Source organism: Methylobacterium nigriterrae, assembly GCF_037106235.1.
Classification (GTDB): domain Bacteria; phylum Pseudomonadota; class Alphaproteobacteria; order Rhizobiales; family Beijerinckiaceae; genus Methylobacterium; species Methylobacterium nigriterrae.
The window spans coordinates 1-88,373 of record NZ_JBAWTG010000020.1; the positions used below are offsets into that span (position 1 = coordinate 1).

Consider the following 88,373-nt stretch of genomic DNA (forward strand, 5'->3'; position numbering starts at 1 on the left):
ATAGGCCGGATGTGCAAGCGCCGCGAGGCGTTGAGCTGACCGGTACTAATCGCTCGATCGAGCTTGATCGCTCTCGTGATCCATGTTCGCTCACACACACAAGAAGACCCGGACCGGCCGCTGCGGCTGCCGGTCACCGGCCGCTGCGGCTGCCGGTCACCGGCGGCTACGGCTGTCGGTCACCGGCGGCTACGGCTGTCGGTCACGCTTGCCGAACCCTGCTGTCCGCCGGACTGGTGGCTCGAGCGGCGCGCCTCAAACCCGATCCCATCTCGAACTCGGCCGTTAAACGCGCCAGCGCCCATGGTACTGTGTCTCAAGACACGGGAGAGTCGGTCGCCGCCAGTCCCGCAAACAGCAGAACCAATCCCTCATCACGATGAACCGCCTCGAAAGGCCGCCCCTCTGAGGGCGGCCTTTCGTCGTTCCGGCGCCTCCCTTACCGAACCGTCATCCGGCCGCGACATCGCCGTAAGGCCGGACCCGCCAAGGTCGTCCCACGGATCGTCCATCGAGGCACCTGCCCCGGGGCGGTCCGCAGGGGACGCCCTCCGCCCGCACTCTCTCTGCCCCCATGAGCGCCGTCGGTCGCGAACCCGCGGCAGGCCGGCCCCGTCGCCAGGGCCGGCCTGCCGTTCACGCGGCGCGCGAAAGGGGAGGGGATGCGCGCCGTGCGACTCCCGCGACATGTTTCCCGCCGCTCTCGCTCGCCGTATTGAGGCAACCATGCGCCTCCTCATCATCGAGGACGACCGCGAGGCGGTCGCCTATCTGGTCAAGGCCTTCCGCGAGGCCGGGCACGTCGCGGACCAGGCCCTGGACGGCCTCGACGGCTACGCGCTCGCCCGCGAGGGCGATTACGACGTGCTGATCGTCGACCGGATGCTGCCGAAGCTCGACGGCCTGTCGCTGATCCGCTCGCTGCGCGAGCAGGAGGTCGCGACCCCCGTGCTGATCCTCTCGGCGCTCGGCCAGGTGGACGACCGGGTCAAGGGCCTGCGCGCGGGCGGCGACGATTACCTGCCGAAGCCCTACGCCTTCTCCGAGCTCCTCGCCCGCGCCGAGGTCCTGGCCCGACGCCGCGCCGCCGCGCCGGGCAGCGCCGAGGCGACCGCGTACCGGGTCGGCGAGCTCGAACTCGACCGCCTCTCCCACCGCGTCGCCCGCGCCGGCCGCGAGATCGTGCTGCAGCCGCGCGAGTTCCGGCTCCTCGAATACCTGATGCGGCATGCCGGCCAGGTCGTGACCCGGACCATGCTGCTCGAGCATGTCTGGGACTACCATTTCGATCCGCAGACCAATGTCATCGACGTTCACGTCTCGCGGCTGCGCGCCAAGATCGACAAGGGCTTCGAGCACCCGATGATCCACACCGTCCGGGGCGCCGGCTACATGGTGCGGGCTGACGAGGTGCGCGCTCCGTGAGGGTCGTCGCGTGAGCGCGGCGGTTCCGGCCGCGGAGGGACGCCTCGCGCGCCTCGGCAAGCTGTTCCGCACCACGGCGTTCAAGCTCTCGCTCGCCTATCTCGTGGTGTTCGCGGCCTTCGCGTTCTTCGCCCTCGGCTACGTGGCCTGGAGCGCGCGGCGCGTCCTCGACGACCAGATCATCTCGACGATCGATGCCGAGATCAACGGCCTGTCCGAGCAGTACAATTCGGGTGGCCTGCGCCGCCTCATCGCGGTGGTGGAGCGGCGCGCGCGCGAGCCCGGCGCCTCGCTCTACCTCGTCACCACGGGCCTCGGCGAGCACGTCGTCGGCAATGTCGGCGAGGTGCCGCCGGGCATCCTCTCGGCGCCCGGCCAGGCCGAGATCGCCTACAGCCGCAGCGGCGACGCGAGCGGCTACGCGCACCGGGCGATCGTGCGCATCTTCACCCTGCCGGGCGGGTTCCGGCTCCTCGTCGGACGCGACGTCGAGGAGCGCGACCGCCTGCGCGCCGTGATCAGCCGGACCTTCGGCTCCTCGCTCGCCCTCGTGGTGATCCTCGGCGTCGGCGGCGGCTGGTTCGTGGCGCGCCGCGTGCTGAAGCGCGTCGACGACATGACTGAGACCACCCGCACCATCATGGCGGGCGACCTCGACGGGCGCCTCGCGGTCGCGGGCAACGGCGACGAGCTCGACCGGCTCGCGCAGAACCTCAACGCGATGCTGGAGCGGATCGGCGAGCTGATGCGCGGCATGCGCGAGGTCTCCGACAACATCGCGCACGACCTGAAGACGCCGCTGACGCGGCTGCGCAACCGCGCCGACGAGGCCCTGCGCCATGCCGACTCGCCGGAGGCGCTGCGCGCGGCCGTGGAATCGGTCATCGAGGAGAGCGACGGGCTGATCCGGGTGTTCAACGCGCTCCTGATGATCGCGCGGCTCGAGGCGGGCAACGCCAGCGAGATCATGGCTCCGTTCGATGCGGGGCTCGCGACCCGGGAGGTCGGCGAGCTCTACGAGGCGCTCGCCGAGGAGAAGGGCCTGCGCCTCGACGTGTCGGCCGAATCCGGCCTGATGCTGCGGGGCAGCCGCGAGCTGGTCGGGCAGGCGCTCGCCAACCTCGTCGACAACGCGATCAAGTATGGCGGCGCGCGCAGGGCGGCGCCCGGGCGGATCGCGCTCTCCGCAGGGCGGGCCGGGACGGGGATCGTGCTCAGCGTCGCCGACCAGGGGCCCGGCATACCGGCGGAGGCGCGGGCGCGGGTGCTCGACCGGTTCGTGCGCCTGGAGGATGCCCGCTCCCGACCCGGATTCGGGCTCGGCCTCAGCCTCGTCAACGCGGTGGTGCGGCTGCACCAGGGCTCGCTCGCGCTCCTCGACGATGCGCCGGGCCTGCGCGTTGTGATAACCCTGCCCGCCCTGGGCGAGGGCGAATGACATGAGCGAGAGCGCTATTCTCCGGGCCCGCCTGACGGCGGCGCCCCCTCTCTTCGATCCGGCGGGGGCCGCGGCGCGGCTGGCGGACATCGAGGCGGCGCTGCCCGCTTCCTGCCGCGAGGGGCCGATGCGCGCGCTCCTTCTCGGGCTCGCCGACCATTCCCCCTTCCTGTGGCAGCTCGCCCTGCGGGATCCCGACCGCCTCGCGCGGCTCGCCGCGACGGCGCCCGAGGATGCGGTCGCGGCACTCATCGCCGACCAGCGCGCGGCCGGGCGCCCGGCTCCCGGCGGGCCGGTCGATCTCGAGGCGGTCGGGCGACGCCTGCGGCGCAACCGGGCGGAGCACGCCCTCCTCGTGGCGCTCGCCGATATCGGCGGGCTCTGGTCCCTCGACACGGTGACGCGGGCATTGTCGGATTTCGCCGACGCTTCCGTCTCGGCGGCTCTCGATGCCTTGCTCCTCCAGGCCACGGAGATCGGGCGGTTCCTGCCGCGTGACCGGGCCGCACCGCAGGAGGCATGCGGCCTCGTCGTGCTCGGCCTCGGCAAGCTCGGCGGGCGCGAGCTGAACTATTCCAGCGACATCGACCTCGTGGTCTTCTTCGATCCCGAGGCCGGATCGCTGAAGGAGGGGCTCGAGCCGACCCCGTTCTTCAGCCGCCTCGCGCAGGGGATGGGCAAGCTCCTGCAGGAGCGCACGGCCGAGGGCTACGTCCACCGGGTCGATTATCGGCTGCGCCCCGACCCGGGCTCGACGCCGACCGCGATGAGCCTCAACTCGGCCTATACGTACTACGAGACGCTCGGCCAGAACTGGGAGCGGGCGGCCTACATCAAGGCGCGCCCCATCGCCGGAGACCTCGCGGCGGGCGAGCGCTTCCTGGCGGACCTGCGGCCCTTCGTCTGGCGCAAGTACTTCGACTTCGCCTCGATCGCCGACGTGCACGCCATGAAGCGGCAGATCCACGCGGTGCGCGGGCACGACACCATCGCGGTGGCGGGCCACGACATCAAGCTCGGGCGCGGCGGTATCCGGGAGATCGAGTTCTTCGTGCAGACGCAGCAGCTCGTCTTCGGCGGGCGGCGCCCGGCATTGCGGGGCCGTCGCACCGTCGAGATGCTCGCAAGCCTCACCGACGAGGGCTGGATCGGAGCCGAGGCCCGCGACGCGCTTCGGGTCGCCTACGTCTTCCTGCGCACCGTCGAGCACCGCCTCCAGATGGTGCGTGACGAGCAGACCCAGCGCCTTCCGGCCGACCCGGCCGAGCTCGCGCGCTTCGCGCACTTCGCGGGCTTTGCCGGCCTACCCGATTTCGAGGCGGCGCTCCTCCACCATGCTCGGGCCGTCCAGGCCCATTACGCGCTCCTGTTCGAAGCCGAGCCCGACCTGTCCTCCGAGGTCGGCGATCTCGTCTTCAGCGGCACGGGCGAGGATCCGGGCACCCTCGATACCCTGCGCCATCTCGGCTTCCGCGAGCCGGCGCGCGCGATCGAGACCGTGCGCGGCTGGCACTTCGGGCGCCGCCCGGCAGTGCGCAGCCCGCGTGCCCGGGAGGTCCTCACCGAGCTCGTGCCGGCCCTGATCCAGGCGCTCGCCGGCACGCCCGATCCGGACGCGGCGCTCGACGCCCTCGACCGCGCCTTCGGCCGCATGCCCGCCGCGGTGGAGCTTCTCACCATCCTGCGCTCGCACGAGCGGCTGCGGCTCCTCTTCGCGGACCTCCTCGGCTCAGCGCCGCGGCTCGCCGACACCGTCGCGTTCAGCCCCCACGTCCTCGATGCGGTGATCGATCCGGCCTTCGTCGACCCGACGACCGACGCCGCCCAACTCGCGGAGCAGTTTCGCGGCCTTGTCGGCTCGCCCGCCGCCTACGAGGACTTCCTCGATCGCAGCCGCGATGCCGCGCGCCAGATGCGCTTCGTCACGGGCGCGCGTCTCCTCTCGGGGATCCTGCCGCCGTCGGGAGCCGGACAAGCCTTCTCGGGCATCGCTGCCGCCGCGGTCGCGACCGCGCTTCGGGCGGTCTCGGCTGCCTTCGCGGCCGATCACGGATCGGTGCCGGGCGGGCGGATGGTCGTCCTCGGACTCGGACGCCTCGGCTCCTGCCAGCTCACGGCCGAGTCGGATCTCGACCTCGTCGTCCTGTACGATTTCGACCCCGAGTGCCGCACCAGCGATGGTCCGCGCCCTCTCGATGCGGCGGTCGCCTACAATCGCCTGACGCAGCGCCTCGTGGCCGCCCTCACCGCTCCGACGCGGCGCGGCGGCCTCTATGAGATCGACCTGCGCCTGCGGCCCGGCGGCGGCCAGGGCATGATCGCCACGCAAGTCCCGAGCTTCCGCAGCTATATGGCCGAGGAGGCCGAGCTGTGGGAGCACATGGCGCTCACCCGGGCCCGCGTCATCGCGGGCGATGCGGCTCTCGCCGCCGAGGTTTCAGAGGCGATCGTGTCCGTGGTCGCGGCGCCGCGCGAGCCTGCCGCCGTCAACCGCGCCGTGCGCGAGATGCGCGAGCTCATCGAGCGCGAGAAGGGCGACCAGGGTCCTCTCGACCTGAAGCTCGCGCCCGGCGGGCTGCTCGATCTCGACTTCCTGGCCCAGGCCACGGTGCTTGGCCACGCCGCGGCGCATCGCGATCTGATCGGCCTCGATGCGCCGACGGTGCTCGAACGTGCCGCCGGCCACGGGCTTCTGGCGCGGGACGCGGCGGACAGGCTCGTCTCCGCGTACCGCCTCTTCGACGACGTGCATCACTGGCAGCGCCTGATGGTCGAGGGCGAGCCGACGGCGGCCTCGGACGTCGCGCTCGCCCGGCTCGCCGCCGCCACGGGCCGGCCGGACGCGCGGGCGCTGACCGCGCAGCTCGAAACCGAGCGGGCGGAGGTGCGGGCGCTGTTCGAGCGGTTGATGACGTAGGACCGGCCACGGCTTGCCGGCCGTCGTGTCGGCCGGGGCCCCTCGGCGTGCCGGGAATACGGGTCTGACTTGCCCGCGGGCGGATCGATCAGACCACTGCGGGCTGGAGCGGGGCCGCGCGCAGACTCGCGCCGGCGGCCTCGCGCAGGGCCGCGACGGTCTGCTGCGAACCCTCCTCCGCGACGATCGCGGCGAGTCGCTCTGGCGTGGGGGTCGGCAGGCGCACCAGCACGATGGTGCCGAGCCCTTCCTCGGATCGGATGCGCAGGGATCCACCGTGCAGCTCCGCCATGGAGCGCGCGATCGCGAGGCCGAGCCCCGAACCCTTGTGGCTGCGGGTCAGGTTGGTCTCGACCTGCGCGAAGGGAGCGCCGAGCTTCGCGAGGGCGGATTTCGGTATTCCGATGCCGCTGTCCTCGATGAAGAGATGGATCTGATCACCGGCCGCGCGCGCCCGGACCATGACCCGCCCATCGGCCTGCGTGAACTTCACGGCGTTCTGCATCAGGTTGACGAGGATCTGGTGAAACGCCCGCTCGTCGGCCAGCACCCGCATATCCGGGCGAAGATCGAGAGTGAGCGTGAGGGACTTCGCCCGCGCGGCTTCGGCGACGAGCTTGAGGGCGTTCCTGACGGCGGCCTCGACCGGAAGCTCGCGGCGCACGAGCCGCACCCGCTGTGCCTCGATGCGGGACATGTTCAGGATGTCGTCGATGACCGACAGGAGGTAATTGCCGCTCGCACGGATGTCGCGGCAATAATCGGCGTAGCGGGGTGAGCCGAGAGCACCGTAGACCTCGCTCTCCATCAGTTCGGCGAAGCCGATGATGGCGTTGAGCGGCGTGCGCAGCTCGTGGCTCATATTGGCCAGGAATTCGGATTTTGCCTGGTTGGCGCCCTCGGCGGCGGCCTTCTGGTCGAGGTAGCGCTCGGCGAGATCCGCGAGCTGCTGGGTCTGGAGTTCGAGGGTCCGGCGGGAGCGCTTCAGGTCCTTGACCGTCTCGATCAGCTCCCGCTCGGAGGCGACGAGCTGCTCCTGGTGCCGTTTCAGGCTGGTGATGTCGGTGCCAACCGAGACGTAGCCACCGTCCTTGGTGCGGCGCTCGCTGATCTGGAGCCAGCGCCCGTCCGTCAACTCGGCCTCGAAGGTCCGGGAGGTGGCGCCGGCCGGCTCCGTGTCCGGCATCTCGCGCCGCACCCGCGGCAGCACGCCCCGGCCCATGATCTCGCCGTAGCGCCGGCCGGGCTGCGCGTCCTCGGGGCTGAGCGCGTGGAGGTGGCGGAACTTCGAATTGCAGAGCACGAGCCTGTTGCTCGTGTCCCAGAGCACGAAGGCCTCGGAGATCGCCTCGACGGCGTCGCGCAGTCGCATGTCGGCCGTGGCGGTGGATTCGACGAGGTTGCGCTGCTCGGTGACGTCGACCGCGATGCCGACGAGGTGGCGCCCGCCGTCGTGCTGGTCCGGCACGATCTCGGCGCGGGTGCGCAGCCAGACGTAGGAGCCGTCGGCTCCGCGCATCCGGAAGGCATGGTCGATCGTGGTCTGGCTCGCCGCGAGACCGCGGGCAAGGCTGTAGAGGTCGCCGTCGTCGGGGTGGACCAGGGCGTTGACGTCGCCGAAGGAGAGGAACTCGCGCTCGCGGTGATAGCCGAGCAGCGCGTACATCGAATCGGACCAGTAGATGCGCCCGCGCGGGATGTCCCAGTCCCACAGGCCGCAGCCGCCCCGGCCGAGAGCGGTGTCGAGGCGCTGCTTGATCTGCTCGCAGAGCCTGTCGACCGCGTGGGCCCGACGCGTCTGCAGCCCGTAGGCGAGCGCGATGCCGACGATCACGATGCCGGCGGCGCCGAGCAGGATCGCCTGGTGCCGCGCCCGGTCGCTCCAGCCCGCCGTGATCGCCTCGACGGGCTGGACCACCGCGAGCCGCGCCTCGCTCCCCGGGACGCGGCGCATGGCGGCGAGTGCCGTCTCGCCGTTGGCCAGCGTCAGGCTCATCACGCCGGCGCGCTCGCCGAGCGTCGAGAGGGCTTGGCTCTCGCCGAGCAGTTGGCTCAGCGTTTCGTAGGCGGCCGAGAGCGGCGGATGGGCCGCGACGATGCGCTCAGCGGGAGAGATCACGAGGAGCTGACGGCCGGATTGCAGCGAGCCTTCGGGCATCAGGGCCCTGAGGCGCGCGTAAGCCGTGTCCGCCGTCAGCGCGGAATCCGGCAACGCCTCTGCGGCGAGATGGGTGAAGACCTCGATATCGGCGATGGCCCGCTGCAGGATGTCGTCCCGCTGGGTCTGAAGGTGAAGGGTGGCGATGCCGCCGAGGCAAGCGAGGAAGGTCGCCAGCAGGGCAGGCACCGCGTAGCGCAGCCACGTCTCGGCCCGGACGAAGCGCGCATGCGTCGCATGCAGGGGCCGGTGAATGCCAAGGATCGTATCCGCGCGCGCGGAGAGGGAAGCGGAATCCGCCTCCGGCATGACCGAACCTCGTCGCTCTGTGTGGGTACTCCGAAGCGGTTAGGAACGCTCGCTTCGAATCATGCATATATGATCATTTTCAGGAGCGACTTGTCCACGGCTTTCTCGCGCTGGTCCTTGACAGTGTCGGCCGGCCCCACCGCCTCGGGGCAGCGTGCCGAGTCGCAAAAAATGCCCTGTTAAGAAAGAGTTAACTAGCCGGCGAAGGTGCGCGCCGCGATATCGGCGACATCCCGCGACAGCCCTGGAATGGCTCGGATCCGCGCGAGAATTTCCCCGGCTTTCGAGGACCTTGCGGGTTCCAACATCCGCCATGATCCAAAAGTGGTCAAAAGCTTGGCGGCGATCTGGGGATTGGACCTGTCGAGCATCTCCACCGTCTCGGCCAGCAGCGCGAAGCCCGCGCCGTCGGTCCGTGCGAATTGGGTCGGGTTGGTGAGCCCGAAGCTGCCGATGAGAGCCCGCACCCGATTCGGGTTCGTCATCGAGAAGGCGGGGTGCTGCCGAAGCCGGGCGATGCGCTCGAGCGTATCCTCCTCGGGGATCGCGGCCTGGATCGCGAACCATTTGTCGAGAACGAGCGGCTCGTCGGCGTAGCGCTCTCCGAACGCCGCGAGTGCGGCCTCGCGGGCCTCGCCCGGGATCAGCGAGAGCACGCCGAGCGCGGCGAGCCTGTCGGTCATGTTGGTGGCGCCGTCGAGTTGCGCGCGGGCCAGATCCGCCCCTACCACCGGGTCTGCCGCCGCGATCAGGTCGAGCGCGGCGTTGCGCAGGGCGCGTCGGCCGGCTGCGGCCGCATCCGGGCTGAAGGGCGCGCCGGGTACGTCGGCCAGATCCCCGCGCAGGCCACTCAGCCGGCTCGCGAGCGCTCTGCCGAGATGGCGGCGCAGGGTCTGCCGTGCCCGATGGATCGCGTCCGGGTCGATCTCGGCACCGATCTCGTTCGCCACGTCTCCCTCTCCGGGCAGTCCGAGCACGAGGGCGGCGAAGGCCGGGTCGGCGAGCGCCTCGGTATCGAGGAATGCGGCGAGCGCCCCCGCGAAGTCCTGCGCGGCCGGACCCGCATCGTCGGACTCGGGAGCCCGTGCACCGGCGCGCTCGACGAGGATCCGCATCCCGATGCTCTGGGCGGATTGCCAACGGTTGAACGGGTCCGCATCGTGGCGCAGGAGCGCCAGGCGCTCGGCATCGCTCAAGGACATCTCGGTCCGCACGGGGGCCGAGAAGCCGCGAAACAGCGAGGGCACCGGCGCCTCGGGCACCTCCGCGAAGGTGATCGCGGCGGACGCCGTCTCCAGCACGAAGACGCCGTCGCGCACCTGCGGGCAGACTGCCCCGGCGAGCGTCCCGGAGGAGCCGACGAGGCCGAGCGCGCAGGGGATCACCAGCGGCGGGCCACCGCCGGGCAGGCTCTGGCGAAAATTCAGCGCGTAGGTCCGCTCCGCCGCGTCGTATCGGCCCTCGACGGCGATGCGGGGCGTGCCCGGCCGCTCGTACCATTGCGCGAAGGCGGTGAGATCCCGGCCGCTCGCCCGCGCGAAGGCGTCGAGGAAATCCTCGACCGTGGCGGCCCGGCCGTCGTTGTCGGCGTAGTAGCGGTCCATCCCGGTCCGGAAGGCCGCCTCGCCCAGGAGGGTGCGCAGCATCCGGACGATCTCGGCGCCCTTCTCGTAGACGGTCGCCGTGTAGAAGTTGTTGATCTCGGCATAGGCCCGGGGCCGCACGGGATGCGCCAGGGGGCCGGCATCCTCGGGAAACTGGCGGGCGCGCAGCGTCCGCACCTCGCCGATCCGGTGCACGGCGCGCGAGCGCATATCGGAGGAGAATTCTTGGTCGCGGAAGACCGTGAGGCCCTCCTTGAGACAGAGCTGGAACCAGTCGCGGCAGGTGACGCGATTGCCTGACCAGTTGTGGAAATACTCGTGCGCGATGATCGTCTCGATATTGGCGTAGTCCTGGTCGGTCGCTGTCTCAGGACTCGCGAGAACATACTTGTCGTTGAAGATGTTGAGGCCCTTGTTCTCCATCGCACCCATGTTGAAGTCGGATACGGCGACGACGTTGAACACGTCGAGATCGTAGGCGCGGCCGAAGACCGCCTCGTCCCATCGCATCGAGCGGATCACCGCGTCGAGGGCGTAACCCGCCCGGGACCCCTTGCCGGGCTCGACAGAGACAGCGACCTCGACGGCGCGGCCCTCCATCGTGGTAAAGCGGGTCGCCACCGTGTCGAGCCGGCCGCCGACGAGGGCGAACAGATAGGCGGGCTTCGGGTGCGGGTCGTGCCAGACCGCGTAGTGGCGCCCGTGCCCGGCCTCGCCCGTCTCGATCGGATTGCCGTTGCCGAGCAGCACCGGCGCCTCGCCGCGATCCGCCTCGATCCGGGTGGTGTAGACCGACATCACGTCCGGCCGGTCGAGGAAGTAGGTGATGCGCCGAAAGCCGTCCGCCTCGCACTGCGTGCAGTAGACGCCGTTCGAGCGGTAGAGGCCCATCAGCTTGGTGTTGGCGGTCGGGTCGACCTGCGTCTCGATGCGCAGCGTGAAGGGGCGCTGCGGCGGCCTGTGGAGGGTCAGACCGAAACTGGACGCCGCGTAGGCATCCGGCGGCAGCGTCTGGCCATCGAGGTCGAGCGCCAGCAGGGTGAGGTCGTCGCCGTCGAGGACGAGGGGGGCGCCCGGCTCGCCGGCCGGGTTCGGTCGCAGGGCGAACACGGCGGTGATGCGGGTCTCGCGCGGCGCGAGGCGCACGTCGAGATCGACGCTGTCGATCAGGTGATCGCTCGGCCGGTACTCCTCCAGGCGGATCGTCGGGGGCGTCTCGGTGCGCATGCAGCCTCTCTGGAGCCTCTCGCCGTGTGGATCGGAGTCCCCCGCTTCTAGCGGCTGCCGGGCCGGGGGCAACGCGCCGCGCAGCCCGCGGCTGCAAGGGCCGCGCCGGAACGGGCGCGCACGGCGTTGACGCCCCCGACGCATGAGCCAGTTAGGGCCGCATCAGCGGAGAAACTGTCCATGAAATTCCTGCACACGATGGTCCGCGTCTCGGACCTCGACCGGGCGCTCGCCTTCTACGTCGACACCTTCGGGTTGAAGGAGATGCGCCGCGTCGAGAACGAGAAGGGCCGCTTCACCCTGGTCTTCCTCGCCGCCCCGGGCGACGCGGAGCGGGCGGAGGAGACGAAGTCGCCCCTCGTCGAGCTCACCTACAACTGGGATCCTGAGGAATATTCGGGCGGCCGAAATTTCGGGCACCTCGCCTATCAGGTCGACGACATCTACGCCTTCTGCCAGCGCCTCAAGGATCGCGGCGTCACCATCAATCGACCGCCGCGCGACGGCCACATGGCCTTCGTGAAGTCGCCGGACGGCATCTCCATCGAGATCCTGCAGGCAGGCGGCGCGAAGCCGCCGCAGGAGCCCTGGGCCTCCATGGAGAACACCGGCACCTGGTGAGGGCCGTGCGGCGCGCGCGCCGCGGACGCCGCCGACCGGTCAGCCGGCGCCGGTGTCGACGGTCGGCGTGATGCCGAGCTCGGCGAGCTTGGCCGAGACGGCCTCGATCGGCCGCTTCAGCTTGAGGCTGATCACGGAGACCGGGACGCGCTCGCGGGCCATCTCGGTCAGGGCCTGGACGGATTCGAGCGTCCAGGTCGTGTCTTGCGTCGCCATGGTCGTCTCCTCGCAGGATGAGGCCGCGGCCGCGAAGGCCGACGCAACCTCCAGCACCGGAGCTAGGGCCCCACCGACAAGCCTGCAACCGGAGGGTGAAAATCCGGGCATGCCTTCCCGGGAGGCACCCGCGCGCCCGAGGACGTCGCCGGCTTGACCCGAACCGTCCTGCGGCGCACATCCCGCACCGGATCAGCCGGCCGGGCGGCCGCTCCGGACCTCGGGTCCGGGGAGGAAAGTCCGGGCTCCATGGAGAGACGGTGCCGGATAACGTCCGGCGGGGGCGACCCCAGGGACAGTGCCACAGAGAGCAGACCGCCCCGCACGGCCGCCGGCCGCCGCGGGGTCAGGGTGAAAGGGTGCGGTAAGAGCGCACCGCGGACGCGGCAACGCGGACGGCACGGCAAACCCCACCGGGAGCAAAACCGAATAGGGGCGACGCGCCCCCCGAGAGGGGTGGCAGGCCCACTCTCCAGGCCGGTCGCCCGGGTTGGTTGCTCGAGGCGGTCGGCAACGACCGTCCCAGAGGAATGGCCGCCACGTCCAGGGATCCTTCGGGAACCCTGGGCCCTACAGAACCCGGCTTACAGGCCGGCTGATCCGCAATCGCGTACGGGCATCGATTAGGCCGCGCGGTCAACGACATGGCAGCCGTTCCACGATCGCGCCGCAGGCGCAAAATCGAGCGAAAGCTTACGCTCGGTTAACCTTGCTGAGGTCTGATCCGATACGTCCGCGACCCTGCCGCGACCCTGCGGCCGTGCGCGTTGACGACCTTCAGAGGCCCATGGTACCCGCCATCATCCCGTCAACGGCGATTTTCGGATCGGCGGACGCTACCCACTACCGTTGGGTGTTCGTTCGTGCGCGAGCCTGTGGTCACCGCGCATCCGGGGCCGCCCCATCGTCCGGGTCCGCGGCGTCGCGGATCTCGGGCATCGCAGGCAAGCATGAGCCGATCCGTTCCGGACGCCGCCGCCAGGATTCCAGCCCGCGCCGCCGCGAGGGTGCGATGAGCCGGGCCGGCAAGGGCCATTCTGCAACTCACGCGGGTGCGCCGCACATCCCCGTCCTGCTCGAGCCCGTGATGGCCGCCCTAGCGATCCGGGGGCCGGGGCTCGTCGTCGACGGCACCTTCGGGGCGGGCGGCTATACCCGCGCCATCCTGGCCGCCGATCCGGACGTCACCGTCGTGGCGGTCGACCGGGACCCCGCCGCCGTCGCGGCCGGGACCGGCCTCGTCGCGGAAGCGGGCGGGCGGCTTCGGCTGGTGGCGGGCCGGTTCGGGGATCTCGATGCCATCGTGGCGGCGGCGGGCGAGACCGGCGCCGACCGGGTGGTTCTCGATATCGGCGTCTCCTCGATGCAGATCGACCAGGCCGAGCGCGGCTTCTCCTTCCGCCAGGACGGGCCTCTCGACATGCGCATGGAGCGTTCGGGCCCGAGCGCCGGCGACCTCGTCAACGGCGGCGAGGAGGCCGAGCTCGCCGACATCATCTTCCACTACGGCGAGGAGCGCCGCTCGCGCGCCGTGGCCCGCGCGATCGTCGAGGCGCGCCGCCGGGGCCGGATCGAGAGCACGGGGCAGCTCGCCGAGATCGTCGCGAGCGTCGTGCGCGCGGATCCGGCGAGCGGCATCCACCCGGCGACCCGCACCTTCCAGGGCCTTCGCATCGCCGTGAACGACGAGCTCGGCGAGCTCGTGCGGGCGCTGCATGCGGCCGAGCGCATCCTGCGGCCCGGCGGGCGTCTCGCCGTGGTCACCTTCCACTCCCTCGAAGACCGCATCGTGAAGCAGTTCTTCTCCGCGCGCAGCGGCCGCGCCGTCCAGGCCTCGCGCCACCTGCCGAGCGTGGAGCGCCCGGCGCCGAGGAGCTTCCAGCCCGTCACCAAGGGGCCGGTCCTGCCCTCGGAGGCCGAGGCGGCGGCCAACCCGCGGGCCCGCTCGGCCAAGCTCCGGGCGGCCCAGCGCACGCACGCGCCGCCGCCCGAGCCGCTCGCGGCCATCGAGGTGCTGGCGAGCCTGCCGGCGAAACCCACTCCCCGCGGAGGGTCACGCCGGTGATCCGTCTCCTCAACCTCATCGCCGTCCTGGGTCTCGTCGCCTCGGCGGTCTACGCCTACTCGACCAAGTACGACACGCTCTACCAGGCGGGTCAGGTCTCGAAGCTGAAGAGCGGCCTGCACAAGGAGCGCCAAGCCATCGCGGTGCTGCGCGCGGAGTGGCAGCTTCTGACCCGGCCGGACCGGCTCCAGGCGGCGGTCGAGAAGCACCTCGCCCTCGAGCCCATCGGCACCGAGCATCTCGCCCGCCTCGCCGACCTGCCGGCCCGCCCCGAGCGCGGCGACGAGATCGGCCGGCTTCTCGCGGCGACGGCGACGCCGAAGGAGAAGCCGGGCGCCCTCGAGCCCCGCACCACGGGCTCCATCACCCGCACCACCACGACCCGAACCCCGACCACGGCTTCGAGGTAGTTCCCGTGTCCGAGCACCCCCTCCACCACCGCGATCCGTCGGATGAATCCGCGGCGTCGGCCCCCGACGCGGCCGAAGCGCTGCCCGAGGCGGCCGGATGTCCGGCACCGGACCTCGCGCCTCCGTCGCCGGGCTCCGCCGGGTGGCCGGCCCGCCCGCGTCGCGGCACCGTGGCGAGCCTTCTGCGCTCGATGTTCCGGCTCGCGATCGAGCGCTCCTACACCCGCGTCGGTCTGGTCGGGCTCGCCTTCGCGGCTGTGTTCGGCACGATCAGCGTCCGCCTCCTGATGATGGCCTCCTTCGGGGAGCCCCCGAGCCAGGAGCACCGGGTTGCCGCCGCGGCCACGACGGCGATCCGCCCCGACATCGTCGACCGCAATGGCGAGATCCTGGCCACCGACATCCGCACGGTCTCGGTCTTCGCCGAGCCCGGCAACATCTACGACAAGGACGAGGCGGTGGAGCTTCTCACCGCGGTCCTGCCGGACCTCAACGCCACGGAGCTGCGCGCCAAGCTCACGCCGAAGCCGGGCAAGAAGGGCGTCGGCTTCGTCTGGGTCAAGCGCGAGATCACCCCGAAGCAGCAGGCCGAGGTGCACCGTCTCGGTATCCCGGGCATCGGCTTTCTGCCCGACCACAAGCGCGTCTATCCGAACGGCACGGCCGCGGCCCACATCCTCGGCGTGACGAACCTCGACAATGTCGGCATCGCGGGCATCGAGAAATACATCGACACCCAGGGCAACAAGGCTCTCAACGAGTTCGGCCTCGTCGCCAAGCAGACCGACCTCAAGCCGGTGCAGCTCTCGGTCGACCTGCGCGCGCAGTTCGCGGTGCGCGACGAGCTCGCCAAGGGCATCGAGCACTTCCGGGCCAAGGCCGGCGCCTCGATGATCCTGGACGTGACGACGGGCGAGGTGATCGCCCTCGTCTCGATGCCCGACTTCGACCCGAACAACCCGGTCGACGCGCTCTCGGACGACCGCATCAACCGCATGAGCGTCGGCGTCTACGAGATGGGCTCGACCTTCAAGGCGATGACGCTCGCCATGGCGCTCGAATCGGGCAAGTACACCGTCAACTCGACCTTCGACACCCGCGGCGGCGTGCTGAACTGGGGGCGCCAGAAGATCCACGAGTACCACGGCACCAACCGCGTCATCACGATGCCGGAGGTGTTCACGCATTCCTCGAACATCGGCTCGGCCAAGATGGCCCTCGGCGTCGGCGTGCCCGGCCACAAGGCCTTCCTGAAGAAGATGGGCCTGCTCGACCGGCTGCGCACGGAGCTTCCGGAGAGCGCCGCGCCGATCATCCCGCCGCGCTGGACCGAGATCAACACGATCACCATCGCGTTCGGTCACGGCCTCGCCGTGGCGCCGCTGCAGGCTTCCGCGGCGGTGGCGGCGATCTCGAACGGCGGCTTCCTGATGACGCCGACCTTCCTCAGAACGACGCCCGAGGAGGCGATGGCCAGGGCGACGCGGGTGCTCAAGCCCGAGACCAGCGAGGCGATGCGCTTCATCATGCGCCTCAACGCCACCGAGGGCTCGGCCAAGAAGGCGGCGATTCCCTACTACTTCGTCGGCGGCAAGACCGGCACGGCCGAGAAGGTGATCAACGGACGCTACGTGAAGAACCGCCTGTTCACGACCTTCATGGCGGCGGCGCCCATGGACAAGCCGAAGTATCTCTTCGTCACCATCATGGACGAGCCGCAGGGCCTGCCGGAAAGCGGCGGGTACGCCACCGCGGCCTGGAATTCGGGCGTGGTGACGGGCAAGGTCATCGAGCGCGTGGCGCCCATCCTCGGCCTGCCGCCCTATTTCGAGCCGCCGGTCAGGCCCTTCCCGCTCATGGTGAAGCTCGGCGCCTATCACGCGACCCAGGTGGGCGGCCCGTGACCGCGAGGTGCGAGCGATGACCGCGATCGGCCCGACTCTGAACGAGCTGTTCCCGCAGGCCCGGACGGACGGGGCGGGGGATTACATCGTCGCGGGCCTCACCGCCGATTCGCGAAAGGTCGGCCCCGGCTTCGTGTTCATGGCCGTGCCCGGCACGCGCGTCGACGGCAAGGCCTTCGCGGCGGCCGCGGTCGCCGCCGGCGCCATCGCCGTGGCAGGGGAGGGCGCCCCGCCGCCTGACCTCGATCCGGACGTGCCCTGGATCGCCGTCGAGGACGCGCATCGCTGCCTCGCGCTGGCCGCCGCCCGCTTCCACGGCCTGCAGCCCGAGACCGTCGTCGCCGTCACCGGCACGAGCGGCAAGAGTTCGGTCGCCGACTTCACCCGCCAGATCCTCGCCCGCCTCGGCCGCGAGGCGGCGAGCCTTGGCACGGTCGGGATCGTCACGAATCGCGGCGCCTCCTACGGTTCGCTGACGACGCCCGATCCCGTGTCCCTGCACCGGACGCTCGCCTGCCTCGCCCGGCAAGAGGGCATCACGGACCTCGCCATGGAGGCTTCCTCCCACGGAATCGAGCAGCGCCGCCTCGATGGGGTGCGGCTCTCGGCGGTCGGCTTCACCAATCTCGGGCGGGACCATCTCGACTACCACGCCACGGTCGAGGACTACCTCCAGGCGAAGCTCCGCCTGTTCACCACGCTGGCCGCGCCCAGCACGCCCGCGATCGTCAACGCCGACGGCGCCTTCGCCGAGCGCGTGATCGAGGCGGCCCGGGGCAATGGGCTCGACATCCGCACGACGGGGCGCGCCGGGGCCCACATCCGGCTCGAGGAGGCCCGCACGCAGGGCTTCGTCCAGGTTCTTCGCCTCACCGGCCCCGGCGGCGCGCAGGCGGTGCGCCTGCCTCTCGTCGGCGGCTTCCAGGTCGAGAACGCCCTCGTGGCGGCGGGCCTCGCCCTCGCGACCCCGGCCGGCGCCGCCGCCCCGGAGGGCGTCTTCGCTGCCCTGGAGCACCTCGCCGGGGTGCCCGGCCGCATGGAGCGGGTCGGCGAGGTCAACGGCGCGCTCTGCCTCGTCGACTACGCCCACAAGCCCGAGGCGCTCGAGGGCGTGCTGAGCGCGCTCCGACCCTTCGCGACAGGGCGCCTCGTCCTCGTCTTCGGCTGCGGCGGCGACCGCGACCGGGGCAAGCGCCCGCTGATGGGCGCCATCGCGACCCGCCTCGCCGACCGCGTGATCGTCACCGACGACAACCCGCGCACCGAGCCGGCAGCCGCGATCCGCGCCGCGATCCTCGGCGCCGCGCCGGGCGCGCTCGAGATCGGCGACCGGGCCGAGGCGATCCGCACCGGCGTGGCGGGCCTCGGGCCCGGCGACGTCCTGGTCGTTGCCGGCAAGGGTCATGAAACCGGCCAGATCGTAGGGGATCGCGTGCTCCCGTTCTCGGATCACGAGGTGGTCCGCGCCGCGATCGCGGAGGTGAAGGGATGACGGATTCGATGATCGATGCGCCGCTCTGGACCGCGGACAGCCTCGCCGCGGCGACCGGCGGCCGCCTGCGGGGCGAGGCCCGGCCGATCACCGGCGCCTCCATCGACACCCGCAGCCTCCAGCCCGGCGACCTGTTCTTCGCCATCCGCGGCGAGGCCCGCGACGGGCACGATTTCGTCCCCGACGCGCTGAAGCGGGGGGCGGGCGCGGCGGTGGTCTCGGAACCCTTCGCCGCGGAGCTTGCCGGGTACGGCCCGGTGCTGGCGGTGCCGGAGGGGGCGGACGATCCGGTCCTCGACGCGATGCGGCGCCTCGGCATCGCGGCCCGCGCCCGCACGGACGCGGCGATCGTCGCCGTCACGGGCTCGGTCGGCAAGACGGGCACCAAGGAGGCGCTCCGCCACGTTCTCGCCGCGCAGGGGGCGACCCACGCCTCGGTCGCCTCCTACAACAACCACTGGGGTGTGCCGCTGACCCTGGCGCGGATGCCGGCCGCGACCCGCTACGGCGTGTTCGAGATCGGCATGAACCACCCCGCCGAGATCCTGCCGCTCACCGCGATGGTGCGCCCGGACGTTGCGCTGATCACCACGGTCGAGCCCGTCCATATCGAGCATTTCCGCTCCCTCTCGGCCATCGCCGACGCCAAGGGCGAGATCTTCTCGGGGCTGAAGCCGGGCGGCGTCGCGGTGATCAACCGCGACAACCCGAACTTTTCCCGCCTCCTCGCCCACGCCCAGGCGTCGCGGGCGGGCCGCATCGTGACCTTCGGCGAGCATCCGGAGGCGGACGTGCGCGGCAACCGCATCGTCATGCGCCCGGACCTGTCGGTGGTCGACGCCACCGTGATGGGCATTCCCGTGACCTATCAGCTCGGCACGCCGGGCCGGCACGTGGCCCAGAACTCGCTCGGCGTCATGGCCGTGGCGCACGCGCTCGGCGCCGATCTTGCCCGCGCGGCCCTGTCGCTGGCGGCGCTCAAGCCTCCGGTCGGGCGCGGCGAGCGCACGGCGCTGGCGGTCAAGGGCGGCGAGGCCTTCCTCGTCGACGAGAGCTACAACGCCAATCCCGCCTCGATCCGGGCGGCGCTGGCCACGCTCGCCGGAATCGAGACCGGTTCGCGCGGGCGCCGCATCGCGGTGCTCGGCGACATGCTGGAGCTCGGCGAGGCGGCCGAGCGCCATCACCGCGAGCTCGCCGACGCGGTCGCGGCGAACGGGATCGACCTCGTCTTCACGGCGGGCGGCCTGATGCGCCACCTGTTCGAGGCACTGCCCCTGAGCCGCCGCGGCGTCAGCGCCGCGACGGCGCCCGATCTCGTCGACGCCGTCGTCTCGACCCTGCGGCCGGGGGATGCCGTGATGGTCAAGGGCTCGAACAGCATCCGCATGGGGCGGATTGTCGAAGCCCTCAAAGCCCGCTACGCGAGCGATCCAACGCGACGCGAGTCGGCCCACGCGGCGGCTCCGTAGAGACTTTCGCGGAGCGCGCGGTTGCGGCGCGAACGGATCGGAGGCGTGCCGCGGCCTCCGCCACCCGATCTCCTGATGCCTGGTTACGCCGCGGTCGAGTTCCGGATGCTGTATCTCCTGTCGGACCTGAGCGGCACGCTCTCGCCCCTCAACGTCTTTCGCTACATCACCTTCCGGACCGGCGGCGCGCTGTTCACGGCGGGCCTGTTCGTGTTCTGGTTCGGCCCCTGGATCATCTCGCTGCTGCGCCTGCGCCAGGGGAAGGGCCAGCCGATCCGCGAGGACGGGCCGCAGACCCACCTCCTGACGAAGCGCGGCACGCCGACCATGGGCGGCCTGATGATCCTGGCGGGCGCCATCGTGGCGATCCTGCTCTGGGCGAATCCGCGCAACCACTACGTCTGGATCACCCTGACGGTGACGCTCGGCTTCGGGGCGATCGGCTTCTACGACGATTACCTCAAGGTCACGAAGCAGTCGCACAAGGGCTTTTCCGGCAGGTTCCGGCTGGCGCTCGAGGCGCTCATCGCGATCTCGGCCTGCACCATGATCGCGGTCTACTCGCCCGCCTCCCTGCAGAACCAGCTCGCCTTCCCGGTCTTCAAGGACGCGCTCCTGAACCTCGGCTGGTTCTACGTGTTGTTCGCAGGCTTCGTGATCGTGGGGGCCGGCAACGCGGTCAACATCACGGACGGCCTCGACGGCCTCGCCATCGTGCCGGTGATGATCGCCTGCGGCACCTTCGGGGTGATCGCCTACCTCGTCGGCAACTCGTTCACCGCGAACTACCTGCAGGTGAATTACGTGCGCGACACGGGCGAGCTCGCCATCGTCTGCGGCGCCGTGATCGGGGCGGGCCTCGGCTTCCTCTGGTTCAACGCGCCGCCCGCGCAGATCTTCATGGGCGACACCGGCTCGCTCGCGCTCGGCGGCCTCCTCGGCGCGGTGGCGGTGGCGACGAAGCACGAGATCGTGCTCGCCATCGTCGGCGGCCTGTTCGTCCTCGAGATCATGTCGGTGATCATCCAGGTCGCCTCGTTCAAGCTGACCGGCAAGCGCGTCTTCCGGATGGCGCCGATCCATCACCATTTCGAGCAGAAAGGCTGGAAGGAGCCGCAGGTCGTGATCCGGTTCTGGATCATCGCCGTGATCCTGGCGCTCGCGGGCCTCGCGACCCTGAAGTTGCGCTAGCGTCGTCGATATGGTCCTTCCCCGGCAAAGCCGCTATCGCCGTCTGCTGGAAGGCCCATGACCCCCGTCACAACCTACGAAGGGCGCCGCGTCGCCCTGTTCGGCCTCGGTGGATCGGGGCTCGCCACGGCGCTGAGCCTGAGGGCCGGAGGCGCCGATGTCGTCGCCTGCGATGACGATCCCGAGAGCATGGAGCGCGCCCGCGGCCAGGGGATCGCGACGGCGGATCTGCGCGCGGCGGACTGGTCCGCCTTCGCGGCCCTCGTGCTCGCGCCCGGCGTGCCGCTGACGCACCCGGCCCCGCACTGGAGCGTGGACCTCGCGAGGGCGGCCGGCGTCGCGGTGATCGGTGATATCGAGCTGTTCTGCCGCGAGCGGGCCCTCGTCGCGCCGGACGCGCCCTTCGTCGCCATCACGGGCACGAACGGCAAGTCGACCACGACGGCGCTGATCGCCCATATCCTGGGGCAAGCGGGCCGCGACGTGCAGATGGGCGGCAATATCGGCACCGCCATCCTGTCGCTGGAGCCGCCCGCGGCCGGGCGCGTCCACGTGATCGAGCTGTCCTCCTTCCAGATCGACCTGACGCCCTCCCTGAAGCCAAGCGTCGGCGTGCTCCTCAACATCACGCCCGACCATCTCGACCGGCACGGCGCGATGGAGAATTACGCGGGCATCAAGGAGCGCCTGATCCAGGGCTCGGACCTCGCCGTGGTCGGCATCGACGACGGGTTCAGCCGCGCCATCGCCGAGCGCCGGACCGGGCCGACGATCCGCGTCCACGTCGTCCAGGGGCCGGGCGAGGGCGGCCTGCCGATCGACGGGCTGACGGCCCGCGGCGGGGGAATCTTCGAGGGCGACGGCCGGCCGGTCGCGGACGTGTCCGGCATCGGCTCGCTGCGCGGCGCGCACAACTGGCAGAACGCGGCCGTCGCGGTGGCGGTCGCCCGCGCCCTCGGCCTGGCCGAGGAGGCGATCCAGGCCGGCCTTCGCTCGTTCCCCGGCCTGCCGCACCGCATGGAGGAGGTCGGCCGGCGCGGCCGCGTGCTCTTCGTCAACGATTCGAAGGCCACGAACGCCGACTCGACCGAGAAGGCGCTGACCGCCTTCCGCGACATCCACTGGATCCTCGGCGGCAAGGCCAAGGACGGCGGCATCTTCCCCCTCGCGCCCCACTTCGATCGCGTCGCCCACGCCTACCTGATCGGCGCCGCCTCGGACGCCTTCGCGGCGACGCTGGAGGGCGCCGTGCCCTACACCCGCTGCGGAACCCTGGATGAAGCGACGAGGGCGGCCGCCGAGGGGGCCGCTGCGTCCGGTGCGCCCGAGCCCGTCGTGCTCCTCTCACCGGCCTGCGCATCCTACGACCAGTTCAGGAGCTTCGAGGACCGCGGCAACCAGTTCCGCGAGATGGTGCGGGCCCTGCCCTGAGCCGCACGCCGCGCTCAGGATGCGATAACCATAAGGGACCATTTACCATTCCGTCACAGGATCGCGGCCGGCCCCGGCCCGCTCCGCCCGAGCGGTCCGCGTCACGGAGCACGCGTAGTCCCATGATGTCCCGCGCGGAACGCACGCCCCTCACGGATTGGTGGTGGACGGTCGATCGCGGCCTGCTCGCGGCGCTCGGCGCCCTGATGGTGGCGGGCCTCGTCTTCCTGATGGGCGGTGGCCCGCCGGTGGCCGAGCGCATCGGCCTGCCGACCTTCTATTTCCTCAACCGGCAGGCGATGTATCTCGCGCCGACGATCCTGCTGATCGTGGCCGTCTCGTTCCTGTCGCTGCGCCATATCCGGCGGCTCGCGCTCGGCACCTGGCTCGTCGGCGTGGCGCTCTGCATCCTGGCCGGCCGGTTCGGCCCCGAGATCAAGGGCGCGCATCGCTGGATCCAGTTCGGCTCATTCGGCCTGCAGCCCTCCGAATTCGTGAAGCCCGCCTTCGTGGTGGTAGCCGCCTGGGCCTTCTCGGAGGGCGCGCAGCGGCGCGACATGCCGGGCGGCTTCCTGGCGATCCTGCTCCTGCCAGTCACCATCGTACCGCTGATCCTGCAGCCCGATTTCGGCCAGACCATGCTGATCACCATCGTCTGGTGCGCGCTGTTCTTCGTGGCCGGCCTGCACTGGTTCTGGGTGGCGGGTCTGGGGGCGGCCGGCCTCGTCGGGGTGTTCGCCGCCTACACGTTCCTGCACCACGTGCGCGAGCGCATCACGCGCTTCCTTGACCGTGATTCGGGCGACAGCTTCCAGGAATTCTGGTCGCGCGAATCCTTCCGCTCGGGCAGCTGGTTCGGCACCGGCCCGGGCGAGGGTGTGGCCAAGCGCCACCTGCCCGACGCCCATACGGACTTCATCTTCTCCGTCACCGGCGAGGAGTTCGGCGTCATCGTCTGCCTGTGCCTCGTGGCCCTGTTCGCCTACATCGTGATGCGCGGCCTCAAGCTCGCGCGGCGCACCGACGACACCTTCTCGCGCCTCGCGATCACCGGCCTCACCACCCTGTTCGGTCTCCAGGCCTGCATCAACATGGCGGTGAACACCCAGCTCATGCCGGCCAAGGGCATGACGCTCCCCTTCGTCTCCTACGGCGGCTCCTCCCTGATCTCGCTCGCGCTCGGCATGGGCTTCCTCGTCGCGCTGACCCGCAAGCGCCCCCGCGTGACCATGCTGAGCCAGAAGCCGCCGGGCACCGCGCCCGCCACCGTCGCCGGGGTGATGCGGTGAGCGTGCTGCAGGCGACGATCCTCCTCTGCGCCGGCGGCACCGGGGGGCACCTCTTCCCGGCCGAGAGCCTCGCCCACGCGCTGCGTGCCCGCGGTGTGAGGGTGGCGCTCGCGACCGACGCGCGCGTCGATTCGATCGCGGCCGAGTTCCCGGCCTCCGAGATCGTGACGATCGCCTCCGCGACGCCCTCCGGCCGTTCCCTTGTCAGGCGGGCGGGCGCCGTCCTGACCCTGGGGCGGGGCTTCGGCGCGGCGGCGCGCGCGATCCGGCGCATCAACCCGGCCGCGATCGTGGGCTTCGGCGGCTACCCGACCGTGCCGCCGGTGCTCGCCGGCCAGATCCTGCGGGTGCCGACTCTCCTGCACGAGCAGAATGCCGTGATGGGCCGCGCCAACGCCTTCCTGGCCCGCGGCGCCCGCACGATCTGCACGGGCTTCGCTGAGGTGCGGGGCGTGCCCGCGAAGGCGCGGGCGCCGCGCATCCACACCGGCAATCCGCTGCGCCCGGCGGTGATCGAGGCCGCCCGGACGCCCTATCCGCCGCTCGGTCCCGAGGACGACCTGCATCTCCTCGTCTTCGGCGGCAGCCAGGGCGCGCGGGTGATGGGCGAGGTCGTGCCGAGCGCGATCGCCGGGCTGCCCGCGGATCTCCGGGGGCGTCTCAACCTCGTGCAGCAGGCGCGGCCCGAGGACCTGACGGCGGTCCAGAACGACTACCTCGCCATGGGCCTGCGCGGCGTCGAGGCGGCTCCCTTCTTCCGCGACCTGCCGGGCCGCATGGCCCGGAGCCACCTCGTGGTCTCGCGCTCGGGCGCCTCGACCGTCTCGGAGCTCGCCGCGATCGGCCGGCCCGCGATCCTGGTGCCGCTGCCGGGCGCGCTCGATCAGGACCAGGCGGCCAACGCCGCGACGCTCTCGGGCATCGGCGCGGCGCTGAGCCTGCCGCAGACGAGCTTCACCCCCGACCGGCTCACGGCCGAGCTGGTCGATCTCTTCGGAAACCCCGAAAAATTGACCCGGGCGGCGGCAGCGGCCAAAAGCGCGGGCATACACGACGCCGCCGAGCGGCTCGCCGAGGTCGTCATCGCGACGGCGGCCGGCGTCTGACGTCCGGCGACGCGCGGGCGGCGTGCATCCCGAGATCAAACGGAACAAGCCATGAAATTGCCCGACCAGCTCGGCCCCATCCACTTCATCGGCATCGGCGGAATCGGCATGTCCGGCATCGCCGAGGTGATGCACAACCTCGGGTATACGGTCCAGGGCTCGGACGCCTCCGACAACGCCAACGTGCGGCGCCTCGCCGGGAAGGGCATGCGCACCTTCGTGGGCCACGACGCCGCCAACGTCGAGGAGGCGGCCCTCGTCGTGGTCTCGACCGCGATCCGGCGCGACAATCCCGAGCTCGCCGCGGCCCGCGAGCGGCGCCTGCCCGTGGTGCGGCGCGCCGAGATGCTGGCCGAGCTGATGCGCTTCAAGTCCTGCGTGGCGATCGCCGGCACCCACGGCAAGACGACGACGACCTCGCTCGTGGCGACGCTGCTCGATGCCGGCAACCTCGACCCGACCGTGATCAACGGCGGCATCATCAACGCCTACGGCACCAACGCCCGCATGGGCGAGGGCGAGTGGATGGTGGTGGAGGCCGACGAATCGGACGGCACCTTCCTGAAGCTGCCCGCCGACGTCGCGATCGTCACGAACATCGACCCGGAGCACCTCGACCATTTCGGCTCGTTCGACGCGGTCAAGGACGCCTTCCGGCGCTTCATCGACAACATCCCGTTCTACGGCTTCGCCGTGATGTGCATCGATCACCCGATCGTGCAGGACCTCGTCGGCCATATCGAGGACCGGCGCATCATCACCTACGGCGAGAACCCGCAGGCGGACGTGCGCCTCATCGACGTGGACCTGCGCGGCGGCCAGAGCCGCTTCCGGGTGATGATCCGCGACCGCCGCCCCGGCTTCCGCCTGGAGATGGAGGACCTCGTCCTGCCGATGCCCGGCAAGCACAACGCGCTGAACGCGACCGCCGCGCTCGCCGTCGCGCACGAGCTCGGCGTCTCGCCCGAGGCCATCCGCCGGGCGCTCGCCGGGTTCGGCGGCGTCAAGCGCCGCTTCACCCGCACGGGCGAGTGGAACGGCGCCCAGATCTTCGACGATTACGCGCACCATCCGGTAGAGATCAAGGCGGTGCTGAAGGCCGCCCGCGCCTCGACCGAGGGCAGCGTCGTCGCCATCGTGCAGCCCCACCGCTACAGCCGCCTGCAATCGCTGTTCGACGATTTCTGCACCTGCTTCAACGACGCCGACACGGTGATCGTCGCCCCCGTCTACGCGGCGGGCGAGCAGCCGATCGAGGGGATCGACCGCGACGGCCTGGTGGCGGGCCTCAAGTCCCGCGGCCACCGGGACGCGGTGGCGCTCGAGCGCCCCGAGGACCTCGCCGGCCTCGTCGCGGGGCTGGCCAAGCCCAGCGACTACGTGGTGTGCCTGGGCGCCGGCAACATCACGCAATGGGCCTACGCGCTGCCGGGAGAGCTCGCGGGCCTGACGCGGTGAGGGCACCGGATCCCGAGCGGACGGCATTCCGCCGCTTCTGGAACGGCGAGGTCATGACCAACATCGATTCCGTCCTGGAGACGACCATGGCCGCGCTTCCCCCCTCTCCCCGCGCGCGGGGAGAGGGCCGCGTCGACCTCGTCGTCGGCGCGGCGAGCGCGCAGGGCGGGGAGGGGGCCTCGACGGATGCGCCCCCTGCAACGCCCCTTCACCCTCGGCTGCCGCCTCGCTTCGCCGACGACGAGGTCGGCAAAGCCCTCTTCCCGCAGGCGGGGAGAGGGGGAGAACCTGCATGACCGACTTTCCCGATCTTGTCCCGCAGATCCGCGCCCGCGCCCCGCATCTGCGCGGCCGCCTCCTGTCCAACCAGCCGCTCGCCGACCTCACCTGGTTCCGCGTCGGCGGGCCGGCGCAGGTGCTGTTCACGCCGGCCGACGAGGAGGATCTCGCGGGGCTCCTCGCCGCCCTCGACGCGAGCATCCCCGTGACGGTAATCGGCCTCGGCTCGAACCTGATTGTGCGTGACGGCGGCGTGCCGGGCGTGGTGGTCCGGCTCGGCGGAAGAGCCTTCGGCGGCGTCGAGGTCGACGGCGAGAGCCTGCGCGCCGGCACGGCGGTGCCGGACATGCGGCTCGCCAGGGCGGCGGCCGAGGCCGGGCTCGACGGGCTCGCCTTCTTCCGCGGGATCCCGGGCTCGGTCGGGGGTGCGCTGCGCATGAACGCGGGCGCCCATGGCGGCGAGACCACGGACGTCCTCGTCGAGGCCCGCGGCATCGACCGGCGGGGCGCCTCGCGCAGCTTCACCCATGCCGAGATGGGCTTCGCCTACCGCCATTGCTCGGCGCCCGATGACGTGATCTTCACGAGCGCCCTGTTCCGGGGCCGGCCCGGCGACCGCGCCGCGATCGAGGCCGAGATGGAGCGTGTCACCGCCGCCCGCGAGGCCGCCCAGCCGATCCGCGAGCGCACCGGCGGCTCGACCTTCAGGAACCCGGACGGCGGCAAGGCCTGGCAGCTCATCGACGCCGCCGGCTGCCGCGGGCTGACCCGGGGCGGCGCCCAGGTCTCGGAGATGCACTGCAACTTCCTGATCAACCGGGGCGGCGCGACCGCCGCCGACATCGAGGGGCTCGGCGAGGCGGTGCGCCGGCGCGTGCGCGAGACCTCCGGGATCGAGCTGCACTGGGAGATCAGGCGGATCGGGATCGACGCACCGGAGGCAGGCCGGTAAGTCGTCGGACGAGCCAGTTGGGAGACGATGCCGTGAAGGGCCGCTCCGTGAGGACCGCCGACTCGAAGGTCTCGGCGGAGAGCCGGACCGTGCTGCCGGCCGAGCTGCGCGAGCGCCTGGGCGTCCGCCCGGGCGACCGGCTGCGCTACGCGCGGGAGCATCACCAAGCAGGCCGGTCTCAAGAAGGACGCATGATGCGCTACGCAATCGTCATCGAGCAGGCGGGATCGAACGTCTCGGCCTACGTACCCGATCTGCCGGGCTGCATCGCCACGGCGCCGAGCGTCGAGGCCGTCGAGCGCGAGATCCGGGACGCGATCCGCTTCCACATCGAGGGATTGCGGGCGGATGGCGAGCCGGTCCCCGAGCCGACGAGCCTCGCGGAATACGTCGACGCCTGAGCGTCCCTGCAAAAACCCGCACGATCATCCTCGGAAACCCGCGAGCCCGCCCATGTCCAAGCACGTCGCCGTCCTGATGGGCGGATGGTCCTCCGAGCGCGAGGTGTCGCTGCGCTCCGGCACGGCCTGCGCCCGCGCCCTCGAGGGACGGGGCTACCGCGTCACCCCTGTCGATGTCGGCCCCGACGTCGCGACCGTGCTGACCGCGCTTCGGCCCGACCTCGCTTTCAACGCGCTGCACGGCCCGGCGGGCGAGGACGGCACCATCCAGGGCCTGCTCGAGATCCTGAAGATTCCCTACACGCATTCGGGCGTGCTCGCCTCGGCGCTCGCCATGCACAAGGAGCGTGCCAAAACGGTCATGAAGGCGGCCGGCGTGAGCGTCCCGGAGGGTTGCGTCGTTAACCGTCGTGATGCCGCCAGGGCACACCCGTTAACGCCTCCGTACGTCGTCAAACCGATCGCGGAGGGCTCCTCGGTGGGGGTCATCATCGTGCGCGAGGGGCGCTCGCACCCGCCCCAGGAACTCGCCCGCGAGGACTGGGCGTTCGGCGAGGAAGTCCTTGTGGAGACTTACGTTCCGGGCCGCGAGCTGACCTGCGCGGTGATGGGGGACCGGGCCCTCGGCGTCATCGAGATCAAGCCGGCCTCGGGGGAGTGGTACGACTACGACGCGAAGTACGCCGCCGGCGGGTCCATTCACGTGTTGCCGGCAGAAATTAAACCAAATGTTTACCAGCGTGTCCAAGAGTTGTCGTTAACGGCGCATCAAGCACTGGGCTGCCGGGGCGTCAGCCGTGCAGACCTCCGTTACGACGACACACCGGGCGGAACCGGTGCCCTCGTCGTGCTGGAGGTCAACACGCAACCCGGCATGACCCAGACGAGCCTTGTGCCGGAGATCGCAGCCCATGCTGGCTTGAGTTTCGGTGAGCTCGTCCAATGGATGGTGGAGGACGCAACCTTGGGCCGCTGAGCCCCGCCGGATATTCCGGCGGCGAGGGCCCGCTCGCGGGCCTTCTGGCCCGGCTGCCCCGCCTCCTCCGGCGCGGCGGCCCGCGCCGCTTCCGGCCGGCCCTGCCGCTGGCCGAGCGCCTGCCCGCCCATGTCGGCATCCTGGGGGTCTCGACCTCCTTCGCGGCCCTCGCGCTGGCCGGCTTCGTGGCGAGCGGCCGCTACGACGCCTTCGTGGCCGAGCAGGGCCGTCCCCTCGACATCCTCGCCCGGGTCGCCGGCTTCGGCGTCGAGCGCGTCACCATCTCGGGCATCTCGCGGATGTACGAGCGCGAGGTGCTGGCCGCCGCCGGCATCGACTGGCGCTCCTCCGTGCCCTTCCTCGACGTGAACGAGGTGCGCGAGCGCCTGATCAAGGTGCCGCTGATCGCCAGCGCCTCCGTACGCAAGCTCTACCCGAACGAGATCGCCATCAGCCAGGTCGAGCGCGAGCCCGCCGCCCTCTGGCAGAAGAACGGCGAGATCAGCGTCATCGCGGCCGACGGCACCGTCATCGACACGATGCGCGACGACCGCTACGCGAGCCTGCCGCTCGTCGTCGGCGACGAGGCCAACGCCCGGCTCGGCGAGTATCTCGGGCTGATCGCGGCCGCCGGCACCCTCGGCGAGCGCATCCGGGCGGGCACCTACGTCTCGGGCCGGCGCTGGACGCTGAAGCTCGACGGCGTCGACATCCGCCTGCCGGAGACGAACCCCGCCGAGGCGCTCGCCCGCCTCGTGCGGATCGAGCGGGAATCCCGGGTCCTCGAGAAGGACATCATCGCGGTCGACCTGCGCATGCCCGATCGCGTGGTGGTGCGCCTGACCGAAGAGGCCGCCGCCGCGCGCGCCGAGGCCCAGAAGAAGACGAAGAAGGGAACGGCGACATGACCCGCCGGCCCCGCCCCCTCCTCCGCCCGCATCCCCTCGTCTCCAGATCCGTTGCCCGGTAGCGTCCGATGCACAGCCACCACGGCCTCACGCCGCGACTGAAGCCGCTCTCCGCCCGCCGGAGCACGACGCTGTCGGTCCTCGACATCGGCACCAGCAAGGTCGTCTGCCTCATCGCCGAGCTGCAGCCGGCCGAGGCGCTCTCGACGCTGCGCGGGCGCACCCACCTCGCCCGCATCATCGGCATCGGCCACCAGCGCTCGCTCGGCCTGAAGGGCGGCGCCATCGTCGACCTCGAGGCCGCCGAGGGCGCCATCCGGCAGGCGGTCCACGCCGCCGAGCGGATGGCCAAGGTCGAGGTCCAGTCGGTCATCGTCAACATGTCGGGCGGGCGCCTCGCCTCCCAGCATTTCGAGGCGCGCGTGAACGTGCGCACCGGCACCGTCACGGGCGCCGACGTGGAGCGCGTGCTCGAGACCGCGAGCGCCCACGGGGTCAGCCCCGGCCGCGCCGTGCTCCATGCCCTGCCGACGGGCTACGCCCTCGACGGCCAGGGCGCCGTGATCGACCCCTCGGGGATGATCGGCGACGCCCTCGGCGTCGACCTGCACGTCGTCACCAGCGAGGCCGCGGCCGCCCGCAACCTGATGCTCGCGGTGGAGCATTGCCATCTCGGCGTCGAGGCGGTGATCGCCACCCCCTACGCCGCCGGCCTCTCGGCGCTGGTCGACGACGAGGCCGAGATGGGCGTGGCCGTCGTCGACATGGGCGGCGGCACCACCAGCGTCGGCGTGTTCTCGGGCGGCCACCTCGTCCATGTCGACGCGGTCGCGGTCGGCGGCCACCACGTCACCATGGACATCGCCCGCGGCCTCTCGACCCGGGTCGCGGCCGCCGAGCGCCTGAAGACGCTCTACGGCTCGGCCATCGCCACGGCCTCCGACGAGCGGGACATGATCGCCGTCCACGGCGTCGGCGAGGACGAGGCCGACGCGCCCACCCACGTGCCGCGCTCGCAACTCGTGCGGATCATCCGCCCGCGCGTCGAGGAGGTGATCGAGCTGGTGCGCGACCGCCTGCGCAACGCGGGCTTCGCCGCCCAGGCCGGGCGCCGCGTGGTGCTCACGGGCGGCGCCAGCCAGCTCGTCGGCCTGCCCGAGGTCACCCGCCGGGTGATGCAGGGACAGGTCCGGATCGGGCGGCCGCTGGGCATCCGCGGGCTGCCCGAGGCCGCCAAGGGCCCGGCCTTCTCGGCCGCGGTCGGCCTGCTGGTCTACCCGCAGGTGGCGCATGCGGAGCATTTCGAGCCGCGCGGGGCAGGCGCCTTCGCGGGCACGGGAACGGACGGCTACTTCTCGCGCGTCGGACGCTGGATTCGCGAGAGTTTCTAGACGGTTGACCGCGGCGGCCCGAGGCGGCCGCGGGACCTCGAACGCATCGGCGCCGGTTTCGGACGCCATCTTGAAATCGGGAAAGTCACGAGAGGCTCGACACCATGGCCATTTCTCTCCAGGCGCCGGACATCCGGGAACTCAAGCCCCGCATCACCGTCTTCGGTGTCGGCGGAGCCGGCGGCAACGCCGTCAACAACATGATCGAGTCGGGGCTCCTCGGCTGCGAGTTCGTGGTGGCCAACACCGACGCGCAGGCGCTGACCTCGTCGAAGGCCGAGCGCGTCATCCAGATGGGCCTCGGCGTGACGCAGGGGCTCGGCGCGGGCTCGCACCCCGAGGTCGGCTCGGCCGCGGCGGACGAGGTGATCGACGAGATCCGCGACCAGCTCTCGGGCGCCCATATGTGCTTCATCACCGCCGGCATGGGCGGCGGCACCGGCACCGGCGCGGCGCCGGTCATCGCGCGGGCCGCGCGCGACATGGGCATCCTCACGGTCGGCGTCGTCACGAAGCCGTTCCAGTTCGAGGGCCTGCGCCGGATGCGCACGGCCGAGGCCGGCATCCAGGAGCTGCAGGCGGCCGTCGACACCCTCATCGTCATCCCGAACCAGAACCTGTTCCGGGTCGCCAACGAGAAGACCACCTTCGCGGACGCCTTCGCGATGGCCGACCAGGTGCTCTACTCGGGCGTCGCCTGCATCACCGACCTGATGGTCAAGGAAGGCCTGATCAACCTCGACTTCGCGGATGTCCGCGCGATCATGCGCGGCATGGGCAAGGCCATGATGGGCACCGGCGAGGCGAGCGGAGAGAAGCGCGCCAACCGCGCCGCGGAGGCCGCGATCGCCAACCCGCTCCTCGACGACGTCTCGATGAAGGGCGCGCGCGGCCTGCTGATCTCGATCACGGGCGGCAACGACCTCACCCTGTACGAGCTCGACGAGGCGGCCACCCGCATCCGCGAGGAGGTCGATTCGGACGCCAACATCATCCTGGGCGCCACATTCGACGAGAGCCTCGACGGCATCATCCGGGTCTCGGTCGTCGCCACCGGCATCGAGCCCGCGCTGATCTCGGCGGTCTCGCCGAACAACCCCGAGATCGTCCAGACCGAGCAGCGCATCGCGGAAGTGGCCGAGCGCCTGCGGGCCGAGGCGAGGGCGCGCGCCGCCCAGCCCGCCCCGGCCGCGCCGCCGACGCCCGCCGCCCTGCAGGCTCACGCCCAGGCTCACGCCCACGCGGCGTCGGCGGGCCAGGGCCTGCCGGCCCGCCCCGCCCTGGCCGAGGCGATGGCGCCCGAGATGCGCGTCGAGGCGCCGGTCGTGCGCGACGACGTCGTCCTGACCCAGTCGCAGCCGCGCGTGGCGATGCCCTACGCCGCCCCGCCGGCCCCGCAGCCCGAGGCGGGCCCGGCCCTCAACGCCGGTCCCTTCCTGCCGCCGCGGGCCGCGGCGCCGGCCGCCGCCCCGCTCGCCCGGGCGCCGCGCATGCCGCAGATCCACGAGCTGCCCCCGATCGGGCAGGCCCAGATCCGCGCCAGCCGCGGCGAGGAGCCGGCCGAGGCCCCGGCCGACTCGAAGCGCATGACCCTGCTGCGCCGCCTCGCCACGGTCGGCTTCGGCGGCCGCCGCGAGGAGGCCGAGCCGGCTCCCGCCCCGGCGCCGGTGCGGGCGCCCCAGCACGCGCTGCCGCCGGCCCCCGCCGCCCCGGTGCGCGCCCCGGCCCCGCCGGCGCCGCAGGGCTACCGCCCGGCGCAGGGCGGCCTCGACCCGCAGGGGCGCGTCGCCCCGCAGCCGCGGATGATGGACGACGACCAGCTCGAGATCCCGGCCTTCCTGCGCCGCCAGGCGAACTGAGCCGAGACTGCCCCGCGGACCCGTTCGCGGGGCAGACCCTCGCCGGAGGCCCTTTCCCGGCCGGCGGCGTCCCGTCTAAGGAGGCCTCCGGCCGCGCGTCCGGCCGACCCGCTGAGGCTTTTCCGCAACAGACCCGGCGCCGCGAGGAGCCGGGTTTAACATGTTGTTAAAACATTGAGCAAAAAGCGCTTTCGGAATCGCTGCGCGAAAGCGTGACTGTAACACAGCGTAAGAATCCGTGATTTGGCCGGGCTTTTGACCCCCGCTATAGAAAACCTCGGAACGAGAAAGCGCGGCGGTTTCGCCGTCAGCGCGCGCAGGGGCTTCAAGCAGCGGACGGATCTCAAAAGGCCGGCACGTCGCCACGCGCGGTGTGCTGCCTGATCGCGGCCGAGGGCTAAGGAATGCGAACGAACCAACAAACCACCCTCAAGGGTCCGGCCACGCTCCGCGGCATCGGTGTCCATTCCGGAAACCCCGCCGAGATCGTCCTTCGCCCCGCTCCAGCCAACCACGGCATCAGTTTCCTGCGCACCGGCATGCCGAGCGGCAACGACCGGCTCATCAAGGCCCACCACGCCTGCGTCTCCGCCACCGAGCTCTGCACCGTCATCGGCGACGTCGCGACCGGCGCGGTCGCCACCATCGAGCACCTGATGTCCGCCCTCTACGGACTGGGCGTCGACAACGCCCTCGTGGAGATCGACGGGCCCGAGATGCCCATCCTCGACGGCAGCGCGCTCCCCTTCGTCAAGGCCATCGACGCGGTCGGCATCACCGCCTGCGGGGCGCCCCGGCGCTGGGTCAAGGTGCTGCGCCACGTCCGCATCGAGGTGGGCCGGGCCTTCGCCGAGCTCCGCCCGATCGACCGGGGCTTCCGCCTCGACGTCGAGATCGATTTCGAGAGCCCGGTGATCGGCCGCAGCCGCAAGGCCATGGACCTCACCGCCGCCTCCTACCGCCGCGAGATCGCGGGCGCCCGCACCTTCGGCATGATGAAGGACGTGGAGCGCTACTGGAAAGCCGGCTTCGCGCTCGGCGCCTCCCTCGAGAACACGGTCGCGGTCGGCGAGAGCGCGGTGGTCAATCCCGAGGGTCTGCGCTTCGCGGACGAGTTCGTCCGCCACAAGTTCCTCGACGCGGTCGGCGACCTCGCGCTCGCCGGCCTGCCCCTCCAGGGTGCCTACCGCTCCTATTGCGGCGGCCACCGGATGAATGTCGGCGTCCTCACCGCCCTCTTCTCGGACCGCGCCAACTACGCGATCGTCGAGGCCCAGGGGACCCGCCGCGAGAGCGCGCTCGCCGAGTTCGGCGTCGGCCTCGGGATCGCGGCCTTCGCGGGCGACCTGTAACCGTCAGAGCACACCGGGCCGCCGATCGCGCTGAGCCCGCGCCCGCCGTTTTCACGCCCGATTTCGGCGCCACGGTGAATCGTCTGTGAAGAGCGGCGCGGCCGCAGGGACCCCGGCCGGTCCGCCGTGGCAGGATGCCCGCTCGACGCGACATCCGTGATGGCTTGACGGCGCAAGCCTCTGCGCAGACAGAGCCGTGCCTGTTGGGGAATGAACCGCAAATGCCTGTCACCTCTCCGAACCGCTCTGCGCTGGCGGCCCTGATCCTGTCGGCGCTGAGCCTCGGTCTCGGCGGCTGCGACGCCCTCGACTCGATCAATCCCTTCGCCGAGAAGTACAAGCCCGAGGTCGTCCCGGACGTCCCCGCGGACAAGCTCTACAGCGAGGGCTTGGCCAAGATGGAGGACAGCGACTACGAGGGCGCCACCAAGAAGTTCGGCGATCTCGACAAGCAGTACGCCTATTCCGACTGGTCCCGGAAGGCGCTGCTGATGACGGCTTACGCGAATTACGAGGGCCAGAAGTACGACGACGCCATCAATGCCTCGAAGCGCTACCTGCAGCGCCATCCGGCGAGCAAGGACGCGGCCTACGCCCAGTACCTGATGGCCATGTCCCAGTATAAGCAGATCCCGGACGTGACCCGCGACCAGGACCGTTCCGAGAAGGCCCTCGTCGCCCTGCAGGAACTCGTCCAGCGCTACCCGACCTCGGAATACGCCGCGGACGCCAAGTCGAAGATCCAGATCACCCGCGACCAGCTCGCCGGCAAGGAGATGGAGGTCGGCCGCTTCTACCTGGAGCGCCGCAACTTCCCGGCCGCGATCAACCGCTTCCGGGACGTGATCAGCAAGTACCAGACGACCCGCCACACCGAGGAGGCGCTGGAGCGCCTCGTCGAGGCCTACATGGCGCTCGGCATCACCCAGGAGGCGCAGAACGCCGCGGCCGTGCTCGGGCACAACTTCCCCGACTCGCCCTGGTACAAGGACGCGCACGCCCTCCTGCAGAACGGCGGCCTGGAGCCGCGCGAGGAGAAGACCTCCTGGCTGAGCCGCGCCTTCTCGTCGCTCACCGGCCGCACCGCCTCGGCGCAGTAGGAACCGGGGGAGGACCCCCGCGGGGACTTCGATCGCGGGCGCGGCCGGCCGGCCGCGCCCGCGACGTATTTTGGGGATGAAGTCCGGGCGACTTCCCCTTACATGACGGCGATCCAGTTCGAAGGGGCTTCCGACGCGGCATGCTCGTGCAGCTTGCGATCCGCGACATCGTTCTGATCGACAAGCTTGAGCTGAACTTCCGCGAGGGGCTGAGCGTCCTGACCGGGGAGACGGGCGCGGGCAAGTCGATCCTGCTCGATGCCTTCGCGCTCGCACTCGGCGGGCGCGGAGACGGGCGGCTCGTGCGCCACGGCGAGAGCCAGGGCAGCGTCACCGCCGTCTTCGACGCCCCCCTCGACCACCCGGCGCGCCTGATCGCGGCCGAATCCGAGATCGACACCGAGGGCGACCTGATCCTGCGCCGGACCCAGATGGCGGACGGGCGCACCCGCGCCTTCGTCAACGACCAGCCGGTGGGCGTGCAGGTGCTGCGCGCCATCGGCGCCGCCCTCGTGGAGATCCACGGCCAGCACGACGACCGGGCGCTCGCCGACCCGACGACGCACCGCGCGATTCTCGACGCGTTCGGCGGGCTGCAGGCGCCGCTCGCGGCGGTGGCGGAGGCCGGCAAGCGCGTGCGCGGCGCGCGCGCGGCGCTCTCCGAGCAGCGGGCCCGGGTCGAGGCGGCGCGCAAGGAATCCGACTTCCTGCGCCACGCCGTCGACGAGCTCGCCACCCTCGACCCGCGGGCCGGCGAGGAGGCGGCGCTGGCCGAGCGCCGCACGGTCATGCAGCAGAGCGAGAAGGTCGCCCGCGAGCTGAACGACGCCCTGGAGGCGGTCGGCGGCCCGAATTCCGGCAGCGCCCATCTCGCCTCGGCGATGCGCAAGCTGGAGCGGCGATCGAGCCAGCTGCCGGCCCTCGTCGAGCCCTGCATCGCCGCCCTGGACGCGGCGCTCGTCGCCCTCGACGAGGCGCGCGCCGTCCTCGAGGCGGCGGTGGCCGAGACCGAGTTCGATCCGCGCGAGCTGGAGCGGGTGGAGGAGCGCCTGTTCGCCCTGCGCGCCGCCTCCCGCAAGTACGACGTGCCGGCCGACGAGCTCGCCGCCCTGCGCGAGCGCTACGGGGCCGACGTCGCCGCGATCGAGGCCGGCGAGGAGGCGCTCGGCGGCCTCGAGCAGGATCTCGACAGGGCCGAGGCCGCCTACGCCAAGGCGGCGGCCAAGCTCAGCGAGGGCCGCAAGCGCGCCGCCAAGGCGCTCGACTCGGCCGTGAAGGCCGAGCTGCCGCCGCTCAAGCTCGAGCGCGCCCGCTTCATCACCGAGATCGCCACGGATCCCGACTCGCGCGACGGGGCGGGCATCGACCGCGTCGAGTTCTGGGCGCAGACGAATCCGGGCACGCGGCCCGGGCCGATGATGAAGGTGGCCTCCGGCGGCGAACTCTCGCGCTTCATGCTCGCCCTCAAGGTGGTGCTCGCCGACAAGGGCTCGGCCCCGACCCTGATCTTCGACGAGATCGATACCGGCGTCGGCGGCGCCGTGGCGGACGCGATCGGGGCCCGCCTCGCCCGCCTCGCCGGGACCGTGCAGGTGGTCGCCGTCACCCACGCGCCGCAGGTGGCGGCACGGGCCGAGACCCACTTCCTGATCGCCAAGGATCCCGTGAAGGGCAGCGACCGGGTCGCGACCCGGGTGGCCTCGCTGCCGGTCGAGGCGCGCCGCGAGGAGATCGCCCGGATGCTCGCCGGTGCCACCGTCACCGACGAGGCCCGCGCCGCCGCCGCGCGCCTCCTGCAGGGCGCCGCGGTCTGACAGGCTCTGACGCCTCGATCGAGGCGCAGAGCGCATCGGGCGGCCCGCGCGAGCGAGCGGCCGCGTTCCGTCCGCGGGCGCACGCGAGGCTCGGCCGACGCGCGACGGTAAAACTTCGTTAACCATCCCGTCAGAGAGTGATTCGACCGGACGGCCGGCGTGATTCGCGCGGGCACGGGATCAGTCTCAAGGGGGGAGACGATGGAGCAGACGGCCGGCAATCGCGACGCGGCTTCGCCCGGGCAGGGCGGCCCGGCGCCCGTCCTCAGCTTCGACACCCGCCAACGCCTGGGCCTGGCGCTGCGCTCGGTCTACGAAGGCAGCGTGGACACGCAGCCGATCCCGGATACGCAGGTCGATCTGCTGCTGCGCCTGCGCCACAAGGAGCGCGAGCGCAGCCGCGCACGCTGAGCCGCCCCGCCCGAGGGCTGCGGGACGCCTACCAGCGCCGCGCGCCGGGCCGGCGCTTGTACTCCGCCGCCCGGATCAGCGTCAGGACGCGGTCGAGCTGGCGCAGCATCGCCTCCTCGTCGACGCGCGCCGCCGCCGCGTCCAGATCCGCACCGAAGCGCTGGCGGGCCTGCGCGAGCGCCAGGTTCCGCTCGAGCTCCTCCCGCTCGGCATGCAGGGCCAGGTAAGCCGTCTCCTCGGCACTCGTCTCGCCGGCCGGCGGGGCGGGCGCTTCGCTGCTCTCGGTCCGCATCATGTCCTGTCCGATCCCCGCGGCGCGCGGCGCCGCGGAACTTCCGATGCATGCCAGGAACGCGCGAGGCGGCGAAACCGTGCCATGGCGTCCGCACCGCTTCCGCCGGAGCCCGCCGCGAGCCCGCGGGCGGGACCCCGTGGGGAACTGCGGATGACCCCGTGTCGGAATGCGGATGCCGCCGGGTGGGGCCGGCGCTGTCATCGCAGTGTCATGCCGCTGTCATAGAGGCGGCATCGTCGGGCGGCTATCGCTCGCGGCGACCGGGTTCCCGGCCGGCCGCGCAGGCTGCAGGCCGGACGAGGGACGACCCGTCCGGGACAGCGCCCGACAGCAAACGGAGACGCACGTGAAACCCTTGACCTACGCGCTCGCCATCGGCCTCGCGACGGCGCAGCTCGCCTTCCCGGCGCTCGCCGCCGACATCACCGGCGCCGGCGCCACCTTCCCGTTCCCGGTCTACTCGAAATGGGCGGAAGCCTACCGCAAGGATACCGGCACCGGCCTCAATTACCAGTCGATCGGCTCCGGCGGCGGCATCAAGCAGATCCAGGCCAAGACCGTCGATTTCGGCGCCACCGACGCGCCCCTCAAGGGCCCGGCGCTCGAGAAGGACGGCCTCGTCCAGTTCCCGACCGTGATGGGCGGCGTCGTCACCGTGGTGAACATCGCGGGCCTCACCCCGGGCCAGCTCAAGCTGACGGGCGAGCTCGTCGCCGACATCTACGCCGGCAAGATCACCAAGTGGTCGGATCCGAAGATCGCCGCGCCCAACCAGGGCGTGAAGCTGCCCGACGCGACGATCACGCCGGTCTACCGCTCCGACGCCTCGGGCACGACCAACATCTTCACCACCTACCTGTCGCAGGTCTCCGAGACCTGGAAGAAGGAATTCGGCGCCGCCACCACGATCTCCTGGCCGGCCGGCCAGGGCGGCAAGGGCAACGAGGGCGTGACCGCCACCGTCAAGCAGGTCCCGAACGCGATCGGCTACGTCGAGTCGGCCTACGCCAAGCAGAACAAGCTCAGCTACGCGCTGATCCAGAACAAGGCCGGCAAGTACCCGCAGCCGGACGACAAGGCGTTCCAGGCCGCGGCCGCCAGCGCCGACTGGAAGGCGGCGCCGGGCTTCGGCATCTCGCTGACCAACCAGCCCGGCGACGATGCCTGGCCGATCACGGCCGCGACCTTCATCCTCGTCCACAAGGACGCGGCCGACGCGGCCAAGTCCGCCGAGGTGCTCAAGTTCTTCGACTGGGCCTACAAGAACGGCGACACGCTCGCCTCCGAACTCGACTACGTGCCGCTGCCCGACAACGTGGTGGGCCTGATCCACGAGGAGTGGAAGCAGGTGAAGGGCAAGGACGGAAAGCCCGTCTTCAACATGTGAGGCCGGCAGCCGGCGCCCGCACTCCGGGCGCCGGTTTCGCCTGTCCGGTCCGGTGGGGGCCCTCTCCCGCCCGGACCGGTTCCGCGGACCCGACCTCTCCCGCGCGGGAGAGGTGACCGGCGCCCCGCTCGCTTCCGGCACCGCCGCGCGCTAAACGCCTCGAACCGACGAGAATTGCGGATGGCCTCCTTGACCGAACAGATCACGCTGGCGCGCACCGATGCGACGCGTGTCCGCCGGGCCCCCGGCCGGGGCTTCGACCGCCTGTTCCGCGGGGCCGCCTACGGCTCGGCCCTGCTCGTGCTCCTGATGCTCGCCGGCATCCTCGGCTCGATCGCCTGGGGCGGCTGGCCGGCCTTCCGCGAGTTCGGCTTCGGCTTCGTCACATCGAGCGCCTGGAACGTCGGCACCGAGCAGTACGGCGCGCTGGTGGCGATCATCGGGACGCTGGCCTCCGCGTTCCTCGCCCTCCTGATCGGGGTGCCGCTCTCGCTCGGCATCGCCGTCTACCTGACGCAGCTCTGCCCCGGCTGGGCGCGCAAGCCCGTCGCGATGACGATCGAGCTCCTGGCGGCCGTGCCGAGCATCATCTACGGCATGTGGGGCCTGTTCATCTTCGCGCCGCTCTTCGCCCGCTTCGTGCAGGTTCCGGTCTCGAACCTCGTCGAGGGCCTGCCGGTGGTCGGCACGCTGCTCTACGCCCGCGTGCCCTCGGGCGTCGGCGTGCTCACGGCCGGCATCATCCTGGCCATCATGATCGTGCCCTTCGTGGCCTCGATCACCCGCGACATGCTCGACCAGATCCCGACGGTGCTGCGCGAGAGCGCCTTCGGCATCGGCTGCACCACCTGGGAGGTGGTGCGCCACGTCCTCGTGCCGCAGGCCTCGGTGGCGATCATCGGCGCCATCATGCTGGGGCTCGGCCGCGCGCTCGGCGAGACCATGGCGGTCACCTTCGTGGTCGGCAACGCCAACCGGCTCTCGGCCTCGATCTTCGATCCGGGCTCGACCATCGCCTCGCGCATCGCCAACGAGTTCAACGAGGCGGACGGCCTGCAGCTCAACGCCCTGATGGCGCTCGGCTGCATCCTGTTCGTGATCACCTTCTTCGTCCTCGTCATCGCGCGGCTGCTCGTGCGCCGCGTCAAGGTCGCCTGAGGATCCTCGCGATGGACGTCACCAACCCCCTCGGCCAGACCCGCGCGGCGCCGGCGAACCGGGTGCGCCCGAGCCGGCGCGTCGCCGACCGGGTGCTGCGCTTCTCCTGCCTCGCCGCGACGGTGCTGGGCGCCATCGTGCTCGGATCGATCCTCCTGATGCTGATCATCGAGGGGCTGAAGGGCCTCTCGCCCAGCCTGCTCACGCAGCCGACGCCGGGCCCGGGCTCGGAGGGCGGGGGCATCGCCAACGCGATCCTGGGCAGCCTCGTGCTGACCCTGATCGGCATCGTGGTGGCGACGCCGGTCGGCGTCATGGCCGGCACCTACCTCGCCGAGTACGGCCGGGCCTCGAAGCTCGCCGACCTGATCCGCTTCCTCAACGACATCCTGCTCTCGGCGCCATCGATCCTGATCGGTCTGTTCGTCTACACCCTGATGGTGCGGCCGATGGGCACCTATTCGGGCTGGGCCGGCGGCGTGGCGCTCGCCATCATCGCGACGCCCGTGATCGTGCGCACCACCGAGGACATGCTGCGGCTCGTGCCGGGCTCCCTGCGCGAGGCCGGCGCGGCGCTCGGTGCGCCCCCCTCCCGGGTGATCATGAGCGTGACCTGGCGCGCCGCCTCGGCGGGCATCGTCACGGGCATCATCCTGGCGCTCGCCCGCATCGCCGGCGAGACCGCGCCGCTACTGTTCACGGCGCTCAACAACAATTCCTGGTTCAGCCGCGACCTGATGGGCGGCGTCGCGAACCTGCCGGTGATGATCTACCAGTTCGCGCTCTCGCCCTACCCGAACTGGCAGGGTCTGGCCTGGGCCGGCGCCCTCCTGATCACGGTGACGATCCTCGGCCTGTCGATCCTCGCCCGCCTCGTCATCAAGCCACAGCGGGCGCGCTGAGCCGCGCCCGACCGCCCAGCGACATCCTCGCGAAGGACACCCCGATGAGCGTCGCCCCCGCGATCACCGCCGCCCAGGCCAACGGCCGCAATAAGGCCGACGAGCGCGCGCCCGTGCGCATCGCGGTGAAGGACCTCGACTTCTATTACGGGACCTTCCACGGGCTGAAGGGCATCAACCTCAACTTCCACGACCGGCAGGTGACGGCCCTGATCGGCCCCTCGGGCTGCGGGAAGTCGACGCTGCTGCGCACCTTCAACCGCATCTACAGCCTCTACCCCGAGCAGCGCGCCGAAGGGCAGATCCTGCTCGACGGCCAGAACGTGCTCGACCCCAAGGTCGACCTCAACGAGCTGCGCGCCCGGGTCGGCATGGTGTTCCAGAAGCCGACGCCCTTCCCGATGTCGATCTACGACAACGTCGCCTTCGGGCTCCGCCTCTACGAGCGCCTGCCGAAGGCCGAACTCGACGTGCGCGTCGAGGAATCCCTGCGCAAGGCCGCGCTCTGGGACGAGGTCAAGGACAAGCTCCGGCAGTCCGGCATGGGCCTCTCGGGCGGCCAGCAGCAGCGCCTCTGCATCGCCCGGACGGTCGCCCAGCGCCCGGAGGTGATCCTGTTCGACGAGCCGACCTCGGCGCTGGACCCGATCTCGACGGGGCGCATCGAGGAGCTGATCGAGCAGCTGCGCGACGAGTTCACGATCGCGATCGTGACCCACAACATGCAGCAGGCCGCCCGCATCTCGCAGTTCACGGCCTTCATGTATCTCGGCGAGCTCGTCGAGTTCGGGCCCACCACCCGGATCTTCATGAATCCCGAGAAGCGGCAGACGCAGGACTACATCACCGGCCGCTTCGGCTGAGCCGCCCGCGGGCGCATCCCTCCCTCACCGCGGTCCCGCCCGGCGGGCCGATCGAGGACGCCAGACCATGTCCGAGCACATCGTCACCTCCTACGACACCGACCTCGAGGACCTGCGCCGCTCGATCGCCGAGATGGGGGGCGTCGCCGAGAAGATGATGGCGGATGCGAGCGTCGCCCTCGTGCGCCGCGACACCGCACTCGCCCAGAACGTCATCGCGGCCGACAAGCGCCTCGACGTGCTCCAGCGCGAGATCGAGGAGCGCGCCGTGCTCCTCATCGCCCGCCGCCAGCCGCTCGCCATCGACCTGCGCGAGACGATCTCGGCGATCCGCGTCTCGGGCGACCTCGAGCGCATCGGGGACCTCGCCAAGAACATCGCCAAGCGCGTCGTGGCGATCAGCGATCAGGCCCAGCCGCAGAAGATCGTGCTCGGCGTCCAGCACATGAGCGACCTCGTGCAGGAGCAGCTCAAGGACGTGCTCGACGCCTACGGGGCCCGCGACACCAAGGCCGCCCACGACGTCTGGCAGCGCGACGGCGCCATCGACGCCCTCTACAACTCCCTGTTCCGCGAGCTCCTGACCTACATGATGGAGGACCCGCGCAACATCTCGTTCTGCACGCACCTCCTGTTCTGCGCCAAGAACGTCGAGCGGATCGGCGACCACACCACCAACATCGCCGAGACGATCCACTATCTCGTCACCGGCGTGACCCTGACCGACCGCCCGAAGGACGACGCCTCGAACTACGCCACGATCGCGCCCCGGGCCGGGGCCTGAGGCGATCCGGCTTTGACGAGACCATGAGCACCCGCATCCTGATCGTCGAGGACGAGGAGGCCCTCACGCTCCTCCTCCGCTACAACCTCGAGGCCGAGGGCTACATCGTCGACTCGGCCGTGCGCGGCGACGAGGCCGACCTGCGCCTGCACGAGCAACTGCCCGACCTGATCCTGCTCGACTGGATGCTTCCGGGCCTGTCCGGCATCGAGCTGTGCCGCCGCATCCGGGCGCGCCGCGAGACCGAGCGCCTGCCGATCATCATGCTGACCGCTCGCGGCGAGGAGGGCGACCGCATCCGCGGCCTCGGCACGGGCGCGGACGACTACATCGTCAAGCCGTTCTCGGTGCCGGAACTCCTCGCCCGCGTGCGCGCGCTCCTGCGGCGCGCCAAGCCCGCCCACGTGGCCAGCCTCCTGATCGCGGGCGACATCGAGCTCGACCGGATGAGCCACCGGATCCGCCGCTCGGGCCGCGAGATCCATCTCGGCCCCACCGAGTTCAAGCTCCTCGAGTTCCTGATGCAGAGCCCGGGCCGGGTGTTCTCGCGCGAGCAGCTCCTCGACGGCGTCTGGGGCCACGACGTCTACATCGACGAGCGCACGGTCGACGTCCATGTCGGGCGCCTGCGCAAGGCGATCAACCGCCCGCGCCAGTCCGACCCGATCCGCACCGTGCGCGGCTCCGGCTATTCCTTCGACGAGATGTTCTCAGGCGTCGAGTAGGGCGCGGCCGGACAGGATCGGGCTCGCGTCCCCTCTGCCGTGGGGGACAGGGCGAGGTCCTTCCGGACAGGGCGCATCCCGCGCCCGGTCCGCGTTCCGCGGATTCTCCCGCGCGGGCGAGGCGCGCGGCGCCGGCCGGCCTCAGCGGAAGCCCGCGACCCTCCGGTCCCGCTTGCGCTCGGCGGCGGGCTGGTAGGCGATCTGGGCGTGGTGGCTGCAATAGGGCAGGCCGGTGATGGCGCGGCCGCCGCAGAATCGGAACTCGGGGGTCGTCGGGTCGCCCATCGGCCAGCGGCACATCGATTCGCGCAGATCCATGATCGTGACCCGCTCCGAGACCGCGAGCGGCACCTGGTCGGCGGCCGAGGCCGGCGCCGCGGCCGGCGGGAAATCGGGGGCCGGGCGGTGCGAGGCGATCGCGATCGGCTCGGGCGCGTCGGCGGCGATCTCGGCCACGGTCGCGGCCTCGATCTCGCCCTCGGCCTCGCGCAGGGGCCGCTTGCGGCCGTTCACGGGGGCGCCGGCCACCGGCTTGACCCGGCCGGCGAGACCCAGCCGGTGCACCTTGCCGATGACCGCGTTGCGGGTGACGCCGCCGAGCTGCGCGGCGATCTTGCTGGCGCTCTGGCCGTCTTCCCACAGGCGGCGCAGAAGGTCGACGCGCTCGTCCGTCCAGCTCAGGCTCGCTTCCGTCATCGCCCCCTCCGAACGCTGCGATCACCGCTTCCGCCCCCCGGCGGACCCGACGCGGTTCGGACGCACGAGGCCCAACGCGGCCCGCGTGCGAGCCGCGTCCATGCGGAGCCTGCCGGTGCGAAATCCGTCCGTGTGCGCCACTGGTGATGGCCGCCGCGCGTGTTCCCTGCGGCAACGGTCCGAACCTACAAGAGGCCTCGTGGACGATGCAAGAGTCGACGATCAGACTCGGCCGCCGGGCGTCCGCGGTTTCCACCGGCAATGGCCGCGCCGCGCCGGCCGGCCGCTCACGACGCCGGCGCCTGTGGCGGCCTTGCATCAGCCGATCACCGTCGCGTCAATTGCCGCGCTCGGCCGGGAACGCTAGAATGGCCAAGCTCGTTCGGTTGGGGGTGCAATCGGAAGCTTGAGCGCTGGGACTTGGCGATGGCACGTCGGTTGGATTGGTTGCGCGGCGCCCTCGCGCTCGGGCTGGCGGGTCATCTCGCCGCCTGCTCGTCTATTCCGCGGATTCCCTACACCGCCGAGCAGGCGGCGTACGCGAGCGTGCCGGGCATCCCCGCCGCCCGCGCCTTCGCGGACGCTTCCTCCGAGACCTTCGCCGAGATGGCCGCGCGGCCCGAGGCCAAGCGCCAGGCCTTCAACTATCTCGCCCTGTCGGGCGGCGGCGGCGACGGCGCCTACGGGGCCGGCATCCTGAACGGCTGGACCGCCTCCGGCACCCGGCCGGAATTCTCCCTCGTCTCGGGCGTGAGCACGGGCGCGCTGATCGCGCCCTTCGCGTTCCTCGGGCCGGCCTACGATCCCTACCTCACCGACATCTACACGAGCGGCGTCGCCGCGACGCTGGTGCAGTCGCCGAGCCTCACCAACGTGCTGTTCGGCTCGGGCCTGTTCGGGGACGGCCGCCTGCGCGACCTGATCGGGCGCTACGTCACGCCGGACCTCCTCGCCGCGGTGGCCGAGGAGCACGCCAAGGGCCGGCGCCTCCTCGTGGTGACGACGAACCTCGATTCGCAGCGCGCCGTGATCTGGAACATGGGCGCCATCGCGGCGAGCGGCGCGCCGAACGCGGTCGATCTGTTCCGCGACGTGCTCACCGCCTCGGCCAGCATCCCGGCCGTGTTCCCGCCCCAGCTCATCGACGTGCAGGCGGGCAACAGCGCCTTCCAGGAACTCCATGTCGACGGCTCCGTGGTGACGCCGGTCTTCACCCTGCCGCAATCCTTCCTGCTGCGGGACGGGCGCCTGCGCACGCACGGGCGGGCCAACATCTACGTCGTGATCAACGGGCGCCTCGAGCCGGAATTCGACGTCACCCGGAACAACACCCTGGCGATCGTGGAGCGCTCCTTCACGACGGGCAGCCGGGCCCGCAGCCGCGCGACGCTGGCGACCACCTACGCGTTCACCCGCGCCAACGGGGTCGGCTTCAACCTCACCTACATCGACGAGCGCGCGCCAAACACCACGGCCGCGCGCGGCTTCGACACCGGCTACATGCGCAGCCTCTACCAGGCCGGCTACGAGAAGGCCCGCGCCGGCGCCTTCTGGGAGCACACCGTCCCCGCTTCCCCACTCGTGAAGACGGTCACGGCGGCGGCGCAGTAAGGCCCCCCTTCCCGCCCGCCGCCTGACGCCGAGGCACGGCGCCGTCCGCGAGCGGGCGGGTCCCGTCCGATTGCGAAGGGCTTTCCTACTTGCGCAGGATCTTGGTGACGATCCGGCCGACGAGGTTGCCCGAATCCGCGTTGCGGTCGTCGCGGGTGACGGGGCGGTTCTCGTTGCCGAGGATCTTGGTGACGATGCGTCCAATCAGGCTCATGGTGGGGTCCTCGCGCTGAAGGCGCCGCGGCGCGGCGCAAGCTTTGCCGAACCAACGGGCGGGCGTGGGGGCCTGTTCCGTCTCAGCTGACGCGGTAATCCGAGAGCCGCGCGCGGCGCGCGCCGCGCCGGTAGGCCAGCACCGAGCCCGGCCAGATGGCGGTGTTGCGGCCCTGCTCGTTCTGGTACCAGCTCGTGCAGCCCCCGGCCTGCCAGATGCTGTCGGAGAGGCGCCCCTGCACATCCGCCAGGAAGCGCGCCTGCGCCTCCGGCCTCACCTCGATGGCCGTGCGCCCCTGCCGCGCCAGGGCCTTCAGGCAGGAGAGGGCGTGCTCCACCTGCGCCTCGATCATCAGGATCATCGAGTTGTGGCCGAGCCCCGTATTCGGCCCCATCATCAGGAACAGGTTGGGGAAGCCCGCGACCGTGATGCCCTGGAAGGCGCCCATCCCGTCGCGCCAGGCTTGCGCGAGCGTCAGGCCCCCGCGCCCGACGATGTCGAGGGTGCGGAAGCTGCCCGTCAGATCGAATCCGGTGGCGTAGACGATCACGTCGAGGGCATGCGCGCCGCCGTCCTGCATCACGACGCCCTCGGGCGTGATGCGCGCGATGCGGCCCGTCTCCAGGCTCACGTTCGGGCGCATCATCGCGGGGTAGAAATCGTCCGAGATCAGGACCCGCTTGCAGCCGAGGCGGTAGCGCGGCGTGAGCTTTTCCCGCAGCGCCTTGTCGGGCACGGCCCTGGCGAGGTGGCGGCGCGCCATCGCCTCGGCCTGGCCCGTCAGCTTCGAGACCTTGGTGAAGCCCATGAGCGCGCGCAGCTCGTGGATCCAGAACAGGCGCTCGCGAAACAGCCGCCGGGCGAAGGGCACGAAGCGATAGGCCGCCTTCGCGCGCGCGCCGATGGCGCGGTCGTGCTTGGGCATGATCCAGGCCGGCGTGCGCTGGAACAGCGTGAGGTGGGCGGCCTCCTTGGCGATCTCGGGCACGAACTGGATCGCGCTCGCCCCCGTGCCGATCACGCCGATGCGCTTGCCGCCGAGGTCGCAGGCATGGTCCCAGGTGGCCGAGTGGAAGGCCGTCCCCGAGAAGCTCTCCCGGCCGGGGATGTCCGGCAGGGCCGGGTGGTGCAGGCCGCCCATGCCGGAGACGATCGCCCGCGCCCGGACCGGGCCGCGGCTCGTCTCGACCCGCCACAGCGATTGCGCCTCGTCCCAGGCCGCGCCGGTGACGGCGGTCCCGAGGTGCAGGTGGGGCAGGAGGCCGTGGTCCCGCGCCGTCTCGCGCAGGTAGGCGGCGATCTCGGCCTGTTGCGGGTAAAGGCGCGACCAGTCGTGCTTCGGCACGTAGGACAGGGAGTAGAGGTGGGAGGGGATGTCGCAGGCCGCCCCCGGATAGGTGTTCTCGTGCCAGGTGCCGCCGATGCCGTCGCCCTTCTCGACGATCGCGAAGGGGCCGATCCCCTCCTGGCGGCAGCGGATTCCCGTGGCGAGGCCGGAGAAACCGGCGCCGATGATCAGGAGGGCGAGCGTCTGCTGCGGGAGGGGCCGGGTCGGCTGCGCGTTCATGGCTGCTCGTTCATGTCTGATCCACCTGGGCGGCCGCATCGGCCGGCTTGGCCGCATCGGCCGCGTGCGCCCGCAGGAAGGCGGCGGCCGCGTCGAGGGAGCGGCGCGCCTCGGGCAGGAAGCCGTGGGCGAATTGCCAGACATGGGGCACGACCGGGAAGACCGTGAGGTCGACCGAAACGCCCGCCGCCCGGGCCGCCTCGGCGAGGCGGCTCGAATCGTCGCGCAGCAATTCCCGCTCGCCGACATGGACGAGGAGCGGCGGCAGCCCGGCGAGGTCCGCGTAGAGCGGCGAGACGAGGGGCCCGGCCGGATCGGCGCCCGCGAGGTAGAGAGGCGCGAGCCGGCGCAGGCCCTCGGGATCGAACATCGCGTCGCGCCCGGCGTTCGTCCGATACGATTGCCCGCTGCCCAGCATGTCGGTGGCGGGCGAGAACAGGGCGGCGGCGCGCGGCAGCGGCAGGCCGGCGTCGCGGGCGCGCAGCATCAGGGCGAGGGCGAGGTTGCCGCCCGCCGAGTCACCCGCGATGACGGCGGGCCCCCCGGCCGAGACGGCGCGCCAGGCGGCGAGCGCGTCGTCGAGGGCCGCCGGGAACGGGTGCTCGGGGGCGAGGCGGTAATCGGGCACGAACACGTCGAAACCGCGCTGCGCGAAGTAGCCCGTGAGCGGCCGGTGGGTGCGCGGCGAGCAGGCGATGAAGCCGCCCCCGTGCAGGTAGAACAGGCGCGGGCGGTCCTCGCCCGCGCCGCGGCGCACCCGCTCGCAGGGGATGCCGCCGACGCTGCCGGGCTCGTAAGTCACGCCGCCGGGCTCGGGGAAAGCCGGCCCCTCGAGCGTGCGCCGGACGCGCGCGACGTCGAGCATCGGGCCGAGGCGGGCGCGGATCTTGCGCCTCACCGCCCAGGCCAGCACGTAGGCGCGCAGGCTCGTCATCGGCTCGCTACCGCTTCTGGCCGGTGATCCGGGCGAGCGGCGCCCAGTAGCCGACCGGCATCAGACGCTGCAGGAAGGCGACCTGCTTGGCGTCGCGGCCGACGATGACGCGCGGCGCCCGGCGCTCGATGCCCCGCACGATCTCGGCCGCCGCGATGTCCGGGCTCAGGCGGAGGAAGCGCTCGAAGGCGATGCGGGCCTGTTCCGCCGCGGCTGCGTCGAGGCCGCGCGGATGCCGGGCGTTGCGGGCGATCCCCGTCGCGACGCCGCCCGGATGCACCAGCGTGACGCCGAGATGCGTGCCTGCATATTCGTGCCGCAGCGCCTCGCTGAAGCCCCGCACCGCGAACTTGCTCGCCGCGTAGGCCGTCTGGCCGGGCGGCGCGATCAGGCCGTAGAGGCTCGAGATATTGGCGATCTGGGCGGCGGGCGCCCGGCTCAGCAGGGGCAGGAAGGCGTGGGTCATCCGCACCACGGCGCGGAAGTTCACGTCCATCAGCCACTCGAAATCGTCAAGGTCCGTCTCCGCGAAGCGGCCGCCGAGCGCCACGCCCGCGTTGTTGACGAGAAGGTCGAGCCGCCCGAACCGGGCCTCGACCGCCTCGGGCAGCGCCAGGATCGCGTCCGCGTCCGCGAGGTCGAGGAGGTGGCGGCTCACGCTGCCGCCGGCCCGCTCGACCGCGCCGATCGTCGCGTCGAGCCCCGCCGCGTCGCGGTCGACCAGGGCGAGCGCCGTGCCCCTCTCGGCGAGCGCGCGCGCCAGCGCCGCCCCGATGCCGCTGCCCGCGCCAGTGACGAGCCCGACCGCGCCCTTCAGGGCGAATGCCTGCCGCAAACCGGTTTCTCCGTCGGCCGTGCCCGGACCGTCGCCCCCGTGTTCTTATGCCCCGCCTGCGCGCCGCGCGCCAAGGGGCACCGCTGCGGCGAAAGCGTGCCCCGGACAGGCCGGGGGCTTTTCTCCCAGCTCCGGATCGCGCATGGGCGGCGAGGGGGCCTGAGAACCTTCGGGGGGTCGATGATCGAGCGGGTCGTCCATGCGGCGGTGAGCCTTGTCCTGCTCATCGGGATCGCCGTGCTGTTCTCGACGGACCGGCGGGCGATCCGGCCGCGGGTGGTGCTCGCGGGCCTCGGTCTGCAGGTGGCGGTGGGCGCCCTGATCCTGTTCGTGCCGGCGGGCCGCGCGGCGCTGGCGGCGGTCGCGGGCGTGATCCAGATCGTGCTGGCCTACGGCGACCGGGGGGCCACCTTCCTGTTCGGCGGCCTCGTCGAGCCGCGGATGTTCGAGCTGTTCGGCGGAAGCGGCTTCGTCCTGGCGCTGCGCGTCCTGCCGCAGATCCTCTACGTCTCGGCGCTGATCGGCGTGCTCTACCATCTCGGTATCATGCAGGCGCTCGCGCGGCTTCTCGGCGCGGGCCTGCGGCGGCTCATTGGCACCTCGCGGATCGAGTCCTTCGCGGCCGTGATCACGATCTTCATCGGTCAGAGCGAGATCGCCGTGGCCCTGCGGCCGTTCCTGCCGCTGCTGACGGGGCCAGAGCTCTTCGCCGTGATGACGAGCGGGGCCTCCTCCACGGCCGGCTCGATCCTGGCCGGCTACGCGGCGCTCGGCGTGCCCATGGAGTACCTCATCGCCGCCTCCTTCATGGCGATTCCCGGAGGGCTCCTCTACGCCAAGATCCTGATGCCCTCGGCGGAGCCGAGCCGGATCACGACGACGCGCGTCGAGTTCGGCGAGGCCAGGGCCGCCAACCTGATCGAGGCCGCCGCCGACGGCACCCAGAAGGGACTCGCGGTGGCGGTCTCGGTCGGCGCGATGCTGATCGCCTTCGTGGGGCTGATCGCGCTCCTCGACGGGATCGTCGGCTACGCGGGCGGGCTCCTGGGTTACCCCTCCGCCTCGATCGAGGGGATCCTCGGCCGGCTCCTGAGCCCGCTCGCCTGGATCCTCGGGGTGCCGTGGGAGCGGGCGGCCCTCGTCGGCGGCGCCATCGGCCAGAAGCTCGCCTTCAACGAGTTCCTGGCCTACGCCACGCTCTCGCCGGTCCTGAAGTCCGGCGACCTCGACGCGCGCACGGCCGCGATCCTGTGCTTCGCCCTGTGCGGCTTCGCCAACTTCGCGTCGATCGCGATCCAGCTCGCGAGCTTCTCGAGCCTCGTGCCGGGGCGCCGCGCCGAGGTCGCCCGCTACGGCCTGCGGGCGATCCTGGGCGGCACCCTCTCGAACCTGACCAGCGCGGCCATTGCGGGGCTGTTCATCGGGGGGTGAAATGGGGACTCCCCGTCCCGCGAGGTGAGAGGAGTCCCCCGTGCGCCGCTCAGTTCAGCGCCGCGGCCTCGCGGATCGCCGCCTTGCGGGCCCGCGGCTGCGAGACCGTGACCGTGTCGCCCTCGCGGGCGATCTCGACGGCGTCGGCCTCCGCGCCGAGGCCCCGGGGAGCCGAGAGGGTCACGCTCTGGCCGGCAGCGAGGATTGCCTCGAAGCGGACGGCCGGGGCGGCCGCGCGCGGCGCCAGGGTGACGACGACGCGGTAGCCCTTCGGCTCGGCCGTGTAGTAGGCGACGCCGGCGAGCGTGCCGAGGCTGACGCTGCCGCCCTCGACGGGCTTGATGCTGCCGGCCTGCGCGGATCCGGCGAGGCCGAGGACAGCGGCGGCGGCCAGGATGGTGGTACGAAGCGTGGTCATGGGGTTCGTGTCTTTCGCTCTCGCAGGGGCCTGTCGCCCTTGCTTCTGGAGCGAATATGCTTCGCAGTGCAGCATGGATCAAACAGATTGCCTCGATAATGACTATTGATCACGTCGATCTTGCGCGCGTCGATCTCAACCTCCTCGTCGCCCTCGACGCGTTGCTGATCGAGCGCAGCGTGACGCGCGCCGCGGCCCGCGTCGGACTCGGCCAGTCGGCCATGAGCAGCACGCTGGCGCGCTTGCGGACGCTGTTCGACGACGAGCTGCTGACGCGGGCACCCGAGGGCATGCGGCCGACGCCCCGCGCGCTCGCGCTCGCCGAGCCGGTGCGCACGGCGCTCCGGCAGATCCAGGCCCTGGTGCGGCGCGAGGACAGCTTCGACCCGCGGACCGTCGAGCGCGTCTTCACGATCGGCCTGCCGGACAGCACCGAGGTGCTGCTGGGTCCGAAGCTCCTGGCCTACCTGCGGGCGGAGGCGCCGGGCATCAGCCTGCTCCTGCGCTCGATCGACCGCATCCGGATCCTGCAGGAACTCGATGCCGACCGGGTCGATCTCGGCATCGGCCTGTTCTCGCAGGGGCAGAGCCATCACAAGCAGCGCCTGCTCTACCGCGACAGCTATGTCTGCCTGTTCAACGCGGAGCTGATCGGCATCGCGCCGCCCATCTCGCTCGACGACTACCTGCGCTTTCCCCACGTGCTGACGAGCCTCAGGGAGACGGCGCACGGCGTCGTCGACGACGCCCTGGCCAAGCTCGGCCTCAGCCGGCGGCTCGCCGTGACGACGCCCCGCTTCCTCGCCGTGCCCTTCCTGGTGCGCTCCGCCCCCGTGATCGCGACGATGCACGCGCGCCTGGCCCACTATTTCGCCGGCACCCTCGGGCTGACGGTGAGCCCGGCGCCGGTGAGCCTCGAGGACGTGTCCTTCTCGATGCTCTGGCACGCCTCCTACGACAACGACCCGGCCCATACCTGGCTGCGCCGGACCCTGGTGCGCCTCGCCGCGGAGCCGGACCTGCCGGGGCCGACTTGACGGCGCGGCCCACCTCGCCCGTGGGCGAGGTGGGCCGGCATCGGGACGCCAGCGTGGCGGAAGGGACCTAACCCGCGGCCTTGCGCGCCGCGAGAAGCAGCGTGTTCGGCCGGGTCTCCCGCGGCAGCGGCAGCACGCGGTTCAGAACCAGGGCACCGGCGTAGGCGACGGCGAGCGCCGCGTACCAGCTCTTGGCGGCGCGGAAATAGCGGTCGCGGCAGCGGATCGGGGTCAGCGTCGACATCCAGTGAATCATCGCGTCGTGCCGGTCCATGCCGATGGCGTGGACGCGCTCGGGCTCGAAGCCGAGGATGCGGGCAAGCGTCTCCAGGGCGGCCGGCGTCCACCAGGTCAGGTGGTGGGGCGGCGCGTTCATGATGAAGTTCGGGATCGTCGTGTTGGGCGAGGGCCAGAGCGGCGTGCCGATCAGGAGCGCGCCGCCGGGCTTCACGCAGGTCGCCATCGCGCGGGCGAAGGCGAGCGGCGCGGCGACGTGCTCCAGGACCTGGAAGGCGCAGACCACGTCGTAGACCGGGCCGACGCGGTCGGCATGCGCCGCGATCGTCTCGGCCAGGATGGTGCCGCTCGGATCCTCGCCGGCGAAGTTCGGGTCGAGCCCGACATAGGCCCTGCCGGGCACGTAGGCGCGGAAGCCGCCGTGCCCGCAGCCGACATCGAGCACCCGGGCGCCCTCCGGCACGTGCCCGGCGGCGGCCGCGAATTCGAGGCGGCGGGTGCGGGCTCCCGCAAGCTTGTCGTGCGCGCCGATCCGGCCGTAGAAGGCGCGGTAGAAGGGCTCGTCGCCCGCGACCATCGGGTCGAAGAAGATCAGCCCGGTCGGCGATTCCCACAGGCCGAAGCGCCGGGCCGGCAGCAGCAGGTGGCCGACATCGACGCCGCCGCTGTAGCGCCAGAGATCGGTGAGCAGGCGCGCCGAGACCCATTGCACGTGGCGGGCCGCCGGCCGGCCGGTGATCGGGCAGGCGGGCGCCTCGCCTTCGTGCCGAGCCTGATGAACCGGTGCCGCCTCCATCCCGCCTCCCGCGCGATCCGACCTCAGGACAACGGCCAGAACAGGGCGATGAGCCCGGTGCCGGCCACCACCACCATCAGCGAGAGCGGCAGGCCGAGGCGCGCGTAGTCGCCGAAGCGGTAGCCGCCCGGGCCCATCACCAGGGTGTTGCACTGGTGGCCGATGGGGGTGAGGAAATCGCAGGCCGCGCCGACCGAGACCGCCATCAGGAACGGGTCCGGATTGAGCCCGAGCTTGCCCGCGAGGCTCGCGCCGATCGGCGCCATCACCAGGACGGCGGCGGCGTTGTTGAGGAAGGGCGTCACCGCCATGGCGGCGACGAGCAGGAGGGCCACGGCGCCGATCGGCGGCACGTGCTGGACGAGGCCCGACATCCAGGTCGCAACGAGGTCGGTGCCGCCCGTGCTGCGCACCGCGTCGCTCACCGGGATCAGGGCGCCGAGCAGCACGATCACCGGCCACTCGATGGTGTCGTAGGCCTCCTGCATGGTGAGGACGCGCAGCAGCATCAGCGCCACGGCCGCCCCGAAGAAGCCCATGGCCACCGGCACCAGGTGGAGCGCGATGAGCAGCATCGCGGCGCCGAGCACCACGATCGGGATGTAGCCCCGCCGGCTGCGGCCGAGGCCGAGGCTGCGCTCGGCGAGCGGCAGCAGCCGCAGCGCCCGCAGCGCGTCGGGCAGCGCCTCGTTCTCGCCGCGCAGCACCACCACGTCCCCGGCCCGCAGGCGCACGCTGGCCAGGCGCCCCGTCACGGCGCCGCCGGTCCGGCTCACCGCCAGCAGGCTGATGCCGTGGCGCCCGGCGAGGTCCGCGCCCGCCACCGTGACGCCCGCGAGCGGCGACTCGGCCGGCACCACGGCCTCGGCGACCTTCACGAGGCCGCCGCCGCGCGCGGCGCGGCCGACGAGTTCGAGCCCGGCGCGGGCCACGATGCGCTCCAGGTCCTCCGGCTCGCCGCTCAGGAGCAGCACGTCGTCGGCGGCGAGCCGCCAGTCCGGCCCCGGCACGTAGCGGCGGAAGCGTTCGCGGATCACGGTCGCGACCGTGACGTCGCCGTCGCCCCGCTGCTCGAGATCGCGCACGCTGGCCCCCACCAGGGCCGAGCCGGCGGGCAGGCGCGCCTCCGTGGTGTAGGCCGCGAGCGTGAAGGAGGCGCCCGAGCCGGCGGGCCGCCGGTCCGTCGGCAACAGGCGGTAGCCGACCGCCAGGAACGCCAGCCCGATCAGCGCGAGACCGAGGCCTACGGGCGTGAAGTCGAACATGCCGAAGGGCTGACCTGTGACGTCGGCGCGGACCTTCGAGACGATGATGTTCGTGGAGGTGCCGACCAGCGTCACCAGTCCCCCGATCAGGGAGGCGAAGGACATCGGCATCAGCAGGCGCGAGGCCGGCGTGCCCGTCTTGCGGCCGAGCTGCAGCGCCACCGGCATTAAGATCGCGAGCGCGCCGATGTTCTTCGTCACCATCGAGAGCGCCATGACGGCGCCCGCGAGCGCGGGGACCTGCAGGCTCGGCGCGCGCAGGTAGGGCAGGAGCGGCCGCATCGCGCTCTCCACCACGCCCGAGCGCGAGACCGCCGCCGAGATGACGAGGGCGTTGCCCACGATGATCACGATGTCGTCGGAGAAGCCGTCGAAGGCCTTGGCGGCCGGCACGATGCCGATCGCGACGCCGGCCACCAGCGCGAGGAGCGCCACGAGGTCATAGGGCAGCCGTCCCCAGACGAAGAGGGCGACCGTGCAGCCGATCAGCCCGAAGGCGAGCCCCTGGTCGAGGGTCATGGAGTTCCGATTCGCGTGCGGGAGCGGACCCGGCCCGCTCGGGCGGGAAGGCGCAGAGGTAGGCCGGAAGCCTTGGCAGGCCAATGTCCGCGAGGCGGTTTTCCGGTCGGCGTGTCGGCGCGGACCCTGGCGCAGGCCCTGCGGCCCGATTCCGGAGGCGGGGCGCCGGCGGATCCCGGAGGAATGGTCTCGGGGCGCGGGACAGGGCCGCGCGCGCGCCGTGTTTACACCCGCGGCCGCCTCGTCCATCAAGCCGCCCGTGGACCGGCGGTGGAGGCGGCGATGCGAACGGCCCAGGCTCGCCGCGAGGCGCCGCGTCTCGTGCCCCCGACCGTGGAGGCGCCGGAGCGCGACCTGTCGCTCTGGCGCTACCTCGCGGCGCTGCGTACCAACGGCATCGGCGGATGGTCGCGGCGCGCCTACGAGGAGCCCGTCGTGCACCGGCGCGTCCTCGGGCGGCACAGCTACACGATCAACGATCCGGACATGATCCGGCACGTCCTCGTCGACAACCAGGGAAACTACGCCCGCACCTCGGCGACAGTGCGGATCCTGCGGCCGGTGCTCGGCGACGGCCTGCTGATCAGCGAGGGCGCGGCCTGGCGCCGCCAGCGCCGGGCGCTCGCCCCGGCCTTCACCCCGAAGGCCGTGGAGGAACTCGTGCCCCACATCGCGGCCTCCGTCGACGGGGCGCTCGCCGACCTCGCCGCGGCCGCCGCGCGCGGGCCCGTGGACCTGTTCCCGGTGCTGCACGGCCTCGCGCTCGAGATCGCGGGCCGCACCATGTTCTCGGTCGGGATGCAGAGCCATGGCCCGCACCTGCGCGACCTCGTGACGGAATACGGCGACCGGCTCGGGCGGCCGCACATGCTCGACATGCTGCTGCCGCTCAAGGTGCCGGCCCCGCTCGACTTTGCGCGCGCCCGCTTCCGGCGGCGATGGATCCCCTTCCTCGACGCGATCATCGCGGCGCGGGCGGCCGAGACGGCGCCGCGGGCGGCGCGCGACCTCCTCGACCTCCTCGTGAGCGCGCGCGACCCGGAGACGGGCGAGGCCTTCACGCAGGCGCAGCTGCGCGATCAGGTCGCCACCATGATCCTGGCCGGACACGAGACCACCGCGGTGGCGCTGCTCTGGGCGAGCTACCTCCTGGCGCTGGCGCCCGAGATCCAGGAGCGGGTCGCCGAGGAGGCGGCCGGCGCCGGCCTCGACGGGGACCTCGCGCACGAGCCCCGGCTGCCGCTCACCCGGGCGGTCGTCGACGAGACCCTGCGGCTCTACCCGCCGGCCTTCGTGATCGTGCGCGCGGCCCGTGGGCCCGACCGCCTGGGCGACATCGCCGTCGCGCGGGGCGACGTCGTGGTGGTCTCGCCCTGGGTCCTGCACCGGCACCGCCGGCTCTGGACGGATCCCGACGCGTTCGATCCCGCGCGCTTCCTGCCGGGTGCCCCGGCCGTGCCGCGCTTCGCCTACCTGCCGTTCGGGGCGGGTCCGCGGGTGTGCATCGGCGCGCATTTCGCGCTGACCGAGGCGACGCTGGCGCTCGCCAAACTGGTGGCCCGGTTCCGCGTGAGCCTGCCCGAGGGCGAGACGGTGCTGCCGGCCGCCGTGGTAACGACGCAGCCCGACCACGCGCCGGCCTTCGCGTTGCGTCCGCGGCGGCCCTGAGGCCGTCCGCCATCCGGTTCAGGCCGCCGCGAGGCTGCCCTTGCCCGCCGGCTCGCCGCGGCCGCCCGAGAGCTTGGCGGCGGCCATCATGGGCAGCTCGATGTCGACGCCGAGCGTCGAGACGCCCTCGCCGCGTTCGACCTTGATCTGCACCTTGTCGCGCTCGATCGCGACGTGCTTGGCGATCACCGCCAGGATCTCCTCGCGGAGCGTCACCACGAGGTCGGAGCGCCCGTTATCGGCCCGCTCATGGGCGATGATCAGCTGCAGGCGCTCCCGCGCCACCGGCGCGGACCCGCGCCGGGAGAAGAGGCTGAGAAGGCTCATGCCGCCCTCCTTGTGAAGAACTTGCCGAGAAAGGACTTGCGGTCGCTGGGCACGCTCATCGGGATCGCCTCGCCCTTGAGCCGGCGCACGGCATCGGCGTAGGCGCGGGCGGGCGCCGAGAGCGGGTTGTTCAGCGTCACCGGGCAGCCGACGTTCGAAGCGCGCAGCACCTCCTCGCTCTCCGGGATGATGGCGAGCAGCGGGATCGAGAGGATCTCGAGCACGTCGTCGACCTTGAGCATGTCGCCGCGATCGGCCCGGTTGGGGTCGTAGCGGGTGAGGATCAGGTGCTTGTCGAGGGTCTCGCCCTTCTCGGCCTTGACGGTCTTGGAATCCAGCAGCCCGATGATGCGGTCGGAATCGCGCACCGAGGAGACTTCCGGGTTCGTCACCACCACGGCGACGTCCGCGTGGCGCATGGCCAGCGTCGCGCCGCGCTCGATGCCGGCGGGCGAGTCGCAGATCACCCAGTCGAACTTCTCGCGCAGCTCGTCCATCACCCGGGCGACGCCGGCATCCGTCAGCGCGTCCTTGTCGCGGGTCTGCGAGGCCGGCAGCAGGGAGAGGTTGTCGAGCCGCTTGTCGCGGATCAGGGCCTGCGGCAGCTTGGCGTCGCCGTTGACCACGTTGATGAGGTCGTACACGACGCGCCGCTCGGCGCCCATGACGAGGTCGAGGTTGCGCAGGCCGACGTCGAAGTCGACGACGCAGACGCTGGAGCCGCTCTGCGCGATGGCCGCGCCGAGTGCCGCCGTGGTGGTCGTCTTGCCGACGCCGCCCTTACCCGATGTGACGACGAGAACCTTGGACATTCTCGCTTCTCCTTAATCCAAGCTTGCCATTCTGATTGCACCGCCATCGAGCCAGATCTGCGCGGCCTTGCCCCGCAGGGTCGGGCCCATCTCCTCGGCCGTCCGGACGAAGCGATCGATCCCGAGCAGTTCCGGCTCGAACTTGCGGCAGTAGATCCGGGCCCGCGGGTTGCGGGCGGCGCCGGCGATGGCCCTCCCGCGCAGCGCGCCGTAGACGTGGATGGAGCCCCCCGCCAGGATCTCGGCCCCCGAGGAGACCGAGCCCATCACGGTGACGTCGCCGTTCGGATGCACGATCGACTGGCCGGAACGGACCGCGCCCTCGATGGTCAGCGAGGTCAGGGGCTCGGGCTCCGGCGGGAGCTTCGGGATCTCGACGGTGGCGACGGGGCGGCCCTGCGCGAGCAGCGGCGGCAGGGCCTCGCCCATCATGGCGGGCTCGGCGCCCTCCACCCCGAGGATGCGGATGCGGCGCTGGCCGAGATCGGCGAGCAGCCCCGCGAGGTCGTCCCGGCCGGGCTTCCAGGCGGCGACGTCGAGGATCAGGGCGCGCCCGTCGAACAGGGTCGGCGAGCGCTTCAGCATCGCGTCGAGATCGGCGAGCCAGTCGGCCAGCGGCGTCTCGGGCGTGAGCGACAGGGCCTTGAAGGCGCGGCCGCGGAGCGGGAGGAGTCGGCGGGGAGGAGCTTGGCTTGTCACGGCGGTGAACGATCCCTTACCGGGACCATTGACGGCCGATATGGTTACCGAACGGTTAAGAATTTGACCGGGTTGTTAAACGCACGCAAAAATCGCTCACGATGCTGCTCCGCGGCGAAGTTCGCGATGTCCTGGCATCGACAAGGCTGCGATCAGGCCAAGAAGGCCGCCGAGCCTGATCTTCGCGGACGTGCGGAGAATGCCGCCCGACCGGGCCATGGACGCAATGTACATTGCAGTACCTTGGCCGCGCTGCCGCCGCGGCGGCCCGTCGAGCGATTGAATTCAAGCCGCGGACCCTGCCGTCCTGAACCATCTCGTCCGCGAAACCTCGCGAATCATCTGATCCTGTCCCGCCATTCCGTGCCATTCCGGGACGCGGCTGCCCGAAACGCGCCTCAATCCAGCGACGTGACCTTGATCGTGTCCTCGACGAGGCGGACCTCGACGGCCTGCCCGCGCTGGCCGGGGCCGAGATCGTCGGCCGTGCGGTAGAGCCCGTCGATGGCGATGAGCTCGGGCTCGAACCTGCGGCAGTAGATGCGGGCCTGCGGGTTGCCGGCCGCGCCCGCGATGGCCCGTCCCCGCAGGGTCCCGTAGACGTGGATCGAGCCCCCGGCGATCACCTCGGAGCCCGAGGCCACCGACCCCATCACGGTGATGTCGCCCTCGAGGTGCAGGATCGTCTGGCCCGAGCGGACCGGGGTGTCGAGGATCAGCGAGCGCAGGGGCGCGGCCGCGGCCGGGGCCGCGGCGGGCGCCGGGGCGCCGGGCTCGGGAGCCTCGACGTCGCCCGCCGGGCGCCCGCCCGAGAGGGGCGGCGGCAGGCCGGGGCCGAGCAGCGCCGCTCCCGCGCCCTCGATGCCCAGGATCGCGATGTCGCGGGCCCCGAGATCGGAGACGAGACCCGCGAGGTCGTCGCGCTCCAGGCTCAGGCCCGACACGTCGAGGATCACGGGCCGCCCGGAGAAGAAGGCGGGCGAGCGCCGGGCCAGGGCGTCGAGGTCGGCGAGCCAGTCGCCGACCGGCAGGCTCGGGGCGAGCACCATGGCCATGAAGGAGCGGCCACGGAAACGGATCGGGGGGCGGGGCGCTGTCTGTGTCACGGGGCTGCTGTGGTTCTCGTCCGCGGGCATGAGCGCCCGGTCTCTGATCGGTGGGGCCAGCCTGCGGGCCGGGATGCTAACCCGGCTCCGTTCCGAAGAAGGCCGCCGCGAAGGCGTCGTCAACACGTTTCGCGATTCCCGTCGAGCCGGTGCAGCGACGAACAGTCGAGTGCCGCCCATCCTGAGTAACGCGCCGGACCAACCTGGAATGATTCCGAAACATAGCCGTTGCAGCGGCAAGCTTCGTCTTGCTACTGCGCCGGGCAGATCCTGCGATCGACCGTTCCATGCGGCGGGTGCGGTCGATTCCGGGGCCGCCCGCCGCTCCATCACGGGTAGCACGCTGCGCATGAGTGGAAAACACGACGGGCGGGGCTTCGCCTATCGCGCCGCGGTGGCGGGACGGGTACTGCTCGCGGCCTGCGGCGGCTACGGCATCGCCGCCTTGTTCACGGCGCTCCTCTCCCTGACGCTGCCGCTGGCCTCCTCCGAGGCTGTCGCGGCGGCGACGGTGTCGAGCTTCGCCGTGATGGTGGCCGCCGTGATCTTCGTGTTCGCGGCCCGCAGCCTCGGCCGCGCCGTGCTCGGGCTCGGCGTCCTGAGCCTCCTCCTCGGCGGCGGGCTCTGGCTCGTCCAAGGATCGGCATGAGGATCGGGATCGGCGTGAGGCTCGCACCGGCATGAGACAGGGATTGCGCCCATCGATGGCGTGGCTGCACGCCTGGTCCGGCCTCGTGGTCGGCTGGGTGCTGTTCTGCATCTTCGTCACCGGCACGGCGACCTATTACCGCGCCGACATCTCCGCCTGGATGCGGCCCGAGCTGCGCGCGGGCGCCGCGATCGACGCGGGGGCGGCGGCGGACCGGGCCGCGGATTTCCTGAAGGCCAGGGCTCCCGACGCCCAGGGCTGGTTCATCGACCTGCCCCGGCCCGACAAGCCGCTCACCGAGGTGCACTGGTGGAGAAGCCTCGCGGGCCCGTTCCACCACGCGCTGCTCGACCCCCTGACCGGCGAGCCGAGCCGGGCCCGCGACACGAAGGGCGGCGACTTCCTCTACCGCTTCCATTTCGAGCTGAACCTGCCGCCGCTCTGGGGCCGCTGGATCGTCGGCATCTGCGCGATGATCCTGCTGATCTCCCTCGTCTCGGGCATCATCACCCACCGGCGCATCTTCGCCGACTTCTTCACCTTCCGGCGGGACAGGTCGGCCCAGCGCGGCTGGCTCGACGCGCACAACGTCACGGGCGTGCTGGCGCTGCCCTTCCACCTGATGATCGCCTATTCGGGCCTCGTCACCCTCGCGCCGATGTACATGCCCTGGGGCGTGCAGGCGGCCTACAAAGGCGACGAGACCCGTTTCTTCGTCGAGTCCGGGCTGATGCCGGAGATTCGCCCCGCCGCGGGCAAGCCCGGCGGCCTCGTCTCGCTGGCGCCTCTGGTCGCGCAGGCGCAGGCGCGGGTTTCCGAGCCCCTGGAGCACATCGCCGTCCACAATCCGGGCGACGCCGCCGCCACGATCGTGGCGATCTTCGAGGAGCCGCACGGCCTCGCCCATCAGCATCCGCAGATCGCCTTCGACGGAGCGAGCGGGGCGGAGCTCGGCGCGACCGGGGCCGCGCAGCCGGCGACCCATATCTCGACGGCCTTCGTGGGCCTGCACGAGGCGCATTTCGCCGGGCCCGCCCTGCGCGTCCTGTTCTTCCTGTGCGGCCTGATGGGGGCCGCGACCATCGCCACCGGCCTCGTCCTCTGGACCGTGGCGCGCCTGCCGAGGGCGGGCGAGCGGCCGGGCCTCGGCGTCCGCCTCGTGCGCGTCCTCAATGTCGGCACCGTGGCAGGCCTGCCCGTCGGGCTCGCCGCCTATTTCCTGGCGAACCGCCTCCTGCCCGCGGCCCTTCCGGGGCGGGCGGACTGGGAGATCGGCATCTTCTTCGGCGCCTGGGCCTGCATCGCCCTGGCGGCGGTCCCGCGGCCGCATCTCAGCGCCTGGCGCGAGGCGTTCGGCCTCGCGAGCGCGCTCTTCCTGAGCGTGCCGGTGGTCAGCGCGATCACCACGGGCGAGCATCCCCTCGACGGCGAGGCGCGCTACCTCGGCTTCGACGCCGCCATGCTGGCGCTGAGCGCGCTCCTCGCCGTCGCGGCCTACCAGGCCGGGCGCCCCCGGGCCCCGCGCCGGCCCGCGCGGGCGGAAGCCGCGCCCGCCGCGGCGCGCCCGCCGCAGCCGCGGCCGGTCGGGGCGCCGCTGACGCGCCGCGCCCCGCCGGCGGGAGCGCGGCACCGCGCATGACCCCGACCGTGCTCGCCCTCAACCTCGCGCTGAGCTTCGCGTCCCTCGCTTCCCTCGCGCTCAGCCTCGACCGGCACCATCGCGACGCCTTCCTGGCCCGCGTGCCGAGGACGCGGGCCCGCGCGCTGCGGCTCGCCGGCTGGGCCGGGATCGGCCTGTCGCTGGCGGCCGCCGTCGCGCTGGAAGGCTGGAACTTCGGCCCCGTGCAGTGGGTCGGCGGCCTGACCGGCGCGGCGCTTGCCGTGGTCGCCCTGCTCTCCTACCGGCCGCGCTGGCTGCGGCCGGCGGCCCTCCTCGCGCTGCCGCTCGCGCTCCTCGCTCTGCCGTTCGCCCTCAGGGGCTGAAGGCCCGCATGCAGGGATTGCGCCGCCGGCCCTTGCCGGATGCGCCGCCACCTTCTATTGCAACGCAACAGCTCGAACCCGTACCCGGCGTGGCCGGCCGCCCATCGGCGGCCCGCGACGTGACGGGTTCTTTTCGCTTCGGATATCCCATGAAGCTGCGCAACATCGCCATCATCGCCCACGTCGACCACGGCAAGACGACGCTCGTCGACAAGCTGCTCCAGCAATCCGGCACCTTCCGCGAGAACCAGCGGGTCGAGGAGCGGGCGATGGACTCGAACGACCTCGAGAAGGAGCGCGGCATCACGATCCTCGCCAAGGCGACCTCGGTCGTCTGGAAGGACACCCGCATCAACATCGTCGACACCCCCGGCCACGCCGATTTCGGCGGCGAGGTCGAGCGCATCCTCTCGATGGTGGACGGCGTCGTGGTGCTGGTCGACGCCGCCGAAGGCCCGATGCCGCAGACCAAGTTCGTGGTGTCGAAGGCCCTGAAGATCGGACTGCGCCCGATCGTGGCAGTCAACAAGGTCGACCGGCCGGACGCGCGCATCAACGAGGTCGTCAACGAGGTCTTCGACCTGTTCGCGGCCCTCGACGCCACCGACGAGCAGCTCGACTTCCCGATCCTCTACGGGTCGGGCCGCAACGGCTGGATGGCGGCCTCGCCCGAGGGCGACCAGTCGGAGGGCCTCGCCCCGATGTTCGACCTCGTGCTCGAGCACGTGCCGCAGGCGCGCACCGAGGAGGGCCCGTTCCGGATGCTCGGCACGCTGCTCGAGGCCAATCCGTTCCTCGGCCGCATCGTCACCGGCCGCATCGCGTCGGGCACGGTCAAGCCCAACCAGTCGATCAAGGTGCTCGACCGCGCCGGCAAGGTGGTCGAGACCGGCCGCGTCTCCAAGATCCTGGCCTTCCGAGGGCTGGAGCGCCAGCCGATCGATGTCGGCGAGGCGGGCGACATCGTCTCGATCGCCGGCCTGATGAAGGGCACGGTGGCCGACACCTTCTGCGATCCCGCCGTCGACACCCCGATCCAGGCCCAGCCGATCGATCCGCCGACCGTGACGATGTCCTTCATCGTCAACGACAGCCCGCTCGCCGGCACCGAGGGCGACAAGGTCACGAGCCGCATGATCCGCGACCGCCTGTTCAAGGAGGCCGAGGGCAACGTCACGCTGAAGATCGAGGAGGCTGCCGACAAGGACAGCTTCTACGTCTCGGGCCGGGGCGAGCTGCAGCTCGCGATCCTGATCGAGACCATGCGCCGCGAGGGCTTCGAGATCGCGGTCTCGCGCCCGCGCGTCGTCTTCGAGAAGGACGAGGACGGCAACCTCCTGGAGCCGATCGAGGAGGTCGTGATCGACGTCGACGAGGAGCACTCGGGCGTCGTCGTGCAGAAGATGTCGGAGCGCAAGGCCGACATGCTGGAGATGCGGCCCTCGGGCGGCGACCGCCTGCGCCTCGTCTTCCACGCGCCCACCCGCGGCCTGATCGGCTACCAGGGCGAGCTGATGACCGACACCCGCGGCACCGCCATCATGAACCGCCTGTTCAAGGCCTACGAGCCCTACAAGGGCGAGATCGCCGGCCGCCGCAACGGCGTGCTGATCTCGAACGACAAGGGCGAGGCGGTGGCCTACGCCATGTGGAACCTCGAGGATCGCGGGCCCATGATGATCGAGCCGGGCTGGAAGGTGTACCAGGGCATGATCATCGGCGAGCACAACCGCGAGAACGATCTCGAGGTGAACGTGCTCAAGGGCAAGAAGCTCACGAACATCCGCACCACCTCGAAGGACGAGGCCGTGCGCCTCACGCCCCCGATCCGGATGACGCTCGAGAAGTCGCTGGCCTGGATCCAGGACGACGAACTCGTCGAGGTGACGCCGAAGTCGATCCGCCTGCGCAAGACGGTCCTCGATCCGAACGACCGCAAGCGGGCCGAGCGCTCGAAGGAAGCGCTCTCGGCGTAACGATTCGCGAGGGGCCGGGCGGCAGCGTCCGGCCCCTTTTGCGTTCCGGGCCTCAGCTGCTGCCCGGATCGGTCTCGTCGCCCCCGTGAGAATGCCCACCGGATCCGCCCTGCGGCCCGAGGCCGGGCTTTCCGCCGGTCTTCTCGCTCGGATCCGTCACGGCGTCGGGCGCGATGTTGGCGGGCTTGGCCCTCGGGGGAGGGGATGACCCCTTCGGTGGCGGGGAGGCCGGCTCGCGGTCCGTCTCGTCGCTCATCGATCCCTCCCGGCGTCAGCGCGCCTCGCGCTCGGCCTTCGACAGGCCGTCGGCCACGGTCTCGCCCGCGCGGGGGCCGCGCGAGGCCTTCTGGTCGGAATGACCGCCGGAGGAGCCGCCCAGCGCCGGCGGGTTGCGGCCGGGCTCGCCGCCCGCGTCCCAACCTTCCTTGCGCTCGGCGTCGGAGCGGCCGCCCGTGCCCATGCGGGTCATCTCGGCCTGTTGCGGCGTCTGACGGCCGCCGCCCGCGGGCTCGCCGCCGGGCGTGCCGACGGCCTCGTCCGGCTTGCGGGTGACGGTCTCGGTCGGGACGGAATCGCCGTTCGCGGCCATCAGCGCTTCCCGTCGTCCTGCCCGACCGGCGCCGTGGCGCGGTCGATGGCCTCGCGCGCCGACGCGCCGGGCTGCTCCGCCTCGCCGCGCAGCCGGCGGAGGTTCTCGGGCGGCGTCTCGGCCTCGGTCTCGTCGGTGGCGTCCTGGCGGGGCAGGCCGCTCGCGAGCCGGGCCGATTCAGCCTGGCCGGACGGGTCGCCCTTCAGGTCGGCCTGTGTCCGGGAGGGCACGCCGACGTCGAGCGGCGACTCGCCTCCGAGATCCTGCCCGTTGCGGTCGGTATAGGCGTCGAACTGCTTCAGCGACGGCCGGTCGCGGTTCTGTTCGGTCATGGCTGCTCCTCCTGATGTGGCGGGACAACCGTGCCGACGGGGCCGGGGTTGCGTCAGGGCTCCTGCGCGCGGCGCCTCTCGGCCGGCGCGCGGCGGCCGAGAGGCGCCCGGCGCCGGACCCGAGCCCGATCAGATGCCCTCGAACAGGGCCGAGGAGATGTAGCGCTCGGCGAACGAGCAGGCGACCGTGACGATGCGCTTGCCCTTGAACTCGGGCCGGCTCGCCAGTTCCAGCGCGGCCGCGACGTTGCCGCCCGTCGAGATGCCGCCCGGGATGCCCTCGAGTCGCCCGAGCAGGCGCGCCGTCTCGAAGGCGGTCTGGTTCGAGACCGTGAGCACCTCGTCGATCACGCCGCGGTCGAGGACGCCGGGCACGAAGCCGGCGCCGATGCCCTGGATCTTGTGCGGGCCGGGCTGGCCGCCGGACAGGACCGGGGAATCCTCGGGCTCGACGGCCACGACCTTGAGGTTCGGCAGGCGCGGCTTCAGAACCTGCCCGACGCCCGTGATGGTGCCGCCCGTGCCGACGCCCGCCACGAAGGCGTCGAGCTGCCCCTGCGTGTCGTTCCAGATCTCCTCCGCGGTCGTCTTGCGGTGGATCTCGGGGTTGGCCGGGTTCTCGAATTGCTGGGGCATCACGGCGCCCGGGATCTCCTGGAGGAGCTCCTCGGCCTTGGCGATCGCGCCCTTCATGCCCTGCGGGCCGGGGGTGAGCGCGAGCTCGGCGCCGAGGAAGGCCAGCATCTTGCGCCGCTCCAGCGACATCGTCTCGGGCATGACGAGGATGAGCCGGTAGCCGCGGGCGGCCGCCACGAAGGCCAGCGCGATGCCGGTATTGCCCGAGGTCGGCTCCACCAGGGTGCCGCCGGGCTTCAGCCGGCCGGAGGCTTCCAGCGCGTCGATCATGTTGACGCCGATGCGGTCCTTGACGCTCGCGATCGGGTTGAAGAACTCGAGCTTCAGCAGGATCTCGGCGTCGATGCCGCGCTCCTGGGGCAGGCGGTTCAGGCGCACCAGGGGCGTGTTGCCGATGGTCTCGGTGATCGAGCCGAAGACGCGGCCGTGGCCGGGCTTGCCGGAGGGGGACGAAACAGCGGAATCGGCCATGGAAATCTCCTGGGCGGCAAAGGTCGTGATCGAAGCCGCGAAGGGCGGCGAATGCCGTCAGGGCTGACGCCTAGCCGATATCCCGGATCGCGTCGAGGTACTCCTTAATCTACGAAACAGTTCTGTTGATTGCCGCGTTCCGGAAGTTGCGCGCCGGCAGAACGCCACGCCTCCAGGAAGCCCCGCGCCATGGCCTCGACGCCGAACGCGGCCTCGATCCGGGCGCGCCCGGCCCCCCCGATGGCGGCGCGTTCCGGCGCCGAGAGCTGGGCGACCTCGCGGAGCGCGAGAGCGAGGGCCTCGGCGTCGTGCGGCGGCACGAGGCGGCCGAGATCGCCCAGGATCAAGCCCGCATCGCCGACCCGCGTCGCGACGGGCACGAGCCCTGCGGCCATGCCCTCGGCGAGCGCGTTCGAGAAGCCCTCGCCGAAGGCCGAGGACGAGACCGCGATGTCGGCCGCCGCGACGACGCGCTCCGGGTCGTCGCGGCGGCCGAGCGCCCGGACATTGGCCGGCAGATCCAGATCCGCCGTGCCCGCGCCGATCAGAACGAGCCGGACGTCCGGCACCCGTGCGGCGGCCCGCAGCAGGGTCGCGTGGTCCTTCATGGGGTCGACCCGGGCGGCGTGCACGGCGACGACCGCCCCGGGGGACAGGCCGAGTTCGGCCCGGAGGGCGGCGCGGGCCTGCGGATCGGGCCGGAAGCGGGCGGTATCGATGCCGTTCGGGATCACCGCGATCCGGCGCGGGCGATAGCCCTGCGCCCGGTGGAAGTCGACGCCCGCCTGGCTGTTCGAGATCACGAGGCCGGGCCAGCCCGAGAGGCGGGCCGCGAGGGCGAGCAGCCGCCCGTAACGGGCATGGTCGATGTCCGAGTTTCGCAGGCCCCAGGCCAGCAGCGTGCCGCGGGGCGCCCCGGCGAGGCGGTGGGCGAGCGCCGCGAACAGGTCTCCGTGATAGAGCCAGCCCTGAAGCACGGCCGGCCGCAGGCGCCTGACGAGCCGGGCGAGCGCCCACAGGCTCACCGCCGAGCCGGCGAGCCCGCGCGGCGCCAGCGTGTGGACCGCGATGCCGAGATCCTCCAGCACGGCGGCGTTCGGCCCGCCCGCGGTGAGGCTGACCACGTGCTGGGGGAGGCCGCGTGCCGAGAGCGCGCGGCAGAGCGCGACCAGCATGGTCTCTGCGCCCCCGGTGCGAAGGCCGGAGATGACGTGCAGGACGGGGCGGAGATCGGTCATGCGGTGATCGCCGGATCGGGCCGGTCTTCCGGCCGCGCCGCGCGGTGTCGGGGCGGCCCGGCCTCCGGGCGCGGACGCCGGCGGTCCGGCTGACCGGGCTCAGGCCATGAACAGGCGCGTCGAGAGGACGAGGAGGGTTGCGAAGAGCGAGGCGCCGGCCGCGATCCGCAGCGCTCCGGGATGCGCGGCCCCGGGAGCCGTGTAGCGGGCATCGTCCAGCGCGTCGCGCCGCAGGACCGCCCCGTCCGCCCGAATCCCGATTCGCTGACGCATACGCCGTCTCGTCCCTGTTCCGGGACGAAGCAGGCACCGTGGCGCTTCAAGGCCGTGTAAACCGGGCCGTTAAACCGGAGATCGTGGTCAACGGCCACTTAAGAGGCGGCCGCCTCGCCGCCGAGATCCGGGGCGAGGGCGGGCTCGGGCGAAAGCTCAGAGCGCCCGGTCGAAGCGCAACTCGCCGTTCGGGCTCTTGATCACGAGCTGCGAGCCGACGAGGTCCCACTGCGCCGCGGTGCGCAGGGCGACGAAGAAAGCCTGCTCCGTGGCCTGCAGGCCCTTGTCGCAGGACTTCTTGGTGAGCGCCAGCGGACCGACGGCGAGGTGCTGCTCGCGCAGCGGGAAGGCGGTCGCCGCGAAGGTATTGCAGCCGCCGTAGCCGCGGGCGCGGTACTGCTTGTCGATGATGAAGCTCGGCCGGTCGCCGCTCCCGAAGGCCTTGCCGTTGAGACTCACGGCGGTCCAGGTCGAGTCGAGCGGGAAGATCTTCTCCTGCGCCTTGGCGGCCGGAATGTACTGCTTCTTCTCTTCCTCGCCTCCGGGACGGCGGTTCTTCGATCCGAAACCCGTCACGCCCTGCGCCTGCGCGTCCGTGGCCGTGGTCACTGCCCCGGCCGCGACAGCACAGACCAGCGCGGCGATCAGCATCGCTCTCATCGTCTGGCCCCCAATATCTGCCTGCATCGCGTCGATCCTGCTCCCGGGCCCGCGCCGTTGCGCGGGGTCCCCGGCCGCACGCCGACGGTCGCGGTGCTCTCGAGGCGGACCTTGCATCCGGGACGTGCAGCAGCGCCAATCCGATAAGATTTCAGCACAAATATGGTCAAGGCCGGGCGCGCGCGGATTTTCGCGCGATTCCCAGCGGAATCCGCACGCGCTCGATCCGTCGGACGCCCGCGGGCAACGATCCGGGACGCGCGCCGTTGTCGAGACGCCGCCCGCCGCGCCATGATGCGCGCCGGACGGCGGGATCATCGGCGAGGAGGAGCGTTTGACCGGATCGGACGAGGGAGGGCAGAGCGGATGGGCCTCGGCCCCGATGAGCGCGGCGCAGTCGCGGGCCGCACGCGGCCTGCTCGGCTGGTCCGAGGCGGATCTCGCGGCCAGGGTCGGGCTCGACGAGGGCTTCGTACGAACCTTCGAGGCCGGCCGCAGCGACCCGGCCTCGGGCCAGATCGAGGCCCTGCGCAGCGCCCTGATGGCGGCGGGCGCGGTCTTCACCGACGGTGATTCGCCCGGCGTGCGCCTGGAGCGCCGGGCCGAGCCCGACGAGGGCACGCGGCCCGACGACCTCACCACCGAGAACGACCGCTGAGCCTCAGGTCCGGGCCGTCGCCAGGGCCTTCAGGTCGAAGCCCGGGTCGGCGGCCTGCGCGGGCGTCAGGGGCGTCCCGGCCGCGAGGAGGCGCCGGGCGATCATGTGGTCGGCCGCCCGGTTGACGGATTCCACCCCGCTCAGCGCGCCGTCCCGGAACCGGAACACCGAGAAGGCCTCGCCCGTGCCGCGCACCACGCTCGGGTCGGCGGGGCCGGCGAGCCCCGCCATCTGCAGCTTGTAGGGGCCCTGGTCGCTCCAGAACCAGGGCACGGCCGCGTAGGGGCTCGGCCGCCCGGTCAGGCGGGCCGCGAGGCAGCGTCCCTGGTCGATCGCGTTCTGGACCGACTCGATGCGCACCGATCCGTCCTGCGAGAGGCCGTGCGCGAACGGGCTCGGGAAGCGGGCGCAGTCGCCAACCGCCGAGATCGCCGGGTCGGCGGTCGCCAGCATCGCATCGATCCGGATGCCGTCGCCGACCGCGAGCCCGGCCCCGGCCGCGAGCTCCTGATTGGGCAGCACCCCGATTCCGACCAGGACGAGGTCGGCAGCCAGCACCTCGCCGCCCGAGAGCCGCAGGCCGGTGACGCGCCCGTCCGCACCCTCGATCGCCTCCACGGCCGCCTCGAAGGCGAAGCGGACGCCGAAGCCCTCCTGCGCGGCGCGGAAGAAGGCCCCCATCTCGGCCGAGACGGCCCGCGCCATCGGCCGGGCCATGGCCTCGACCACGGTGACGTCGAGGCCGAGCGCGGCCGCCACCGCCGCGAATTCGAGGCCGATGAAGCCCGCCCCCACCACGGCCACGCGGCGCGCCGTGCCGATCGCGGCCTTCAGCACGTCGGCATCGGCGAGCCCGCGAAGCTGGCGCACCCCGTCGAGATCCGCTCCCGGCACCGGGAGCGGGCGGTTGCGCGAGCCGGTGGCGAGGACGAGATGGTCGTAGGCGAGGCTCTCGCCGTCGGCGAGGCGCAGGCGACGCGCGTCCCGGTCGATGCCGGTCGCGACCCGGCCCGCCATCAGCGCGATGCGGTGCTCGGCGAGATAGCTTTCCGGGCGCAGGCTCAGGGAGTCGGCGTCCGCCTTGCCGGCGAGATAGGCCTTCGACAGGGGCGGGCGCTGGTAGGGGAGGGCCGTCTCCTCGCCGACGATCGTGACGGGATCGGCGAACCCCGCCTCCCGCAGCGAGGCCGCGACCTGGAATCCCGCCTGCCCGCCACCGACGATGACGATCCCGGCCCTGTTCATGCGCGCGCCTCCGCGGTCGCCGCCGCGTCGACGCCCGGCAGCCAGCGGGCTCCGTCCTGCATCAGGTATTCCCAGAAGGCGCGGGCGGCCGGCCCCAGCACCTTGTCGGCGCGGCGCACCGCGTACCAGTCGCGCCGGATCGGCAGCCCCTGCACGTCGAGGAGCACGAGGCGCCCGGTCTCGACCTCCGCCGCGACCGTGTGGGCGGACAGGAGCGCGATCCCGAGCCCCGCCATCACGGCTTGCTTGATCGTCTCGTTCGAGCCGGAATCGATCCCGAGGCGGGCCCGCTTGATGATGACGCCGCTCATGAACTCCTCGAACACCGTGCGGGTGCCGGAGCCCTCCTCGCGCACCAGGAAGGATTCCTCGGACAGGTCCGCCCGCGTCAGACCTGTCCGTCCGGCGAGCGGGTTCGAGGGGGCGGCGATCAGAACGATCGGGTGCGGCCCGAAGATCTCCGCCTCGATCGCGAAGTCCCGCGGCGGCCGGCCCATGATCGCGAAGTCGATCTCGTAGTTGCGCAGGGATTCCACCGTGCTGCCGCGGTTGCCCACCGAGAGGTTGATCTCCACCCCGGGATGGAGCCCGACGAAGCCGGCGATCACCTGCGGGGCGAAGTACTTGGCCGTCGAGACCACGCCCATCGTCACGCGCCCGCCCGCGCCCCCCTTCAGCGTGCGCAGCCGATCGGTGCAGGTCTCCAGCACGGTGTTGATGCTGTCGATCGCCCACAGCATCTCGCGGCCCGCATCCGTCGGCTTCAGGCCCGTGGGCGTCCGGTCGAACAGCAGCAGGCCCGCCTCCTCCTCCAGCTGCCGGATGCGGGCGTAGAGGGCGGCGGAGGTGACGTTCAGCTCCTGCGCCGCCCGCGTCATGGTTCCGAGCCGGGCGACGGCGGCGACGGCCTGCAATTGTTTCAAGGACAGGTTGCGCATGCGAGGTTCTTAGTTTTTTTTTGACCTGCCGCAAGATTTTTTAGAAATCCTTCCCTCGCGATTTGCAGCCCTCTGGCGCTCTGGCGGGCCCGGGCGGTATCATGCCAAAGCCGTCGCCGATATGGGCTCGGCCCAGGACGGACAACACGGGAAGGACCTCGGCCGATGGCGATGGGATCTCTGACGATCGGGGCGCGGCTCGATGCGTGTCTGGCGCAGAGCGTGGCGGACCGGGCCGAGCTCGTGGACGTCGCCGCGGTGATCGAGGCGATCGCGGGGGCGGCCATCGACATCAGCGAGGTGATCGGCCGGGGCGCGCTCGGCGGCGACCTCGCCGCGACGGGGGAGCAGAACAGCGACGGCGACGTGCAGAAGGCCCTCGACGTGATCGCCCATACCCGCGTCACCGAGGCGCTGCGGGGGGCGCCGGTGGCGGAGGTCGCCTCCGAGGAGGCCGAGGACGTGATGCGCCTCAGCGCGGGCGCGCCCCTCGCCGTCGCGATCGATCCCCTCGACGGATCGTCGAACATCGGCGTCAACATGGCCGTCGGCACGATCTTCGGCATCCGCCCGGCCGTGCAGGATCCCGCCAATCCGATCGCCTCCTTCACGACGCCCGGCACCGCGCAGCTCGCGGCCGGCTTCGTCACCTACGGGCCGGCCACCGCCCTGATCCTGACGCTCGGCGAGGGCACCCAGGTCTACGTCCTCGACCGGGCCGAGCGCGCCTTCCGGCTGACCCATGCGAGCCTCGACGTGCCGGTCTCGGCCAAGGAATACGCCATCAACGCCTCGAATGCCCGCCACTGGGACGCGCCCATCAAGGCCTTCATCGAGGATTGCCTGGCCGGTTCCGAGGGGCCGCGCGACAAGGACTTCAACATGCGCTGGCTCGGCTCGCTCGTGGCGGACGCGCAGCGGGTGCTGATGCGCGGCGGCGTGTTCCTGTACCCGGGCGATGGCCGCAAGGGTTACGCGCAGGGTCGCCTGCGCCTCCTCTACGAGGCCGCGCCCATCGCCATGCTGATGGAGCAGGCGGGCGCCGGCGCCACCGACGGCGAGCGCCGCATCCTCGACATCGAGGCGACCGGAATCCATGAGCGGGTCCCCCTCGTGTTCGGCTCGCAAGAAGAGGTCGCCTGCGTCGCCAAGTATTTCGGGGGCCGCAACCACGCCGCCTCGCGCTCGCCGCTCTTCGGCCAGCGCGGCCTGATGCGCGGCTGAGCGAGGCGCAACCGGCCGCCACCATGTCCGCACGTCACCCCATCATCTCGGTGACCGGCTCGTCGGGAGCCGGCACCACCTCCGTCCGCAACACCTTCGAGCAGATCTTCCGGCGCGAGGATGTCAGCGCCGTCTACATCGAGGGCGACGCCTTCCACGCCTTCGACCGCGAGACCATGCGGCGCATGATGGCCGACGAGCCGACGCTCAGCCACTTCGCGCCGCGGGCGAATCTCCTGCCCGAACTCGAGGAGGTGTTCCGCACCTACGGCGAGTCGGGGGGCGGGCGCAGCCGGCACTACGCCCACGACGCGGGCGACGCCGCCCGCTACGGCACGCCGCCCGGGACCTTCTCGCCCTGGGAGGATTTCCCGCCGGGCTCGGACCTCCTGTTCTACGAGGGCCTGCACGGCTGCGTGGTCAACGACAGCGTCGACATCGCCCGCTACGCCGACCTCAAGATCGGCGTGGTGCCGGTGATCAACCTCGAATGGATCCAGAAGCTGCACCGGGACCGCTCGTTCCGCGGCTACTCCACCGAGGCCGTCACCGACGTGATCCTGCGCCGGATGCCCGACTACGTGCAGACGATCTGCCCGCAATTCTCCTGGACGGACATCAACTTCCAGCGGGTGCCCACCGTCGACACCTCGAATCCGTTCATCGCCCGCTGGATCCCGACCGCCGACGAGTCGATGGTGGTGATCCGCTTCAAGGACCCGAAGGGCATCGACTTCTCCTACCTCGTCTCCATGATCCACGACAGCTTCATGAGCCGGGCGAATTCCATCGTGATCCCGGGCGGAAAGCTCGACCTCGCGATGCAGCTCATCCTCACGCCGATCATCATGCAGCTCGTCGAGCGCCGCCGCCGGCTCGCCTGAGGCCCGGCGCAGACCCGCCCGAATGTCCAATGTCCTGTCGGCGGCCGGACCCCGCACTATATTGCGGCGCAGCAGGCTCCGCGCAGAATCACGGTCAGGATCCATGAAGAGCCCCATCATCGCGCCCTCGATCCTCTCGGCCGACTTCGCCAGGCTCGGCGAGGAGGTCCGGGCGGTCGACGCGGCCGGCGCCGACTGGATCCACCTCGACGTGATGGACGGGCACTTCGTGCCGAACCTCACCTTCGGGCCGCCGGTGATCAAGGCCCTGCGCCCGCACTCGCGCAAGCCCTTCGACGTGCACCTGATGATCGCCCCCGCCGATCCCTACCTCGCGGCCTTCGCGGAGGCGGGCGCCGACACGATCACGGTCCACGCGGAGGCCGGCCCCCACACGCACCGCTCGCTCCAGACGATCCGGAGCCTCGGCAAGCGCGCGGGCCTCGCCCTCAATCCCGGCACGCCCGCCGCCGCGGTCGAGCCCCTGATCGACATGATCGACCTCGTCCTCGTGATGACGGTCAATCCCGGCTTCGGCGGCCAGATCTTCCTCGGCAGCGCGCTCGAGACCGTCTCGCGGGTGCGCACGATGGCGGCCGGGCGCGACATCGACATCGAGGTCGACGGCGGCATCGGCCCCGAGACGGTGGCCCGGGCCGCGGCCGCGGGCGCCAACGTGTTCGTGGCCGGCAACGCCGTGTTCCGCGACGGGCCCGGCCGCTATGCCCACCACATCGCGGCGATCCGCCAGGGCGCGGAGGGGGCGGGTGGAGGCGGCGCCGGGCTGTCATGCTGAGGGCCCTGATCTTCGACGTCGACGGCACGCTCGCCGAGACCGAGGACCTCCACCGCCAGGCCTTCAACCGCGCCTTCTCGGCGCTCGGCCTGCCCTGGCGCTGGGAGCCGACGCTCTACGCCGACCTGCTGCGGGTGATGGGCGGCAAGGAGCGGCTCGCCCACTACATCGAGACCCGCCACGCGGGCGAGGCTCCCGCGCTCCTGGCGCGGCTGCCCGAGATCCACAGCCTCAAGACGCGGATCTACGGCGATCTCGTCGAGAGCGGCGCGCTCGGCCTGCGCCCCGGCATCGCCCGGCTCCTCGCGGAGGCGCGGGCGGCGGGCCTCCGGCTCGCGGTTGCCACCACCACGAGCCGGCCGAACGTCGACCGGCTGATCCAGGTGAACTTCCCCGAGGGCGAGGCGCCCTTCGACGTGATCGCCTGCGGCGACGAGGCCGCGCGCAAGAAGCCGGCCTCCGACATCTTCGACCTCGCGATCCGCCGCCTCGACGTCGCGCCCGCCGAGGCCGTGGCCTTCGAGGATTCGGCCGCCGGCATCCGCTCGGCGCTGGATGCGGGGCTGCCCGTCATCGCCACCCGCAGCGCCTATACCGGGAGCCACCGCCTCGACGGCGCCTTCTCGGCGGTCTCGGACCTCGGCGAGCCCGGCCGGCCGCACCGCCACATCGCGGGCTTCGCCTGGCCGGACGGCGTCGTGACGCTGGCCGCGCTCCGGGCCTGGCACGCCGCGCGGGCCTGAGCGCCTCAGCGCCGGTCGAGCCGGCCGCCCTCGCTCCGCCCCTCGGCCCTCCGGGCGAACAGCGTCGCGCCCGCCAAGGCCCCGAGGACGAGCGCGAGGCCGAGCCTGAGGCGGCGCGCGCCTTGTCGCCCGCCCGCGTCCGGATCGGCGCAGGCCGGCTCGCGGTCCGCGTCGTGTCGGTTCCGAATCGCCTGCCCGCTCATCGTCTCCCTCCGCTTCCCTGGCGCGCTTGCCCGCCCGCGTTGCCTCCCGGCGGGAGGCCGGCCTATAACCCCGGCCATTCCAACGCGGCGACGTCGAGGATGGGCCCGCCCGGCGGACCGTTCCTCCGTCGCGACAGACACCGTCAGGGTCACGCCATGGCCGGCCATTCCCAGTTCAAGAACATCATGCACCGCAAGGGCCGGGTGGACGCGGTCCGCTCGAAGCTGTTCGGCAAGCTCGCCCGCGAGATCACGGTGGCGGCCAAGCTCGGCACGCCCGACCCGGCCATGAACCCGCGCCTGCGCGCCGCCGTGCTGGCGGCGCGGGCCGAGAACATGCCCAAGGACAACATCGAGCGCGCCATCAAGAAGGCGGCCGGCGGCGAGGGCGAGAACTACGAGGAGATCCGCTACGAGGGCTACGGCCCGGGCGGGGCCGCCCTCATCGTCGAGGCCCAGACCGACAACCGCAACCGCACGGCGAGCGACGTGCGCTCGGCCTTCACCAAGGCCGGCGGCAGCCTCGCGGAGACGGGCGCGGTCTCCTTCATGTTCGACCGGGTCGGGATCGTCGCCTACCCGGCCGCGGTGGCGGATGCCGACGCGATGCTGGAGGCCGCCATCGAGGCCGGCGCCGACGACGTGCGCTCGGACGAGAGCGGCCACGAGGTCACCTGCGCGCAGGACGCCTACGGCGAGGTGAGCAAGGCGCTCGAGGCCCGCTTCGGCGAGCCGAGCCGCACGGCCCTGGTCTGGAAGGCCCAGAACACGATCGACGTCGACGACGAGACCGGCGAGAAGCTCGTCCGCCTCGTCGAGGTGATCGAGGACCAGGACGACGTGCAGAACGTCTACGTCAATTTCGCGCTCTCCGAGGCGCTGATGGCCAAGCTCGAGGCCTGAGCCTCGCCCACGCGGGAACGGCCCCGCGCGCCTTCGGCGCCGGGGACATGGCCGGAGCGGGTCGCGCCAGGGTGACGCGGGACGCCGCGGAAACCACGCGAACGCGTTTGCAACTCAAAGGCCGGTCCCCCGGCGTCCCGCGGCCCCGGCCTGTCGGCGGGGCCGCGTCTCGCGTCGCGGTGTCTTCGGCGTCTCTCGACCTGCGCCATCGCCTGCGGGTTCCTGGTCGTCCCCGCGAGATGCGAACTGGGCGAAGCTGCCTCGCACGCCGCCTCGTAGTGGGCGGGCGCCGCAGTCCCTGGTCTGCCGCCCAGGAGCGGGTCGGGTGCGGCGGCATTTCCTCCGCCGCCGCCCGCCGCGCCCCGAGCGGCCTCGCGTCGAGCCGCCGCCCGGGGCGATGGCGACCGAAGCCACCGACGCGGGCACCGCCCCGCCGCCCCGGCCCCTCCGGTCGGTCCCCGGACGGGCCCCCCACGGGTGGGCGGCAGGTGGGAGAGTGAAAGCGCAGACTAGGATTATTGTCAAGATTTTTTTGCACGGGCCAAGCGCCGGCCGGCTCTGGCGCTCGAGCGAGGGGACCCGCGCCGGACGCCGTGCCGTCGAGGCTCTCGCCGGCCGCTGGGAAGGACGGTCGCCGTCCGGATTAACACTTGGCTGCATCACTTGGGGCCAACACACGCCAACAACTCTCGGCAGCAACTCTTGCCAACAACTCTTGGCAGTAACTCTTGCCAGCAACGCTTGCGATTTTTCTTTGCGGCCGGAGGCATAAGGTCTTCCGCGGGCACGAGGCAGGCGCCGCATCCGTCCTGCGCGGGGCGGCGGCCGCCTTCGACGGCTCGCGGAGCCGTCCGTCGGCTGCGGTGCATGCGGCGGACATTGCAAACTCTGGACGCGCCCCGGTTGTGCTGAACTCCGCCGCTGATGCGAGGAGGAAGCAATGCAGCCCATGGTTCCAGGCCTCATCGCGGCAGCCGCGAGGCGTCCGCTCGTCCAGGTGGCGGTGCTGTCGGCGCTCCTTGTCGCCACGGCATCCGGAACGGCGCTCGGAGAGCCGATCGCGACGTCCGGCACCACGCCCTACGTCACGCACTTCGTGCTCCGGCCGCTCGCGGGCATCGAGATCCAGGGGCTCGGCTCGGTGACCCCCCTGGAGGCGGTCGGCACGACGCAGAACCTCAAGGGCGAGGCCATGCTCGACAAGATGTCGGCCCGTTGCCTGGCGCTGAACGTCGCGTCGGGCGACAAGAAGTACATCGACGGCGCCTGCGTGCTCGCCGACAAGGACGGCGACCAGATCTTCTCCACCTTCGACACGCGCGACGTCGACAAGACGCAGCCCGATCTCGCCTGCGGCACGCACGTCATCACGGGCGGCACCGGCAAGTACGACGGCATCACGGGCCGCGAGCCCTTCGCCTGCAACGCGATGCCGGCCCTGGCCGGGTCCGGCGGCTACACGGCCTTGGACATCCCGCACAACACGACCTGGGAGATCAAGCCGAAGCAGGTCGGCGCCACCCAGCCGGGCGCGAGCGGCGCCACGAAGCCCTGAGACTCACGAAAGCCCGGCCCCGGCCGAGCTTTCTCCCGGGCGGGGCCGCCCGAGGCGAGTGGCCGGCGGCGCCCGCGGAATTCACGGGCCCGCGCCGCCGACGGTCGTCGGAGCGGCGGCGCGAGGCCGACGGGAGATGACCATGAAGACCCCGCTTCTCACCCTGTCGCTCCTGGCCCTCCTGGCCGGCGCGGCCGTTCCGATCTCCGCGCGCGTCGCCGCCGCCCCGGCCGACGACGTGCAGGTGGCCATGCAGCGTCTGAAGGCGAAGACCGCCGAGCTCGGCGCTCCGAGCGTGAAGGGGGAGGACGCCGTCGCCGGACGGACCGTCCCGGCCCTGTATTTCGGCCAGACCAAGATGAACGGCAACTTCGCCGTGGTGGACGCCGTGCAGAAGGACGTCGGCGGGACCGCGACGCTGTTCGTCAGGAGCGGCGGCGAGTTCGTGCGTGTCGCCACGAACGTCAAGAAGGACGACGGCTCGCGCGCGGTCGGCACCGTTCTCGACCCGAAGGGCAAGGCCTTCGCGGCGATCACGAAGGGCGACGCCTATTTCGGTGACGCCGATATCCTCGGCAAGCCCTACACGACGGGCTACGAGCCGATCCGCGATCCGAGCAGCGGCGTCATCGGGATCTACTACGTGGGCTATCTGAAGAAGTAGAGCACGGTGCGGACACGTGGAATCCGGCTTTCCGGACTCATCGTGCGGCCACGATAAGTTAGAGCATGCTGCCGTCTCCACGACATGGCGGCATGCTCCAGCCTCCGGCCTCCCGGCATCGTGCCCGCGTGATCAGAACCGCCGCATGGGGCGATTGTAGAGCTCGGCGTTCCAGAGGGCCCGCTCGTCGGCGCGCGTCCAGCGGCCGACATGCGTCTCCTGCCGGCCCGGGAGCGCGGTCTGATGGTCCCGAGCGGGCGCCGCGCCGCGCACGGCGTTCACGCCGCGCAGCGCGGTGGAGAGCTGCGCCTCCGGGATTCCGGCAAGCACCAGGGCGATGCCGACGAGCGGCGACAGGTCGCGAGGCATGAAGATCCTTGTGGCTCGGCACGATGCAGGTGGAATGGCGATCGTGCGGGCGGGTTCCCGCGGGGGCTCCGTCGGGCGGGCGCGCGCGAAGTCTTTCGGCGCGACGGATGCGGCCGTGGCCGGGCCGATAATCCAGCGAGAACTGGTAAACGGACGAGCCCCCCGGCTTAATCCCCGAGAATAACTTGAAATCCATGAATTATTCTTCTTGCGCGCCAATCTGACATACCAAATAATGCATGCAAGATTGCCGCGAATGGACTCCACTACGAGAGGCCCGGCGGCACGCGAACGCTTTCGGCCAGCGGCTACGCCAGGATCCATCGAACCGCTGGACGTCGGTGCAAGGTAGAAGGAGGAACACCCATGGCGTCGTCGAGTGCCGCGCAGAGCGTCGCGAAATCAACCCCGAACCGATGGTTGCAGATCGTCCTCGGCGTCGCCTGCATGGTGGCGGCCGCGAACATCCAGTACGCCTGGACCCTGTTCGTCCCCGAGATCCAGAAGACGTTCGGCTGGGATCGCGCCGCGATCCAGGTGGCGTTCACGATCTTCGTCATCGTGCAGACCTGGCTGACGCCGATCGAGGGCTACTTCATCGACAAGTACGGCCCGAGCCGCGTCGTGATGTTCGGCGGCCTCATGACCGGCCTCGCCTGGGTGGTGAACTCCTACGCGACCTCGCTGACCGGCTTCTACGTCGGCGCCGTCATCGGCGGCATCGGCGTCGGCTGCGTCTACGCCACCTGCGTCAACAACGCCCTCAAGTGGTTCCCCGACAAGCGCGGCCTCGCGGTCGGCCTGACGGCGGGCGGCTACGGCGCGGGCTCGGCCCTGACCATCCTGCCGATCGCCAAGATGATCGACGCGGGCAGCTACGCCCAGGCGTTCTTCACCTTCGGGTTGATCCAGGGCGCGATCATCATCCTGGCCGCCGCCTTCATGCGGGCGCCTGCCAAGGACGAGGTGAGGTTCTCGACCAAGGTGCTGCAGACCCGGCGCGACTACACGCTCGGCGAGGCGCTGCGCACGCCGGTCTTCTACGTCATGCTGCTGATGTTCACCTGCACGGTGACGGGCGGCCTGATGGCTGTGGCCCAGCTCGGCGTGATCGCGCAGGACCTCGGCGTGAAGAACTTCCAGGTGAACCTGTACTTCTTCACGATGGCGGCCCTGCCCTTCGCGTTGATGCTCGACCGCATCATGAACGGCATCTCGCGGCCCCTGTTCGGCTTCGTCTCGGACCGGATCGGCCGCGAGAAGACCATGTTCATCGCCTTCGCGATGGAGGGCATCGGCATCGTGGCGCTCGGCTATTTCGGCTCGAACCCGTGGGCCTTCGTGATCCTGTCGGGCGTCGTGTTCCTGGCCTGGGGCGAGGTCTACTCGCTGTTCAGCGCCACCGCGGCCGACACCTTCGGCTCGAAGCACATCGGCAAGATCTACGGCGTGCTCTACTGCGCCAAGGGATTCGCCGCCCTGTTCGTGCCGATCGGCAACGTGATCATGCAGGCGACCGGCACCTGGTCGACGGTGCTCTACACGGTGGCGACCATGGACCTCATCGCGGCCTTCCTCGCCGTCGCGGTCCTGCGGCCGATGCTCAAGCGCCACCACGCCGCCAACGGCGTGGCCGTTCCGGCGGGCGCGCTCGCCCACGCCTGAGCGGCCCCGAGGTCCGTCCCGGCACCAAGGCCCGCCCCGTCCCGGGGCGGGCCGTCCCGGCCGCCGGCGCCGCATCCGCACGGGACCGGGCGGGATCGCATCCCGCTCGTCCGCTCGGGACAAGGCGGCGCCGCAACAGGCCTGCCCGAGAACGAGAAAAGCCCATCCCGCGCCTCGACCGATCGCCGAAGGGCCTGAGATGAACGTCGCCGCCGCGCTCGCCCTGCAGAGCATCCCCTTCGCGGCGCTCGTGCTCGTCACCATGACGGGCAACCGGGACCTCTTCACGATCCTCTACATGGCCGCACTCGGCCTGATCCTGTCGGTGATCGCGATGGCCGACGGCCTCTACGCGCTGCCGCCGATGCTCGGCCTCGCCCACGACGCCCACCGCTGAGCCGGGCCGCGGCGCGCGGCCGATGACGAGGCATTCCCCGGTGCGAACCAAGCCTTAAGGATAACCGGGCCGGGCGGGCCGAATACGGCCCGGATCCGGGTTTCAGCGAACGGCGCAACGATTCCGCAAGGCGAAGCGCATTATCCAATACACGCCGGACTTGTATTGCACGAGCCGCGCGATGGATGAGCGTGAGCCGCGACGATGCTGAGAGTTCTGACCCTGGCGGCCCGCTTCCGAGCCCGAAACGGCCGCGCCCGGCCCGCCTTCCTGCGGGCGCGGGAGGGCTCCACGGCGGTGGAATTCGCTCTCCTCGCCCTGCCGTTCCTGGCGATCCTGAGCGCGATCCTCGAAGTCGCCATCGGCTCCTGGGCGCAGGACATGCTGCAGCAGGCCGTCAGCGACGCGGGGCGGCAGATCTATACCGGGCGCTTCCAGAAGGGCACGGCGGGCACCAGCGGCAGCGCGAACCTCCTCGACGCCTTCCGGTCGCAGCTCTGCCAGGAGAACGGCCAGCCGCGCAACACCCTGTTCGCCTGCGCCAACGTGCGCCTCAACATCCAGCAGGTCGACGATTTCCAGAACGTCGCCCTGGTGGCGCCTACCGCCGTCAACCCGGCGACCGGCGCGAGCGACTGGAACCCGGCCTTCGGCAGCGCCTATGCCTGCGGCCGCACCAGCGCCATCGTGGTCATCCAGGCGGCGGTGGACTTCCCCGTCTTCTTCGCCCTGCTCAATCCGGGCGCCGTGACGCTTCCGGGCGGGCGGCGCGTGCTCCAGGCCGCCACCGTCTTCCGGGTGGAACCCTACGACTCGACGGGGGTGTGCTCGTGAGCCGCCCGATGCCCCGCATCGCCGCGCGGCTGCCCCTCGCCGCCCTGCTCCGGCGCGCGCCCCGCTTCCCCTGCGAGGCGGGCGGCGTCGCGGCCGTCGAGTTCGCCCTGATCCTGCCGCTCCTGATCGCGCTGTATCTCGGCGCGGTCGAGACCACGCGGGCGATCGACAACAGCCGCAAGTTCAGCCTGTTCGCCCGCGCCGTGGCGGATCTGAGCGGGCGCGCGCCCATGACCACGATGGATCCGATCTTCAGCGCCTCGGCGGCGATCCTGCAGCCCTTCGACGCCGGCCAGGTCAGCATCGTCGTCAACGCGATGGGCGTCGAGGACGAGAACGGGACCCTCTCGGGCTTCGTTTGCTCCAGCGCCGCCAACGCCAACGCGACGCCGCGGACGCAGAACGCCCCGGCCGGGCAGGACGGCATCCCGGCGGTGCCGCCGATCTACCGCTTCGACGGCGCCCGCTACATCCTGGCGGAGGTGAGCATGCCCTACGCGCCGGTGATCGGCTCGCGGATCTACGCGGCGATCTTCGGCTCGACCTCGCTCGTCTTCCGCCAGCAGATCGCCTGGGCCGAGCGGGCCGACGGCGAGATCATCCTGCCGGGAGGCGCCGCGTGCCGAAATCCCTGACCCGCCCCTCGTGCCGGACCCGCGGCATGCCCCCCCTCGCGCGCATTCGCGCCCAGCTCCGCCGGATCGTCCGCGAGCGGTCGGGGCAGGTCGCCCTGACCTTCGGCCTCGCCCTCGTGCCGCTCCTGTTCGCCACCGGCGCCACGATCGATTACGGCCGGCGCAACGCCGCCAAGGTGCGGCTCGACGCGGCGCTCGACGCGGCCGTACTCGCCGTCACGAGCCAGAAGGTGAACACGATCTCGGCGACGGCGCTCGCCAGCGTGCAGACCCAGTTCCTGGCCGACGCTGCCCGGGTGCCGGGCGTGACCGTGACCTCGATCGTGCCGGCGCCGATCGGCGACGGCACCACGGTCGGCCTGACGGCGAGCTACACGGCCACCGTCCGCACCACGCTCGGCAGCCTGATGGGCGTGCGCGACCTCGCGATCAGCGGCACGGCCTCGGGCACCCGCAATCTCTCGCAGTATATCGACTACTACCTTCTGCTCGACAATTCGCCCTCGATGGGGCTCGCCGCCACGTCCGCGGACATCTCGAACATGCAGCAGGTGACGTCGGACAAGTGCGCGTTCGCCTGCCACGAGCACACGTTCGACGCGCAGGGGAACGTGACGGGCGACAACCTGAACGACCACTACCACATCGCCCAGAAATACAACATCAAGCTGCGCATCCACGTGTTGCGCGACGCGGTGAAGAGCCTCGTCGACAGGGCCAAGTCGTCGATGCTCCTGCCGCAGCAGTATCGGATGGAGATGTGGACCTTCAGCGACTTCCAGACGAAGATCTCAAGCCTCACGACGAACCTCGACCAGACGAAGTCCGACGCGGGCCTGATCGATCTCGCCTACGGCTACAGGAGCAAGTCGGCCAACCAGACCTCGTACGAGCGGGCGCTCGCCCGGATGAACGGCGTCGTTCCGGCGGGCGGGAGCGGCGCGACGCAGGCGGAACCGATCCGCTTCCTGTTCTTCGTGACCGACGGGGTGCAGGACACGCCGGTCGATGCCGGCGGCGTCAGCGATCCGGGCAGCGGCGGCTTCGTCAACAGCAACCGCTTTATCAGCCCGATCAATCCGGCGACCTGCCAGGCCATGAAGGACAAGGGCATCCGGATCGGGATCATCTACACGACCTACCTGCCGCTCTACGACAACCCCTTCTACAACAAGTGGGTGAAGCCGTTCGAATCCGGCATCGCGCCCCGGCTGCAGGCCTGCGCGACGGACGGTCTGTTCTTTCCCGTCGAGACGGACGGCAGCATCAGCGTGGCGCTGCAGAAGCTCTTCGACGCCTCGGTGGCCTCGGTGCGGCTGACGAACTGAGGGCTACCCCCCGGGCTCACGCCGCGTGCGGGTGCGCCGGCGCGGCGGCCCGCGCCGCGTCGAGGATGCCGAGGATCTCGCGCCCGGTGTCGTGGCGGGCGAAGGCCGCCGCGAGGGCGGCGGCGCGCTCGGCGAAGCGGGGCTCGGCCAGAACCTCCTCGGCGGCGGCGCGGATCGCCCGCTCCCCGGGCTCGTTCGCCGCGAGGTTGAGGCCGACGCCCGACCAGCCGATGCGCGCGCCGATCTCGGCCTTGTCCTCGGTCAGTCCGGCCGAGACCATGGGCACGCCCGCGACCAGGGCCTGCGTGACGCTGCCGTAGCCGCCGTTCGTGACGAACAGGTCGACCTTCGGCATCAGGGCGTCGAAGGGCAGGAAGCGCGAGACCCGCGCGTTGGGGGCGAGCGGCCCGCGCAGGGCCTCGACCGGGCGCCCGCCGGTCGTCGCGACGACGAGGAGGTCGTCCCGGTGGGCGAGCGCGGCGAGCGTCGGCTCAATCAGCTCGCCGAGATCCGCGTTGGCGAGCGTTCCTTGCGTGACGAGGACGACGCGGCGCCTCCCGTCGAGCTCGCCCCACCAGTCCGGCAGCGGCACCTCCGCGGCGGGCAGCGGCAGGGCGCCGACGAAGCGCAAGCGCTCGGGCAGCGGCCCGTAATCGTACTCGAATTCGCGCACCGTCGGCTGGATCAGGGCGTCGGGCAGGATCAGGATCGACTGGGTCAGCGAGGCCGGCAGCGGCCGGGCGCCGAGGCGCGCGAGCGTCGCGTCGGCGTAGGCGCGCACCGGGTTCGTGAAGGCGATCGCGGCCGCCGCCCCGATCGCCGCGTGCCGCGCCTGCTCGGCGGCGTCGCGGGCCGGCGGCAGGCCGGGCCCGAGCGGCGCCCCGTCCGGCCGGTCGTGGAACAGGAAGCTGACGTTGTAGCCGACGACCGGCGGGCGCGGCGCCTCTGACAGGAGGAGCGGCAGGATTCCGAGGAACATCGTGCCGGCGACGATCAGGTCGGGCCGCTCGTGCGCGACGAGGTCGCGCAGCGCCGCCGCCTGGAGCGGGATCGGATCGATGAAGCGGCGCTCGAACTCGCGCCGGGCGCGCTCGGGGCCGGCCGGCAGCGCGGTCTCGCGGTACTCGGCGGAGGAATCGTCCGCATAGGCGACGCAGCGGAAGCCCGCCGCCGCGACCCGGGGCGCGAAGGCCGCCGAGGTCGTCACCACCACCTCGTCGCCGCGCGCGGCCGCGAGGCGCGCGAGGGCGAGGAGCGGGTTGATGTGCCCGGTGAGCGGCGTCGCGGCGAGAAGGATCTTCATCGCGGAATCTCCTCAATGTCCGAATCGCTTCCACCCGCGATGTCGGGTCCGATGCCGGGATCTTCGAGGGTCGCTGCCACACGTTACGGCCGCAAAGGCCGCGCATGTGCCGTTCGGCACGCCCGCGGTTTGGCGAAACGGTCCGTTCACGCTATGTGCTTACCGCTCCGGGGGCGGCGCGGCTGAGCGCGCCGCGAGCCGAGGCAGATCCCGTGGCAGGTTCGATGAGTGCTCCCGTCCGCATCCTGGGGATCGATCCGGGCCTGCGCCGCACCGGCTGGGGCGTGGTGACGGCCACCGGCACCCGGCTCGCCTACGTCGATTGCGGGGTGGTCACCTCGGACGGAGAGCTGCCGCTCGCGCTGCGCCTGCGCGAGCTCTACGAGGGCGTCACCCGCATCGTCGAGGCGTTCCGGCCGGACGAGGTCTCGGTGGAGGAGACCTTCGTCAACAAGGACGCGCAGGCGACGCTCAAGCTCGGCCACGCCCGCGCGGTCGCGCTGCTCGTGCCGGCGCTCGCCGGCGTGCCGGTCTTCGAGTACTCGGCCAACCTCATCAAGAAGACGGTCGCGGGCTCGGGCCATGCCGAGAAGAGCCAGATCCAGGCGATGGTGAAGTTCCTGCTGCCCAAGGCCGAGTTCAGGCTCGCGGACGCGGCCGACGCCCTCGCCATCGCCATCACGCACAACAGCCACCGGGGCGCGCACGCCCTGAAGCGCAGCCACCTGCCGGCCGGCGCGACGGGCAAGGCCGCCGAGCGGATCGCGGCGGCGCTCGCGCGGCAGGCGTGAGGCGCGCTACTCCACCGCCTTGAACTCGCCCTCGAGGCGCAGCGAGACCTCGTCGCCGAGCACCGGCAGGAAGGCGCTGACGCCGAAATCCGAGCGCTTGAGCACCGCGCGCCCATCGAAGCCCACCGTGTACTTCCTGTCGACGGGGCTGATCCCGGCCTGGTTGAAGGTGGCGTCGAAGGCGACCGGCTTCGTCACGCCCTTGAGCGTCAGCTCTCCGCTGACGCGGGCCGTGGTCGGGCTCGTCGGCTCCACCGAGGTCGCCGTGAAGATGGCCTTGGGGAACTTCGCGGTGTCGAGGAAGTCCGGGGATTTCAGGTGCTGGTTCAGCCGCTCGTTGAGCCCGTTCACGCTGTCGGTGCCGATCGTGACCGAGAGGCGCGACCGCGTCGGGTCCTTCGGGTCGAGGGTGGCCTGGGCGGCCACGTCCGTGATCTGCCCGTAATAGGTCGAGAAGCCGAGATGGCTCACCGACCAGGTGATCTTGCCGTGGGCCGGGTCGAGCGCGTAGGCGCCGGGACGCACCTGGGTCGGATCGGCCGAGGGCGCGGGTGGGGCCGGATCCTCGGCCGCGGCGAGCGGAGCGCCGGCGAGGAGGAGCGCGAGGGAGAGGATCGGCGCGGTCTGGCGCATCGTGCGGGTCACCCGAATCGATTGTGGCGTGATGATCTGGCGGGAGGGTCTCGGCGAAGCCGGCCCTTGGTCTCACGAACGCGGGGCGGCCTCAAGCGCGGGCGCCTGTGGCGCATGAAGCGCGGGCGCCTGTGGCGCATGGCGCCGGCGCGCCCCGCCCTGTAGGCAGGCCGGGACGGTATTCGCGTGGGGTGGGGCTGATGATCGGCAAGCTCAAGGGGGTGGTGGACTCGTTCGGCGAGGATTTCGTGATCCTCGACGTGCAGGGCGTCGGCTACGTGGTGCATTGCTCGGCCCGCACCCTGCAGCGCCTGCCGAAGGCCGGCGAGCCGGCCGAGCTCGCCATCGAGACCCACGTGCGCGAGGACATGATCCGCCTCTACGGATTCCGCTCGGACCCGGAGCGGGAATGGTTCCGCCTGCTCCAGACCGTGCAAGGGGTCGGCAGCAAGGTCGCCCTCGGCCTGCTCTCGGTGCTGGAGCCCGACGCGCTGGGGAGCGCCATCGCCATGGGCGACAAGGCGGCCGTGGCCCGCGCGCCCGGCGTCGGCCCACGGCTCGCCGCCCGAATCGTCGCCGAGCTCAGGGAGAAGGCCCCCGTCTTCGCGCCGGTCGACCCGGCCCTCGTCGCCCTCGCGGGCGCCGTCGAGGACCGCACCGCGCCCCGGCCCGTGGCGGATGCGGTCTCGGCGCTGGTCAATCTCGGCTACCCGCAGGTCCAGGCCTCGGCGGCCGTCGCGGCCGCCCTCAAGGGGGCCGGCGACGATGCCGAGGCCAAGACCCTGATCCGCCTCGGGCTGCGCGAACTCGCCCGCTGAGCGTCGGGGCCACCGGACGGGCCCGGGGCCGCGGGCGCGCGATCCTGTTGTGGGCACGAAATCTGGGATGCCAGGGTTGCCAACCGCGGCCGGTCCAGCTAACGTGTTGAAAGTAATACAGTTTTCAAAGGTTCTAATCTAGCCAGCAAGGCGGTGGCGGGCTTGGGCTTTTCCCCCTCGAAGCTCCCCGCTCCCGCGAACCCCCGATCGGCCGGATGGCACACCCGTTCGGCCGTCCTCCCACCTGCGGCGTGATCCCAGAGCGAGTTGCGGCCTCGAATGATCGTCTGTTCCTGCAACGTCCTGTCCGACGGCGCGGTGCGCGCCTGCCTCAACGGCGGCGCGGCCTGCCCGCGCACGCCCGCCCAGGTCTATGCGTGCCTCGGCTGCAGCCCGAAATGCGGCCGCTGCGCCCGCACCATCCGCTCGATCATGCAGAAGGCGCTCGACGAGGCGGCTCATTCCTGCACGGCCGCTTGCGCAAGCACCTGCTCTCTGGTCAAGGTCCAGGCAGCGGAGGAGGGGATCGCCGCCTGAGACGCGGGCAGGCGCCCGGCCGTCCCCTTCCGGCTGACCTGAGCCTACGGGAGACGGACGGATGAAGGGTGATGTCAAGGTTGTCGAGTACCTCAACCGGGGCTTGCGCAGCGAACTGACGGCGGTGAGCCAGTACTGGCTCCATTTCCGCATGCTGAACGACTGGGGCTACATCGACCTCGCCAAGTTCTGGCGCAAGGAATCGATCGAGGAGATGAACCACGCGGACCGCTTCGTCGACCGCATCCTCTTCCTCGACGGCTTCCCCAACCTCCAGGAGCTCGATCCGCTGCGGATCGGCCAGAACGTCCAGGAGATCATCGAGTGCGACCTCGCCGCCGAGAACGAGGCGCGCGCGCTCTATCTCGAGGCCGCCCAGTACTGCGACTCGATCAACGACCGCGTCTCCAAGCTCCTGTTCGAGGACCTCGCCTCCGACGAGGAAGGCCATATCGACTTCCTGGAGACGCAGCTGGAGCTGATCAAGCAGATCGGCCTGCCCCTCTACGCCCAGCGCCATATCGGCGGGCTGGAGAAGATCGAGCCCGAGGTGGAGTGAGGGCGGCGGGCGCGCGGGCCGGGGATCCCGCGCGTCGGGCTTCCGGCAAGACGCCCGCAAGGCGCCGGCAAGCCGCCCGCTGCGCCGTCGCGGCCGGAAGGAGGCTCCCGGGCGCGGGGAATCTGGCGAGGCGCTCTTAGACTTCCGCGGCGCCCCGGGGTAGGAGGGTCGGGCCCATGTCCAAGCCCCTGAACAGGCCCAGAGCCCTGCCCAAGACTCCGCCCAGGCCCTCGTCCAAGCCCTCGTCCAAGACGCCCCCCAAGGCGCCTCCCGAGGCGCCCCCCAAGACCCTCCTCAGCCCGGAGAGCCGCCCGGACGACGTCGACCAGACGGTGCGTCCACTGGTTTTGTCGGAGTTTGTGGGTCAGCGCGCGGCGCGTGCGAACCTTCAGGTGTTCATCGAGGCGGCGCGGAAGACGGGC

Annotated in this window: 85 protein-coding genes, 1 rRNA gene, 1 other RNA gene and 1 pseudogene; 59 read left to right on the plus strand and 29 right to left on the minus strand. The window is 71.5% G+C overall.

What is annotated here, in order from left to right; all coding sequences use genetic code 11:
- Positions 1-232 precede the first annotated feature (232 nt).
- The 4 genes from rrf to WDW90_RS12980 all read left to right on the plus strand — a co-directional run bounded on the left by rrf (position 233) and on the right by WDW90_RS12980 (position 5,780).
- A 5S ribosomal RNA gene (gene rrf, locus WDW90_RS12965) occupies positions 233-348 on the plus strand.
- Between the two features lie 378 nt (positions 349-726).
- Entirely contained in the window at positions 727-1,425 is a 699-nt protein-coding gene (locus WDW90_RS12970; protein WP_336487804.1) for a winged helix-turn-helix domain-containing protein, read from the plus strand.
- A 10-nt stretch (positions 1,426-1,435) separates the two neighbouring features.
- Positions 1,436-2,863: a sensor histidine kinase gene (locus tag WDW90_RS12975; RefSeq protein WP_336487805.1), complete on the plus strand. Its 1,428-nt coding sequence runs from the start codon at positions 1,436-1,438 to the stop codon at positions 2,861-2,863.
- A gap of 1 nt (position 2,864) precedes the next feature.
- Positions 2,865-5,780: a bifunctional [glutamine synthetase] adenylyltransferase/[glutamine synthetase]-adenylyl-L-tyrosine phosphorylase gene (locus tag WDW90_RS12980; RefSeq protein ID WP_336487806.1), complete on the plus strand. Its 2,916-nt coding sequence runs from the start codon at positions 2,865-2,867 to the stop codon at positions 5,778-5,780.
- An 88-nt stretch (positions 5,781-5,868) separates the two neighbouring features.
- On the opposite strand, the gene WDW90_RS12985 is transcribed toward WDW90_RS12980, so the two are convergent.
- Positions 5,869-8,247 carry a PAS domain-containing sensor histidine kinase gene (locus WDW90_RS12985; RefSeq protein ID WP_336487807.1) on the minus strand — a complete coding sequence of 793 codons (2,379 nt, stop codon included), beginning with the start codon at positions 8,245-8,247 and terminating at the stop codon, positions 5,869-5,871.
- A gap of 194 nt (positions 8,248-8,441) precedes the next feature.
- Positions 8,442-11,078 carry an aminopeptidase N gene (pepN, locus tag WDW90_RS12990; RefSeq protein ID WP_336487808.1) on the minus strand — a complete coding sequence of 879 codons (2,637 nt, stop codon included), beginning with the start codon at positions 11,076-11,078 and terminating at the stop codon, positions 8,442-8,444.
- A gap of 180 nt (positions 11,079-11,258) precedes the next feature.
- Here pepN and gloA point away from each other — a divergent pair, with 180 nt between their 5' ends.
- Complete coding sequence (gene gloA / locus WDW90_RS12995) at positions 11,259-11,699, plus strand: lactoylglutathione lyase (RefSeq protein ID WP_336487809.1); 441 nt, start codon at positions 11,259-11,261, stop codon at positions 11,697-11,699.
- 39 nt (positions 11,700-11,738) lie between these two features.
- Here gloA and WDW90_RS13000 read toward each other — a convergent pair whose 3' ends face one another.
- On the minus strand, positions 11,739-11,915 hold the full coding sequence (locus WDW90_RS13000; RefSeq protein WP_336487810.1) for a hypothetical protein: 177 nt from the start codon (positions 11,913-11,915) through the stop codon (positions 11,739-11,741).
- A 192-nt stretch (positions 11,916-12,107) separates the two neighbouring features.
- Between WDW90_RS13000 and rnpB the strand changes: the two genes are divergently transcribed.
- The 22 genes from rnpB to WDW90_RS13110 all read left to right on the plus strand — a co-directional run bounded on the left by rnpB (position 12,108) and on the right by WDW90_RS13110 (position 37,176).
- Positions 12,108-12,518: RNase P RNA component class A (rnpB, locus tag WDW90_RS13005), an RNA gene on the plus strand.
- Between the two features lie 409 nt (positions 12,519-12,927).
- Positions 12,928-13,980 carry a 16S rRNA (cytosine(1402)-N(4))-methyltransferase RsmH gene (rsmH, locus tag WDW90_RS13010; protein WP_336487811.1) on the plus strand — a complete coding sequence of 351 codons (1,053 nt, stop codon included), beginning with the start codon at positions 12,928-12,930 and terminating at the stop codon, positions 13,978-13,980.
- The gene (ftsL, locus tag WDW90_RS13015; protein WP_336487812.1) at positions 13,977-14,390 is read left to right on the plus strand and encodes a cell division protein FtsL; all 414 of its coding nucleotides are present in this window, start codon (positions 13,977-13,979) and stop codon (positions 14,388-14,390) included. The genes rsmH and ftsL overlap by 4 nt, the downstream gene beginning before the upstream one ends.
- 5 nt (positions 14,391-14,395) lie before the next feature.
- The gene (locus WDW90_RS13020) at positions 14,396-16,294 is read left to right on the plus strand and encodes a peptidoglycan D,D-transpeptidase FtsI family protein (RefSeq protein ID WP_336487813.1); all 1,899 of its coding nucleotides are present in this window, start codon (positions 14,396-14,398) and stop codon (positions 16,292-16,294) included.
- Positions 16,295-16,310: 16 nt separating this feature from the next.
- Positions 16,311-17,786 (plus strand): UDP-N-acetylmuramoyl-L-alanyl-D-glutamate--2,6-diaminopimelate ligase, encoded by a 1,476-nt coding sequence (locus WDW90_RS13025; protein WP_431311031.1) that lies wholly within the window; start codon positions 16,311-16,313, stop codon positions 17,784-17,786.
- A gap of 8 nt (positions 17,787-17,794) precedes the next feature.
- The gene (locus tag WDW90_RS13030; RefSeq protein ID WP_336487884.1) at positions 17,795-19,258 is read left to right on the plus strand and encodes a UDP-N-acetylmuramoylalanyl-D-glutamyl-2,6-diaminopimelate--D-alanyl-D-alanine ligase; all 1,464 of its coding nucleotides are present in this window, start codon (positions 17,795-17,797) and stop codon (positions 19,256-19,258) included.
- A 105-nt stretch (positions 19,259-19,363) separates the two neighbouring features.
- Positions 19,364-20,449, plus strand: coding sequence for a phospho-N-acetylmuramoyl-pentapeptide-transferase (gene mraY, locus WDW90_RS13035; RefSeq protein ID WP_336487885.1), 1,086 nt, complete (start codon positions 19,364-19,366; stop codon positions 20,447-20,449).
- A gap of 57 nt (positions 20,450-20,506) precedes the next feature.
- Positions 20,507-21,880, plus strand: coding sequence for a UDP-N-acetylmuramoyl-L-alanine--D-glutamate ligase (murD, locus tag WDW90_RS13040; RefSeq protein WP_336487814.1), 1,374 nt, complete (start codon positions 20,507-20,509; stop codon positions 21,878-21,880).
- A gap of 122 nt (positions 21,881-22,002) precedes the next feature.
- Positions 22,003-23,169 (plus strand): FtsW/RodA/SpoVE family cell cycle protein, encoded by a 1,167-nt coding sequence (locus WDW90_RS13045; RefSeq protein ID WP_336487815.1) that lies wholly within the window; start codon positions 22,003-22,005, stop codon positions 23,167-23,169.
- Positions 23,166-24,275, plus strand: a complete 1,110-nt coding sequence (gene murG, locus WDW90_RS13050; RefSeq protein ID WP_336487816.1) for an undecaprenyldiphospho-muramoylpentapeptide beta-N-acetylglucosaminyltransferase — start codon at positions 23,166-23,168, stop codon at positions 24,273-24,275. Before WDW90_RS13045 ends, murG begins: the two co-directional genes overlap by 4 nt.
- 51 nt (positions 24,276-24,326) lie before the next feature.
- On the plus strand, positions 24,327-25,733 hold the full coding sequence (murC, locus tag WDW90_RS13055; RefSeq protein ID WP_336487817.1) for a UDP-N-acetylmuramate--L-alanine ligase: 1,407 nt from the start codon (positions 24,327-24,329) through the stop codon (positions 25,731-25,733).
- A gap of 53 nt (positions 25,734-25,786) precedes the next feature.
- Complete coding sequence (locus WDW90_RS13060; RefSeq protein ID WP_336487818.1) at positions 25,787-26,029, plus strand: hypothetical protein; 243 nt, start codon at positions 25,787-25,789, stop codon at positions 26,027-26,029.
- The gene (murB, locus tag WDW90_RS13065) at positions 26,026-26,964 is read left to right on the plus strand and encodes a UDP-N-acetylmuramate dehydrogenase (protein WP_336487819.1); all 939 of its coding nucleotides are present in this window, start codon (positions 26,026-26,028) and stop codon (positions 26,962-26,964) included. Before WDW90_RS13060 ends, murB begins: the two co-directional genes overlap by 4 nt.
- Positions 26,965-27,158: 194 nt before the next feature.
- A complete protein-coding gene (locus WDW90_RS13070) occupies positions 27,159-27,365 on the plus strand; it encodes a type II toxin-antitoxin system HicB family antitoxin (RefSeq protein WP_336487886.1) in 207 nt (68 codons plus the stop codon).
- A gap of 52 nt (positions 27,366-27,417) precedes the next feature.
- Complete coding sequence (locus tag WDW90_RS13075) at positions 27,418-28,341, plus strand: D-alanine--D-alanine ligase (protein WP_336487820.1); 924 nt, start codon at positions 27,418-27,420, stop codon at positions 28,339-28,341.
- Complete coding sequence (locus WDW90_RS13080) at positions 28,308-29,249, plus strand: cell division protein FtsQ/DivIB (protein WP_336487821.1); 942 nt, start codon at positions 28,308-28,310, stop codon at positions 29,247-29,249. The genes WDW90_RS13075 and WDW90_RS13080 overlap by 34 nt, the downstream gene beginning before the upstream one ends.
- Before the next feature lie 68 nt (positions 29,250-29,317).
- The gene (ftsA, locus tag WDW90_RS13085) at positions 29,318-30,640 is read left to right on the plus strand and encodes a cell division protein FtsA (protein WP_336487822.1); all 1,323 of its coding nucleotides are present in this window, start codon (positions 29,318-29,320) and stop codon (positions 30,638-30,640) included.
- 104 nt (positions 30,641-30,744) lie between these two features.
- Positions 30,745-32,499 carry a cell division protein FtsZ gene (gene ftsZ, locus WDW90_RS13090; RefSeq protein WP_336487823.1) on the plus strand — a complete coding sequence of 585 codons (1,755 nt, stop codon included), beginning with the start codon at positions 30,745-30,747 and terminating at the stop codon, positions 32,497-32,499.
- A gap of 404 nt (positions 32,500-32,903) precedes the next feature.
- Positions 32,904-33,851: a UDP-3-O-acyl-N-acetylglucosamine deacetylase gene (gene lpxC, locus WDW90_RS13095; RefSeq protein WP_336487824.1), complete on the plus strand. Its 948-nt coding sequence runs from the start codon at positions 32,904-32,906 to the stop codon at positions 33,849-33,851.
- 221 nt (positions 33,852-34,072) lie between these two features.
- The gene (locus tag WDW90_RS13100; RefSeq protein ID WP_336487825.1) at positions 34,073-34,951 is read left to right on the plus strand and encodes an outer membrane protein assembly factor BamD; all 879 of its coding nucleotides are present in this window, start codon (positions 34,073-34,075) and stop codon (positions 34,949-34,951) included.
- Positions 34,952-35,091: 140 nt separating this feature from the next.
- Positions 35,092-36,765 carry a DNA repair protein RecN gene (recN, locus tag WDW90_RS13105; RefSeq protein WP_336487826.1) on the plus strand — a complete coding sequence of 558 codons (1,674 nt, stop codon included), beginning with the start codon at positions 35,092-35,094 and terminating at the stop codon, positions 36,763-36,765.
- A gap of 201 nt (positions 36,766-36,966) precedes the next feature.
- A complete protein-coding gene (locus WDW90_RS13110; protein ID WP_336487827.1) occupies positions 36,967-37,176 on the plus strand; it encodes a hypothetical protein in 210 nt (69 codons plus the stop codon).
- A gap of 28 nt (positions 37,177-37,204) precedes the next feature.
- Here WDW90_RS13110 and WDW90_RS13115 read toward each other — a convergent pair whose 3' ends face one another.
- On the minus strand, positions 37,205-37,471 hold the full coding sequence (locus tag WDW90_RS13115; RefSeq protein ID WP_431311032.1) for a hypothetical protein: 267 nt from the start codon (positions 37,469-37,471) through the stop codon (positions 37,205-37,207).
- A 346-nt stretch (positions 37,472-37,817) separates the two neighbouring features.
- Between WDW90_RS13115 and pstS the strand changes: the two genes are divergently transcribed.
- From pstS to phoB, 6 genes are all read left to right on the plus strand, one after another.
- Positions 37,818-38,858, plus strand: coding sequence for a phosphate ABC transporter substrate-binding protein PstS (gene pstS, locus WDW90_RS13120; protein WP_336487828.1), 1,041 nt, complete (start codon positions 37,818-37,820; stop codon positions 38,856-38,858).
- A gap of 180 nt (positions 38,859-39,038) precedes the next feature.
- Complete coding sequence (pstC, locus tag WDW90_RS13125) at positions 39,039-40,016, plus strand: phosphate ABC transporter permease subunit PstC (protein ID WP_336487829.1); 978 nt, start codon at positions 39,039-39,041, stop codon at positions 40,014-40,016.
- Between the two features lie 11 nt (positions 40,017-40,027).
- Complete coding sequence (gene pstA / locus WDW90_RS13130) at positions 40,028-40,918, plus strand: phosphate ABC transporter permease PstA (RefSeq protein ID WP_336487830.1); 891 nt, start codon at positions 40,028-40,030, stop codon at positions 40,916-40,918.
- A gap of 44 nt (positions 40,919-40,962) precedes the next feature.
- Positions 40,963-41,781 carry a phosphate ABC transporter ATP-binding protein PstB gene (pstB, locus tag WDW90_RS13135; RefSeq protein ID WP_336487831.1) on the plus strand — a complete coding sequence of 273 codons (819 nt, stop codon included), beginning with the start codon at positions 40,963-40,965 and terminating at the stop codon, positions 41,779-41,781.
- Between the two features lie 67 nt (positions 41,782-41,848).
- Complete coding sequence (phoU, locus tag WDW90_RS13140; protein WP_336487832.1) at positions 41,849-42,565, plus strand: phosphate signaling complex protein PhoU; 717 nt, start codon at positions 41,849-41,851, stop codon at positions 42,563-42,565.
- 23 nt (positions 42,566-42,588) lie between these two features.
- The gene (gene phoB, locus WDW90_RS13145) at positions 42,589-43,290 is read left to right on the plus strand and encodes a phosphate regulon transcriptional regulator PhoB (protein ID WP_336487833.1); all 702 of its coding nucleotides are present in this window, start codon (positions 42,589-42,591) and stop codon (positions 43,288-43,290) included.
- A gap of 141 nt (positions 43,291-43,431) precedes the next feature.
- Here the strand turns inward: phoB and WDW90_RS13150 are convergent, their stop codons facing one another.
- Complete coding sequence (locus WDW90_RS13150; protein ID WP_336487834.1) at positions 43,432-43,986, minus strand: GcrA family cell cycle regulator; 555 nt, start codon at positions 43,984-43,986, stop codon at positions 43,432-43,434.
- Positions 43,987-44,412: 426 nt separating this feature from the next.
- Between WDW90_RS13150 and WDW90_RS13155 the strand changes: the two genes are divergently transcribed.
- On the plus strand, positions 44,413-45,597 hold the full coding sequence (locus WDW90_RS13155; protein WP_336487835.1) for a patatin-like phospholipase family protein: 1,185 nt from the start codon (positions 44,413-44,415) through the stop codon (positions 45,595-45,597).
- A gap of 85 nt (positions 45,598-45,682) precedes the next feature.
- Here the strand turns inward: WDW90_RS13155 and WDW90_RS13160 are convergent, their stop codons facing one another.
- The 4 genes from WDW90_RS13160 to WDW90_RS13175 form a co-directional block, all read right to left on the minus strand.
- Positions 45,683-45,811 carry a TFIIS helical bundle-like domain containing protein gene (locus tag WDW90_RS13160; RefSeq protein ID WP_336487836.1) on the minus strand — a complete coding sequence of 43 codons (129 nt, stop codon included), beginning with the start codon at positions 45,809-45,811 and terminating at the stop codon, positions 45,683-45,685.
- Positions 45,812-45,893: 82 nt separating this feature from the next.
- Positions 45,894-47,378 (minus strand): flavin-containing monooxygenase, encoded by a 1,485-nt coding sequence (locus WDW90_RS13165; protein ID WP_336487837.1) that lies wholly within the window; start codon positions 47,376-47,378, stop codon positions 45,894-45,896.
- A gap of 10 nt (positions 47,379-47,388) precedes the next feature.
- Positions 47,389-48,312 carry an alpha/beta hydrolase gene (locus WDW90_RS13170; RefSeq protein ID WP_336487838.1) on the minus strand — a complete coding sequence of 308 codons (924 nt, stop codon included), beginning with the start codon at positions 48,310-48,312 and terminating at the stop codon, positions 47,389-47,391.
- A 7-nt stretch (positions 48,313-48,319) separates the two neighbouring features.
- The gene (locus tag WDW90_RS13175) at positions 48,320-49,147 is read right to left on the minus strand and encodes an SDR family NAD(P)-dependent oxidoreductase (RefSeq protein ID WP_336487839.1); all 828 of its coding nucleotides are present in this window, start codon (positions 49,145-49,147) and stop codon (positions 48,320-48,322) included.
- A gap of 180 nt (positions 49,148-49,327) precedes the next feature.
- Between WDW90_RS13175 and WDW90_RS13180 the strand changes: the two genes are divergently transcribed.
- Positions 49,328-50,578: a NupC/NupG family nucleoside CNT transporter gene (locus WDW90_RS13180; RefSeq protein ID WP_336487840.1), complete on the plus strand. Its 1,251-nt coding sequence runs from the start codon at positions 49,328-49,330 to the stop codon at positions 50,576-50,578.
- Between the two features lie 49 nt (positions 50,579-50,627).
- Here WDW90_RS13180 and WDW90_RS13185 read toward each other — a convergent pair whose 3' ends face one another.
- The gene (locus WDW90_RS13185) at positions 50,628-50,996 is read right to left on the minus strand and encodes a hypothetical protein (RefSeq protein ID WP_336487841.1); all 369 of its coding nucleotides are present in this window, start codon (positions 50,994-50,996) and stop codon (positions 50,628-50,630) included.
- Positions 50,997-51,094: 98 nt separating this feature from the next.
- Between WDW90_RS13185 and WDW90_RS13190 the strand changes: the two genes are divergently transcribed.
- On the plus strand, positions 51,095-52,033 hold the full coding sequence (locus tag WDW90_RS13190) for a LysR family transcriptional regulator (protein WP_336487842.1): 939 nt from the start codon (positions 51,095-51,097) through the stop codon (positions 52,031-52,033).
- 67 nt (positions 52,034-52,100) lie between these two features.
- Here the strand turns inward: WDW90_RS13190 and WDW90_RS13195 are convergent, their stop codons facing one another.
- Both WDW90_RS13195 and WDW90_RS13200 read right to left on the minus strand, forming a co-directional pair.
- Positions 52,101-53,066 carry a class I SAM-dependent methyltransferase gene (locus tag WDW90_RS13195; RefSeq protein WP_336487843.1) on the minus strand — a complete coding sequence of 322 codons (966 nt, stop codon included), beginning with the start codon at positions 53,064-53,066 and terminating at the stop codon, positions 52,101-52,103.
- A gap of 23 nt (positions 53,067-53,089) precedes the next feature.
- Positions 53,090-54,850 carry an SLC13 family permease gene (locus tag WDW90_RS13200; protein ID WP_336487844.1) on the minus strand — a complete coding sequence of 587 codons (1,761 nt, stop codon included), beginning with the start codon at positions 54,848-54,850 and terminating at the stop codon, positions 53,090-53,092.
- Between the two features lie 282 nt (positions 54,851-55,132).
- Here WDW90_RS13200 and WDW90_RS13205 point away from each other — a divergent pair, with 282 nt between their 5' ends.
- Positions 55,133-56,518 (plus strand): cytochrome P450, encoded by a 1,386-nt coding sequence (locus WDW90_RS13205; RefSeq protein ID WP_336487845.1) that lies wholly within the window; start codon positions 55,133-55,135, stop codon positions 56,516-56,518.
- An 18-nt stretch (positions 56,519-56,536) separates the two neighbouring features.
- Here WDW90_RS13205 and minE read toward each other — a convergent pair whose 3' ends face one another.
- The 4 genes from minE to minC (WDW90_RS13225) form a co-directional block, all read right to left on the minus strand.
- Positions 56,537-56,845 carry a cell division topological specificity factor MinE gene (gene minE / locus WDW90_RS13210; RefSeq protein ID WP_336487846.1) on the minus strand — a complete coding sequence of 103 codons (309 nt, stop codon included), beginning with the start codon at positions 56,843-56,845 and terminating at the stop codon, positions 56,537-56,539.
- Positions 56,842-57,657, minus strand: coding sequence for a septum site-determining protein MinD (gene minD / locus WDW90_RS13215; protein ID WP_336487847.1), 816 nt, complete (start codon positions 57,655-57,657; stop codon positions 56,842-56,844). Before minD ends, minE begins: the two co-directional genes overlap by 4 nt.
- A gap of 12 nt (positions 57,658-57,669) precedes the next feature.
- Positions 57,670-58,356 (minus strand): septum site-determining protein MinC, encoded by a 687-nt coding sequence (minC, locus tag WDW90_RS13220; protein ID WP_336487848.1) that lies wholly within the window; start codon positions 58,354-58,356, stop codon positions 57,670-57,672.
- 398 nt (positions 58,357-58,754) lie between these two features.
- Positions 58,755-59,492: a septum site-determining protein MinC gene (gene minC / locus WDW90_RS13225; RefSeq protein WP_336487849.1), complete on the minus strand. Its 738-nt coding sequence runs from the start codon at positions 59,490-59,492 to the stop codon at positions 58,755-58,757.
- A 319-nt stretch (positions 59,493-59,811) separates the two neighbouring features.
- Here minC (WDW90_RS13225) and WDW90_RS13230 point away from each other — a divergent pair, with 319 nt between their 5' ends.
- The 4 genes from WDW90_RS13230 (at position 59,812) to typA (ending at position 64,070) form a co-directional block, all read left to right on the plus strand.
- The gene (locus WDW90_RS13230) at positions 59,812-60,111 is read left to right on the plus strand and encodes an iron transporter (protein ID WP_336487850.1); all 300 of its coding nucleotides are present in this window, start codon (positions 59,812-59,814) and stop codon (positions 60,109-60,111) included.
- A 31-nt stretch (positions 60,112-60,142) separates the two neighbouring features.
- Positions 60,143-61,750 (plus strand): PepSY-associated TM helix domain-containing protein, encoded by a 1,608-nt coding sequence (locus WDW90_RS13235; protein WP_336487851.1) that lies wholly within the window; start codon positions 60,143-60,145, stop codon positions 61,748-61,750.
- On the plus strand, positions 61,747-62,094 hold the full coding sequence (locus WDW90_RS13240; RefSeq protein WP_336487853.1) for a DUF3325 domain-containing protein: 348 nt from the start codon (positions 61,747-61,749) through the stop codon (positions 62,092-62,094). The genes WDW90_RS13235 and WDW90_RS13240 overlap by 4 nt, the downstream gene beginning before the upstream one ends.
- Positions 62,095-62,243: 149 nt before the next feature.
- On the plus strand, positions 62,244-64,070 hold the full coding sequence (gene typA, locus WDW90_RS13245; protein ID WP_336487854.1) for a translational GTPase TypA: 1,827 nt from the start codon (positions 62,244-62,246) through the stop codon (positions 64,068-64,070).
- Positions 64,071-64,122: 52 nt separating this feature from the next.
- On the opposite strand, the gene WDW90_RS13250 is transcribed toward typA, so the two are convergent.
- The 7 genes from WDW90_RS13250 to WDW90_RS13280 all read right to left on the minus strand — a co-directional run bounded on the left by WDW90_RS13250 (position 64,123) and on the right by WDW90_RS13280 (position 68,269).
- Positions 64,123-64,326 (minus strand): hypothetical protein, encoded by a 204-nt coding sequence (locus WDW90_RS13250; protein WP_336487855.1) that lies wholly within the window; start codon positions 64,324-64,326, stop codon positions 64,123-64,125.
- Between the two features lie 15 nt (positions 64,327-64,341).
- A complete protein-coding gene (locus tag WDW90_RS13255; RefSeq protein ID WP_336487856.1) occupies positions 64,342-64,659 on the minus strand; it encodes a hypothetical protein in 318 nt (105 codons plus the stop codon).
- The gene (locus WDW90_RS13260; protein ID WP_336487857.1) at positions 64,659-64,991 is read right to left on the minus strand and encodes a hypothetical protein; all 333 of its coding nucleotides are present in this window, start codon (positions 64,989-64,991) and stop codon (positions 64,659-64,661) included. The genes WDW90_RS13255 and WDW90_RS13260 overlap by 1 nt, the downstream gene beginning before the upstream one ends.
- A gap of 129 nt (positions 64,992-65,120) precedes the next feature.
- Positions 65,121-66,098: a cysteine synthase A gene (gene cysK / locus WDW90_RS13265; protein WP_336487858.1), complete on the minus strand. Its 978-nt coding sequence runs from the start codon at positions 66,096-66,098 to the stop codon at positions 65,121-65,123.
- A 104-nt stretch (positions 66,099-66,202) separates the two neighbouring features.
- On the minus strand, positions 66,203-67,336 hold the full coding sequence (locus WDW90_RS13270; protein WP_336487859.1) for a glycosyltransferase: 1,134 nt from the start codon (positions 67,334-67,336) through the stop codon (positions 66,203-66,205).
- Between the two features lie 99 nt (positions 67,337-67,435).
- A complete protein-coding gene (locus WDW90_RS13275; protein WP_336487860.1) occupies positions 67,436-67,609 on the minus strand; it encodes a hypothetical protein in 174 nt (57 codons plus the stop codon).
- 156 nt (positions 67,610-67,765) lie between these two features.
- On the minus strand, positions 67,766-68,269 hold the full coding sequence (locus WDW90_RS13280) for an META domain-containing protein (protein ID WP_336487888.1): 504 nt from the start codon (positions 68,267-68,269) through the stop codon (positions 67,766-67,768).
- A gap of 382 nt (positions 68,270-68,651) precedes the next feature.
- Here WDW90_RS13280 and WDW90_RS13285 point away from each other — a divergent pair, with 382 nt between their 5' ends.
- Positions 68,652-68,927 (plus strand): helix-turn-helix domain-containing protein, encoded by a 276-nt coding sequence (locus tag WDW90_RS13285; RefSeq protein WP_336487889.1) that lies wholly within the window; start codon positions 68,652-68,654, stop codon positions 68,925-68,927.
- A gap of 3 nt (positions 68,928-68,930) precedes the next feature.
- Here the strand turns inward: WDW90_RS13285 and WDW90_RS13290 are convergent, their stop codons facing one another.
- Both WDW90_RS13290 and WDW90_RS13295 read right to left on the minus strand, forming a co-directional pair.
- Positions 68,931-70,172 carry an NAD(P)/FAD-dependent oxidoreductase gene (locus tag WDW90_RS13290; protein ID WP_336487861.1) on the minus strand — a complete coding sequence of 414 codons (1,242 nt, stop codon included), beginning with the start codon at positions 70,170-70,172 and terminating at the stop codon, positions 68,931-68,933.
- On the minus strand, positions 70,169-71,110 hold the full coding sequence (locus tag WDW90_RS13295) for a LysR family transcriptional regulator (RefSeq protein WP_336487862.1): 942 nt from the start codon (positions 71,108-71,110) through the stop codon (positions 70,169-70,171). Before WDW90_RS13295 ends, WDW90_RS13290 begins: the two co-directional genes overlap by 4 nt.
- A gap of 165 nt (positions 71,111-71,275) precedes the next feature.
- Here WDW90_RS13295 and WDW90_RS13300 point away from each other — a divergent pair, with 165 nt between their 5' ends.
- The 4 genes from WDW90_RS13300 (at position 71,276) to WDW90_RS13315 (ending at position 74,757) form a co-directional block, all read left to right on the plus strand.
- Positions 71,276-72,334, plus strand: coding sequence for a class 1 fructose-bisphosphatase (locus WDW90_RS13300; RefSeq protein ID WP_336487863.1), 1,059 nt, complete (start codon positions 71,276-71,278; stop codon positions 72,332-72,334).
- A gap of 23 nt (positions 72,335-72,357) precedes the next feature.
- Positions 72,358-73,218, plus strand: coding sequence for a phosphoribulokinase (locus WDW90_RS13305; RefSeq protein WP_336487864.1), 861 nt, complete (start codon positions 72,358-72,360; stop codon positions 73,216-73,218).
- Positions 73,219-73,321: 103 nt separating this feature from the next.
- On the plus strand, positions 73,322-74,014 hold the full coding sequence (gene rpe / locus WDW90_RS13310) for a ribulose-phosphate 3-epimerase (protein ID WP_336487865.1): 693 nt from the start codon (positions 73,322-73,324) through the stop codon (positions 74,012-74,014).
- Entirely contained in the window at positions 74,008-74,757 is a 750-nt protein-coding gene (locus WDW90_RS13315) for an HAD-IA family hydrolase (protein ID WP_336487866.1), read from the plus strand. The genes rpe and WDW90_RS13315 overlap by 7 nt, the downstream gene beginning before the upstream one ends.
- Before the next feature lie 5 nt (positions 74,758-74,762).
- Here WDW90_RS13315 and WDW90_RS13320 read toward each other — a convergent pair whose 3' ends face one another.
- Positions 74,763-74,960 carry a hypothetical protein gene (locus WDW90_RS13320; protein ID WP_336487867.1) on the minus strand — a complete coding sequence of 66 codons (198 nt, stop codon included), beginning with the start codon at positions 74,958-74,960 and terminating at the stop codon, positions 74,763-74,765.
- A 156-nt stretch (positions 74,961-75,116) separates the two neighbouring features.
- On the opposite strand from WDW90_RS13320, the gene WDW90_RS13325 reads away from it, so the two are divergent.
- The 3 genes from WDW90_RS13325 (at position 75,117) to WDW90_RS13335 (ending at position 78,082) form a co-directional block, all read left to right on the plus strand.
- The gene (locus WDW90_RS13325; protein WP_336487868.1) at positions 75,117-75,863 is read left to right on the plus strand and encodes a YebC/PmpR family DNA-binding transcriptional regulator; all 747 of its coding nucleotides are present in this window, start codon (positions 75,117-75,119) and stop codon (positions 75,861-75,863) included.
- A 949-nt stretch (positions 75,864-76,812) separates the two neighbouring features.
- The gene (locus WDW90_RS13330; protein ID WP_336487869.1) at positions 76,813-77,418 is read left to right on the plus strand and encodes a hypothetical protein; all 606 of its coding nucleotides are present in this window, start codon (positions 76,813-76,815) and stop codon (positions 77,416-77,418) included.
- A 142-nt stretch (positions 77,419-77,560) separates the two neighbouring features.
- Positions 77,561-78,082, plus strand: a complete 522-nt coding sequence (locus WDW90_RS13335; protein WP_336487870.1) for a Cache 3/Cache 2 fusion domain-containing protein — start codon at positions 77,561-77,563, stop codon at positions 78,080-78,082.
- A gap of 132 nt (positions 78,083-78,214) precedes the next feature.
- On the opposite strand, the gene WDW90_RS13340 is transcribed toward WDW90_RS13335, so the two are convergent.
- On the minus strand, positions 78,215-78,451 hold the full coding sequence (locus tag WDW90_RS13340; protein ID WP_336487871.1) for a hypothetical protein: 237 nt from the start codon (positions 78,449-78,451) through the stop codon (positions 78,215-78,217).
- A gap of 366 nt (positions 78,452-78,817) precedes the next feature.
- Between WDW90_RS13340 and oxlT the strand changes: the two genes are divergently transcribed.
- The 5 genes from oxlT (at position 78,818) to WDW90_RS13365 (ending at position 83,310) form a co-directional block, all read left to right on the plus strand.
- The gene (gene oxlT / locus WDW90_RS13345; protein WP_336487872.1) at positions 78,818-80,116 is read left to right on the plus strand and encodes an oxalate/formate MFS antiporter; all 1,299 of its coding nucleotides are present in this window, start codon (positions 78,818-78,820) and stop codon (positions 80,114-80,116) included.
- 199 nt (positions 80,117-80,315) lie between these two features.
- Positions 80,316-80,513: a hypothetical protein gene (locus WDW90_RS13350; protein WP_336487873.1), complete on the plus strand. Its 198-nt coding sequence runs from the start codon at positions 80,316-80,318 to the stop codon at positions 80,511-80,513.
- A 204-nt stretch (positions 80,514-80,717) separates the two neighbouring features.
- Complete coding sequence (locus WDW90_RS13355) at positions 80,718-81,347, plus strand: TadE/TadG family type IV pilus assembly protein (RefSeq protein ID WP_336487874.1); 630 nt, start codon at positions 80,718-80,720, stop codon at positions 81,345-81,347.
- Positions 81,348-81,355: 8 nt separating this feature from the next.
- Complete coding sequence (locus WDW90_RS13360; protein WP_336487875.1) at positions 81,356-81,982, plus strand: TadE/TadG family type IV pilus assembly protein; 627 nt, start codon at positions 81,356-81,358, stop codon at positions 81,980-81,982.
- Between the two features lie 26 nt (positions 81,983-82,008).
- The gene (locus tag WDW90_RS13365; protein ID WP_336487876.1) at positions 82,009-83,310 is read left to right on the plus strand and encodes a TadE/TadG family type IV pilus assembly protein; all 1,302 of its coding nucleotides are present in this window, start codon (positions 82,009-82,011) and stop codon (positions 83,308-83,310) included.
- Between the two features lie 16 nt (positions 83,311-83,326).
- On the opposite strand, the gene WDW90_RS13370 is transcribed toward WDW90_RS13365, so the two are convergent.
- Positions 83,327-84,613, minus strand: coding sequence for a nucleotide disphospho-sugar-binding domain-containing protein (locus WDW90_RS13370; RefSeq protein ID WP_336487877.1), 1,287 nt, complete (start codon positions 84,611-84,613; stop codon positions 83,327-83,329).
- A 224-nt stretch (positions 84,614-84,837) separates the two neighbouring features.
- Here WDW90_RS13370 and ruvC point away from each other — a divergent pair, with 224 nt between their 5' ends.
- Positions 84,838-85,404: a crossover junction endodeoxyribonuclease RuvC gene (gene ruvC, locus WDW90_RS13375; protein WP_336487878.1), complete on the plus strand. Its 567-nt coding sequence runs from the start codon at positions 84,838-84,840 to the stop codon at positions 85,402-85,404.
- A gap of 6 nt (positions 85,405-85,410) precedes the next feature.
- On the opposite strand, the gene WDW90_RS13380 is transcribed toward ruvC, so the two are convergent.
- On the minus strand, positions 85,411-86,037 hold the full coding sequence (locus WDW90_RS13380; protein WP_336487879.1) for a YceI family protein: 627 nt from the start codon (positions 86,035-86,037) through the stop codon (positions 85,411-85,413).
- A gap of 200 nt (positions 86,038-86,237) precedes the next feature.
- Between WDW90_RS13380 and ruvA the strand changes: the two genes are divergently transcribed.
- The 4 genes and pseudogenes from ruvA to WDW90_RS13400 all read left to right on the plus strand — a co-directional run.
- A complete protein-coding gene (gene ruvA, locus WDW90_RS13385; protein ID WP_336487880.1) occupies positions 86,238-86,855 on the plus strand; it encodes a Holliday junction branch migration protein RuvA in 618 nt (205 codons plus the stop codon).
- 279 nt (positions 86,856-87,134) lie between these two features.
- Positions 87,135-87,392, plus strand: a complete 258-nt coding sequence (locus WDW90_RS13390; RefSeq protein ID WP_336487881.1) for a (2Fe-2S)-binding protein — start codon at positions 87,135-87,137, stop codon at positions 87,390-87,392.
- A 61-nt stretch (positions 87,393-87,453) separates the two neighbouring features.
- On the plus strand, positions 87,454-87,951 hold the full coding sequence (bfr, locus tag WDW90_RS13395) for a bacterioferritin (RefSeq protein ID WP_336487882.1): 498 nt from the start codon (positions 87,454-87,456) through the stop codon (positions 87,949-87,951).
- Between the two features lie 176 nt (positions 87,952-88,127).
- Positions 88,128-88,373: pseudogene (locus WDW90_RS13400) on the plus strand (hypothetical protein); the annotation flags it as partial.

Bases quoted from the DNA above. Each gene is read 5' to 3' on its own strand.
- WDW90_RS13300 (WP_336487863.1), top strand. From the start codon at position 71,276: ATGGCGATGGGATCTCTGACGATCGGGGCGCGGCTCGATGCGTGTCTG.
- WDW90_RS13045 (WP_336487815.1), top strand. From the start codon at position 22,003: ATGATGTCCCGCGCGGAACGCACGCCCCTCACGGATTGGTGGTGGACG.
- WDW90_RS13030 (WP_336487884.1), top strand. From the start codon at position 17,795: ATGATCGATGCGCCGCTCTGGACCGCGGACAGCCTCGCCGCGGCGACC.
- recN (WP_336487826.1), top strand. From the start codon at position 35,092: ATGCTCGTGCAGCTTGCGATCCGCGACATCGTTCTGATCGACAAGCTT.
- WDW90_RS13275 (WP_336487860.1), bottom strand. From the start codon at position 67,609: ATGCGTCAGCGAATCGGGATTCGGGCGGACGGGGCGGTCCTGCGGCGC.
- murD (WP_336487814.1), top strand. From the start codon at position 20,507: ATGACCCCCGTCACAACCTACGAAGGGCGCCGCGTCGCCCTGTTCGGC.
- gloA (WP_336487809.1), top strand. From the start codon at position 11,259: ATGAAATTCCTGCACACGATGGTCCGCGTCTCGGACCTCGACCGGGCG.
- WDW90_RS13170 (WP_336487838.1), bottom strand. From the start codon at position 48,312: ATGACGAGCCTGCGCGCCTACGTGCTGGCCTGGGCGGTGAGGCGCAAG.
- WDW90_RS12985 (WP_336487807.1), bottom strand. From the start codon at position 8,247: ATGCCGGAGGCGGATTCCGCTTCCCTCTCCGCGCGCGCGGATACGATC.
- WDW90_RS13230 (WP_336487850.1), top strand. From the start codon at position 59,812: ATGAGTGGAAAACACGACGGGCGGGGCTTCGCCTATCGCGCCGCGGTG.
- WDW90_RS13165 (WP_336487837.1), bottom strand. From the start codon at position 47,378: ATGAACGCGCAGCCGACCCGGCCCCTCCCGCAGCAGACGCTCGCCCTC.
- minD (WP_336487847.1), bottom strand. From the start codon at position 57,657: ATGTCCAAGGTTCTCGTCGTCACATCGGGTAAGGGCGGCGTCGGCAAG.
- WDW90_RS13390 (WP_336487881.1), top strand. From the start codon at position 87,135: ATGATCGTCTGTTCCTGCAACGTCCTGTCCGACGGCGCGGTGCGCGCC.
- WDW90_RS13325 (WP_336487868.1), top strand. From the start codon at position 75,117: ATGGCCGGCCATTCCCAGTTCAAGAACATCATGCACCGCAAGGGCCGG.
- WDW90_RS13330 (WP_336487869.1), top strand. From the start codon at position 76,813: ATGGTTCCAGGCCTCATCGCGGCAGCCGCGAGGCGTCCGCTCGTCCAG.
- WDW90_RS13060 (WP_336487818.1), top strand. From the start codon at position 25,787: ATGACCAACATCGATTCCGTCCTGGAGACGACCATGGCCGCGCTTCCC.
- WDW90_RS13180 (WP_336487840.1), top strand. From the start codon at position 49,328: ATGATCGAGCGGGTCGTCCATGCGGCGGTGAGCCTTGTCCTGCTCATC.
- minC (WP_336487849.1), bottom strand. From the start codon at position 59,492: ATGCCCGCGGACGAGAACCACAGCAGCCCCGTGACACAGACAGCGCCC.
- murC (WP_336487817.1), top strand. From the start codon at position 24,327: ATGAAATTGCCCGACCAGCTCGGCCCCATCCACTTCATCGGCATCGGC.
- WDW90_RS13100 (WP_336487825.1), top strand. From the start codon at position 34,073: ATGCCTGTCACCTCTCCGAACCGCTCTGCGCTGGCGGCCCTGATCCTG.
- pepN (WP_336487808.1), bottom strand. From the start codon at position 11,078: ATGCGCACCGAGACGCCCCCGACGATCCGCCTGGAGGAGTACCGGCCG.
- murB (WP_336487819.1), top strand. From the start codon at position 26,026: ATGACCGACTTTCCCGATCTTGTCCCGCAGATCCGCGCCCGCGCCCCG.
- ruvC (WP_336487878.1), top strand. From the start codon at position 84,838: ATGAGTGCTCCCGTCCGCATCCTGGGGATCGATCCGGGCCTGCGCCGC.
- WDW90_RS13205 (WP_336487845.1), top strand. From the start codon at position 55,133: ATGCGAACGGCCCAGGCTCGCCGCGAGGCGCCGCGTCTCGTGCCCCCG.
- pstA (WP_336487830.1), top strand. From the start codon at position 40,028: ATGGACGTCACCAACCCCCTCGGCCAGACCCGCGCGGCGCCGGCGAAC.
- WDW90_RS13365 (WP_336487876.1), top strand. From the start codon at position 82,009: ATGCCCCCCCTCGCGCGCATTCGCGCCCAGCTCCGCCGGATCGTCCGC.
- oxlT (WP_336487872.1), top strand. From the start codon at position 78,818: ATGGCGTCGTCGAGTGCCGCGCAGAGCGTCGCGAAATCAACCCCGAAC.
- WDW90_RS13320 (WP_336487867.1), bottom strand. From the start codon at position 74,960: ATGAGCGGGCAGGCGATTCGGAACCGACACGACGCGGACCGCGAGCCG.
- pstC (WP_336487829.1), top strand. From the start codon at position 39,039: ATGGCCTCCTTGACCGAACAGATCACGCTGGCGCGCACCGATGCGACG.
- WDW90_RS13255 (WP_336487856.1), bottom strand. From the start codon at position 64,659: ATGGCCGCGAACGGCGATTCCGTCCCGACCGAGACCGTCACCCGCAAG.
- WDW90_RS13355 (WP_336487874.1), top strand. From the start codon at position 80,718: ATGCTGAGAGTTCTGACCCTGGCGGCCCGCTTCCGAGCCCGAAACGGC.
- pstB (WP_336487831.1), top strand. From the start codon at position 40,963: ATGAGCGTCGCCCCCGCGATCACCGCCGCCCAGGCCAACGGCCGCAAT.
- cysK (WP_336487858.1), bottom strand. From the start codon at position 66,098: ATGGCCGATTCCGCTGTTTCGTCCCCCTCCGGCAAGCCCGGCCACGGC.
- WDW90_RS13285 (WP_336487889.1), top strand. From the start codon at position 68,652: ATGAGCGCGGCGCAGTCGCGGGCCGCACGCGGCCTGCTCGGCTGGTCC.
- WDW90_RS13155 (WP_336487835.1), top strand. From the start codon at position 44,413: ATGGCACGTCGGTTGGATTGGTTGCGCGGCGCCCTCGCGCTCGGGCTG.
- WDW90_RS13110 (WP_336487827.1), top strand. From the start codon at position 36,967: ATGGAGCAGACGGCCGGCAATCGCGACGCGGCTTCGCCCGGGCAGGGC.
- WDW90_RS13150 (WP_336487834.1), bottom strand. From the start codon at position 43,986: ATGACGGAAGCGAGCCTGAGCTGGACGGACGAGCGCGTCGACCTTCTG.
- WDW90_RS13000 (WP_336487810.1), bottom strand. From the start codon at position 11,915: ATGGCGACGCAAGACACGACCTGGACGCTCGAATCCGTCCAGGCCCTG.
- WDW90_RS13190 (WP_336487842.1), top strand. From the start codon at position 51,095: ATGACTATTGATCACGTCGATCTTGCGCGCGTCGATCTCAACCTCCTC.
- WDW90_RS13070 (WP_336487886.1), top strand. From the start codon at position 27,159: ATGCGCTACGCAATCGTCATCGAGCAGGCGGGATCGAACGTCTCGGCC.
- WDW90_RS13200 (WP_336487844.1), bottom strand. From the start codon at position 54,850: ATGACCCTCGACCAGGGGCTCGCCTTCGGGCTGATCGGCTGCACGGTC.
- WDW90_RS12970 (WP_336487804.1), top strand. From the start codon at position 727: ATGCGCCTCCTCATCATCGAGGACGACCGCGAGGCGGTCGCCTATCTG.
- WDW90_RS13240 (WP_336487853.1), top strand. From the start codon at position 61,747: ATGACCCCGACCGTGCTCGCCCTCAACCTCGCGCTGAGCTTCGCGTCC.
- ftsZ (WP_336487823.1), top strand. From the start codon at position 30,745: ATGGCCATTTCTCTCCAGGCGCCGGACATCCGGGAACTCAAGCCCCGC.
- WDW90_RS13335 (WP_336487870.1), top strand. From the start codon at position 77,561: ATGAAGACCCCGCTTCTCACCCTGTCGCTCCTGGCCCTCCTGGCCGGC.
- ruvA (WP_336487880.1), top strand. From the start codon at position 86,238: ATGATCGGCAAGCTCAAGGGGGTGGTGGACTCGTTCGGCGAGGATTTC.
- WDW90_RS13360 (WP_336487875.1), top strand. From the start codon at position 81,356: ATGCCCCGCATCGCCGCGCGGCTGCCCCTCGCCGCCCTGCTCCGGCGC.
- WDW90_RS13080 (WP_336487821.1), top strand. From the start codon at position 28,308: ATGGATGGTGGAGGACGCAACCTTGGGCCGCTGAGCCCCGCCGGATAT.
- rsmH (WP_336487811.1), top strand. From the start codon at position 12,928: ATGAGCCGGGCCGGCAAGGGCCATTCTGCAACTCACGCGGGTGCGCCG.
- WDW90_RS13250 (WP_336487855.1), bottom strand. From the start codon at position 64,326: ATGAGCGACGAGACGGACCGCGAGCCGGCCTCCCCGCCACCGAAGGGG.
- WDW90_RS13280 (WP_336487888.1), bottom strand. From the start codon at position 68,269: ATGAGAGCGATGCTGATCGCCGCGCTGGTCTGTGCTGTCGCGGCCGGG.
- phoU (WP_336487832.1), top strand. From the start codon at position 41,849: ATGTCCGAGCACATCGTCACCTCCTACGACACCGACCTCGAGGACCTG.
- WDW90_RS13340 (WP_336487871.1), bottom strand. From the start codon at position 78,451: ATGCCTCGCGACCTGTCGCCGCTCGTCGGCATCGCCCTGGTGCTTGCC.
- WDW90_RS13185 (WP_336487841.1), bottom strand. From the start codon at position 50,996: ATGACCACGCTTCGTACCACCATCCTGGCCGCCGCCGCTGTCCTCGGC.
- WDW90_RS13195 (WP_336487843.1), bottom strand. From the start codon at position 53,066: ATGGAGGCGGCACCGGTTCATCAGGCTCGGCACGAAGGCGAGGCGCCC.
- WDW90_RS13260 (WP_336487857.1), bottom strand. From the start codon at position 64,991: ATGACCGAACAGAACCGCGACCGGCCGTCGCTGAAGCAGTTCGACGCC.
- phoB (WP_336487833.1), top strand. From the start codon at position 42,589: ATGAGCACCCGCATCCTGATCGTCGAGGACGAGGAGGCCCTCACGCTC.
- WDW90_RS13025 (WP_431311031.1), top strand. From the start codon at position 16,311: ATGACCGCGATCGGCCCGACTCTGAACGAGCTGTTCCCGCAGGCCCGG.
- lpxC (WP_336487824.1), top strand. From the start codon at position 32,904: ATGCGAACGAACCAACAAACCACCCTCAAGGGTCCGGCCACGCTCCGC.
- WDW90_RS13295 (WP_336487862.1), bottom strand. From the start codon at position 71,110: ATGCGCAACCTGTCCTTGAAACAATTGCAGGCCGTCGCCGCCGTCGCC.
- WDW90_RS12980 (WP_336487806.1), top strand. From the start codon at position 2,865: ATGAGCGAGAGCGCTATTCTCCGGGCCCGCCTGACGGCGGCGCCCCCT.
- WDW90_RS13350 (WP_336487873.1), top strand. From the start codon at position 80,316: ATGAACGTCGCCGCCGCGCTCGCCCTGCAGAGCATCCCCTTCGCGGCG.
- WDW90_RS13160 (WP_336487836.1), bottom strand. From the start codon at position 45,811: ATGAGCCTGATTGGACGCATCGTCACCAAGATCCTCGGCAACGAGAAC.
- WDW90_RS13370 (WP_336487877.1), bottom strand. From the start codon at position 84,613: ATGAAGATCCTTCTCGCCGCGACGCCGCTCACCGGGCACATCAACCCG.
- WDW90_RS13380 (WP_336487879.1), bottom strand. From the start codon at position 86,037: ATGCGCCAGACCGCGCCGATCCTCTCCCTCGCGCTCCTCCTCGCCGGC.
- WDW90_RS13290 (WP_336487861.1), bottom strand. From the start codon at position 70,172: ATGAACAGGGCCGGGATCGTCATCGTCGGTGGCGGGCAGGCGGGATTC.
- ftsA (WP_336487822.1), top strand. From the start codon at position 29,318: ATGCACAGCCACCACGGCCTCACGCCGCGACTGAAGCCGCTCTCCGCC.
- typA (WP_336487854.1), top strand. From the start codon at position 62,244: ATGAAGCTGCGCAACATCGCCATCATCGCCCACGTCGACCACGGCAAG.
- WDW90_RS13235 (WP_336487851.1), top strand. From the start codon at position 60,143: ATGAGACAGGGATTGCGCCCATCGATGGCGTGGCTGCACGCCTGGTCC.
- mraY (WP_336487885.1), top strand. From the start codon at position 19,364: ATGCTGTATCTCCTGTCGGACCTGAGCGGCACGCTCTCGCCCCTCAAC.
- rpe (WP_336487865.1), top strand. From the start codon at position 73,322: ATGAAGAGCCCCATCATCGCGCCCTCGATCCTCTCGGCCGACTTCGCC.
- WDW90_RS13305 (WP_336487864.1), top strand. From the start codon at position 72,358: ATGTCCGCACGTCACCCCATCATCTCGGTGACCGGCTCGTCGGGAGCC.
- minE (WP_336487846.1), bottom strand. From the start codon at position 56,845: ATGAGCCTTCTCAGCCTCTTCTCCCGGCGCGGGTCCGCGCCGGTGGCG.
- WDW90_RS13115 (WP_431311032.1), bottom strand. From the start codon at position 37,471: ATGATGCGGACCGAGAGCAGCGAAGCGCCCGCCCCGCCGGCCGGCGAG.
- WDW90_RS13075 (WP_336487820.1), top strand. From the start codon at position 27,418: ATGTCCAAGCACGTCGCCGTCCTGATGGGCGGATGGTCCTCCGAGCGC.
- WDW90_RS13315 (WP_336487866.1), top strand. From the start codon at position 74,008: ATGCTGAGGGCCCTGATCTTCGACGTCGACGGCACGCTCGCCGAGACC.
- bfr (WP_336487882.1), top strand. From the start codon at position 87,454: ATGAAGGGTGATGTCAAGGTTGTCGAGTACCTCAACCGGGGCTTGCGC.
- WDW90_RS13270 (WP_336487859.1), bottom strand. From the start codon at position 67,336: ATGACCGATCTCCGCCCCGTCCTGCACGTCATCTCCGGCCTTCGCACC.